This is a genomic window from Cohnella silvisoli (genome assembly GCF_021190915.1).
Classification (GTDB): domain Bacteria; phylum Bacillota; class Bacilli; order Paenibacillales; family Paenibacillaceae; genus Cohnella; species Cohnella silvisoli.
This window is the reverse complement of sequence record NZ_JAIOAP010000017.1, coordinates 57672-173014: the sequence shown is the minus strand read 5'-3', so window position 1 is coordinate 173014 and position 115343 is coordinate 57672. Positions and strand designations below refer to the sequence as shown.

Here is a 115343-nt window from a genome sequence, read left to right as displayed (position 1 = left end):
GGGCGAACCGCAAAATCGCTTCCAACGTCATTGTAATTTCATTTACTTGTTATTCCGTGGAGATGTCCCGGTTTGAGAACAAGATATTCTTCCTGGAGGATTATGAGAGAAATCTGATGGCCAACTGCGTGAAGTACGGCAGAGCCGCCTATCTTCCGCCTTATGACGACCCGGGCAAGCACGATTTGGTGCTGCGGGACGATGCGCCATTCGGCTCCGAACAGATGCTCAAGACCCACTTGGAGCTTATGCTTATAAGCCTTGCAACCCGGCGCAACGAATTGTCGCAGGTTAACCGTCTTTCCTCAACGGCAAAAGAACGCAGCGAGGATGAAATTGTCAGAAGGACGATCAAGTATATGCAGGACCACGTTTACGCCAACTTGACTTTAGACGAAATCAGCAGTCATCTCAATATTAGCCAAACCCACCTTGTGACCTTATTTAAGGAAAAGGTAGGGATGAGCGTCATTCGTTACTATAAAACGTTGAAAATCGAACAAGCGAAAATGATGATCCGCGAGCAAACGCTCAACTTCACCGAAATTTCCGACCTTCTGAGCTATAGCAGCATCCATACGTTCTCAAGGCATTTCAAAAGCGTTATCGATATGACCCCTTCGGAGTATGCCAAATCCGTCCAGGCAAGATTACAGACATAGCCATCGTTTTACAAAGCGCGGTCCACAATTTAATTAAGCTGCCACTGAAGTCATCTGACTTTCGGTGCGGCTTTTTTGCTATTGGACAAAAATGATAAACATTCCGAGATTTCTGTTAAATCAATTGTATTCGCTTCCACTTATGATTAAGTCAGTAAAACCAACCAACTACCTTATGGAAAGGAACATGGACATTGAAAAAAGGGATTAATATATGGTCTTTCGCGCCAGGGAAAACATTGAGCGATTGTTTGAAATTGTCGAAACAAGCCGGCTTTGACGGAATCGAGCTTGAGCTTGCCGAGAACGGACCGTTAAGCCTGGCATCGTTAGATAAGGATATATTGTCCGTTAAACGGGAAGCGGACGATATCGGTATCGAGATCGCCGGGCTCGCTTCCGGGCTTGGATGGACATACGGGCTGACGAACGCGAAAGCGGATATTCGCGGCAAAGCGGAGGACATCGTTAAGAAGCAGCTTGAAACCGCCGAAATCCTAGGCGTTGACGCCGTCTTGGTCGTTCCCGGAGCCGTCGGCGTGGACTTCATCCCCGATGCGGAAGTAACGGACTATGAGGTTGCCTATCATAACGCGCTTGAGTCGCTCGTTAAGCTTTCCGCCTTGGCGGAAGCACACAAGGTCGCAATTGCGGTGGAAAACGTATGGAATAAGTTTCTGTTGTCTCCGCTTGAGATGAAACGGTTTCTGGATGAGGTAGGTTCCGATTATGTTGGCTCCTACCTGGATATTGGCAATACGGTGCTGAACGGCTATCCCGAGCATTGGATCCGTTCTTTGAACCGCAGAATCAAGAAGGTTCACTTCAAGGATTACCGCCGGAATACGGCAGGGCTAACCGGTTTTGTCGACCTGCTGGCAGGCGACGTCGATTACCCCGCTGTCGTGAAAGAGCTCGGTCAAATCGGCTATGCCAATTATTGCATTGCGGAGATGATTCCGCCTTACCGCCATCATCCGGATCAAATCATCTATAATACCTCGAAATCAATGGATATTATTTTAGGCAGGAGTGAAGCAAACGCATGATTAAAATCGGACTGATCGGTACCGGATTTATGGGCGGGATGCACGCCGCTTGTTATGAAGCGCTTCTGGGCAAACATAATTTCCGCGTTACCGCCGTAGCGGACGCCGATATCAATAAAGCAACGGAGCTCGCGAAGAAATTCGGCGCTCAGGCGTACTCTTCCGCGTCAGATCTTATCATGAATGCAGACGTCACGGCAGTCGATATTTGCCTTCCGACGTTCCTGCACAAGGACATTGCCATACAGGCGATGCGCAAGGGCTATGACGTCTTTATCGAAAAACCGGTATGCCTTACCGGGGAAGAAGCGGATGAACTTCTGCAAGTGCAGCAGGAAACTTCGGCGAGGGTGATGGTCGGACATTGCATTCGTTTCTGGCCGGAATATATGGAGCTTAAGCAGATCGCCGATTCGGGGCAATACGGGCGGATCGTGTCCGGCGTATTCAAACGGATCAGCCCGAAGCCGGATTGGGCATGGCAGAGCTGGCTTGACGACCCGCTTAAGAGCGGCACCGCGGCGTTGGATCTTCATATCCACGATGTGGATTTCGTCCGATACCTGCTTGGAACGCCTAAGCAGATTCAGACGGAAACGGTTAAAGGTATCGGAGTAACGCCGCACATTTTTGCTTTGTATACTTACGATGACGCCGTTATCTCGCTCGAAGGCGGATGGGATTATCCTAAGCAATTCCCGTTTGAAATGGCATTCCGGGTTAAGTTCGAGCAGGCGACCGTCGTGTTCAGCTCGGCGTCTTCGCCATCATTCGTGATCTACGAGAACAATCATGAGGTCATCGAAAGAACGTTCGAGGCGGGCGAGGCAGCGGGTGGAGGGAATATCTCCAGCCTAGGCGGATACATCAACGAGTTGGCTTACTTTATTAGCAGCCTAGAGAACGGCACCGAAATCGCTAATTCGAGCTTGACCGACGGCTGCGATTCTTTGCGGCTTACGCTTCGGGAAATTGCTCTGGCATCGAAAGAGTAACGCAGAAATTTGCCTCCAATCCAGCTTATACGGTGGGTTTGGAGGTTTTGTTATTGAATCGGCAAGCTAGGCAAAGCTCCGATAAAAGCTTGCAAAGCACTGCTGACAAAAGAGTCTTTGCGCGTGATGAATTCGGTTTTCATGCGGCTAAACGAATCGGGCATCTCAAATACTCGGAGCGCGCCTTCATCCTTATGTTTGCTTATGATGGATCTTGGCATGAGGGATATACCGAGCCCTGCGGATACGCCTCCAATAATGGCTTCGAGCGTACCGAATTCCATTGTGACCGAACGTTCGCGGGAGCGATTTGCTTCGCTTCAGCGACTCTGCTCATTAAACGATGGGGCCCCGCTTTCGATATGACCGTACTGGCCTCTTATCAAACGATTGCTGGCGGAATCGCGTTGTTTATCTTAAGCGCGTTTACGGAACGTCCTTATTTTACTTTTAATGGCACATCGGTGACGGTATTGCTCTGGCTTGTGATCCTATGCTCGATCGTCCAGTTTTCGATTTGGTTTTACTTGTTAAGCAAAGGGGATCCCGCCAAGACAAGCGCGTTCTTATTCTTAGTTCCCTTGTTCGGCGTGCTCACGAGTTGGCTGCTGCTAGGCGAGAAGGTAGATTGGTACGTCTATGTCGGAGGAGCATTCATATGCGTCGGTATTTTTCTGGTTAATTGGCAGGGGAAAGCCGATTCGAGTTTACGGATTTCAGAACGGCCGCTGTTGGAAGGTTAAACCGACGGGTTTGCATTGATTAATGCCGTTAACAAAAGGCGCAGATTATGACTCGCGAGATTCGCGGGTTTTTCTTTGCCTGCATTTTCTCTCATTAGAAATTAATAATCGTATGCTAGAATCCGATCAGCGTGTATTTGAGTTTATTATGCCTGTCGGGAGCTGGTCTTGCTATGAACGAGAAAAACAACAAGAGGTTATGGATACCGGCCAAAGAGCGTAAATGGGTTTTCCTATTCATTGTCCTGACTGTTGTGTGGGTTCTATATGGATTGTGGGGAATGTATAACGTTGCATGGATAGACCTGCATAGCAGGGACTTTAAAGAATCATTTAAGAACTATGGTTCCATCGCAAGGCTAATATTGTTTGCTGTATTGGCTTATTATGTATTATCGGTAATCGTGCGGAAACGATGGGCGGATCACTGGGTTTCTATAAAGAAGGTCGTCATCGCCTTGTTGAAAATGACCCGTAAACTCCATACGCCGCTTGCTATCGTTGCCATTGGACTAATCGTTTTGCATGCTATTGGAGCGTTTCTTTACGGTTATAAATGGGACTTTACGAACGTAAGCGGAGTATTGGCAGCCATCGTACTTATTGGCGTACCGATAGCAGGTGTGCTTCGTTATCGCAAGCTTGACCGGAAGTGGCATTTGCGTCTCGGATTAGCCTTTGCCATTCTGTTTTTGATTCATGCCTATTTTTAGGGCGAACGAGTATTTAATGCTCATTAAGGGTAATAAAGCCCAAGAACTGGCACGTTTCATTCAGTATGAAAATGGATTTACTTATCACGTTATAGATAAGAAAAATGGAGTACATGAGATCAGGATGATTGAAAATAGCATTAATCAGAATTATTTAGTACACTTTGAAGTAAGGATTTAGAGTAAGGAGTGGGTGCGAAGTGGAAAGAAAATTGTTTACGCCAAGCGAAGCGAATGAACTGTTGCCCCAGTTAAAAGAGGATTTAGCCATACTGCAGACCTTGGTAGGACAGATTGAGAATCAGTATCTTGAGCTGCAGAAAATAAAAACGATGAGCGAGAAATCGTCCGTTCGCTCGGCAAGCGGCGAGGATCCCTTCTTTGAAATTGAGAGCAAGCTTGATTTCATGCAGATCGAAACAGAACTGTTGATTAATAACTTCGAGCGCAGAGGCGTGATGCTGAAGATGATTAATCCAGGGTTAATCGACTTTCCGGCAGTATTAAACGGGGAGGAAATTCTGATCTGCTGGAGAGAAGGGGAAGAGAGCGTTACCCATTATCATGGTTGGGATGACGGATTCGCTGGAAGAAAGGCTCTGCCTGATGCTTGACTCCTAACGCCTTATGGACCATCAGGGCTATAGTGAGCGATATAATTATTGACAAATGCTAAATGCTCGTGCAATAATCGTCCTATTGCTTATGAAACATCAATAATTTATTCGTATAACCTCACGACATTAGGGTGAGGGTTTCTACGGGAAGCCTTAACTTCCATGCTACGAATATAGAATCATTTTTCGATGATTCTATATCCATAGTTAGGAAGTTTTTTTGTTTTGTTTTATCGTTTGCGAGATTTATAGGAGGTCAACTTAGATATGAAATATATTTTATCGGTTTTGCTTGGGGCGATTTGCTACGGCATCTTATCGACAATAGTCGTTACAGCTTATGGAGAAGGTTATCAGTTGGGAGAAGTCGTGGGCAGTCAGCTGTTAACCGGTTTTATTCTAGCTTGGGGGCTGGTCCTGTTTACGAAATGGCGCGAAAGGCGCAAGAAACAATCAGCCTCCGGGGAGCCAACCGTAAGTGCTGCGAAGCTGACTTGGAAACAACGATTTTACCTGATGGCAGCAGGGACGCCAACGGCCATAACCGGGCTTCTCTATTATGAATCCCTGCGTTACATTCCGAATTCATTGGCCATCATTTTACTTTTCCAATTTACATGGATCGGGGTATTGATCCACGCCATAAGTCAACGTAAACGGCCGAACGGCATCATGTTCCTGACGCTGGCTATATTGTTCGGGGGCACTCTGCTTGCAGCCGGAATTGTAGAGCAGGGGCTCTCTAAGTTTAATTGGATCGGGGTAATTTTTGGTCTGCTATCTGCAGTAAGCTATTCCCTGTTTATTCTTTTTAGCGGGAAAGCAGTGCCATCCGTTCACCCGGCATACCGCAGCGGTTGGATGATCACTGGGGGAATGCTTCTTGTATTTATTTTGTTTCCGCCGCATTTTCTAACCAACGGACTGCTATGGGGAGATCTGCTTATGTTCGGATTTCTACTCGGCTTCTTCGGCGCTTTTATTCCTCCCGTTCTATTCGCGGTGGGCGTTCCGCACATCGGGGAAGGAATGACCGGCATTCTTGGCGCTTCGGAGCTGCCCGTTGCGGTGATGCTTTCTTCCCTCGTCCTGCATGAGCACGTCAGTTGGCTGCAATGGGCGGGCGTCGTATTGGTCATACTCGGCGTCGCTTCTCCGGAACTATTTAAGCTGGCGCGGCGGCGGACTTTCCGCGAAGCTTGAGATTAGATTTGAATGATAATCGGAAGAATCATGGGCCGTCTTTTGGTCTGAGCATAGAGATATTTGCCGATCGATTCTTTAATCGTTTGTTTATAGATGTTCCATTGGTTCACGTTCTCTTCCTGCAATTTGTTGATGGCAGTTACCGTTATGCGGTTTACTTCATCCATTAACCCTTCCGATTCGCGAACATATACGAATCCGCGCGATATCGTATCCGGTCCGGATAGAATTTTGCCTTCCGCTCTGCTGAGCGTGATGACAACGATAAGAATGCCGTCTTCGGATAGAAGCCTGCGGTCACGCAACACGACATTGCCAACATCTCCGATACCTAGGCCGTCCACGAGCGTATTTCCCGTCGGAATTTTCCGGGATTGACGTGCTTCCCGGTTTCTGATGTCGACTACATCCCCATTTTTAACGATGAAAATATGATTCCTGTCCACGCCAACGGCTTCCGCTAATAAGCGATGTTGATGAAGCATCCGGAATTCGCCGTGGATAGGTATAAAGTATTTGGGCTTCATTAGCGTAAGCATTAATTTCAGTTCTTCCTGGCTGGCATGCCCGGATACATGCATGCCCGTCACCGTACCGGATCCATAAATGACTTTCGCGCCCATCTCATATAGATTATCTACGATGCGGGCGACATTTCGTTCGTTGCCCGGAATTGGCGTAGCAGCTAAAATAACCGTGTCATCGCGCGAAATTTCTACTTGCCTATGGTTGGAACTCGCCAATCGGGATAAGGCCGCCATCGGCTCGCCTTGACTTCCGGTACATAGAACAACGATCTCATGAGATGGGTATCTGTTCACATCCATAGCTTCGATCAGCATACCTTCGGGGATTCTCAGATAGCCAAGATCCGAGGCAATGGTCACAACATTGACCATACTTCTGCCGAGCAACGCGAGCTTGCGGTTTGTCTTCTGGGCGGCATCGATTACTTGCTGGAGCCGATGGACGTTGGAAGCGAAGGTGGAGACGAATATTTTGTGCGTAGCTTTGGTAAAAGCTTCTTCGATATGCTCGCCTACAAGCCGTTCGGAGGGGGTGAAGCCGGGTCGCTCAGCATTCGTACTCTCGGACATCAGAGCTAAAACGCCATTTTTGCCAAGGTCGGCCATCTTATGTATATCCGGATATTGCTCGTTAACCGGCGTTAGATCGAATTTGAAATCGCCCGTATGTACGACGGTTCCTTCAGGCGTATGAAAGGCAATTCCTAAGCAATCAGGGATGCTGTGATTGGTGTTAAAGAAGGTTAAAGAGATGTTGCCCATCGTCAAATTGGACTCGGAGTTGATTTGATTCAGTTGCGTTTTTCCAAGAAGGCCATGTTCTTTTAATTTGCCTTCGATCAATCCTAGTGTTAATCGTGTCGCGTAAATGGGCATATTCAATTGCTTTAAAATATAAGGGATGCCCCCGATATGGTCTTCGTGTCCATGCGTCACAATCAAGGCTCGGACTTTATCCTGATTATCAAGCAAATAGGTAATATCAGGGATAATGACATCGATACCTAACAGGCTTTCGTCAGGGAATTTGGAGCCGCAATCGATAACGATTATGTCATCCGCATATTGAATAACGTACATATTTTTGCCAATTTCGTTCACGCCGCCAAGAGCGACAATCGATAGCGTGCTTCCATTTACGTTCAAAATCTGAACCCTCCAAATCAATTTAGTAAGAGTAGTATTTCCTTTTTAGTCCTTTTCAGTCCTAATACGGGCTTTCTGGAGAGGTTCAAGTTGTGGTCAACCTGCGTATGCAAAAAACCATTTATGACAAAGCGTCATAAATGGTTTTATCTCTTATTGCGGATTATTAATTATGGCTTGTCCATTCTAACGAATAACACGACGAGCCGTAACATAAGTTCGATCCCAAGCGCTGCCTGCAAACTTGGATATCGTTACGCCGATTCCAACCCGATAGGTGTGTAGAAGTTGTCCGTTACCCATATAAATACTTACGTGGTTAACGACGCCATCCCGGTTTGTATCGGAGAATATCAAATCCCCAGCTCGCAATTGACTTCTCGGTACATAAGTGCCTACTTTGGATTGCGCCCTAGACGTGCGGGGAAGATTGATTCCATACGGTTTATATAGATATTGAGTCAACGATGAACAATCAAAAGCAGTCGTTCTGCCCGTTCTTGCTCCATGCAGATAAGGAACTCCTAGAAACTGCTTTCCTTTTGCAATTATTTTATTCGCTGTCGTTGTTGCTGATGCGGCATGTGCCGAAGGGGCATTCAAAAGCATGCTGCCAGCGGAAAATACCAATGTAAGACTCAAACAAGCAGCGACTAATCTTTTACCGAAACGACTATTAGTAATGAAATTCATAAGTGCCCTCCTAGTAGATCGATAATTTCTTTGGGGGGGTGGTGAATCCCTAAATAACCATAACACAATTAAATAACCCACCATTTTCCTCTAATAAAAATGAACCAGGTGTCCCATGGTCATTCACTCAATTATTAATAAAAGATGAGAAACTCCACAGAATAATGTTATTGACACTACCACATAAGAATGGAAATTAACCGCGTTATCTAGTACACTTTGTGATATAGGCAAGGAGTGGGTGTGTCGTAGCTAATAAAAAGTTTCAGCTCAGGATTAATCCGGAAAAAGGATGTGTGGGTTAAATGGAAGCGACTAAAGAAAACGGTGTTAACTATTATCCTCCGCAGGATGAATATAGGACGTTCGAGGATGACGAGGATTACGCCGTTAAAGGTAGGAATTGGGGGTTGTTCGGCAAAGCTCCCAAGAAGCAATTTTGGCACAAAAATTCGACGACTCAAAGTTTGGTAACGATTAAAGGGTACCAGGAGTACAAAGTATTATGCTTACTTGTCATTGAATTCGAGAACGGAAATTTATCTTGCATCCACCCTTCCTATCTGAAAGAAATGCAGAGCGGCAATTTCGGCAAAGAACTAGTTAGCGAGGAAGTTGAGTTGACAGAAGGAATTAGTTCTCTGAGCACGGAACCGGAAGCGGACATAACCGAGGCACCTCCGGCGCGCAAACAAAAATCGGCCGAAAAACCGGCTCCGAAAAAACAAAAAGAGCAGAAAGAGAAAATCGATCTGCCGGTTGATAAAGTTAAATTCTCGGCAAAAGTAAAGGAGTTTGCGACGAAGCCGAATCCATTCTCGGATAACGACGATGAAGTGCTGCTCTTTGAAGAAGTGGTGATCTTGAACGATCCGCCGCTTGCCATCGGCGATGCTTGGTGCGGTTATAGCAATACGCTTAAGGCACTCGGGCTAGAGCTTGGGAACATGATGGAGTTCGAGGGAAAAATCGTTGATAAGAAATTCAATAAGGAAATCATCTATAAAGTGAACAACCCTTCTAAAATAACAAAGATTTAATCCTTTAAGCTCGGAAAAACAGCCAACGGACTAACCGTCAGCTGTTTTTTTGTCTTTCCGCAAGAAGGCAAGGAATTTAAGATTAGGGTTGACATTGACGGTACGTAAAGGTGTACGATCGATTTGTCAGGAGGAGTTTACATGGAATATACGGTGCAAAAACTAGGGCTCCTGGCGGGCGTCAGCACCCGGACGCTCCGATATTACGATGAAATTGGCATTCTCAAGCCGGCGAGAATCAATTCATCCGGATATCGCATCTACGGGCAGCAAGAGGTTGATCGGTTACAGCAAATCCTTTTTTACCGCGAGCTGGGTGTGAGCTTGGAGGAAATTAAGGAATTGATAACCTCGCCGACCTTTGACGCTGAGCGTGCACTGAGGGAGCATCGCGCGAAGCTTCTCGAGAAACGAGAACAAATGGATTTGCTAATCGCCAATGTCGATCTGACGTTGGCCCAAAGAGAGGGGACTCTAAACATGAGCGACAAACAAAAATTCGAAGGTTTTAAACAGAAATTGATCAACGATAACGAGAAAAAATACGGCGATGAAATTCGAGCCAAATACGGCGCCGAGCAGATTGACAAAGCGAACAATAAAATCAAAGGCATGACCGAGAAGCAGTATGCCGAACTCGAACAATTGGGCGCCGATATTCACGCTGCCTTAGCTGAAGCTTTCGCCACAGGTGACCCGGCAGGAGAGCTCGCCCAGAAGGCCGCGGATCTTCACCGCCAATGGCTATGCTTTTATTGGGACAGCTATACTAAAGAAGCCCATGCCGGCGTTGCCCAGATGTATGTCGACGATGAAAGATTCACCGCTTACTATGATAAGGACCAGACTGGGGTAGCCGCATTTCTCAGAGATGCCGTCTTGATTTATACGGGACGCAGTTAAGCCATATCGTATACGAAGGGGCCGTTCCAATCCGGTGATTGGAACGGCTTCTTCTTTTTGCCTAAAGGAAAACCCGACCCCGACAACGAATATGCTAGGACAGCAAACAGCAGGAAGGAGGCCAACCCTATGTCGTGGTTGAACAAATTTTGGCAAAGCGTGAATTCCAAGCTTTTCTACAAGATGATCATCATCTATTCGCTGCTGACGGTTATTCCGCTGATTCTGATCATCAGTCTGTTTTATTTCCGCACCACGGCCATCGTGGAGGAGAAAATCCGCAGGACCAGCAGCCAGACGCTTGTGGAGACGGCCGATAAAATCGACGGGATTCTGAAGCTGCTCGAGCAGCAAGCATTGACGCTGAGAAATGAATACGCTGTCAATCGGATTTTGAACAACGACTTCAATTCTGCCGCTTACCCTCTCTCGCGCAAGGAGAGAACCCAACTGGAAACGGAGCTTGTGCGGGAACTGCAGGCGGTGCTGCAAAGAAACGACATGATCGATGCGGCATATGTGTTTAATACCGAAGGAGACGTTTACACCGTGCCTAATGCGCTGGAGGTCGAAAGCTACCTTGCGTTGACCTATATCGCGGGCAATGCCGATCTTAACTCGATCGGATGGGGTTTTTTTACCGACAACAAACGAATCACCTCCGCCCTGAAAGTCGTGGACAGCAAGACGGAGCAGGTGATCGGCTATATCGCGATCATGCTGAAGCCCGATAAATTCGTCGAAACATACGCTTCATATAGCGACGGCGATTTCTATGTCAGCAACGCCAACAATCTTGTACTGTCTTCGCACAACCCCAAAGAGATTAAAACTAAACTCAACATGGCCCATGTGGGCGACGATATGGTGGTGAACCGCCGAAGCTCCGATTATTCCGGTTTTACGTATACGAGTTTCCTGTCCAAGAAGGATTTGAACCGGGAGATCGTCGGGTTGGCTTACTATGCGATCGCCATCACGCTTGCTGCCTGGCTTGTCGTATTTCTTCTGACGTTCATTATACTGAAGCACATTACGAAACCGCTTATTAGATTGAGCGGGCTGATGCGCAAGGCGGAAAGGGAAGAGTTTTTTCAAATTACCGGCATTACGACAAGAGATGAAATCGCCCAGCTGTGCCTGAGCTTTAACCGTCTGATGGAGAAAATTAAATATTTGATCCAGCAGGTTTATAAAGTGGAGCTGTTGAAGAAGGAAGCGGATTTAAAAGTGGTGAGAATGCATTTGAATCCGCACTTTCTGTATAATACGTTGGAATCTATCAGCATTATGGCACGGGGAAACGAGGCGTCGGAAATTCCGAAAATGATCGACATGCTGTCGCGCATTTTGCGTTCTTCGATCATGCCTAAAAATGATTACGTTCCGCTCGAGACGGAAATTCAGTTGGCGTCCTCCTATTTGCAGCTGCACAAGTATCGATACAAGGACAAGCTGCAATGGTCGACTGATATCGAAGCGGGACTTGATGCGGTGCTGGTGCCCAAGCTGATCCTCCAGCCGATCGTCGAAAATGCGATCAAGCACGGAATCGATCAATCGGAGCATCCGGGCACAGTCGTCGTCAGAGCTTACGAGCATCAATTCGACCTGGTGCTGGAAGTGGAGGACAACGGTCCGGGCTTTGGTCTTAAGCCGTCCGGCGCTGCTCGGGGATTGGGGACAGGTCTTGAGAACGTCGAGTCGCGGCTCCATCTTCTGTACAGCGCGAAATACGGAATCTCGATCCGGCAGGGCAATCCGCGGGGAACCGTGGTGCAGATTCGCATTCCGATCATGATAAGCGAAAGAGAGGAAGCGCAATGAAAATTATGATCGTGGACGATGAGGCGTTGATCCGTGAGCACTTGGGCGGTCTTGAGGAATGGGCCGGATTGCAGTGTACGATTGTCGGGGAAGCGTCGAACGGCAGGGAGGCGCTCGAATTGATCCCCGTCGCCAAGCCGCAGCTCGTCATCACGGATATCCGAATGCCCATAATGGACGGGATTGAGCTTGCAGAAAACATTCGCCGCTCCTATCCGAATATTCACGTGATGTTCATTTCGGCTTATCACGATTTCGAATATGCCAAGCAGGCGATGAAGCTTGGGGTGTGCGATTTTATTACGAAGCCGATCCAAGTGCCGGAAATGCTCGACTCGGTGGAGTTGCTGCAGCAAGGCGTTCTGCGGATGAACGAGGACGAGCGGGTCGGGCAAGAGAAAATTATTTCCATGCTGCTGTCCGAGGAGAAGGACACTGAAGATCCGAACCTGCAGCTGCAGTCGTATCAGGTTGATCATCTTGGCACTCAGGTGATGCTCGTCGAAATCGACAATGCCGATCTGATGCACCTTTCGGAGAAACCGCTGTCGCTTATCGTGCTCCGGGAAATTCTCGATCATCGGTTGAAGGATCAGCCTTATCAGTATTGGACTTACCTTGACCGGAGCGGCATTTATATCATTTTGTTCGATGCGGAGGACCTCGGACCGGAGCTGGGCACGGAAAGCATCAATATCGCCAAACTTCTGCTGGCATCCATGCATGAGCTGGCAGGGCACAGTCTGTCGATCGGTATCAGCAAGCCGTTGCCATCCATCCTGCAATTGCGCGAAGGGTTTCGGCAAAGCAAGCAGTGTATGGAGTACAGAATGCTGCTAGGCAAAGGCTCGATCATTTCCTATGACGTGCTCGAGAATTTGGAGAAAGGCCGGGTCCACAAAGAAGAGAAAATACTGAACGAGTTGATGATACATGTCAGACGCGGTGACAGCGAGCAAATATCGGCCTGTCTTCGGACGGTTTACCGGGACATGCTCGCAGCGGGATTAAACAAAAACGTCATTCAGCAATACGCCACCGAAATTTTAAGCCGAGCCGACCGAATGAGGGATGAGCTTCATATTCCCGTTCCGGATGAAACAAGGATCGAAACCCAGAGGAAAGTATTCGGTTACAGCATTTTATCGGATTTGCTGCAGTTTCTTTCCCGGTATTTGCAAGATTTGGCCGAGGAGATCGCACGACATGCCAATACGGGAACTCCGTCGATCATCAAACGTGTGAAAGACTTTCTTGACAAGCATTGCACGGAAGACGTCACGCTTGTTTCGTTATCCGGCCATCTCCATATCAACCATTCTTATCTTTCCCGTCTAATCAAGAAAGAGACAGGCGTCAATTTCCGGGATTTGCTTTGCCAATACCGGATCGAGAAAGCGAAGGAAATGATGAAACAGGCCGAAATCAAAACGTTCGAAATCGCCTACGAGGTGGGGTTCAAGGATCCGTCCCATTTCAGCCAGGCGTTCAAACGAACGGTCGGCGTCAGCCCGTCCGAATACCGGGATTCCATCACGCCGTCCTAAAATGGTCAATTAGAACACAGAAATGTAAACTGGCATAATTCCTTTTCTACTACGTCGCCGACTACAATGAATATAGGGCATCGGCGATGCCTGACGGAATATCACATGAGAAGGGGTGTAGACATTGAGAAAAAGACTTGCTGGTTTTGTAAGCGTTTTACTAATGCTGTCTTTGGTGGTCGCTGCTTGTTCCGGGAATGGAAATAAAGGCAACTCCGGAAACGGAGCTTCCACGAATGAAGAAGGAGCCAAGCCCGAGGAGAGTAAAAAACAAGTCACGATCAAGTTCGATCCGCAAGGCCATCTTCCGAAGAAGCCCGACGCAACCGATCCAACGGAAAAGAAAGTGTTGGACGAGCTAAACAAGGAATATATGGAGTTGCACCCGAACGTGAAGATAGAGTTGGTGAAGGTGCCGGCGAACCAGGACCGCAACGCCTGGCTGCAGGCAAGAATGATGGCGGAGGACGCGCCGGACATTTTCTGGGCGAACTTCGAGGACACGTGGAACAATTACAAGAAGGGCTGGTTCCTCCCGGTCGACGAATGGTTGAAGAAAGAAAATCCTTATAACGAGAACAAGGTTTGGGAATCGACGTTCGTGCCCGGCATTCTTGACTCCGTGCGCGCGCCGGACGGCAAGCTGTACGATATTCCGGCCGATGGCGTGGGCGTGGCGATTTTCTACAACAAAAAAATATTCGAGAGTCTGAATCTTCAAACTCCGAAAACATGGAAAGAGTTTATGGACATTTCCGCGAAAATCAAACAATCCGGCGTTACGCCTTTCGCCTTCAACATTGTCAACAAAGGCTGCTGCGACCCGCAATGGTCCGACGCTTTGATTCACAACCAATTCCTGATCGGTAACATCGCCGATCTGGACACGAACAAGAATAACCGCGTGGATCCGCTTGAAATCGCCAAAGCGACGCAAGCGGGGAAGCTTCCGAATACCGAAATCCGCAAACAGGAGTTTACGCTCTTCAAAGAATGGTCCCAATATTGGCCGAAAGGGTTTGCCGGCAAATACGACAAGAATGAAATGTTCGCATCCGGCAAAGCGGCGATGATGTTCGGCGGAAGCTGGACCATCTCCGAGCTGAAAGCGATGAAACTTCCGTTTGATTACGGCTCGTTCAACTTCCCGACGATTACGAAGGAATCGGCTTCGCTGTCGTTGGAAACGGGCGCCAAAATTTACGGACCTTGGGGTCCGGGCCAATGGATTATTCCGGGTTACCTGCAGAAAGAGGATCCGGATAAGGTCGAGGCGGTCATGGATTATCTGATGTTCCTGAGCAAGCCGGCAAACATCTCGGCTCTCGATAAGGAAACCGAGTCCGAGCCGAATATTGACGGCGCCGAAGCGCCGACGGGACACGAGGTGTTCCACGAAGATCTCCCGATCATCGTCATTCAGCATTACAACGCTTACCTGGGCAAAGCGTTCGGCGACAAGTTCGACAGCGCGTTCTCCCTGTACTTGACGGATCAATTAAGTCTGGATGAGTTCCTGAACCAAATCAAACAGTTCTACCAGCAAGGGGCAAAAGAAATCATCGAGCAGCAAGGCGAATAATTTGCCGGTAACAGGGAGAGGGGAATTCCCCTTTCCCTGTTCGCTAAAGGAGGTTACACCATGTCGTATAACAGCGCCGATCTGACCGTCAAGCCGGTACCCGTTCCTGTTAAGGCTCCGCGCGTCAATAGGAAGCACAACAACCTCGTCGCCTATTTGTTTCTGCTGCCGACGGTTGTCATGATTCTCGTATTTAACTATTATCCCGCTCTTTCTGCGTTCGTATATTCGTTTACCAATTGGAATGGATTCACGACGCCTAAATTTATCGAACTGCAAAATTTCGCCGAGATGTTCTCCACAGCCGTATTTTCCCAAGCGTTCTTGAACCTGTTCTGGCTGGCGCTCGTCCGCGTACTTACGGCCATTACCGTTCCGCTTATCGTCGCTTTTCTCATTTACAAGGTCAGAAGTCCCAGGCTGCAAAATATATATCGGTTGTTGTTCGTCTTTCCGCTCGTCATTCCCTTGATGGTCATTCTTCTGTTGTGGCAATTTATATTGAACCCCGACGTCGGTTTGATCAACGCGATATTGTCCGCCATCGGCGTACCCGAGAGCAGCCAGCCGATCTGGCTGGGAAGCCCGGAAACGGCGCTCATCTCGATCATGCTGATCGGGTTTCCATGGGTGGACGGAGTCGCGATGCTGATCTACCTGGCCGGTTTTCAAAATATTCCCCGCTCCATTGTCGAAGCGGCAACGGTTGACGGCGCAGGCGGCTTCCGCAAACTGATTTCGATCGAATTTCCGCTGGTGCTGTCCCAGGTGAAGCTGATTCTGATCCTAACGATCATCGGCACGCTGCAGACGTTCCAAACCCAGCTCGTGCTGACGGGCGGCGGTCCCGGTTATTCAACAACCGTTCCAGGGCTCGTCATGTATCAGGAAGCGATGAGCAACAACCGTTTCGGCTTCGCCTGCGCGATCGGCGTGGTGCTGTTTATGCTGATTTTCGCTTTGACGCTGGTCAACAACAAATACCTCCGTTCTTCCATGGAATACGGCAGTGAATAATACAGAAAGGAGGGAACCGATTTGACGAATTATATCCGGCTTCGTTCCCTATTTACGCACGGCGGCATCCTGTTTATCGGTTTATTGACGATCATACCTTTCTTCATTCTGGTGAATTTGTCGTTCAAAGATTCATCCCAGTTTAACCTGCATCGTTGGGCGATCACGTTTCCGTTTCATTTCGCGAATTATTCGGCTGCGTGGCAGGTTATCCGGTTGTACATCTGGAACAGCTTCGTCGTCAGCGGCGTAACGGTCGTTGCCGTTCTGGCGGTATCGTGCCTGGCGGCGTACCCGATGGCCCGGATGAAGTTTTTCCTGAAGGAGAAAATTTATTATCTCATCATCGCGCTTCTAATGATTCCGTTTACCTTGACGCTCGTTCCTTTATTCAGCCTCATTATCGATCTAAAGTTTCTAGACAGCTGGCTTGGACTATGGGGACCGTACATCGCGGGCGGGCAAGTATTCTGTATTTTCGTCCTGCGTTCCTTCTTCTCCTCTCTGCCGGAAGAGATGTTCGAAGCGGCGAGGGTGGATGGCGCCGATGAGCTCAGAATCCTATTCTCGATCGTGCTTCCGCTGTCGAAAGCGATCATTGCGACGCTTGGCGTGCTTAATGTACTCAATACGTGGAACGATTACATTTGGCCATTGATGGTCATCAGCGACGAGAGCAAAATGCCGCTTACGCTCGGGCTGACGACGTTCCAGCAGATGTTCACCACGAATTGGGGTCCGCTTTTTGCCGGTTATGTCATTGCATCCATTCCGTTGATCGTTCTGTTCATGTTCGCGAGCAAGCAATTCGTGGAAGGTCTGGCTTCCGGTTCGATTAAAATGTAGCGGAAGAAGGGAGTTCAACCATGGAAGGAAACCAGCGATTAAGCCTGCAGCAACTGCAAAAGTGGGAAGCTTTAGGTTATGGGATGTTCATTCATTTCGGAATGAGTACTTTCGACGGAGAAGAGCTGTCCTCGGGGCTTCAACCGTCGACGATGTATGCCCCGGATGAACTCGATGTAGATCAATGGATTCGCGTGGCTAAGGAAGCGGGGATGAAATATGCGGTACTGACAACGAAACACGTGTCCGGACATTGTTTGTGGCCGTCAAAATATACGGATTACCATGTCGGCACAAGCGGTAATCCGACGGATGTCGTGGGTGAATTCGTCAAGGCATGCAAGAAGTATGATATCATGCCAGGGTTGTACTATTGCTCTTATGACAATCACCATTTGTTCGGATCCTTGACTCCTTCTCATACGGATGGAAAGGATGCATATACGACAGAGGAATATCAGCAATTTCAGTCGCAGCAAATCGATGAACTGCTTACCCGGTACGGGCCGATTGGCGAAGTGTGGATCGATATTCCCATGATTTTGCCGCGCGGGTACCGCCATAAGCTTTACGATCGAATTGCGGCTTTGCAGCCGGACGCCATCATTATGATGAATCACGGAATTGGCGACGGCTCCGAATTCAGCGTCATAAGAGCTTGGCCGACGGATATTATGGCCATTGAGAGATTTCTACCGAATAGCCATAACGGTTATGATCCATGGAAGGAAATAGAAGGCAAAAGGTGCTATATGCCAGGGGAAGTTTGCGACCCGATTGGGTGGGAATGGTTTTATGTCGATGGCGATGCGCCAAGAAGCGATGAAGAATTGCTCGGAATGTATTTGGTGGCACGTGCCAGAAAAACTAATCTGCTGCTTGACGTAGGCCCGGATAAGCGGGGGAAAATTCCACAGCATTACGTCGATTCGTTAATGTGTCTGAAAGAGAATATCATCAAGGTGACAGGGCATATATGAATGAATAGGGGTTGTCCCGCAAGGTCTGAGAAGACCGGAGGGGCAACCCCTTCGTATTATCTATCCGGTCAATTATCGCTCGTGCCGTTAGTAGAACATATAACGATATGCGGCAAATGATATCCATAGGAAAGCCATTATCCATACCAAAATAATTAAACTTCCGACAAGCCAATTTTTCGGTTTTCCATTCTTTAATCGGTCTTCGGCTTTTACTATACACTCCTGAATTACTGCTTTAGGCATCATTTTCAATGCTAACGCAACGCCGAGTGGAACTAGTATCACATCATCCAGATATCCTAATAGGGGGATAAAATCTGGAATCAAATCAATTGGGCTGAAGGCATAGGCCACAACACATACGGCAAATACTTTGGCATACCAAGGAGTGCGATTATCCTTATATGCAAAATAAAGGACAAAGACCTTTCTTTTTAGCAGTTTAGCCCATATCCTTATTTTCTCAATCATAAGCACCAGTTCTCCTGTTTTCTATACGGTTACTCTATAATACCATGCTTTACTGCCCGTTTAGCTTAATAGAGAGCCTAGTATAATTCTTTATTATTTCTTACACTCATTTCTTAGAATTTAATGCAGATCTTCCCGAAATGCGCGCCATTCGCCATGTAACGAAGCGCATCGACAGCGTCTTCGAACGGGAAAACGCGGTCGACGACCGGGTGAAGCTCGTTCTGTTCGATAGCGCGGTTCATCGTTTCAAACATTTCGCGGCTGCCTACGTTGATGGCTTGAAGCCGTGCTTTTCTTAGTATGGCGGGAACGATATTGAAACCTTCCACATTGGCGCCCGATAGAATACCGATCATGCTGATGTGCCCGCCTACCCGTAAAGCCGAGATCGACCGGTTAAGCGTTGACGAGCCGCCAAGATCGACGATATGATCGGCTCCGCGGCCATGGGTCCACTCAAGAACGGCCTTGTCCCAATCGGGTATTCGTTTATAATTGACAGTGAAGTCTGCACCTAGAGATGTCGCCCGTGCTAGCTTCTCGTCGCTGCTCGATGTTACGATGACCTTTGCGCCGCGGAGTTTAGCGAATTGAAGTGCGAATAGGGAGACGCCGCCGGTTCCTTGCACGACGACAGTATCGTCGGCTTGGACGTTGCCTTCCTCGACGATTGCGTGCCAAGGGGTCACGCCCGCGCAAGGGAGCGCAGCCGCTTCTTCATCCGTTAGATGCTCGGGAACAAGAACCAAACCTGTCTCGTTCAATACGACATATTCGGCGAGAAGTCCATCTAATGGGTATCCCAACGTGCTCACCCAATTCTCTTTCGTTGGATCGCCGGAGATCCAACTTTGGGTAAAAATACCGCTCACACGATCACCCAACTTGAACTTGGACGCTGCATCCCCTAAAGCAACAATTTCGCCGACTCCATCGGAAACCGGAATGAGCGGCATTTTCAGATTCGGGTCATAGAACCCGTTGATCACGCCCAGATCGCGTGAATTAAGCGAAACCGCCCGCATTTTGATAAGGACTTCGTTATGGCCGGGAACCGGTATCGGACGTTCAGCTGCCGTCACGTGATCAAGTCCGAATCCGCCTTGAATTTCATATGCCTTCATAGTTGATCTCTCCTTCAAATGGGTATAGACATACATTAATATATGAACTAAATTTAAGTAAGTAGGCACTTTTAGGTTCATAGGGAACCAAAAGGTGCGCAAGGAGGACAAGAAATGACAGATCCGATGCAAAAAATACGCCCAGACATCTCGATTCAGGCTTGCGGTTATAGCAGGGTGTTTGAAATTATTTCAAATAAGTGGGCGGGACTCGTTTTCTACGCTTTGGAAGACGGAAGTTTGAGGTACGGGGAAATTAGAAGGCGGATTGAAGGAATTTCGCAGAAAATGCTCACCCAAACGCTTCGACATCTGGAAAGGGACGGATTAGTCAGACGGGAAGTCATCCCATCCATACCGCCGGTCGTCGATTATTGTCTGACACCGCTCGGTGAAACGTTAATTGCACCTATGAGAGAGCTGAAGCAATGGACGATGTCCAATTATTCGCGTGTCGAGCAGGCGAGAGAGGAGTATGATCGGTTAGGGGGGCAGGAGTAAAACCGGAAGAGAAGCCAGTCTCGAATAGTTCGCTCTTGCCGGTGGTCAGTGTGTGAAACGGCGTACGAACTGGTTGATCTGTTCGTTCAATGGTCCGGGGGCTTTCGTGGGAATCCGGTGATCAACATTTTTAATGAAAATCAGCTCACTCTGCGGCAATCGTTGCTGCAACATTTTGGCGTAAGGATGGAAGTGTTTGTCCTTTTCCCCATAAACGAGCAGGACGGGAAGATGGATTTCCCTGAGCTGCGCTGTACAGTTATAATTCAAGCTGTATCGGTAATACTGCTCCGCATTTCTGGCATTTCCTTTTTTCGCATCGTTGAATAACTCAAGGAACAAAGAAATATTTTCAGCTTGTGTCCAGGCATTGGAAAACGCGATCGAGCCGACTGCTCCGATTTTGGAGAAAACAGCGCCCAAAAATATTTTGTTTCTTAGGCGCCATTCGTTCACTTCCGACATTCCACCGATAACGATACCTCCCAATGCCCGATCGGGATGAGTCAAGAGAAACTCAAACACAACCGAACCCCCAGTAGAATATCCGCACAAGAATATTTTTTCGATGCTTAACTGGTCTATCAACCGTTTGATATCCTGAACGATTAAAGGATAAGTAATCGCTTGTTTGGAAGACTGGCTCTTGCCGTGTCCTCTGATATCAAAAGCAATGGTTCGAAAAAGAGACGACAGCCCTTGGATTTGGTATATGAAATTTAAGCTTGTAAGTACCGGAGGATGAATAAAGAGGATGGCGGTTCCTATTCCGTGATCGATATAATGCATCAAGTATCCGTTTATGTTAGAGGTAGTCATTTTATCGTCACACTCCATGTTAAATCATCCATGAGTTGGTTTCTGCACAACTATGATATAGAGTGTCCAGATTGAAAGAAAGTACTCCCTAAAATAAACCGGGAAATTTTGAACCATTTCTTAGTAGAAATCGGCCGCCAACAAATCACACAGCCTCTTCGTAACCGGTTTTTTCGATAAGCGTCCATCTCAAATAATCAAAGAACGGCTCTGTTGCGATATTTGCGACCAGATCCGTTTTTTTGTGCCAGAGAATAGGTTGTGGTTTATATATTGACTCGATATATATTGATTTGATATATTAAAGCCGAAAAACAATAAGGAGGTCACTCATTGAACAGCCAGGACGTTATTCTAGGCATGCTTATGAAGCGTTCGTTGACGGGTTACGAGATCAAACAATTATTGGAGAATTTATTTTCTCATTTCTATAGCTCAAGCTATGGCACGATTTATCCCATGCTGAGCCGGATGGAGAAGGAGAAGCTGATAACGAAGGAAAACATAGTCCAGGAAGGTAAGCCGAATAAAAACGTATATACAATAACGGACATCGGCAAAGGACAGTTTAACAGCTATTTGCAAAGTCCCATGGAATCGGAATCCGTCAAATCGGATTTTCTGATGAGGCTATATTTTGGCCAGTTTGTCGGGTATGGCAAGGTGATCGAATGGTTGCTGGATGCACAACAAGATGCGCAAAAGCAGTTAGATGAGATAAATAAGAAGTATTCTCTCTATAAGGACCAAATGCAACCGACACAGATCATATGCATTCGGATGGGGATAAAAGCTTATAGCTCTAAGCTGGAAGTAATCGAAGAGGGATTGGCAAGCATCAGACAATTAGAACAAGGGGAGAGGAATTAGAATGGCCGGATCAAGTTCGAAAAAAGGTCTTATTATCGTTGCGATGGCACTTGGATTATTGATGTCATCTCTGGATAATACGATCGTCGCTTCATGCATTAACAAATTAAGCGAGGATTTTAACGTTTTTGATAAAGTCAGCTGGGTATTCACGGCCTATATGCTGGCGGCTACAAGTACGATGCTGGTATTCGGGAAAATGTCCGATTTATTCGGAAGGAAGCTGTTTTATATGATCGGAATCGGGATGTTTCTCGTCGGTTCGGCTTTATGCGGGGTTGCCCAGAACGTCGATCAGCTCATTTGGTTTCGTGCAATTCAAGGGATCGGATCCGGTGCCTTGTTTCCGATCAGCTTCACGATCATTTATACGATCTTCAACGATCCGAAGGATGCGGCCAAGATGTCCGGCGTATTCGGAGCGATATTCGGCTTATCATCCGTTGCGGGGCCGCAATTAGGCAGTTTCATTGCTGAACATTTGGGCTGGAGATGGAATTTCTACGTCAATGTGCCGATCGGTTTAGCTTCGATGATCATCTTGATGATCGCTTTGAAGGAAACCCGTTCGGAACGTAAACCGAAAATCGATTATTTGGGTACGATTTTCCTCATCATTACAACCGTTTCTTTAATGCTCGCGCTGGAGTGGGGCGGCAAAGATTACGCTTGGAGCTCATGGCAGGAAATTAGCCTGTTCGCTACAGCTGCCATAGTCGGTACTTTGTTCATCCTAGTCGAACTTCGCGCATCCGAACCGGTTCTTCCGCTTGGCATATTTAAGAATAAGATGGTTTTAGGAACAAGCATTATTTGCTTCTGCCAAGGAGTGCTCATGTTCTCGGCGATTACATACTTGCCTAGCTTTACGGTTGGCGTACTAGGACATTCCAACTCCAATGGAATCTTAACGCCGATGATGGCATCATTAATTGCTGGGGCGATGGCTTTCGGTTTCTTGCAATCTAAATTTGCTTTTCGCACGTTGATGTTGTTTAGTATGCTTATGTCCATTATCGTTGCTTCTTTGCTTTCCATTGTTAGCAGCGACGCTTCAAGCGGGTATATGATCGTACTGATGATATTGCTTGGCTTTGGCGCAGTAGGACCATTGATGAGCGTGGCTCAGAGCTCAATCGCCGCGAACGTCGATCCGAAATATATGGGCGTTAGCTCCTCCATCGTTGGCTTCTGGCGAAGCATAGGCGGCGTAATGGGGGCATCCATTATGGCAACGATCGTCAATAACAACTTGAATACGTTAATATCGGATGGTGCTGCCAAAGTCGGAATTCCTGCGGATAAAATAAACACGTTAGCTAATCCGGAGCTGTTAATGCGAGCGGCGGATAAAATCGATCCCCCTATTCGCCAGTTTCTACAAGAGTCACTGGGAACCGCAATTAATCACGGCTTTATCCTTAGCATTTGCGTCGGCGGTATTGGTTTGATTACGGCGATGTTCGTTGGTGCGGGCAGGCTTGAATCCGCGAAGAAACCTCAATCCAGCGCTGCTCATATGTAGATAATTCTAATTGGAGTGATGGCATTGAAATTGGAACGGCTCATTTCCATTACTTATGCTTTGCTGAACAATGAGGTAATTTCCGCTTCGGATCTTGCTAATAAATATCAGGTTTCCCAGCGAACGATTTATCGGGATATCGAAGCAATAGGCGCTGCCGGTATTCCCGTCGTGTCCTATCAAGGCGTTAACGGCGGGTTCGGTATTATCGAACAATACAAGATGGATAAGAGTTTACTCCGTTCAGAAGATATTCAATCCTTGATCACTCTTCTTCATAGCACGTCAACCGTATTCAAGGACAATCGGGCAGAAGAGACCATCGACAGGCTTCGGACGATTCAACCCGAAGAACGGAATCCCGCGCTAACAATGGATTTCGGAAGCTGGAGAGCTAACAACGATATACTATATACGCTGCGAACGGCGATTAACGATGGCACTGTCGTTCGTATGGAATACATCAATTCTAAAAGCGATAAAATGACTCGAATCGTAGAACCCGTGAGCCTCCATTTCAAGTATTACTCTTGGTATTTGCAAGGTTATTGCAGAGCCCGTGAGGACTATCGAGTATTCAAGCTTTCGAGAATAACCGATTTGGTTACCCTGCGGGAACGATCAACGAGAAGTCATGCTGAGGCCCCGATAAACTTCTGGTCGGATAACAATCAAGAACAAGACATCGAGAGCGCAGTTCTTCATTTCTCGGGAGCTTCATTAGCAAGAGCATTGGATATATTTTACGCGGAAAATAAACATTTTAATGAAGACGGCACTCTTACGATCAAAGCGATGTTTAATCCAACGGATGCCGACTGGTTGTTGGCAACGATCTTAGGTTTTGGCGAAGAAGCGGTCATTCAAGAACCGCTTATGTTAAAGAAGCTGCTTAAAAATAAAATCGAGAAAATGTTAAATAAATACTCGGAAGTATGACAGACAGCTGTCATACTTCTTTTTTTATAATGATTACAGGAACTCAAACAGACGGAGGAGGGATTAGCAACTTATGTTAGAGCACACTTTCTTTCTTGAGGAAAAAGTAAGACAGCATAGGCTGGAAATCGAAAAAGTAGATAGGAACGCATGGAAATGGAAAAAATGTCGTCCGAGAATGCTTAAAGACTTCATTACGCTCAACCCCTTACGGCTTCGTATTAAATGAACATGATGAAGTTCACGTCAATCGTGAGCTTTTTTTTATGCGGCACTGCGTTAGGCGGCATTGTGGAAAAAAGGAAGAAGGTGCTGCTATGTTTAACAATGTCGGCATATCAGGGCTCATTATCATATTTGCCATCGCTTTGATCGTCTTCGGACCGGCCAAGCTGCCCCAGTTAGGCCGAGCTTTCGGCGATACGCTCCGGGAATTCCGCAACTCCACCAAAGGGAACGTGGACGAGGCTCCGGAAGACAAAGTGACGATCGTTGAATGGGATAACTCGAAAAATTAATTAAAGGGAAACAATAATGGAGGGATACCGGATTTTTCCGGTATCCTTTTTTGATTCGAAAGCATTATTGCGATAGAATCGCATAAATCGCGGGTTTTTTATTTATTTTAAGTTCAGATTAATGTTTGTAGAGTTTAATAGGGATAGAAGGTTATGATGTACTTATTAGAAAATGATGAGGATGGGGCGATCGAGTTATGATTATCGGTACTTTAGGCGGGATTATCCTTATTCTAGCGATAGTAAGTTATCGTTATGCTTCGAAAGTGAATAAGGGAAATACGAGCCAACTTAAGAAGGACCAGAAAGCCGCATTAAAAAAGAAAAGCCGGAAAATACGATTGGCCGCGCATTGTATGGTCGTTGTTTCTATTCTGCTCGTATTCATTGCTATATTACCGAGCTTGAGCAACAAGTACGATATGGATACCCTTAATTATAACGTTCCAATTGAAGTAACGACTGACCGCGATTACGGCCAGGGACATTCGGAAATGCCTATTCAATATGAGATGAAGATTCCGACTTCGGGAATGCATAGTCCCCACGATTTGAAATTCGGATTTTACGAAGAAAAGCCGACTAACGAGTTATTGGTCCATAATCTGGAGCATGGGGATATTGTAATTTATTATCGTCCAGATGCAAATGCAACCGTCAAGGATGCCGTAGATTATTTGTCCCATTTCACGAAAGCGGGATCGGGCGTGCTGGCAGTTCCGAGCAACGATATCCCGGAGGGCAAAGAAGTCGTTCTTACCGCATGGACGAAAACAATGGCGTTGACGGTGTACGACGAGAAACAAGCGGGCACTTTTATCTATCAATACATCAATCAAGGACCGGAAAAAATTCCGCCCAACATCCGTCTTGGAGGCGGAACGATGTAGTAATAGCTGCTGCTCCGTTAATTCATAGCCCCTTCGAGTCATGTTCGAATAGCTGATCTCACGATATAGTTAATCTATAGTGAGATTCGGAGGGATGCAGATGAGTAACTCAAGCAGCAAAAAAAGCAATTGGTTGTTCATAGCATGGGCGATTTCAGTGGTTGCAACGGCAGGAAGCTTGTATTTAAGCGAATATTTGCATTTTACACCGTGCAGTTTGTGTTGGTACCAACGTATTTTTATGTATCCAATGACGATTCTGCTGGGGATTGCTTCGGCTCGTAACCAAACTCAAATCGTCCCTTTCGTTATGCCGATGGTTGTCATAGGCGGCGGATTTTCTATTTATCATATTTTCATACAAGAAATGCCTCACAGTGGGTCCGTTGCTTCTTGCGGTCCTGTTTCTTGCATGGAAGATGTATTAAATGCATTTGGTTTTCTTACCGTACCTATGTTGGCATTAACTGCCTTCGTTCTTATATTCATTGCTTTATTGCAAATTAGACGACTGGATAGGATCGACTCCACGAAAGGGCCGCTCCTATGATCCAAACCATTCGGGTTCTTATCGTAGACGATCATAAACATGCTCGCGAGGGTATGGTAACTATACTAAGTCTGGATCCTCATTTCGGGATCGTCGCCGAAGCGCAAAACGGGTTAGAAGCGATAAGATTGACGGCTGAATGGATGCCGGATTTGATTCTCATGGACATTAACATGAAGGAAATGGATGGACTCGAAGCGACCAAACAAATCAAGTCGAGATTCCCCTATGTTAAGATCGTGATGGTTACCGTATCGGATGACATTACGCATTTATTCGAAGCCTTGAAGAAGGGTGCGCACGGCTATCTACTCAAAAATCTAAATCCGAAAGCTTGGCATGAATACTTAAAAGCGATTATTTATGACCAAGCCCCGCTATCAAGAGAGCTCGCGCATCGCATTCTGCTCGAATTTTCTCAGAGGGAAACGCCGAAATCTTCAGATACTCCTCTTACGCCTAGAGAACAAGAAATTTTAAGATGGGTAGCCAAAGGAACATCCAATCGCGACATTTCCGAGAAATTAGACATTTCCGAACATACGGTCAAAAATCATTTGAAAAATATTTTACAAAAGCTGCAAATGGGCAATCGAGTACAACTGACTCGTTATGCGTACGAACAAGGTTATTTTCACCATTAATCGTTACTTTAGGGAACCGAGCCAAGTCGTAAGGGTTAACAACTGATCCTCTGTCAATCGCTCTTTGAATGCAGGCATTCCGCCGCCCCCGTTGGCTATTTGCTTGTATATCTCTTCTTTGGACATTTGAGTCCCGACATGAGTAAGTTCCGGACCCAATTTACCTTGCATTTGATCTCCATGGCAGGAGAGGCAAGAAATCTTATACAGTTGTTCGGAAGCCGAGGCATCGACTGCCCTGTCCGGGACAACGATTTTATTGTCTCTTTCTGCAGATTGTTCCTTTTGGGGAAGACCTGTTAACAACAAAACAGCCCCAACAATGCAAGCCAAACAGACTAATCCCGCCATCAACCACTTTTGCATGTTATAAATCCTCCTGGTCAACAAGCGTTTGGATATCCTTTAGCACTTCATCGACATTCAAGTCTTCACCCATCTCATATACTTTCCGAATTCGTTGATTCGAATCGATTAATTGCAGCGATGTAACCGTATGGACAAATTGGCCCTCACCGGTATTTTGCACCATAATGCCGTATTGAGAAGCTATTTGTTTGGTTGATTCTGCTTGTCCTCGCAGCACATCCCAGCCAGCCATATCCATATTCATGCGTTTCGCATATTCACGGAGCACGGCGGACGTATCATGGGAAGGCATATTTATTACCCCTAATTCCCAATGGTGAACGTCTCCTCTCACTAATAGAATGGAAAGTATCTACATCCCAAAGTATAGATGGAGCAGAGTCAAGATTGGAATAACTCTGAATGGCTATATGGAGTCTCGATTATGTCAAATATTTGACATTTGAATGTCTCATTTTTTTGATCTCAGTAAAGATAGCGGAGATTCCTTCATCGATTTGTTCTTCATTAACTCTTGTTATACTCAGCTTTAGCATAGGCTGCCGCTTCTCGAACGAGGGCAGATAAGAGGGTTCAATTTCTTTCAGAATAATTCGTTTCTTGTTTAATCGCGTTAGCAAGGTAGGGATGTGCAATTGTTCCGGCAGCGCGATATGCGTATGAAGGCCAGAAGGAACCCGGGCGGGGTGGATATCCTCAGTGTCGTTGAAAGCGTCTAAAGCCCGGTTTAACCTAAGCAATCGGCTGTGATAAGAGTCGGTTATCTTCTGTTTGCGTCTTTCGAACATACCGCTTTGAATATATATTTCCAATGCAGCTTGCGACAACATGGAGCTGTCGATATCGGACAACCGCTTATGCTTGCTGAAAGTTTCTAGAAGGGCGGGAGGAAGGACGGAGACGCCTACCCTAAGGCCGGGGAACAATATTTTGGAATAGCTTTTTAGATAAACGACATGAGACGATTCGTAGGCAAATATAGGATCCGATTTCGTGTCGGTTTCCAGATCAGCTAAATAATCGTCTTCCACAACGTATACGTCATAGCGCTTGGCTAATTCGCCGATCGCTTTTTTAGTTTTTTCCGTGTAAGACGTTCCGAGTGGGTTATGAAATCGGGGGATCGTATAGAACATCTTGATATCCCCTGTGCGGAACAACTGTTCCAATTCATTAAGATCTATGCCGCTTTCCGTCCTTGTAATGCCTTGTACTGGAATGCCGTGACAGAGGAGCAGTTGGATCATTAGATGATAGCTCGGCTGTTCCAGCAATACGGTACGCTTTCCATTTGGAAACGGCATCGTGGATAGAATCGCCAATGCCTGCTGTGTACCTGAAGTAATCATGATGTGTTCCGGATGTGTGAAAACCTGATGGCTAGTGAGATGCTTGGTCAGGACGTTTAGCAGCGAGGGAAGGCCTTGCGGCGTTCCGTACGTGAACAAATGGCTTCTGTACATATCGATGGCTTTGTTGAGACAGTGCTGGAAATCCAAATAGGGAAATAGCTCGGGGTCTGGCGCAGCGGATGAAAAATCGATAACGGAGAGTTCGGGATTCGGCTCCGATTGTATTTTCTTCTGTACCGCATAATACCCGCTTTGCGGGATGGAATAGACGAGATGGCGTTTTTCCAGTTCTGAATAGGCGCGGATTACCGTACTTTTGCTGCAAGAATAGCGGTCGGACATTTCTCGAATGGATGGGAGCTTCTGGCCCCCGCGGATTGCACCGTCTTCGATCTGTCGTTCGATATCGTTCATTACCTTAGCGAATTCCCTCATGAGGTTGACTCCTAACGTGAATCTGTACCGGTACAGATTGACTATATTTAGATTGAACGACGGTTTCTAAACCCTTATGCTTGAATTCATCAAGCCGGCCGGCTGTGAGCAGACCTCTTAGAGATAAGAAAGTAGGGAATAGAAGATGCTGGAACAAAGAAAGCTGTATCTGTTGGCTCTATTATACGCGTTCGTCATTGGCTTTTCCTTTTTATTCACGAAATTGGCATTGGATTTCGCGGACCCCATAGACACGCTTGCGTATCGCTTTACTCTCTCGTTCGTGGCGATCGTGATTCCGGTTCTTGCGGGGTGGATCAAGTTGGATTTGAGCTTCCGCAAATGGCTGCGCTTGTTGCCGATCGGTTTGGTATATCCTACTCTGTTTTTTGGATTTCAAGCTTTTGGACTAGCGCATGCGACATCCTCCGTAGGTGGAATATTATCGGCATCTTCGCCGATCTTTACGCTGATCATGGCCTCACTCGTGCTGAAAGAGAGAACGACTTGGATCCAGAAATTGTCCGTGCTGTGCTCTGTCGGCGGGGTGGTTTACATTATCGCGATGGGTGGAGCATCGGCTCAGGGCACGAGCGCTTTAGGAATATTTATGCTGCTGTTGTCAGCACTGTTGATGTCCCTGTACGGCGTACTTGCGCGATACTTGAGGGATGGATATACGGCGATCCAAATGAGCTATGTGATGATGTTGATTGGTTGCGTTAGCTTTAATGCGATGTCAGTTGCCAAGCATACCTTGAATGGGACAATGCCAAGTTTGTTTGAACCCTTAACCCATCCACATTTTATCATCTCAATTGTATATATAGGTCTGATGTCTTCGTTAGTTTCCTCCTTCTTATCGAATTATGTGCTGTCCAAGCTTGAGGCGACCCGTATGAGCGTATTCGTGAATTTGGGCAATTTGATTTCGATAGTGGCAGGGGTTATCTTCTTGAACGAGAAGCTGTCTTATTATCATATCGTAGGTGCCGTGCTGATCATTGGCGGCGTATTAGGGGTTAATTATCGGAAAAGAACAAAAATCAAATACGTAATGGAGGTCAAAACGGGATGAAAATCGTAATCGCAGGTGTAAGACGATAGTTAACGATAAAAAAGTCAACCGTTTAACGGTTTGGCTTTTTTTCTAGTTCTTGCTTTTTTGTAACCTAGATCGTCGACAGGATATTTTTCCGAAATAAAGCCAAAATATAGAAGGAAGTCATATTAATCGGGATGATGATGCCTAATGTTTTTTTATCGCAAGTTTTTTAGAAAAAAAAGGAAGCCTAATACCCGCCAAACCAAACAAGCAAATCCGTCCAGTAAACAGACCGATGGACAAAACCTCAATAGCGATTTAACCTCCAATTTGGAGAAGCTTCAGATGCTGTTTCAGCTTACTCCGGATTTGATTGTACGGCGTTTACGGATCCACGTTACAGGAGTTGAGGCCGCTCTTGTTTATTTGGATGGCATGACGGATAAATCCACCATTAACAATAATATTCTCACCCCGCTCATGAGGGAAGCCCATGCCTCTAACGATAAAGGGGACATTCCGTTCACTAATGTGGGTAACGTCGGCAAGGGTTCTCTTTGGAGCCAGGTGGAAACCGCCATTCTTAAAGGAGATACCGTACTATTCGCGGATGGCCGGCCCGAAGCCTTCCTCTTCGATACTAAAGGATGGCCGCAGAGGACAATCGAGGACCCCCAAATCGAAACTTCTCTGAAGGGGGCTCATCAAGGGTTTCTGGAGACTGGGACGCAAAATATTGCTTTAATCCGCAGATATATTCCAAACCGCGAGCTTAAAATCAAGGAACTTTCCATTGGGAAAAGGGGAGCGACCAAAGTTTGGATCATATATCTTGCCGATGTTGCTCATCCGCAAGTTTTGGCTGAGTTGGAATCGCGCCTGTCATCGATTGATGTCGATTCTATTATCAATACCGGAGAATTGGTCGAATACATCGAAGACAATCCTTATTCGCCTTTCCCTCAGATTATTCTTACCGAACGTCCGGATTCGACCGTATCTCAGATTCTGCAAGGGAGATTCTCCGTAGTTGTAGACGGTTCCCCGAGTGTATTAATTGCTCCGGCTACGTTTATCTCTTTTTTCCAAAGCATAGACGATTACAGCACGCGCTGGCTGATCGCTTCGTTTATCCGCTTGCTTCGTTTTTTGGCTTTTGCCATCGCTTTATTGTTACCCGCGATTTATATCTCTTTTATTTCTTTTAATTACGAAGTGCTCCCAATCCAGCTCTTGTTATCGGTTGCCGAATCAAGGACACTCGTCCCGTTTCCGCCGTTGCTTGAAGCGATGTTGATGGAAATAACGCTAGAAATGATGCGGGAATCCGGGATTCGGCTGCCCGCACCGGTGGGGCAAACAGTCGGAATCGTAGGTGGAATCATTATCGGCCAGACGGCCGTTCAAGCAGGGATCGTCAGTAATATTATGGTCATCGTTGTCGCCTCGACTGCCATCGCTTCTTTTATTATCCCCAACTACGATATGGGGACGGCTCTTCGGCTGCTGCGGTTTCCGATGATGGTCATTGCGTTTATGTTCGGAATTGTAGGGATTGTCATCGGAATGATGATATTGATTGCGCATCTTGTTTGCCTGGAGTCAATGGGGACTCCATACGCAAGTCCGCTTGCTCCCTTCCGTTGGGCCGATATGAAGGATACGTTCGTCCGGTTGCCAATCTGGAAATTGGTGAACCGTCCGAAAAACACGAGAGCCGTCCAATCAAGACGGGCAGGGGATAACCGGAGAAATGGGGATATGCAATGAAAAAGTATGCCCTGAACGAAATTACCTTTATGCAGTTTATCTTTCTTATTCATGGAATTCAAGTCGGAACGGGGATTATGTCTCTTCCGAAAGATTTGGCGGAAAAATCCGGGACGGACGGCTGGATGTCGCTAATTATCGGATGGTTCATCAATATCATCGCCAGCTATGTAATGATTCAAATTTTCAAGCGTTTTCCCAATGATACTTTGTACGACTTGCTTAACCGGCTTTTTGGAAAATGGCTGTCTCTTTTCATTTCAATACCTGTAACGCTGTATTTCATATGTGCTGTCTGGCTCATTCTAATTAGAGCGATGCTATATATCAAAGCTTGGTTTTTACCGCAAACCCCCGATTATATTGTAGTATTCTTGTTTACCATCCCTACTTTTATGCTTGCTCGCAACGGGTTGAGAATTATGGGAAGGTATTGCGAGCTCGTCTTTTACCTAACGGCCTGGATGCCGTTTATTCTCCTGCTGGTTTTGGGCGACAGCCACTGGATTCATTTGTTGCCTTTGTTCAAGGAAGGAATGATGCCGGTTGTTAAAGGTTTAGAATCGACCATATACTCCATCGCGGGTTTAGAAATTACAATGATCGTGTATCCGTTCTTAAAGAACAAACAATCGGCAATGCTCGGTATCGTAATCGCTAATTCAATAACGATATTGGCGTACATTTATGTCACTATTATTTGTTTCGCGTTTTTCAGTCCCGACGAGATCACAGGTTATAATCAACCTCTGCTAAGTCTGCTGAAAGTGATCGAATTCCGCTTTTTGGAACGATTCGATATGATCTTTTTGGCTATCTATTTATTTATCGTTTCAACCTCATGGATTCCATATATGTTCTTTGCCGCGTTCAGCGTAAGTCAACTGATGAGAAAGCAGGATCACACACCCTATGTGGCGGTCCTTCTCGTATTGATTATCGCGATTGTATTTGTTATTCATCCTTCTTGGAATCAAGCGGACATGTGGTCAAAGCGGGTGAGTATTTATAACATTGGCATCACGTTTGTACTTCCCTTGCTGTTGTGGGTATATATCCAGTTTTATGTAAGAGTCCATAAGGGGGAATTACATTGAAACAATGGAAACTGTGCTGTACGATGCTCATTCTAGCAGCATTCCTTACAAATTGCAGCGATCGCTTGAATGTGGAAGATGTCACTTTCTCTTTGCTGATTGGAATCGATTTAGACGAGGAGGATAATCTTCTCTTCTCCATTTCAAGTCCCGTCTTTAGCAAGGAAGCCAAAAAGAAGGAAGAGGATTTAGAAGTCCGTACGAATACGACGCGGAAGTCAAGAGAAGAATTCGATCGCAGTGTGGTTGCCTTGACCATGGGAGGCAAAGTACAAGCGGTTCTGCTCGGTAAACGTCTTCTTCAGCATAAAGGCTGGTTTCAGCTCTTGGATCCTTTATACCGCGACAATAAAAATACGGTCCTTCCCATTGTGGCGCTTGTTAATGGAAAAGTATCCGATATTATCCGATATTCGCCCCAAGATAAACCGCGTCTCCCCATTTATTTGGCGGAACTACTCCGCACGGCTCACATGAGGAATATAACTGTGAATACAACGATCCAGCTATTGCACAGGCAAATGTTCGAGAAGGGAATGACGCCTAGTATTTCGGATTTACGCAAAGACGGCAATTTGAAAGTAATGGGTACGGCACTGCTGAAAGAAGACGGTCGTTACGCGCTCACGCTTGACCCGGTCGAAAACAAGCTTTTCAGCATCTTGAATCCTCGCCGGGGAGGAGAATTTCCGTTTACGGTCACGATTCCTTCCCAATCGGACGAAAGCTTCTTTAAACACGATAAGTTAAGCTTTACCGCAACGGATATTTCAACTAAGACCAAAGTGAATTATGAGCAGAATAATTTCCGCTTCGATATCAATGTGAAGATGAGGATTAACTTGTCAGAGCGGCTATTTGCCTTCAATGTAGAAAAGGAAGCGAAAAAGCTGGAGAAAGAGATAGAGCAACAGCTTGAAGCCCAGTTTGTGCAGTTGATCGATAAAATACAGGCAGCGAAGATCGATCCTGTAGGGTTTGGACTATATGCGCGAGCCAAACAATATCGGCAATGGAAAGGCGTTCAGGACCGATGGGGGGAAGCTTTTTCCAAGGCTGATGTAAACGTAAAAGTGAAGGTTAGAGTTATGTCTATGGGAGCAACCAAATAAAAACTTAGACTACGACTCTAGGTTTCGCCGGATTGCAATTTGGCGGGGTTATGTGGCCGCATTGGGCTAACTTCATTAAGTAGTAACATTCTTCCCGATACATGTGATCCGGAACGAGCGGATTGAGGCGGCTTAGAAGCTCGTCGCTTAATCCCATTTCCTCAATTTCCTTCAGGAATGCCATGAACACAGTCATCTCAATGTTGACGTCCGCATGGAAACGGAAGATCGCCGGATAGTGATTGTTTATCGTCCTCAAGTAACCGGTTAATTCTATGGCCTTTAAGTAACACTCGTTAAAGTGCCGCTCGAAGGCTTTGCTCTTATGAATCAAATGTTTTTCTACCGTATCCAGATTCATCCCGATCGAGGCCGCATGACCGGCAGCATCCGTCAACCATAGTAAGTCATGATGCAGGGAATGATAATGCGGTACAGGCTTTCCTTGCACAAGTTCATCCAGTATTCTCTTGTACTCTTCAAGTTCATCGACCATATGATTGATGAAGGTGGGGGGTAATCCGATCGTTACTTTTCCGAGCAACCGTCTCTCCAATAGATCGAGTTTGAAAGCTCGTAAGCTTAACGTCAATTGCAAAGCCGCAACGTTAAGTTCATTTAATTGAGAGGTGTCGACATTAGCGCGTGCCCAGTCAAGCAATTGGTCGAAATGATGAATGAATGCTTGGGCTGTTTCTATGTCTCTCGTCTCTTTCGGCGATAAGGCATTAAATATAAATCTGGCATGGTCGCCCAGAATTTGCAGCCAAAATTGATGTTCGAATTGCGCTTCTTGGTTCAATCTATCTCAGCTCCTTGGAAATGGTCATTAACTGAATATACGGAGGCGGAATAATGAATATGTCTGGCATTCCAGGGGAGAAGCAATTAAACAAATGACTTGATTCTCTTGTTTCTGGCGATATAGAGAACGATTCCGATCAGACTTAACGCCATCGTTCCTAGCATATGAAGCGTTTTAGGCAGAAAATCGATATCAATCGTTCGTCCTAGCCAATAAAGAAGCATAAAGACCAGAATTAATACCAGAGTTTCCGCTACTATGGCTGAGGATTGAATAATAGAAGGGAACTGCTTCTTTAAGGCAATGAAGTTCCAACACGCTGCCGTAATTTCAAGTACCACGACACCTATGGCAGCTCCGGCATAACCAAAACCGGGAATGGCTGTCAAAAAGAAACCTGCAAACAGGGAAATGATGACACCGAGCAGCAATCCGTTTAGCGGAACGCGTTTTAAATTGACGCACCATAATAAAGTCGTTGTTAGTTCTCGATTCCCGACGAAAAAAGGAATGAGCGCCAGGTAACGGATCCCGCGTGCAGCTCCTGCGTGGTCAAAGAGGATAAGGGATAACGGCTCCGCATAGAAAAACAAGAACATGGCCGTACCTATGCCCCACAGCCATGTCATTTCCATGGCCATTTGGGAACGTTTCACAAAACGCTCCTTGTTCTGATCTTTCCAATCCGCAGCCGCTTTGGTAGATATCGTATAAGATAAAACCGCGGTGAACACAGTCGGCAAATAAACGATCGTTGCCGCCATTCCGGTAATTTCCCCGAATACGGAAACGGCTTCATCATAGGTGAGACCCGAAAACTGCAAGCGAAAGGGAATGATTAACGAATCTAGAAAATCGGAGAGGGGAACAATGATACGTGTAGCGGATATAGCTAGCGCGGTACCGAGAAACAACATAAGATCCTTCCGCGTGATTCGCACCGGGTGATCGTTCGTGGAAACGTTGACTTTTCTTGTAAAGTTAGTAGTGAAATGATTCGAACGGTAAATAAAAACAGCGCACAACAATAATAAAGCACAGCTAGCTCCGCTAAAAGCTCCGAGGACGGCGCCGCCTACCGCAGCAGGCATTCCATATTGACTCCATAAGGCAGTCAGGACGAGAAGAACGGCGATTCTCGCCGCTTGTTCGACCAACTCGGAAGCGGCTATCGATCTGTAATATTCTAAGCCTTGCAAATAACCTCTCATCACAAAAAGCAGAGGGACCACGCAAACAGCCGGTGAAATACAGCGGACAGCGAATACTAGGTCAGGGTTTCCTAAAGCGTTAGCGAGATGCGGAGCGGACAGGAAAATAAAAAAGCCCAAACTTCCTCCTAGAAGAAGGCTGAAGTAGAGCAATACTTTGAACATCCGTCTCCCTAGATCCCGGTTTCTTGACGTGGTTAAAGCCAACGCGGTAGGAAACCCTCCTGTAACAGCGGTAAAGATAAGCCCGTAAAAAGAATAAGCGATTTGATATAAACCGACGCCTTCAGCCCCTAAAATCCGGTATAAAGGAATTCTCCCCAAGAAACCGATCACCTTTACAAGAACGATGGCATTTAGACGAAACGCCATCTGTTTAGCTAGAAGAGAATAACCCATGATTTCACCTCAATACAATGGCAGCCCTTGTCCTCGTATTTTATGAGTCAAGCTGTCCCTGTATGAACAGTTCCATGAATTAATCCCGGATATGAATGAGCAAATAGCGGGTATGTTGGTCCCAACCCAAATCGAAGGGCACCCTGTGACGATCGGCGGTGTGGGAATTCACAAGCGGATAGCCATAATCGTCAAACCCAACTAGTACGCCGAAATGGTCGACGTCATTGCCATGCAGAATATAAGCGATTAAATCGCCGGGCTTTAATTGTCCAATAACACCGTAGGGATGGTCCTTGCTTACTTTGGTAATTTCTTCAAACGTTCCTTTGGCAATGACGCGCACATATCCGGAATTTTGAAGGAATCTGCTGAAACGGTCTGTCTGTACCCATGTATGGCTACCTCCCGAGTTAAACCAATACTGCCAGTTGGCAGTCATTTGCAACCCGCCGCCTTCTTTCGGGTCGCCAATAACCTGTGAGGCGAAATTGGTGCAATCCCCGCCCTTGGAAGTATAATCCACATACTTTTTATTGTAGCGTTTGTCGTTTCCGGCACCCCAGGCTGCGCCTGCGTATTTGTTAGCATAAGCAACCGCTCGGTCCCGACGGTATTTGGATTTTCCCTTGGCGATAGAAGTTGATTTTAAATGTTCATGGATTGAAGGGTTTGGAAAGTTCTCATCCATTTTGGATATTAATTTCGGGTTTTCATTAAGCGGATCGGAATACCATTCCTTCAGGACATGCCATTTTCCGTCTTTTTTGATTAATATCAAGGCATGGCGTGTTCCGACTCCAAAGGATTGGTTAATGGAGATGGGCTCCATATACGTGTAATCCAATTTCTGGGATTGGACGACGGATACTCTGGCTCGATCACCCTCCATGCGAATGCGTGGAATGCGAATATGGCTTTCCGCTCGCACAAATTGTATTTTTCTTTGAGCCGCCCAAGCGTGAATGTATTGTTTTCTCATTTCTTCCTGCCTTAAAGCATGTCTGCTTAATGTTTCCGTCGGGAGGTAGTAAGGATTTAAGATCTCTTTTTCATCTTTGCTAAGCAAATATTGGGAACGGGCATCAAATAATTCTTGAAGAAAATGTACAACCTCAAGTTCCGCTTCCGTATAGGCATTAGATGCACCCGCAAAGCTGTAAGTATTCAATGCAAAACATATCATCGTGATCATTGTAATGAACAGCTTCATCGTAAAGAACAATCCTCCTCCCAAAGGGAAATGATGATGAGTATCTTAACCGCTATTGTGGAAGGATATTCGGGATTACAAACAAGGAGTGAACGAAGATGAAGCGAATCATTAAACCGCTCATTGTTTTGACAGTATTATTTTGTTTTCTTAACGTCACCATTCCAGTATCTGCTCATGGAAATCAGCCTTTCCACTTTGGTTTTAAGAAAAGCAAGGAGGGCAAGCTTCCCTCTATTGCCGAAGAGGGTTTTATGGATACGCTGCAAAAGCACGAAGCCATCTTCTTGGGCAATACGGACAAGAAGGAGCTTTACCTTACGTTCGATAATGGATACGAGAATGGTTACACGGCCCGAATACTTGATGTGTTGAAGGAAAAGAAAGTGCCTGCCGCTTTTTTCGTAACGGGTCATTTCGTGCAAGATCAACCGGAATTGTTAAAAAGGATGGCTGCTGAAAATCATTTAATCGGCAATCATTCATGGAGCCATCCGGATATGACCCAAGTGTCGGCTACGCAAATAAAGGAAGAATTGGATAAAGTAAGTCAGGAAGTGTCCAAGTTAACCGGCCGACAAGGAATGCGGTTCGTCAGACCGCCAAGAGGAATATTCAGCAATCGAATGTTAGATGTTTGCCGTGAGCTTGGCTACACCAATGTATTTTGGTCAATTGCTTATAAGGACTGGGATATCAAACAGCAGAAAGGAGGGAGTTATGCCTACGGGAACGTAATGGGCCAACTCCATCCCGGCGCTGTAATCTTGCTTCATTCCGTATCCAGCGACAACGCAGAGGCTCTGGGAAAGATTATTGATGATGCGAGACAAAAGGGATATGAATTCTATAGCCTAGATACCCTGAATGTGAAAAAATACCGATAACGGCAATGGCTATGAAATTGGAGATGCAGGCATGCCGGTCTTAACTGGCTTGCCTGCAACGATGGAAGAGCGTTCCGCTACCTAAAGGATGGGTCCGCAAGCAATCCGGTTTCCGGAATTGCCGGAAGGGTCTGTAACGTAATCGTCCTCTTTTTCATGAATAACGAGCGCTGTTCCGCCAGGCTTTAGCAAGGAGTTGGGCATCCCTGTCATTAGCGTGACATATCTGCTTTCTAAATCCGCGATTACGGTACCGTCCTGCTTAACTTGAATGTTCGGCAGATCGCCAGCGTGAAAACCCTTCGGATTGTGAAACCCATGTTGTTTTTTATTGGGGTTCAGATGCTCCCCTGCGGATTTAAAGTCGGGGGTATCGCATTTGCCTATTTCATGGAAGTGAATACCGTGTACGCCCGGCGGGAGGTGCTTCGCTTCGATGTGAAGCTGGACAGCGCCCGCTTTTTGGATAAGCAAAGCGGCACCGACTTGTTCGCCCTTGGTGTTAATGATTTTCACCATCTTCTGAGTCTCGCCCGAACTTGCATATGCTGTTGGGGTAACGGGTAAGGTCCCTAAAAGAAGGAAACTGATCACGCTTAAGTAGACAGACACGACGATTGTTTTCATTTTTCCGTCCTCCTGGATGCTGGTTTTTGGTTCCCGCTTTAGCATCGCCTTTTTCCAGAAAAAGAAAACATGGCGTCTCATCTTAATAAATGGGAACCTTTTGTGTTGTCCGTTGTCTAATCTTACGAGGTGAGAATGTTGACGCGCGATTACTTAAAATATGTTTCCGACATTCCAACCGCCACGCTGCAGGAATTGATGGAGGAACACGGTCAAGAGGTATGGAATTACGCTTACTTCTTGACCAAAAACGTAGACATGTCGGATGATATCGCCCAGGATGTGTTTCTGCGAGCATTTTTGCATATTGCTTCTTTCCGCGGACAGTCTACGGTAAGAACATGGCTATTTTCCATTACAAGAAACACGGCTATTAATTACCGGAAAAACGCATTTTTTCGCAAGGTAACGCTCCTTGAATGGATCCATTCCGCTTCAAGCGCTTCATCGGCTGAGGAGCAGTACATGAGCAGGACCTTCACGGATACCATATGGCAACTTGTATTGAAGCTTCCTCCCAAATATCGTGAGGTTTTGGTGTTGGATGCTAAGTACGAGCTACCGCTGTCAGAAATCGCATCACTGCTGCGGGTATCGTCAGGAACCGTGAAATCAAGACTTCATCGCGCCCGAAGCAAGATGAAGGAGTTCATGAAGGAGGTGGAACGGCGTGAAGGATAACAAACCGGAATGGTATGCCCGAATGAAGCGAGGGCCTTTCGAAGTAACGAAATTCGATTCGGAAATGATGCGCAAGGTCGAAGAAAGAGCGCTTATCGACCGAATTAAACCGCGTAAGAAACGTTTCTCTCCTTGGGCAGCAGCAGTCGCGACGGCGATTGTCTTGATTGGAGTTTATTTTCTGGTTCCTAAATCAAGTTTGTCGTATCCGGATACCCAAGAAGTTGGTGCGGGGAAGTCCGAAATGACGGCTGAATATGTAAGGGAGCATTTGAAAATAGGTATGGCGCAGGAAGATGTCAAGAATATTTTCGGCAACGCTGCTGAGGGCCAGTCGGTTAAGCGGGATTTCGCGCAGCCGCATCAGGATGATCCGAATGATATGCGCACGTGGACCGCTGTGGATATATGGAGATATGATTACGGTGTCGGAGAGGGCTATTCGGTTCACTCGGATCTGGAGAAAGACAATGGGTTTGATATGCCAGGCATCGAAAATGGAAACATCGAGTCGCAGCTTGTGATCGTATGGAAGGACAATAAAGTGGAACGGGCTTTCTATAAGTACATGAGCTCTAAAGGTCTTGAATCCACTCAAATCGGCCCCGCCATAGAGGATTTTCCTGACACGGAGCCACCTATATCGGACGAAGCCAAGCATGATTCCGAATATCCAAGTCTAGAGGTCAGAGCCATCGGCGAATCCACGTTAGGCAAGTTTGAACTGCGGCCTCGGAAAGGCAGTGCCGAGAAGATTCAACCGTTAGGCGCTCCGAGTTGTTTGGGACTAGATACCGATCTCACGATCACGGGCGACTATGAGCTTTTCTTTAAAGCAACTGCCGGTGGGGAAAGCCTAATTCAGAACTATGAGGCACTTGAGATCATTCAAAAAGAAAACAAAGCTATAATGATGCAGAAGTTTGATTTCCCGAAAGTTGAGCTTTATTTGTTCATTCCTCGATATACCGATTGCCATGGACTTGAATTTTATGCTTATGGAATAGATAAGAAAACCGGGGAGGCCTCAGCCTTCACGTTCCAAGAAGGGGATAACGCGATTCCTTATTGGACAACTTCGCCAATGGTACTGCCGACGCAATTGGACGACCAGCTTGTCGTGGAAGGCGGAAGGTTTGCCGGAACGGATGGAGCGACCCGTTATCGCTTCCAGCCGGATTTAAACAAGCATCAAATGATGCTGGAGGGCAAGGAACAAATCCCGTAAATCATCATCGACCAAAACAACGACTTTTTGGGATCGTTTACTGATTAGATACATTTAGTGCTCAGTATGAAACATCTCTCTCCTACACTTAATTCATTATCAGATGAATTATGGAATGGAGCTAACTTGATGAATTCCTTCGTTGAAGTAAATGTGCCTAATGTTATCCATAATATACAGAGTGTTCGCAAATTAAGCGGTGATGCATTGTTCATGGCTATCGTTAAATCGAATGCCTATGGCCTGGGCATGGTGGAGCTATCTCTTCAAATCCAGTCTTTCGTTGACCGATTTGGCGTGAACAGCATGGATGAGGCCATTCAACTAATCCATTCTGGAATTACAAAACCGGTACACATCTTGTCTCCGTATTTCGATGATCGAGTCAGAGAAGGCATAATTCCCACAATCGACAATATCGCAGATCTTCATCGTTATGATTCCATATGCGAGAATAAGAGATATGAGGGCCGGTTTCATCTAAAAATAAATACGGGCATGAATCGGTTTGGCCTTGAGATCGAACAACTGGATGATTTTATAGAGGCATTGCAACGATGCGATCACATTACGATGGAAGGCGTTTTTTCACACTTTGGGTCCACATACGGCAATCATAGAAGCTTCACCAAAAAGCAGTGGGATAAGTTCATGTTTTGCAAGAAGAGAATATCAATGATCTATAATCAGCCCATGATCTTTCATATCGCGAATAGCGCCGCATGCATCGATTTTCCGCAATCGCGACTGGATATGGTTCGGATAGGCAATGCCATGTACGGCTTTCTATCTTCCAAGGCGAACATCGGTCTTCTTCCAACCTTTCTCGTTAAGACAAGCGTTATGTCCGTTCGATTCGTTAATAAAGGGGAATACGTTGGTTATGGATGCACGTTCAAAGCTAAACAGAATATGTGGATCGCGGTCATAGCATTCGGCGTATATGACGGATTCGGCTTAACGAGAACACGGAAAAGCTTTCTTCGGGAAATATATTTGCGATTTTTCCCGCGGCCTAAATTGCTTATTCAAAAGCAACACATAAAGACACTTGGGAATCCTAGCATGACTTACATCCTTGCAGATGTGACTAGTATTAACGCAAAACCCGGCGAAGAGGTCATCCTTAAAGTAGATTCCATCCTGTCGCTGAAAGAAACGATCAAACGTAAATACGTGATTCCGACTTAAAGGGAAGTCTCATTTTGATTTCCCCTATTTTTTCTTCCTAAGACCCATCCGCCCATCATCGCAAACCCGGCAATGCTGCCTCCGATATGAGCCCAAATATTAATATTCGGCATCAGAACCGAGTAGATCAAACCGATGATCAAGGTGGTGTAAATCGTTTGGCGCGTTGCTTCATCCAAAGCGAATTTTCGGAAAACGGCCAGAAACAAATAAGCGCCGAATATGCCGTAAATAGCCCCCGAAGCACCAACGGATGCGTATTCGGAGCCTGCATGTACGAATGCCGTTAAGGCGTTGCCGACTATGCCCGCTATTAAGTAAAAGACCAAGTAACGGAAATGCCCCAATAATCTTTCCAGCGGCGGAGCGAACACCAACGTCGAAAAACAATTAAATAATAAATGATCCCAACCGGCATGCAATACGATAGAAGTCACGTACCTCCATGGTTCGTTCATGCCATAAAGGTCAGTTATCGGTTCCTGATAGAACATGCCCCTTATCGTTAACTGCCGGTCGAATATCATCGTATCGGAAATAAACACGATCAAATTGATCGCGAGAATGATCGCCGTAATCGGATACAAGCGGATATAACTTCGGAAACTTTCATTGCGTAAAAATATCACCGTTTTCCCTCCAACTATTGAGTTCATGTCGTTAATTATATCATTAGAATTTAAGCGTAGAGATAGTAAAAAGAGGGTGACCATGATATTTTAAATAAGTACAGTACATCATTCAACATTCGACGGAGGTTAACTATGGGCAGAATAGGGATATTCGGATTCGGACGTATTGGCAGACAATTATTAAGAGTCGCATTGCAGGATCAGCTTTTTGTTCCGGTTTCTATTTCAGATATTAAGGACGAAGCAACGCTCGCCGCTCTGTTCGAGGTAGACACCAACTATAAGCGCTGGCAGGAAGAGGTGTCGGGACGAGAAGGTCTTATCGTAATCGGCGGACGCGAAATTCTGTTTATCAATTCGTCTAAAGAAGTTCCGGATTGGAAAGCCTTGGATGTGGACTTGGTCATCGATTGTACGGGCCGAGCCGTAACTCGCGCCGTTGCTCAAATTCATTTGGATCGCGGAGCGAATAGAGTGCTAGTCAGCGGCCCGAGCAAGAGCCTTGAAGATTGCGACGCTGTATTGCTTAAAGGGATCAATCTAGATAACTTCGATCCGGACAAGCACAAGATTATTAGCATGGCGAGTTGTACGACCAATGCATTGGCTCCAGTCGTCAAGATTGTAAGAGAAAACTTCGGAATTAAGTATGGCCTCTTTTCGACGGTTCATTCCTATACGAACACCCAGTCGCTAACCGATCAGCCTATGAAGGATCGACGGGATTCATGGGCCGCCGCGGAAAACATCATTCCTTCTTCCTCCGGAGCCGCAAGGGCGCTAAAGTTCATCTGGAACGATTTGCAGATTACGGGTAAGGCTTATCGGATTCCCACCCGTACCGGAAGTATTGCCGAATTAAACCTTGTAACGGAAAAGCCGTGTACGGTGCAACAGGTAAACGATATTTTCCGCAGCGCGGCCGCTGAGGGTCAGTTAAAAGGAGTATTGGACGTACTCGAAGGCGAATGGGCTTCATCTCGCATCGTAGGCGATTCACATTCCTCGATCATTGACCTGCCATTAACCCAAATACAAGGTGAGATTCTATCCATTGCAACATGGTACGATAACGAATGGGGTTATGCTTCGCGATTAGCTGAGGTCGCGGCTTATCTAGTCAATAAGTGAGAGGCTATAGTTAAGGAGCCATATGCACAAAAGCCCGCGTTATTCGCGGGCTTTGTTTTCTAGAGGAAAAAAGATGCGCAGATCCCCCCAATGCCCGCAAGAGTGAACAATACTCCGCCAAAACGAGTTGACCAAATGTACAGATCCGAAGGTTCTGTGGCGTCATTTGATTTCCAACTCTCTGTCATAGCCCATACGATATTAGGTCGAAAAAACATAAGCAAACCCGTAATAGTTATTAATATAGCTATAATAATCAATAAAATGTACCTCCTGCTTTTTCATAAATTAAAAATCTAGTAAGAGAGGGCAGATGGCTGATTGAAACCCTTAATAAATTATAAGGTACTCATCACGATGAGTGTTATACTCCTGTTATTATTTATCTCTTATCGTTACATCAAACCTTATTATGAATATTCAATAATGGACAATGAACAAGCGATCAAGGAAGCAATAAGCGAAATGTTAGCCATGTCTGTCCAAGTCAAAAAGGTCGAGGATATAGATAATAAAAAGATTGTGCTGTTTACTACGGGATCGGAAACGGGTGAGTCCGAATTCACCAGAGGTCCTAATCATAAGTTGAAGATTAACTCGGCAGGGCATGGTACAAATTTAGTCAGATATCGGATTATGGAAACTAATCGAGGTCAGTATGTCAGGTTTCTTGGGAAGAACGAAGACGGAGTCTCTACAATAACCGTATTTGTAGAAGAGGAGAAATATCATCTATCCATTCTTCCAGGACAATATTTTATTTCATATGTTCCTTTAGCTAAAACGACTAAAATCAGCTTCCCGTCAGGGTCAGTATGGTATGACAAAGACAATAAAGAAATAGCAAGGATTAACATATCCAAAGATTATATAATGTAATTCGGCATATTGAAATCTAACGTTAAGATAATGGACAGAAGCACGCTTAAATAAGCGTGCTTCTGTGTATTTACAAAATATAGCCGAGAAAGCCCTTGCCTTCAGGCTTGGGATGAATCGGCTTAGGACAAGGGCTGTCTTTAGACAGCTTAATTGTCCTACATCTCGACGATGCGCTACAATATCAAAAATTCAAACTAATCCGTAATTTATCAAGAACAGAACATTTAAATGAGAACATGCGTTTGGTATAATGGATGAAACAAGACGGGGGTGAACATGTGCAAACCGTAACCGTTCAAATTCGTATTTTTCCTAACAATCCAGCCCTTTTGCGTGAACTTGGAAAAGAATATATGGAAACGGTCAATCAATTAACCGAGTATGCAAAGACAATCGGTACATTTCCAAAGCTAACTTCAAAAGATGTAATAGCCAATCTCCCGTCGGCAGTTAGGAATCAAGCGATTAGAGACGCCCGAAGCATACATAACAAAACGATAAAAATCGGGAAACGTCCCGTTCTGGTTCGCAGAGTCTACTACATCAATAACCAGAACTATTCGATTGGCGATAACGCGGTTTCTTTTCCGGTCATGAAGGGTGGGAAAGTACGGCGACTAACGGTAACATCCTGTATAACTGAACGAGAGCAACGCCTTCTTGCAAGCGGAAAATTGGGGTTATTGAAGGTTGTCGAGAAGTCGGGTAAATGGTACGTTCAAATTTCCGTAGAGAAGCAACCCAAACAAGCGCTGGGCCATGCCATGATGGGCATAGATTTAGGGTTGAAAGTACCTGCGGTCGTTGTCACATCAACCGGTAAAACAAAGTTTGTCGGCAACGGCAGACAAAACAAGTACGTCCGCCGCAAGTTCATAGCGCGCCGAAGGAAGCTGGGCAGGCTCAAAAAACTTTCCGCCATCCGTAAACAAGAAAACAAAGAACATCGCTACATGACAGACCAAAACCATAAAATCAGCCGGAAGATCGTGAATATGGCGATTAAGCAGCAAGTATCGGTCATCAAAATCGAGAAGCTGACGAACATTCGCCAGACGACAAGAACAAGTCGTAAAAACGCCAAAAACCTGCACAATTGGTCCTTCTATCAATTGCAGAAGTTTATCGCGTACAAATCCGCATTAGCGGGCATCAAAGTCTTCGAAGTGAATCCTGCCTATACTTCGCAAACTTGTCCTGCATGCGAGAAGCGAAACAAAGCCATTGATCGGACGTACCGTTGTTCTTGCAGGTTTCAAGCGCACCGAGATCGGGTTGGAGCCATCAATATCATGCGCCAACCTGTGACAGATGGTAACAGTCTGTCAGCCTGAGATGCTAAAGCGCACTGTCTTAGGATGGGCTGATGAGACAGCCCTAAACTTGGGGGAACTACGGAAAGCAGAAATGCGTTTTCGACTACCACCCAAGAATCCCACGGCTTTAGCCGTGTGGAGTCTCAATGATATAGGTTATTTCCTATCCATGAAAAGTGTGGTAATATTACTGCGAACGTTTGTTCTGGAATTTCCGAATCGGCTAGCATAAAGGACATGGACGGAAAGTTGGTGCAAAATCTGTGACGGACCGGTATTCAGAAATAGACGAAGTGATCGCTTATATTCATCAGAACATCTATGAGCCGCTGCTGCTTTCCCGATTAGCTGGATATGCAGGTTATAGTCCGTTTCATTTTACACGCATATTTAAGGAGAGAATCGGCGTTACGCCCCTTTATTATGTTTCTTCGCTCCGATTGCAAAGGGCCAAAGAGTTGCTGCTGCAAACGAATATGAATGTTCGAGATATCGGATTGGAGATTGGGCAACAGAGCCTAGGAACCTTCACCACCCGATTCAGCGAGCGGGTAGGCGTGACGCCGTCCGACTTTCGGAACTCGGCGCTGCAGGCGGACAATCATTTCCGTGACTTGCAGAGGCTTACCGACTGGCGTGATTCGCAACATGCTAATAATCATTATGCGAGAATAGAAGGGACCGTTCGAGCGACGATACCTTTCTCTGGCTTCATACTGATCGGCTTGTTTGCCAAACCGATTCCTGAAGGGCTTCCCCTTTACGGAACACTGGTTTCTTCATTGGGGGATTTTAGTTTAACCGGCGTCAAGCCTGGCACCTATTACCTTATGGCTACATCGGTTTCTTGGGGGATGCAGGTTATGGACTTCCTACTTCCGCAGACAACCTTACGCACCCGATCGAAGGAGCCCATCATTGTACGACCCAATTCCTCCGTCCCGCATCAACATGTTATGCTCCATTTACCCCGACTGGACGATCCTCCTATCCTGATTTCCATTCCCTTGCTGATGAATAATTTCCTCAGTCGGGTTATTCAACATAGCAATCGATAAGAAACCGTAACATAGCTTACATGCTAGAATAGGGGGATCCTGATAATTGTTTTATAAGAAAGGAAGTTATAGAGATGAATATTGTGGAGAGTAATACCCAAACTGTGTCTGACAACTCCGAAATAAAGAAATGCGTGCCTTGGATTTATTTCGTCATCTTTTTTGCCGTATTAAACGAATCGGTATTTAACGTATCCATCCCTAGCATTGCCAAGCAGTTCGAACTGGATGCTTCCGGCGTAAGCTGGGTCGTTACGATCTTTTTTATCGTCTTTGGCATGGGAATGGTCATTTTCGGTAAACTTTCCGATATATATAGCATCAAAAAACTGATTACGATCGGAATTATCGTTTACGGCTTGGGTTCTATTCTGGGCTTTGTGATGCAATCTTGGTACCCCGCCGTCATTCTATCCAGGGCTATCCAAGGGGCGGGCGGATCCGCTATCCCGGCATTGATCTTCGTCATGGTAGCCCGATTCTTCACGGTGGAAGAACGGGGGAAAATGTTTGGCATCTTAACCTCGACCGTATCTTTCGCGATTGGAATCGGTCCGGTACTTGGCGGATATATCGCAGGATCGTTCCACTGGTCCTATTTGTTTCTAGTTCCGCTCCCCATTATTGTCGCTATTCCGTTTTTCAAAAGGTTTCTGCCGAATGAACAACGCAGATCGGGAAAATTGGATTATGTTGGCGCGGTGCTGCTTGGCATTGTAGTATCCATGTTGATTTTGTTTACGACAGAGACAAGCTGGACATATTTGTTAGTAGCTTTCGCGGCTCTTATTCTATTTATCGTTCAAATCCGCAGAGCGAAGGAACCTTTTGTCGATCCCTCGCTTTTCAGCAATCCATTATACAGGAGCGCACTCATCATCGGCTTTCTTATATTCGGTACCGTGATCTCCGTGATGTTCGTCATCCCGCTCATGTTAAATAAAATGTATGGTCTGAACACGGAGAATATCGGACTTATTATGTTTCCGGGTGCCATTAGCGCGGTTATATTCGGCAGAGTTGCCGGCAATTTGACGGTGAAACGAGGAAGCCATTACGTCGTTTACCTGGGGCTGGCCTTAATCGCGATTAGTCTTATGCTGCAATCTTCATCCATCGGGCTTTGGGTGTGGTATATCGGCGTTGCTCTAATCATGATGTATATCGGATTTTCATTCGTACAAACTGCATTAACGGAAACCGTAACGCAAATATTGCCTGTTCACCAAATCGGCGTCGGTATGGGTCTGTTTAATATGACTTCGACGATTTCCGGAGCGGTTGTGACGGCTCTAGTCGCCAAAGCGATGGAACAAAAGCTGTTCGCTTTCCAGTTGCATCCTTTCATTTCGGACCCGGATGCATACTTGTACGGCAATCTCATTCTGATATTAAGCTTAGTTGTCGTAGCGAGTGCGCTCTTATATTTCCTATCCTTCGGTAAAAAAGCCCCGCAGCCTGTCAGTGAACCGGCTTAACTAAAATGCAATCGCATAAAAACCATCGCTGCTATCGTGATGGTTTTTTATATCCTCATTTCAACGGCAATTACCTGGCGCGGTTGAACAACCTGCGGAGTAGTCGGAAAACGAAATAAAGGATTACGCCCCAGAAGATCAAACCAATAAACGAGAAACCTCCAGTCCCTCCGAACCCGAAAGGATTTAACAAGCTGCCGAGAAGGGTTCCTGCAAGAAATCCGCCGAAAATACCGCCAAATCGGTTAGTCGGCCCGGGCGCTCGATTGACAGGAGTGTTAGCACCCGGCCTTTGTCCTCTTCCATTGGTAACGCCCCCTCGAGTACCCCCTGTGTAGCCGCTTCTAGGCGATCGAAAGCTCCCTCTGCCAGAACGAAAAGCCTTAGACTGAATATTATTTCCATCTTCTACCGCAGGTGATGCGGTTGCAGTCGAGACGAGTCTCGCCGCAGGAACATCAGGCAAGGCAATTGAAAAAATAAAAAGCCCCAAAATGAATATAATCAATATTCGCATATCTTGTACCTCCAATCCATGCATCGGCAATCAAAGGTATCATTCGCAAATGTAAATCCTTTTATGTTGTTTGAATCGAAATCGTTAAACTAGCGAAACCTACGGATATTGCCACATATAATCCCTTAGTTTAGGAGTGGAGAAATTGTCCAAATTAGATACGTTGATCATTCAACCCAAACAGCCTCAAAGATGCAAAGGTTGTATTTGGGGAAGATGGGATGGACTTAAGCAATTTTGTTCTAAACAGTCTTGCATAAAGATAGATAAAATCTGATCAGTATGACGCGGAACGCTTTATCAAGCGCCATCAAGGATAATATCTACTATATTAACTGCAAAAGACGTTCCGAAATTCGGAACGTCTTTTGCAATAGAAGAACTATACGTATTAGAAACCTTTATATTGAGGTTCTTCGTTTTCTAATTGTTGTACGCGGGTTTCCAATTGCTGCAATATTTGATCGGTTTGGCTGGCCGCATTCGTAAAAAGGGTTTTTGCTTCTTGATTTTGAGTTTCCAAAGCAAATTGCTCAAGACTTGCTTGAGCGCTTTTTAACGAAGCTACACATGTTTTTACTTGCGATGCTACTGTCACGATATCACCTCCTCCAATGATCTTCCTATTTACAACGACGTTATTATCGAACTGGCAACCGTTTATTATGAGCGCACTGAACCCATTCTTTATTCCAAGATTGGATAAATGTTCCTTGCGCTGCGTTTCATAATATTGGCGAATTCGACAAACAATTTATAACGTAACAGCCAAGATGATTAGAGGAGGATCTTGCGTGCCCGAATGGTATGAAATTTCTTATCGAACCTTTATTGCGGTTGGCGCATTATTCATTTTTACGAAGGTTTTAGGGAAAAGACAAGTATCGCAGATGTCTATGTTTGAATACATCACGGGAATTGCGATCGGTAACATTATCGGCTACATTTCTTTGGATACGGACAGGAAATGGTACATCGGTTTGGTTGCCGTATTCGTTTGGGCACTTGTTTCGTTGGGAATGGCATTCATGCAAATAAAAAGTAAAAAAGCAAGGGATTTCATTGACAGCAAAGGAAGAATCTTAATTAAAGACGGGAAAGTTCTGGAAGATAATTTAAAAAAAGAAAGACTCACTTCCGATGAGCTGATGGAGCAATTGAGGAAAAAAAATGCATTTAAATTGGCTGACGTAGAATTTGCGATCATGGAGCCAAGCGGAGACATTAACGTGTTGTTAACTCGGGAAAATCAACCGCTAACCCCTAAACACCTCGGAATCAAAGTCGCACCCGAGCAAGAGCCGCAAATGGTTATCATGGACGGAAAAATTATGGACGAACCGCTCGCCACTATCGGGTTAAGCCGAGAATGGCTGAATACGGAATTAGAAAAATTGGGTGCGGCAATCGAAAATGTCTATCTTGGACAAGTCGATTCGTACGGTCAATTAAGCGTGGATTTATTTGACGACGAAATCAAAGTGCCATTGCCTCAGAAGAAGGCGGCGTTATTCGCGACTTTAAAGCAGTGCGAAGCCGATCTTATGTTGTTCGGGCTAACCACGAAAAATAAAAAAGCAATAGAGATGTACGAACGATGCGCGAATCAAATGAGTGAAATCGTTGCGGATTTGAAACCCGTACTTCATCGATGAAGGAGAGTTCTTGTGGCGAATAACAAGAAAAAGAACTTAACACCCGTTCAACAGGAGTACCAAGAATTCGCTAACAAAAGAGAACCGGCAAGGCCTGTGTTCAAGAATTGCATTCGCGCGTTTATTTCCGGCGGTACGATTTGTCTATTTGGACAAGCGATACAGGAAATGTTTGTACATTGGGGCGGATTTGACGAGAAAAAGGCGGCTAATCCTACGATTGCCGTATTGATTCTGCTCTCCGTCATTTTAACCAGTTTGGGCGTATACGATAAAATCAGTCAATGGGCAGGTGCCGGTTCTGCCGTTCCCGTGACAGGGTTTGCCAATTCAATGGCTTCATCGGCTATCGAACACCGCAGCGAGGGACTTGTTCTGGGCGTTGGCGGGAAAATGTTCGAGATTGCCGGTCCAGTCATTGTTTTCGGAACGGTTGCCGCATTTATTGTCGGCGTTGTTCATCTCCTGTTCAATCCTAATGCAGTAGGAGGGCACTAATCATGCTCATAGGACACCAAAGCTGGAAATTTGAAAATCGTCCGATCATACAAGCTGCCGCTACCGTTGTCGGTCCGTTCGAAGGGCAAGGCCCGCTGGCGAACGATTATGACATTATCCACGGGGATTTAATGTTAGGCCAGGAAAGCTGGGAAAAAGCGGAGAAGGTATTATTGGAGGAAGCCGCTAAGCTTGCTATCGAGAATGCGGGATTGACCAAAGAACAGGTTAATTTCTTTGTTGGCGGTGATCTGATGAATCAAATCATTAGCAGCAGCTTTGCCGCGCGAACATTAGCCATTCCCTATCTCGGAGTGTTCGGGGCCTGCTCTACCTCCATGGAAAGTCTGGCGATCGCGGCAATGATCGTAAATTCCCGTTCCGCCAAGTATGTACTGGCTAGTGCTTGCAGCCATAACGCTTCCGTAGAGAAACAATTCCGATATCCTACGGAATACGGTTCGCAAAAACCGCCTACGGCGCAATTTACGGTAACGGGCGCCGGCGCTTCCGTTATTTCTCATGAAGGCAAAGGATTGGCGGTGACCGCAGCTACGATCGGCAGGGTTGTCGATATGGGACTAACGGATCCGTTTAATATGGGTGCGGCTATGGCCCCTGCTGCCGTCGATACGATCGAAGCTCACTTCCGCGACTTGCATATCGAACCGGATTACTACGACTTGATTGTTACCGGAGATCTATCTAAGGTCGGGTACGAAATTGCCTGCGATCTGTTTGAAAAGCATAAGTTTCCGATCAAGCAAACCGAATATAAAGACTGCGGCATGATGGTTTACGATTATGAAAAACAGACGGTGCAAGCAGGCGCAAGCGGGTGCGGATGCTCCGCCGTCGTTACTTATGGACATCTGTTGAAACGAATGCGCAGAGGGGAATTGAACCGGATTCTTGTCGTGGCGACCGGTGCTTTATTATCGCCCCTTTCCTTCCAGCAAGGCGAAAGCATTCCCTGTATCGCTCATGCCGTATGCATTGAGAGCGGAGGTAAAAGATGATTTTTTTATGGGCTTTTATTATCGGAGGAGCGATTTGCATATTCGGACAAATCTGTTTCGATGTGTTCAAGCTGACTCCGGCTCATACGATGACGCTTCTGGTGGTGTTAGGTGCCCTATTGGACGGTGTCGGCCTTTATGATCCGTTTATCAAATTCGCGGGCGCCGGGGCATCTGTTCCTATTACCAGCTTTGGCAATGCGCTCGTCCATGGAGCCTTAGAAGAATTAAAAAAAGATGGATGGATTGGAGTCATCACGGGGATCTTTAAGGTAACGAGCGCGGGAATTTCAGCCGCGATTATTTTCTCGTTTCTTGCAGCTTTGGTCGTAAAGCCGAAGGGTTAAATCATTCAAAAATCGAGAAACTAATGACAAACCCATTGCGAGGAGTGACAGGAAATTGAAAAAAATAATTATTTTTACGGTAACAACCTTATGTATATTAGTTGCGGGATGTACGAACAATCAAAGTTATCAAGGCAATCAAATGAGGCAACAAACCATCCATAATCCTGGAACTCTAAGTCAACAACAGATTACAAATCCGCGAGAAACCGTTGATCATCGGATTCGGGTGGCCGATAAAGCCGCTGCAAAAATAACGCAGATAAAGGGAGTCCGGCAAGCCAACGTATTGGTGACTAAACGAAATGCATACGTAGCAGCGATGTTAGTAAATAATCAACAACTTTCACATGAAATAGAAAATCGGATTGCACAGCAAGTTAGAGCGGTTGATCCGAATGTCCAGAACGTTTATGTTTCAACAAATCCGGATTTTATCAGTCGCGTCAATGGCTATGTAAATAAAGTTCGGGAAGGAAAACCCGTTTCCGGTTTTTTTGAAGAATTCAGCGAAATGATTCAACGGATATTCCCTACCCCTAAATAGTTTCCTCGGGAACCAATCGCCCTGCATGCTGTCAAATCAGTATGCAGGGCGATTTTTCTTATGCCCGCTGTCCCTGGTACATCGGCTGATTTTGCTGCGCGGAAACCGGCATCTCCGTATACGTTTTTTGGCAAACCATATTAGAAATACGAGGTACGTATACGATATCTCCGGCATTCAATTGATTCGGGTTGGCAATGTGCGGGTTGGCCTCCTCCAGAATGGAGTGAGGGATGTTATACCTGTGGCCTACCGCTGCTAACGTGTCGCCATGTTGAGCTTGGTGCTGCGCGAATAACATGTCATCCGATTTACCGTCTCTGAAGAAGGGAAAGAAGAACGGGGAAAAGAAGAAAAATGGGAACAAAAACCGGTTAGGGAAAAAGGGATGGCGAAACGGACGAAAGAAGGGACGGCCAAACCCTCCACCAAAACCGCCGCCGGGAAAAAATCCACGATCCATAACATAACCTCCGCTTAAAAATAGTCATTTGTCTATACAGAGTATTGTGTTAGGCTCAAATGGTTACAAATCAATTTAAAATGGGCTAAGGAGATCGATGATTTGCATCAACTAGCTAAGGAGCTCAGCTTGTTTAATGAGATTATGGTTTACGATGCTGCCCAGTTATATGGGGAGATGGGGAAATATCGTTGCATGCAGTTTGCAGATGATGCGATACAAGGTGCAATAGACTTGAAGGATCCGAAGCGCATCGTGCTTAAATATCAGAGAGCCATTATACATTTAATGGAGTTCAACGATCCGTCGTTCGATAACGTGTTTGTCATTGGCCACGGGATTGGGACGATCGCCAACCATTACCCGGATAAGCGATTTACAGTAGCGGAAATCGACGAGAGAGTAGTGGAGTTAAGCAAGCGTTTCTTTGGGTACCGCAAGGATAATGTCGTTGTAGGCGATGGGCGCGAGATCCTTAGGAAGGAACAATCTAAAGCATTTCATTATATAATCTTGGATGCTTTCACGAATAGGGGAACTCCGCTTCATTTAACATCACTCGAGTTTTTCGAAATGACTTTGGACAAGCTCGACTCAAGGGGAGCTATAATCATGAATCTAATGGGAAAACCAAAGAATGACAGACTAATCAACGCCATTCATACGACGCTTAGAGAAACGTATGCTTACATAATGGCTTTTTCTTTGCCGGCGACGGATGAGATTGACATCCGGAATATTATTGTGATGGGCAGCAACAAGACGATCGATTTCCAGGCCCGGGATATGGCAGGCTTCTATGAGATTGAACTTGAGCAAGGACATCTCATTATGGACAGCGATCCAAGGACTGAATGAACGTCATATATATTCCCGCATTCCGCTTTTTTTCAGCAGGACAACGATATCTTTCACGTCTTGGGCTCTATCCTTCGAGCAGATTAATAGTGCGTCTTTCGTATCCGCTATGATTAAGCCGTCAATGCCTATCGTGGTAACGAGTCTTTCTTCCCCATATATGATGGAGTTCTTTGTCTGGATACCTACATGCTTCGCTTTAACAATATTGCCGAATTCATCCGGAGGAATGATTGCGCCAAGAGCATCCCAACTTCCGATGTCATTCCATCCGAAATCTCCGGGGATGACGACCACTTCATCACTGCGCTCCAAGATTCCGTAGTCGATAGAAGTACTTTGAAGATTAGGGTAGATTTCACGAATGATATCTTTCTGATGATCACGATCGCTATCATCGACGAGGGGCAGCATCGCTTTATAAAGTCTAGGGAGATAACGTTTGAAATTATCGATAATAACCGATGTTTTCCATATGAAGATTCCGCTGTTCCATAAATAATTTCCCGAAGACAAATATTCTTGCGCAACATTGAAGCTCGGCTTCTCAACGAATTCAACTACTTCATAAACGTTGCAAGGCTTGGTCATATACGTGCCGCCTGAGTGGGAGATGTAGCCATAGCCGGTTGAAGGAAAGGTCGGTTTGATGCCGATCGTTACGATCTTATCCGTTTCTTCAGCGACGGAGCATGCCTCGGTTAACGTCTTCTTATACTTGGTCTCATCCGTAATATGATGGTCGGAAGGAGATACAACCATTAAGGAATCACCGAATTTCTGGTTAATGAATAAGGCCGCGTAGAGGATGCTTGCCGCTGTATTGCGCGCTAGGGGCTCAACCAGAATGTTGCTTGCGGGTACGCTAATGTGCATAATGCTTTCCAACTGTACGGCTTGCGATGAATTGGTTACGACTATCGTATTTTCCAGCGGAATTACACCGTTAAACCTGCCTATTGTGTCATTGAGCATAATATCGTTACCGCTTATGTTTAATAATTGCTTGGGCATTTCTTGCCGGGATAAAGGCCAGAACCTTGTACCGCCGCCACCTGCTAAGATCGTCACGAACTTATGCATGGTGGATCACCGTATGTGCGATGCAATAGGAGATGATGTTCTCCGAGCCTTGATTAAGGTTCAATCCGTCGGCATGTATACCGTCATAGCAACCGCCAGTCTGCGGATCGATCATGGATTGTTTGCTCGAATTGCGGCCATGAAACCAGTCCAAGCAAAGGCTAGCCTTATTAAAGTAGGAGGGACTTCCTAGAATTTCATAAGCTTCATGAAAAGCAAGAAGCATTTCGCAAGCCTCAATCGGCTGTTCGTCATGCAATGCCGCCTCTTCGCCACGGACAAGCCAGCCGTTGCTGCCGATGGGTTTGAAATAACCATCCGATGTGAAGGTTAGCGATGCAAGGAAATCAAGGCTCGACTTGGCCGTATAACGCAAATCCTTTCTGCCGCTTATTCGTGATGCTTTGAACAGAGCCCAAGGCAGCATGGCGTTACCGTAAGTGATGCTGTCCTCAAACCAATGCCAATCCGATCTATCGTAGTGGTCATACTGCAATTGAAGACGATCTGCCATTTCCTCGACTATTTCTCGTATTCGTTTGTGCGGCAGGAACTTGAAAGCTTCTTCGCTTTTTTCTATATAAGGATAAGGAAAGGCATAGGATAGGGAGTCTTTTGTTTCGAGCAAATAACTAAGTCCTATAATTGCATAGGCCATTGCTCTTGGAGAGCGCAACTCAGCGACGCGAGGAAGCGCTTGATTGATCATATACCTGCAGCTATTAAGGAGGTTATCGGGAACGGCAGGCTCCGAAAGCGCGAATCCGAGTGCCCATACGCATCGACCTAAACAATCTTCCGAGCCAATGTTTTCAATGAAATTGCGGTTATAATCCATGAAGTTCCGAAAGCTTCCATCCTCATTCTGGGCATGATGGACAAAGGATAAATAGGTAGTTATTAGATCAATCCAACCCTCATCTTCGCTATTTCCGTGCAGCATGACAGCGGCAATCAATGCCCGTGCATTATCATCGGTCGTGTAGCCTTTGCTGCGATCGGGTATTCCGAATTTGGTATGTTGGAAAATACCGGTGTCGTCGGTTAATCTACGCAGATATTCTGATTGCAATGGCTTTATTTTAAGTTTCTCCATTAAATCACACTCCCCTGAATCTCAAATTGGGATTTGACTGATTCCCTAATGAGCGCGGCATATTGTTTGGCAATTTTGTTCCACATCATCGTGCGTCCGAGATCAAGAGTCTTTTGTTCCATGCGCTTCTTCTTGTCAGGATGATCCATGATGTCCAGAATACTCGTCTCCAAAGACTTCGGATCGCGGAAGTTGGCGAGCAGCCCTCGGCCATCCGCTAACATTTCCGTTGCATAACGATAGGGGGTAGAGATGATAACTCTTCCATAACCTATTCCGTAGGCAAGCGTACCGCTAACCGCTTGTTCCTTGCCAAGATATGGAGTCAAATAGATGTCTGATAGAACGAGAGATTGAACAACTTCTTCTTGCGTTAACAGCTTATCGACAAATACTACGTTATTTTCTAATTCTAGCCGGGAGACTAGATCAACTAACTTCTGACGGTATATTTCACCGATTTCCTGTTTCACCACAGGATGTGTCTTGCCCCAAACGATATACAAAGCGTCGGGATGACTGGCTTTAACTCCACTCATGGCCTCGATGGCATATTCGATACCTTTACCCGGGCTTAAGAAGCCGAATGTGGAAACAATCTGACGATCGGCATACCCATAGCGAGCTTTAAGCCGTTCCCTGGATTCGGTATCGACTCTTGGAACTCCATGATGGATCATGCTGATTTTATTTGTCGCAATTCCATAAATCGTATGAAGATCCGTAACCGTGCTTTGTGCCATGGTAATGGAGCGACAGCTTAATTCGCCAAGACGCGCGACAATCTGAAATTGCTTAGGAGTCGGAGCTGTTAAAACCGTGTGGAAGACGACGATAAAAGGAATGGTCAACCTCTCTGCAAGATCAAGCAGATAATCTCCGCTTTCGCCGCCATATATCCCGAATTCGTGTTGGATGACAAGGAGATCAACATTGGAACGATTTAATTCCAAAGCAATCCTAATGTATTCCCATCTGTGATTCTGATTGAAGTTCATCATCACTTTTTTGCCATAGGCATAAGTTGAATTGTTGTTAACGGCGATGACGCGAGGCGGAGTGAAGTCGCTTATCAGTTCTAGTTCATTAATCAAGTCCTGAGTAAAAGTAGCTAGACCGCATTCCCGGGGGAGAAAGGTTCCCAGAAAGGCCACATTCTTCTTGTTTAATTTTTCAACCATCCAATAACCTCCTAAAATAATAAAAAATTCCATATCAAAACAATAAAAAAAAGAAATAAAGAGTGACTTTATTTCTGGCGTGGAAGCGGATATTCAGCTGATTAGAAAATGGTTGATTTACAAAATGTGATATGATATTATAATTAATTTGGTCGAATGTGATTTCGTCTTTAAACAATAGCATCCGATTCAAAATCTGTCAATTGTGGTGATCGTTGTACATTCATGAATAACAGTGTTAAGCTTATGTGAATTCATGAGGGGGCTAAAGCAATGAGTAATGCAATCCAATTAACGGATCGTTCTAATCTTCCCTCTTCGCACGTGAAACAACTGAGAAAGCAAGGTTTCATTCCTGCCGTCGTATATGGAGTTGGGCTTACAAGTATCCCGGTTGAAGTAAACGGTAAACAACTGTTCGCTGCCCTGAAGAAAAATCCTAAAGCTATCTTACAAGCTACAATCGCGGAGCGTGGTCAACACCCTGTTCTTGTTCAAGCGATTCAGAAGGATATGTTAACTGGAAAATGGACTCACGTTGATTTTCACCAGATCAATATGAACGAAAGCATTGATACGAAAGCGACGATCCATTTTTCCGGAGACCCTATTGGAATCGTAGAAGGGGGTATCCTTCAAATCGAGGTTCACGAAGTGGAAATCCGTTGCATGCCGGATAAGTTGTTTGCGGCATTCGAAGTCGATATTAGCAAGCTCGGTATCGGTGACCAATTGCTAGTTTCCGATCTATCGCTTCATGACGGAGTTGAAATTTTAACGGATGCTTCAATCATGCTAGTTAAAATCCTCAACCCGCAGGCAGCAGAAGTTAAGCCAACGATTTAAATGAAGAATTAGATTTTAGAATGAATACATTAGCCCTCTAGATCATTTTCTGATCTGGAGGGTTTTAATTATACTTACTCCAATAATCCTAATTTTTCATGGAATTTACCATTGCAGACGCCATCGAAATAACCGGCGCTTCTGCTCCCTTATGACCTTTGACTCTGGTTACCTATAGGTTACTTACTTGCTATCTATTCAGTACTTATAAAACTTTATTGCTTTTATTATAATGTCGGTGAGTGGGGTAATTGAATTATGGAGGTGTAAAAGGTGAAAGTACTCATCACAGGCGCTTCTGGAAGCGTTGGTTCGGGATCTGCTGAAAGACTGGCTTCGAAATATGATTTAAGTTTATCCGATGTAGGTGAAATGGACACTTCGGCACCTTACTTTCGGGCGGACATACGTGTAGATGGGGCGTTAGATTTAGCTGCGGCAGGAGCGGACGTGATCGTTCATACCCCGGCTTACCATGGAATCCATATGGGGACATTCTCGGAAAAAGAGTTTTATGATCTGAATGTCACCGGAAAGTTTAACATGTTTCAATCAGCGCTGCGAAACAAGGTTAGGCGTGTCGTCTGGTTGTCGAGCATGTCGGTTTATGGAAACGATTTCTATGCGTACACGAAAAAAATAGGTGAGCAATTATGCCAATATTACCATGATAAACACGGGTTGGAAGTAATCATGCTGCGACCGAGCGATTTTACTCCTTACAAGGATTTCCGGCATTATGGAGAGAGTTGCTGCATGGCGGCGTAGATCGCCGTGATGTCCTTGAAGCTGTTGAGTTGGCCGTAAACTGCAAGCAAACTTTCGGTGCTTATCATATTGTTCGAGAGGATTTATTATCCGACAACGATAGACGCGCTTATCCAGACTCCTCGATAGAAGTTCTGGATAAAGTCTACCCAGGAGCGAAAGAAATCATTGAAAATTATCGTTTATCCCTGCCTGATAAATGGGAAGCGCCAGATTTATCTAAAGAGAAAGCAGAACTCGGATATTATCCCAAATATAATTTTGGTACGTTCATTAAGGAATGCACAAATGAAGGATTGATTCGTGATGCATTATCGTAAACTTAGAATACTAATTTGAATTCAAGGTGAGGGATCTTTCATGAAAGTACTTGTAACCGGCGCTTCCGGGAATGGCGGACAAGCCGTCTCCCGGGCGCTTCTAAATGCAGGGTTTACTGTTCGTATGGCAGACGTGTTTCCTTCTTCAGCGGCAGATTTGAAAGCAGTTGAATTTGTACGTTGCGACACCCGTACTCCTGCAGACGTACGCCGCGCCGTAGATGGAGTTGACGCTGTCATTCACCTTGCCGCTTGGCATTGTGCTCATAATCCTCCAGTCAGTGACGACACGATTTTTGCTGTCAACGTTGACGGTACGTTTCATGTCTTGGAAGCCTGCAGGGAAGAGGGAATCAAATCGATCGTATACGCTTCATCCATGGCTTATGGCTGGGGGTCCGTTTACGGCGTTACGAAAGTTATTGGCGAAGAGCTGTGCCGGGCATATTACGAAATGACAAATGCGTCAATCGCCATGCTTCGCTATCATGAGTTTATTCCGCGGCCATACTTGGAATTTGGCGAACGCTTGCTGCGTAATGGAGTAGACCGGAGGGATATCGCATCTGCAACTGTGGCATCTATAAAAGCGGCATTAGAGCAGCGAATTGGCCTTTTCCGCACGATTATTCATACAAAGCACGGAATGCCTGAAGAGGTGATTCGTGGTTTTCGTAATCTCGGACCGGCTTGGTGCGAAGAACATGTACCCGGATCGCGCAAGCTTCTTGAAAAGTATAATCTATCCCTTCCTGAACAAGTCGAACAGCATGACCTCTCGGAAGCGGCTCTCCTACTTGGCTGGAAACCTGAGGTTGGGTTCCTTGACTTCCTTCGCGACCTAAAGATGCGCGATGAACGTGGAATCGACGTAACCAAGATGTGGGTTCCTTCCGAGTTGCCGTCTGTTGAATAATCGTTAATGTATGGGTACAATCGAGATAAATGGATTGCAATACTAGCGATAAGCCAAAGGAGAAAGCTATGTGCCGAAACATCAAGACACTATTTAACTTTGACCCTCCTGTTACCGATGATGAAATCCAAGCAGCCTCACTGCAATTCGTTAGAAAGCTCTCGGGCTTTAATCAGCCATCGAAGGCGAACGAGGCGGCATTTAATCGTGCCGTCATGGAGGTAGCCGTGGTGGCCCGGAATCTGATGGAATCGCTCGTAACCAATACTGCGCCTCGCAATCGAGAGGTCGAAGTCGAACGTGCTCGCGCAAGATCTGCAAAAAGGTTCGGAAGTCCTGTTAGACGGGACTCATGATCGATGAAATCGGTGACGTTTTTTCTAAACATCCCTTTACAGGAATATTCCTAATGTGGTATATATAAATCATGGGTGCGACAACTAATGAAAGCATCAAACTCAAATCAGAAAGGAGAAAGAGAACACATGAATCAGGAAGTAACCGCATTTATCGAAAACATCAATGTACCTTGGCAGGTCGAGGTTAGCAATCGACTCCGTCAAATGATCCATCAAGCCATACCGGACGTCGAAGAACGTATTCAATACAAAAAGCCGCATTTTCTGAAAAACGGGAAATACGCCGCGGTAATCACGCCTTCAAAGGACGTGATCAACTTTATGATCTTTAACGTTGCCGATCTTGAGTTACCGAAAGGTTTCGAAGGTCCTCCCGAAAGAAAGTGGATCAAAATTCGCGATGGGCAATCGACGGACTACGAAATGTTGGCCAAGCTTCTCATTCAGGCATCCAGTTCACTCTGAACAAACTTCCTGATACATAGGTTTGTCAAATGAGGAGGATACATGATGGTCGATAACTATGCAACCAACAATGAATTGGTAATTACACGGGTGTTCAACGCCCCTCGTGAGCTTGTGTTCAAAGCTTGGACGGAGCCGGAGCGTCTGCAACAGTGGTGGGGACCAAAAGGCTTCACTTTGGAGGTCTACAAATTGGATCTCCGTCCAGGCGGCATCTTCCTTGGCAGTCAGCGTTCCCCTGAGGGACACGTCATGTGGGGCAAGTTTGTTTATAAGGAAATCGTAGCGCCGGAGAAACTCGTATTCATCAATTCATTTTCCGATGAGGAAGGCAACACTATCCGGGCTCCTTTCAGCGCTACTTGGCCTTTGGAGATCATCAATCATTTAACGTTAACAGAGAATGATGGAAAAACTACGCTTACATTTCGAGGCGGACCGATAAACGCAACGGAAGAGGAACTCAAAACCTTCGAAGGAATGCGGCCTATGGTACAGCAAGGATTCGGCGGAACCTTTGATCAACTCGACGAGTTCTTGGCGAAAAGTCAACAATAACAAGGCGTTGCAACTAAAAAAACATCGCGGCCACCGCGATGTTTTTTAGTTTTGGTGACATAACCGGCGGTGGCACGAATCGTATCTTTAATTTCTAAAGGGAGGATTGTTCAATGATTTCGCGAAATAATGAAACAGCCAACATTACGAGTCAGGAGTTTTCTAAGGATGACAAAAAAGATTTTGATCGTTGAAGATGATATTCACATATCCAAAATCATAAAAATGAATCTCAATATCGTGAACTACGCGACAACCGAGGTATACGACGGTTTGGCGGCATTGGAAGCGGTGAAGCGGGAGAAGTTCGATCTCATTTTGCTGGACGTCATGATTCCGCTGCTGGACGGGTTTGCCTTGATGGAGAAAATCCAGCCCTACCGAATTCCGGTCATTTTCTTGACGGCAAAAAACTCGGTTTACGACAAAGTCAACGGACTGAAACTAGGTGCCGACGACTATATGGTCAAGCCCTTCGAAGCGATTGAGTTGCTGGCCCGAATCGAAACCGTATTGCGAAGATATGGCAAAGAAGAGCGCGTGATGGAATTTCACAACATTCAAGTAGACTTGGACAAACGAGAAGCGACCATTCAGGGGAAGCCGGTCGAACTGACGCCGAAGGAATACGATTTGCTTGTCGCGCTGATGAAGAATAAGAACATCGCTCTCTCCAGAGAGCAGTTTATCGATAAAGTATGGGGCGGCGACTATTACGGCGAAACGAGAACGGTCGATATGCATATCAAATCGCTGCGCAAGAAGCTTCAGCTGCAGGACCATATCAAGACCATTTATAAAATCGGTTACCGGTTGGAGGATTGACCGATGAAATTTTGGCAAAAAATTTATTTATTCTCTTTCCTGGTGTTTGTCCTCATCTTTAATGCAGCTTCGATTATGGTCATCGAGCGGAGCCATAACAAAATGCTGGGGCAGGAAATCAACAGCGCGTTAAGCCAGAACATGAGCATTCATTCCAGCGTAGATGCGATTGTTCCGATCCTTCGTATTTATGATTCTATCGATTACGAGAAAACGGTATTAACGAACATCGCCAATGAATTTGTTAATAAGAATGACGACCAGCGTATTTATTTGGAAATCATGAACGAGAAGGACCGGACGATCTTCAGCAATGCCGATTTCAAGCTGCCTGTGCATCGCGAGGAATTGGACAAGCTGTCCGATGACGAAATTCATTATATATTGCGGGATGTCGACCAGCGTACGATACTATTCACTTCGAACATTACGGATATTAATCATAAAAGATACGTGTTCACTTACATGAAAGACGTTACTCCCCTATACCAGGATCGCGTAGATCAGTACCGTTTTTTCGTTAAAGTGGACATTGCTGCCTGTTTCCTCTATATGCTAATCATGTTTTTCGTGAGCAGAGGACTGACGAAGCCGATCGATCGACTCAACCGAACGGCTCAAGTGATTGCCCAGGGCGGATTTTCGGAACGCGTTAGGCTGAAATCTAAAGATGAAATAGGCGTTCTGGCACGCAATTTTAATGATATGGCTTCGGTTGTCGAGGATAAAATCAATGACCTGGAGCGGCATAATCAAGAGAAGCAAAGGTTCATCAATAATTTTACCCATGAATTAAAAACGCCTTTGACGTCGATTATCGGATATGCTAATTTTCTGAGGACGACCAAATACAACGAAGAGTTGTTCTTAGACGGGGTGAATGTCATTTATTCGGAGGGCAAGCGATTGGAGTCGCTCTCGTCGAAGCTAATGGATTTGATTTTGCTTCAAGAGGACCATTTTCAGATGGAGGAGTATGATCTGAGAGCTATCATAGCCGAGATTGAGCCTGCGCTAAAAATGATGACCAAGAAGAAGCAAGTAGCGATTGTCACTGATCTTGAAGAGGGCAGGCTGCAATTGGAAAAGGATTTAATTAAAATTCTGATCTTCAATCTCGTAGACAATGCGCTTAAAGCTTCTGTCGAACAACAAAGCATAACTCTCCGTACCTACTGGCGCGATGGTCGTTACATCCTTGAAGTTATCGACCAAGGAATCGGCATTGCCGAAGAGCATCGGGACAAAATTTTTGAACCGTTCTACATGGCGGACAAAGCTAGAACGAGAAACAGCAATGGAGCGGGTTTAGGCCTCTCGATATGTCAAAGCGTGGCGAGCATGCACCAGGCCGTCATCGAAGTATCGAGCAAAGAAGATCAGGGTACGACGTTTAGAGTAATTTTCGCTCAGGTCATTCCGAAAGGCGGGATGAATCAATGAACAGACTGATTGCGATTATCGTATGCGCGGCATTCATGATCCTGACGACGGGGTGCGGGGCATTGTTCAACGCCATCGAAAAAGACACCGTCATGGTAAAAAAAATAACCAAAGAGCACGAAAGCAATGAAGTGAAATACGAAGGCGTACTATCTCAGGATACCGTGAAAACGCTCAGCCTGAATGCGGTCAACAAGTATTACGACGAGAAGCTGACTATGGACGAAGTCCAATTCGAGTTGATGGCGGTTGATCAGAAGAAACTTAAAGATCTGCTGGTCAAGGTGGAATACGGCATTAATTCGCGACAGAAGCAGAATCTGGGGTTCAAGGTGGATTCTCAGACAGAACCGAATAAAATCCCTAGCGGTCTATTCTATATGACCTTGACCCAATCGGCCGATCCCAATGAAGTCTATGATATCGTCTTGAATGCCAGAGATGGCGATGTGCTGAAAATTTCCAAAGTAATTCTGAAGAATGGCAGCCTTGGTAAGGAACCGAAGGTGGTTATGGATGACATAATCGGGATTGCCAATCGGTTTATTCAGGAAAAGGGAAGTTATGCTTTGTCCGATCTGGTTCTAAACGAGAAAGCCATCCGTTGGGGCATTTTTACGGAAATGTACTATATGAGCAAGGATAACCAATCGTTAAACTATAGTGTTTTGGTTGATCTGAGAACGAAGCAAGTCGTTGGATTCAACAAAGACGTGATGGCCATGCTCAATTATATAGGGGCGTAAGCCGACCGACGGAAACCAATGCCAGCTGCCGCCGCAGCTGGTATTTTTGTGCCGTTCTGCGTGTTGAATTCGACAATTTACAACTTCAATACAAGTCTATCTCACTTATCATATATTCTCGTATTACAATGGTAGAATACCGCCGCAAGAAATCCGAGAGATAAGGAAGCGAGACAGCATGAAGAGGATAAGCAGAAAACAGCCTCAAAGCAGGCAAGCGACATTCATGATCATTGTCATTGTTTTGATGGGATTGGTCTGGTCGATATACGAGCTTTCGTCATCACAGATTTCGGCGAATCGAATCAAGCCTTCGGAGGATCCGACAGTTTCGCAGAACAAGAATACGGCAACGCCGCAAGAAGGATTACAACGCTACAAAATCGTGATCGATGCGGGGCATGGAGGCAAGGATCCCGGAGCGGAAGGTGCCAGCGGTAATCGTGAACAAGTATACACGCTCTCGCTGTCTGAGAAGGTTTACGATTTGCTCCAGCAGGATCCAATGTTCGAGGCGCACATGACACGTACGGATAACGCCTTTGTCGAGCTGGAGGATCGTGCCCAAATCGCCAACGATCTCAATGCGGACGCGTTTGTGTCCATTCATGGGAACACATACAAGGATCCCGAAGTATCGGGAACCGAAACGTATTATTATGCCGACGCAAGTTTTGAGTTCGCACGCAAGGTGCACGAGCAACTGGCGGAAGCTACCGGATTCAAGGACCGCGGCGTGAAGAAGGAAGGTTGGAAAGTATTAACGAGCAGCAATAATCTCGCAATATTGCTAGAGGTAGGGTTCCTCACGAACCTTAACGACGAAACGAATATGCTCAGCGATACGCACCAGAATCGAACGGCCGAAGCTATTGTGAACGGGATCAGAAAGTATTTCACGGATAGAGATGGTCGCTAAATAAATCATCGCCCTGCAAGTTGCCGATTTGGCAGCCTGCAGGGCGATTTTTCGGTAGTACGGCTTAATTTTCTTCTTCTAGATTCATGATATTCTCAAATTTCTTGGAAAGTAGAGAAGAAGACTCTAATCCAAGCCAAAACAAATGCATTTCAGACATGAATTCCTCAATCATCGTTTCGGTAAAAAGCTCATGTAAAAAGTAGTTGTTATCGAGAAGATTCCTTTCAATATTAAGACTATGCAGCTTTTTGTTGTCGCTGACGGCAGTATTTACACCTTCAAATACGGAAAGAAAAGGTTTATTTATACAAAAATCTTTCTGTACGTCAGGATCAAGCGCGGTTTGCACGAAAGCAAGAGCGAGATCCGCATGAATGCTGCTGGATGGAATCATCAGAGCATTCGCTTGAAGCAACGTGGCTTGATGATCCCCGAACGGAAGAGATGCAAACCGCGGTTCGAACGGAATATCTTCCTCCTTCCAAGATGCCATCTCGAACGTGGTTGTTAGAGTCATCGCAGACATTTCCCTAATAAACGGATTTCCTTTTCTGGATAAGTCAAGGTAAGTGGTCGCCACTCGTTGACGAAAGAGTAGCTTCTGGAGCATAGACAGCGATTGGTGAACGATTTCGCTCGTATTGCGTTTCGTCTTCGGGGTAAGCCCATTTTGCAGCAAAAATACAGGCCAGCGATAGATGGTCGGATGCATGGAAAAACCGAATTGTTCAATCACATCATCCGATTCAATGGTCAGTTTGCCTGCTGCATGAACAAAATCCTCATAGTTCCAGTCCGGGCTTGGTTCGCTAATATTCGCCTTCTCGAACAGTTTGGCATTATAGGCAAGGAACACGGGCGTAAAAGTAATGGGTACCGCAATAATTTCATGATCTAACAGAAAGGGGTGAATAAGCTTTGGATAAATGCCTTGCAGTTCCTCGGACAGCTCCGCTTTTAGATTTTGAAACGCCGCCGCGTTTTTCATCTCGCTATAATGCACATCCGAAATGAGCACAAGATCCGGATTGATCCCCATTTCGCCGCTCAAACGCAAAGACTCCGCATACCGATCGGAAGGCAGGTGCAGGAGTCTTACCTCTACATCAGGATAACGTTGCTGAAAAGCTTTTAAGATAATAGGCAAACCTTCATCGGCAAAGGTAGCCGGCGATGGCGCCAATATATGCAGAACCTTCTGGTCAGGCTCGGGTATTTCCAATTCCAGAGATACCATTGTACCGAGTCCGACGCGTTTCACGACGAAACCGTCTTTTTGAAGCTCTTCCAATGCTTTGCGGACGGAATTGCGGCTGAGTTTATAATGCTTGCATAATTCATGTTCCGGCAATAGGAAATGACCGGGTTTCAATGCGCCGGTGAGAATTTGTTCTTTTAACGTATTGTATAGCTTCATGTATAAAAATTCGTTTTCGCGCTGCATAAATTTCCCTTCTAGCGTGAATATGGTAGTTACGCTGACATGATTTTAAAGATAAAGATTGACAAGATCGGAGAGATCATTTTATTATCACGGTATAGGTACGGTACAGGTACTGATTTGTACTCCCATTATACACCATTTTATCATTCTCGAAAAGTGGGCTTGTCATGATTTAGGAGGGAAGCATTTGAGAAGCGAACAAACACGCGCTTGGACGAAAAGAATGGAACAATACATTCCATGGGGCTCGAGCACATGTTCAAAAGCGCCTGTCTTTGCACCCGAAGAGCCGGGTGTCATCGTTAAAGGGAAGGGCTGCAGGGTATGGGATGCCGATGGCAACGAGTATATCGATTATCGTAACGGTTTAGGTCCTATTACATTAGGCTATCAATTTCCGCAAGTGGACGAAGCGATTCGCGAACAACTTCTTCAAGGGATTGTATTCGGACATCCTCATCCGCTCGAAGGCGAAGTCGCGGAAATGCTGTGTCAACTCATCCCGTGCGCGGATCAAGCACGATTTTTGAAAACCGGCGGGGAAGCGCTTGCAGCAACGATTCGATTAGCGCGCGCCTACACGAAACGGGAGCACGTCATACAAATTGGTTACAACGGATGGTTGAACAGCTTGTCCGTTGAGGGTCATTCTCTTCCAGGCCAATCGCAAGCTTCGCTGCAAGGCGTTCCGGCCGCGATCAGCGCTCTGCACCATGCGGTGAAATGGAACGATCTGGAGAGTGTCGAGTCGTTATTCAAACGATTCCCGGATCAAATTGCAGCCATCGTCGTAGCAGCCGACTACGCCGACATGTCCGCCGGCAAACACTTTTATCCTCAATTGCGTTCGATCGCAACCCGAAACGGCAGCGTGTTGATTTTTGATGAAATCGTAACGGGCTTTCGCATAGCAATCGGCGGTATTCAGCAATATTTCGATGTTAAGCCCGATTTGGCCGTATTTGGTAAAGGGATTGCGAACGGAATGCCGCTTTCGGCTTATGTAGGCAAAAAGGAAATCATGGCGATTGGCGATAAAGGCGGCGGCGCGATTATTTCCTCCACTTTTGGCGGTGAAACGCTCTCGCTGGCGGCAGCCAAGGCCTGCATACAAACGTATGTGCAGCAAAACGTTGTCGATCATTTATGGTCAGGCGGCGCAAATCTATGGGGACGGATCAATCATTTGTTTAAGCTATACGACATCGATATAAGGGTTGAGGGTTTTGCGCCATGTCCCGCATTTGTCGTTTTGCCCGGAGCGGAGCCGCGATTGAAAGAGCTTATATTCAGGTCGGCATTTCGACACGGAGTTTCCTTATACAACACCTCTTATATCAACTTCAGCCATCAGGAGACGGATCTCGATGAAACGGTCGAACGGCTGGAAAAGGCTTGTCAATGGGTTAAAAGAGAGAGGAATTTGAGATGATAGACGCACACATTCACTTATACGGTTCCGACCTTCATCCGGAGACTTTGTCGGAAGGCAGCAGATTGGGCATTACTTTGTTCGTGGGAAGCTCCTTGCTGAATTATACGCCGCAACCTACTTACGAGGAAACGATTCAAGCCAACGATGACATGGCGAAAGCGATTCGTAACCATCCCGGACAAGTGGAAGGTTATTGTTACGTAAATCCAAGGCACGGTCACAAATCTTTAATGGACTTTCGGAGGAGAGTGGAGGAGCAAGGCTTCATCGGGCTGAAACTCTGGATTGCTACGTTATGCAACGATCCGTTGGTTTTTCCTTATGTGGAGCAAGCGATCCAATATAAAGCTCCGATTCTCGTTCATGCTTGGAAAAAGACGATCAGCCAGTTCCCCTATGAGTCTACCGCGCACCATGTTGCGGACTTGGCAGCCAGGTATCCGGAAGCGAGAATCATCATGGCCCATCTGGGCGGACAGATGGAATCCGCTATTAACATCATCGAGCCTTACGAAAATGTGTACGCAGACACTTCGGGCACACCGATCGGAGGTTCCGAAGTGGGTTATGCGGTAAAACGCCTGGGAGCAAAGAGGATTATTTTCGGTTCGGATTTGCCTTTTGCCTGTATGGCGAGCAATTTGGGAAAAATTGTAGGCGCAAATTTGTCAGAAACCGATTTCAGGCTTGTCACATATGAGAACATGAAATTTCTGATCGATGAGGTGAAACAAAATCGTGGACTTGTTAAAACCGTTTATTGATGAACATGCCATTGATGTAACCGCGTTCATCGGGAGTTGGCCGAATCGTCTGCAAGCCAGCGCCGAGCAAAAGGATTTGTCTCGAATGGCCGACAGGTATCAACTTAAGGGGGTATGTATTAGTCACATTGCATCGGTGTTTGGATATGATACCCGTTCAGGCAATGAAGCCTTATTCAAGGCTTGTTCTCAAGATAATCGATTGTGGCCATTTGCGATTATTAATCCGACTGATGAAGGGTGGCTGCAGGAATTACAATGGGCGATTGATTCGGGAGTTAGGGGAATTCGACTCATTCCTGGCTATCATCAATACAAATTGGATCATCCTGCGGTTAACCGATTGATCGAAATCATCGAACCGTATCGTCTGCCGCTGCATGTCTGTGCCAGATTGCAGGACGAGCGTCTTCAACACCATCGGTTTTATACGGAAGCTGTTCCTGTACATTCGCTGGCCTCTATGATTTCAGCGGCAGGGGACAACCCCTTGATCATCAGTGGAGTCAATAGCAACGAAAAGGATGAAATTTCACGTTACTTGCATGCCGACCAAAGTATCGACCATGTATTATACGATCTCTGGCATGTAAACGGTCCGTTGGCGGTTATTTCTCAACTTTGCCAGAAAGGACAGGCTTCGCAATATGCCTTCGGTTCATGCACTCCGATTCAAACGGCAGAAGCAACGATATTGCAACTATCCGCGGCAAACATCAGCGAGTCAGATCGACGATTGTTATGCTGCGGCAATGCAGAACGATTGCTCTCCATGGTAAGGATGTCCGGATAAGACAAAGATCGGGTTTACATTTTACTATACTAAGGAGGTGAGAAGAGTACAGCAAGGGTTGTTTGGAATCATTTCGATAACTATGCGAAAGGGGTAAACAAGCATGCGTAAATTGGGAATGTTCATGTTAGCTCTAGTAATTGGCAGTGTCGTAATCATGGCAGGATGCTCGAAAAAGGAAAACGTACAGGAAAGCTCCCCTGCCTCCACGGCAACTGGCACAACGGCTCCATCTGCATCCGCTTCCGACAAGGAAATACCGATTAAATTGTGGATTTATCCGATGATCATGGGGAAAAATGGCGAGGGAACCGGTAATCCCGACGATTTTGCCAAGGAGTACGCGCGGCAATTTAAAGAACAACATCCGAATGCCAATGTTTCAGTTGAAATATTGGATTGGGCAGGGGGAACGGAGAAGTTGGATGTGGCAGTCGCTGCCGGTTCTCCGCCAGATCTGGTGTATACGATCAATAATTTCGGAGCGGTCACGAAATACGGTAAGATGGGCGCGCTGGAACCGATTGACGATTATTTGAAACCCGAGGATTGGGATGATTACTCCGATTCCGTTAAAGGCGCAATGAAATATGGAGACAAAAATTATTTGTGGCCTTGGTTAAAGCTTGTATCCGGAGTCGCCATCAATTTGGACCTTTTCAAGGAAAAGAACGCCGTGGACTTGCTGCCTCTGAATCGTCCTCTGCGTGACTGGACTTATGATGAGTATTTGAAAGCAGCGCAAGCGACCACCTTCAGCAGGAGCGGCGGCTCCAAGCCGGACGTATTCGGCACCTCGATTTGGGGGAAAGACGGACCTTTCTTTATGTACCTGTATGGCGTAGGCAATGGCGGCAACCTTGTCAATGATTCTTTTGACAAATCGACGATCACGGATCCCAAATTCAAAGAAGGGATTCAATTCATGGCCGACCTAGCCATTAAGTACAAAGTGGCTTCTCCTGGATCCGCAGGACTCAGCGTTACGAATGCCAGCGAAATGTTCTTGAATCAGCAGGTTGCTATGTATCCTGGCGGTACTGATATTTTGGATTCCGTCGCTAAGTCGCCAAAACCGTTCGAAGTTGCCTTCGTAGCCCCTCCGCACGGCAAGGATCAACCGACGGCGGCATGGAACAACGTAGGCGGGTTTATCGTATTCAAACAAAAAGACGAGGAAAAGAAAAAAATGGTTATGGAATTTGCTCGCTTCATTACGGATACCGAGCACTCCAAAATCGTGAAAGCAACCGGTTCTTTCCCGGCTAGAAACTCTAGCGGCAATCTTTACGGGGACGATGCCAACATGGCTTATTTCAACGAACTATCCAAATACGGCAATTCCCAATTTTCACGTGCTTTCGGTCTCGTGGCCGTTTCCGATTGGGAGAAACAGCTTCAAGCGATCTTGACGGGTATAAGTACGGTAGATGACAGCTTAAACCGTTTGGATAAATTACTAACCGACAAGCTGAAGTAACCGGCAGGCGACAATCAGGCAGTTGACGGATATTGCACAGTCAACTGCCTGAATGGTTACCGTTGCACTCAGGAGGTGTTACGATGAAGAGCTTTCGAATATATCTTCCCGCGTATTTGTTTTTGTTGCCTGCTTTATCGCTGTTTATTCTCTTTATGTTCGTGCCGATTCTAAGCGGATTGAAGTTAAGCTTCCAGAGATGGAGTTTTGACGGCGCTAAATGGGTTGGTTTCAGCAATTATGCGAAGATTTTCCATGATTCCGTGTTCTGGGATAGCCTTCGGACGACCGTAGTTTATACCGTATTTACCGTGTTCTTCGGCATCGTAATTTCATTGATCATCGCTTTTCTCATGGATCCGATCGCCGGTAAGCTGCAATCGTTCTTTAAAGCGGCCTACTACTTGCCGAGCGTTGCTCCAATCGTCATCATATCCGTCCTATGGGGCTGGCTGTACAATCCGTCCTTTGGTTTGCTTAATTACTTGCTCGAGCAGATAGGACTAGAGCCTGTACTGTGGTTAGGTGACCCCAATATCGCGCTTTATTCGATTATTATGATGACGCTGGCCGTGTCGCAAGGGCCGTCAATCCTCATATTGGTCGCAGCGTTAGGCGGAATACCCAAGGATTATCAGGAAGCCGCAACAATCGATGGGGCGAACGGGCTGCAGGAAACATTTCACATCAAGCTGCCCTTATTAAAACCCGCTTTATTATATTTGGCGATCGTAAATACGGTAGGCTCCTTTCAAGTATTTGCTCCGATCTATATGATGACGGGCGGCGGTCCGAACGGCTCAACCACGACGATCGGCTTTCTGATTTACGAGAACGGATTCAAAAAATTCGATTTCGGCGTGGCCTCCGCACAGGCAGTCATTCTGCTGATCCTGGTTATGATTATCGCCGTAATTCAATTCAAATATTTGTCCAATGATGTTGAGTATTAGGAGGTGTTCTCAATACGTATCGCCAAAATTTATGCCTTTACCAGCACAGCGTTATTAACGATCATTGGCTGCTGCATGCTGCTCCCTTTTTATTGGATGGTTATCAATTCGTTAAAGCCTGCCACTTCGGTCATCCGGATGCCTCCCGATTTATCGTTCTATCATCTTACATGGGAAAATTACGAGAAGCTGTTCGCGGACAGCATCGTCTCGCTGTGGACGTTTAACAGCTTTCTTATCGCGATCTGCGGAATGTTCGGCAACGTGATCATTTGCTCGATGGCTGGATATGCCTTTGCCAAAAAGAACTTTCCAGGTAAGCGAATGCTGTTCTGGTTCGTCATGAGCATCATGATGACGTCCACGCAGGTCATTATGATCCCCTTATTTATGTTGATACGGGATATGGGCTTGTTGAATAGCTACTGGGGACTTATTTTGCCGGTACTGGTGTCGCCGTTCGCGGTGTTTATGACGAAACAATTTATGCAATCGATACCGAACGAACTCATTGCCGCCGCCCAAATAGACGGGTCTTCCGAATGGTTCATTTACTGGAAAATCATCCTGCCGCTCAGCAAGCCTGTGCTGGCCATCGTGGCCATATTCAGCTTCATTACGCAGTGGAACGATTTTCTATGGCCATTGTTGGCAACCGAATCCCGCGAGATGCGCACGCTGCAGGTTGGCGTTTCTTCCATGCAGCTTCAGAACGTAAATTACGGACTTGTGTTGGCAGGTTCGGTCTGGACGATGATACCGGTTGTTCTTTTGTTCGTCAGTTTTCAGCGTTTCTTTGTGCGGGGCATTACGATCGGTGCCGTTAAAGGTTAGTCAGTCGGGATATCGTCACGTTCGGTATTCATGAGGAGGTTCAGCGTGAATCGAAAAAAAAGAGTGGCCGTCATTATTACGGAATATTGGGACATTTCGCACGCGGATGTTTTTATTAGCAAAATGATGCGGGGGTTTTCCATTAACGGAGTCCCTTATCAATCGACGCTGGAGATTGCGGCCATGTATGTGGATCAGTTCCCTGACAACGACATGAGCCGAGATATGGCGAAGCAATACGGCGTTCCGATGTATGACACGATTGAAGAAACGCTGAAATGCGGTGGCAACACTTTTGATTTGGACGGAATTATCATCATCGGAGAGCTTGGGGATTATCCGAACAATGAATTCGGGCAAACCATGTATCCGAGACGAGAGTTTTTCGAGATTTGTCTAAATGTGATGCTGGAAGCTGGGAAAATCGTTCCCATCTTTACCGACAAGGGGTTTGCCATCGTACGCGAAGATATCGAATGGGTTTACGAGAAAGTGAAAACGCATCGCATTCCCTTTATGTCCAGCTCCTCGATTCCTTTCTGCTATCAGGTTCCGGCTCAATTGCCGATCCCTTCGGGAGCGCCAATGAAACGGATGTTCGGATTCATTTTCTCGGCCGTGGAGAGATATGTCTATCATACGATGGAAATGATGCAATCCATTGCGGAAAAGCGGGCATACGGCGAAAGCGGCGTAAAATCCGTAATGGCCTATGAAGGAGAAGATGCCGTTCGGCGCTTGCTTCAACCGGAATGGGAGTCCATCTACCGGGCTGCGGGAGGGTTTATCAACTTAACCGACCTGGACCGTTTTCCCTACACTCTTGAGCGACCAGTATTTATCGAAGTGAATTATGCCGACGGGTTGCAGGCGGGCATGTTATACGCGGACAAAGAAGTTAATAAATTCGTGTCGGCATATCAGATTTATGAATCCGAGAAGCCGCTTTGCGCGGAGTTTTATTGCCAATGGCAAAAGCCTCATGTCCATAGCGCAATCTTCGTACTCGAACTGGAAAGGTTCATCCATACGGGAAGAGCTCTTTATCCGCTCGAACGGTCCTTGATTACGACGGGCACAACGGATGCGGTTATGAAATCGCTTTATTATAAAAAAGAAATCGAGACCCCATACTTGATGGTCAACTACTAGAGGAAATCAGGTGATCGATAGATGAGACTGCAAGAGCAATCATGGGTCGATATAGGTGGAATGGACAAGACTGGAATCGTTATCGTGGTGCCGTTGGGAGCTTTGGAACAGCATGGCCATCATCTGCCGCTTGGAGTCGACAGCTATCTGATTCAAGCGCTTGCCGAATTGGTAGAGAAGTCGTTACCGGATCAAGTGATGCTGCTGCCGACGGTTTGGGTGGGGCATTCGCCTCACCATATGAAATTTCCGGGGACCGTTTCCGTTTCGCAAAACGTATATGCAGACTTATTGGAACAAATCGTTTCTTCGTTAGTGACGGCGGGATATACGAAGTTTCTATTTCTCAATGGACACGGGGGGAATGCCTTGCCGGTTCAAATGGCTTTGCAGGCGCTGAAAAATCGATTCCGCGATCACCGTTCGCTCTTGATTTGCGGGCTGTCTTATTGGAACTTGGCCCGGAAGGAAATGCAGGAAATAAGAGATTCCGCGCTTGGGGGAATGGGCCATGCTTGCGAGATGGAAACCTCGATGATGATGCATCTGTACCCGGATTACGTGGATGAGACGAACAGGAAGAAGGATGGCCGTCAGCCCCCAATCGAAAGCTTGGCGATCGACATGCTGCACAGTTCTCCCGTATCCGTCGTCTATGATTTTGATGAATTAACGGAAACGGGAACATTTGGAGATCCAACGTTGGCCACCAAAGAAAAGGGAAAACAATTTATGGAAGCCATCGTACGGAATTTGAACGGATTTATAAGCGATATTGCAGTCAAGTAAGGTGAAAGGCTCTTTATTTCGAAAGGAGGCCCGTATGGATCCGTTATTACGCAAGGTGCTATTGATCACGGGAGCATTAGGGCAGCTGGGTCAAGCCGCAACGAAGATGTTTTTGGAGAAGGGCGCCGTTGTTGTGGCCAACGATATCGGCGATGTTGACCAATCGCGCGAGATGAAGCTTTTATTGCAGGAATACGGAGAAAACCGGCTTATCTTTGTCCGGTCCGATGTGACCCGGGAAGCCGATTCGGCGTTGCTGGCGAAAGAAATTGAAAGTAAGTTCGGGAGGCTGGATGGGTATTTCCATAACGTTTGTACGGCGATTCATAAGCCGGTATTGGAGCAAACGCTTGCGGAATGGGAGCTCGTCATTACAGGTACGCTCACTAGCGCTTTCATCGTTTGCAAATCGATGCTGCCGCTCTTGATACGTTCAGGAGGCGGATCAATCGTGAATACCTCTTCAATCATCAGTCAAATACCTGCGGCTTATAATGCGGCTTACGGTGCAGCCAAAGCAGGCGTTAATCAGTTCACCAAGATCGTTGCCCATGATTATGCGACATCGAAAATAAGAGCGAATGCCATCTTGCCCGGTATTTTTTTTGCCCAAAATAAAATTTCTGAATTATCAAACGATACGTTGCAATTAATTCATGACAATAGCTTGCTGGAACGATGCGGAACCGCAGAGGAAATAGCGGAGATGGCTGCCTTTCTGTTATCCGACGCAGCTTCTTATATAACCGGCGCGCTTATCCCTGTCGATGGCGGCTATCATATGAAAAATTGAGAGGTGAAGATCATTGAATCGGGCAGTTACATCCCCCAGAGTGCATGAACCTTTCGGTCGCTATTCCATCGCTGTCGAAAGCAACGGCATGCTTTTTATGTCCGGCCAAGGGCCTTTTGACAAAGATAAGCGGCTCGTCGGCGATACGATCGATAGCCAAGCAAAGCAAACGCTTGATAATGTGAAGTTTATTTTGGAAGATAACGGATATTCCTTAGCGGACGTCGTCAAAGTGACCGTCTATTTGGAGGATATCGGATTATGGGCAGCATTCAACGAGGTATACGCCTCTTATTTTACTACTGAACCATTGCCTGCTCGTACCGTCGTTGGCTGCTCGTTGAATGGGATGCTGGTGGAGCTTGATTGTATCGTCGTAAAGAGCACCGGGATGTGACAAGCTCCAAGTCTAATTCGACTAGGAAGGGGGGGATTAACGGATTTAACGGTACCGCGCGCATACGCATCACGATTCCTATTTTCATTCCATATCTTGAGAGGAGAAATGTATTCAATGAAAAGAGTGAATAGAAAGATAAGTTGTATGTTAATGGTAGCCGTTATGTTATTGGGTTCATATACACCCGTACTCGCATCTTCCAATATCATGAACGGCGTAGCGACTTGGCGGTACCAAACGGGCGTCGCTGCGGGAACAGCTTCGGTCAACAACGCCAAGATTAAAGCGGATTATGACGCAAACGGCATATTAAACGGTCTTTATCTGGATCCGAATGGGACGGGCAACTTTTCCGCCGGAAAGATGATTAATGATTTCAACATGCAGATCGTTGAAGGCGGCAACACGTACGATTCGGATAATGTATCCGTTATTTCAGAGAACGGTACCGCTTTAAATGGTTACGATCAATCCTATGATTTCTTTAAACGCAGAATGAGCGAGTTTTATTTTAATGGCATTAACAATAATCGTTATATATCCACCATGTATACAGAGTTTTTACAAAACAGCGATATCCTGTATATGTACCCTCGATTGCACGTGAAAGAAAACGCCTCTCCGAGCAATATTAAGTATAACTTCAAATTTCCAAGCACGAAATTCGATAAAATCTATTATGATGTGCAGCCGCAGCAAATATTGCAGGACGATTCCTATGTCAATCAGGGCGGCAATATTTCGTTTAAAGGGGATAACCTGCTGAATGCCAGCGGGAGCTTCGAGAAAGTCGGAGGCTGGAACATTCGTTATACCGCTATCAATTCCGATAAAGTTTCGGATCCCCGGTACGAGCTGACCGGCAGCATTCCCGGATGGACGCTAAATGGCTCGTCAAGCGCCATGCAGCAGGTCGCGGGAGGGCATGACGGTAACTATTCGTTAAAATTGACGAACAATCAAACGGACTATAGCGGCAATGTCTCGGCCAAGTTCGATGTACAGAAGGGAGATACGTATACCGTTTCCGCGTGGGTCAAGGCATCCGGAGCCAATACTTCCGCCAAGCTGTGGGTCAACGGCTATGGAACCGAAGTGCTTCAGGCTGTAACTACCGGAGCTTGGACAAGACTTTCCATGACATTTTCCGCTCCGATAGATCCGAATGAGCCGGTTAGCATCTCCACGCTGCACCCATCCCTGTATCTGAGCGCTTCGCCGGGAAGCAGCATTTTGGTCGATGGCGTCAAGGTTGAATTAGGCAGTTCGCCGACGGCGTACGGCAACAATATGGCAGGGTTGTCCACATCAACTGTGCTTTATAATACAACGACGCAGGAAGGCCTTGTCATCTACACGCCGCTAAACTACCCCGAACTGAGGAAATGGTATTCGGATGATTATGTTCGGAAATCGTTTATGGATTACAGCATCACCAGACAGACCGTGGGCAGCGAGCTTGTTCTTACTTATGATGTGACGGGACAGGCGATGTCGGCGAACAACACGGAAGATTTTTATTTTTACGTCCGGCCATTTAAAGGCAGCGTAATCGATAACGGAATTTCGGCATTTACGAACAATTTAAATACGATGGGGCCGTTTCAAGAGAGTTTCGCAAATGTAACGACGTTAAACAAACAAATTGCGTACTACCCGATCGAAGGCTATGCCGACCAATTTTATAGCATAGGTTTTACCACCCTGCACAAAGGCAAAGCGGTTAAAAATGCGCCTTGGAACGATGCGACCTCCAGTCAGGATTGGGGAATTAACGGGGAAAGAGGTTTTAACTGGGGCTTCAACAGCCATAACATGGCCGTAATCGGAAATTCGATCAACAACTATTATAGAAGAACCATAAACCCGACGCAGGCGATGGTAGATGAAAGGATTCGGTTTGTCGTCAATTATATCGATAAAACGAACGATACCAAATACAATGGCGTCTATACGACGGGGGGGATGCCAAACTATAAATTGCTAATCGATTTGCTTAAGCAATCGTTAACCGAAAATGGCCAACTCGCGGAAGGATATAACAACTTTTATTTCGCGCAGGTTGCTATGCCGATGGTTGAATTGACCAATCAAATTTACTCCGGTTTATCCGCCGGCGATAAAGCTGCGATATTGAGTAAACTAGGTAATTTGAAAAAAATATACGACAAGACGGGCATCTTCACTTGGAATCATGATGTGAACGCGCTGACTAACGGGGATTTCGAACAAAGCGCCGCCGTGACATCCGGCAGTTGGACTACGGTTGGCAACGTATCGGTGACGTCTTCGCCCTATACGGTTACAAACACCGGTACAAATGTAGAATCGAACTACGTGAAGAGCTCGTTTACGCCTACGATCGGATCGGACTACTCCAGTCAGGTAAGCGTAAAATCAAATCTGGCAGGCGGAGCGAAAGTATGGCTTACATCCGCGGATAATCCTGTTCTGATCGATAGTACGCCGCTAAATAACGCGATCAATGGGAATGTCGAGGCGGGCACGCTGAGCAATTGGACGGTTTCGAATCAGGGTACCGGCGACACGATCGCCCTGGAATCGACGGAAAAGCACGGGGGAAGTTATTCGGTCAAATATACCCATCTTTCAACGAACGGCACGGCCGCGCTTCGAAACGGCAACACGCCCGCCAGCAGCATAGGAAAGAAATATAAGGCCACAGCTTGGGTGAAATCGGCCGATAATAATCCGGTAAACGTAACTATCGATATTGCGGGAGGAAAGAAAAAAACATATACCGCAGGCAATACATGGACGCAGATTTCCACGGTCGTGTATGCCTCCACGGCGTTCTTTACGAATGTCGGACTTACGATACCGCAAAATAAAGCGATCTATGTCGACGATGTGGTTTACACTGAAACGGCGGAAGATTTTATTCTGAACGACGATGACAGCAACGGAGACGCGGAAGCGGGTAGTGCCGCGGGATGGGATATTTATGGGTCCGGAGCAGGCGATACGTTAACCATTGTGAGCGATGTCAAGTTTGCGGGGAATTACGCAATGAAATATACGCACGGCTCGGCCAATGTCGCTTTTGCCAGAAATATCGCTAATGTCGCGAGCACGAACGGGAAGAAATATAAGGGTTCGGCGTGGGTAAGGTCGGCCGATGCCAATCCGGTCGACGTAACGATCCATATTTCCGGAGTCGGTTCCAAAACCTTCACCGTGGGCAGTGCATGGACACCGCTATCCACGATCGTGGATGTCACGAATGAGTACTATAATACGTTGGCTATATCCATACCATCCGGAAAATCGGTTTACATCGACAATGCCGTCATCGGGGAGACCTCGGAAAGCGTTCCTATCAATGAAGGTAATAATGGAGGAGCGGAAAGCGGAAACCTGACGAACTGGTCCATCACGAATCCGGGCACAGGGGATGTATCTTCCGTTATTTCGACGGACAAGCATGCAGGCAACTATGCCGTGCAATATACGCGTGCGTCAAGCGGGACGACGACGTATATCAGCAATGTGTCGTCTTTATCCAGTGTACCGGGCAAGCGATATAAAGCTACGGCATGGGTGAAGTCGCCGATTACAAATCCTCTTTCCGCAACGATCGACGTTTCGGGAGCTGGTCCAAGAGCTTACACAGTCGGGAGCGAATGGACGCAGATCAGTACGATGGTCAATGCGTCTAACGGGTATTTTAATACCGTAGCGATTACGATACCTGCCGGAAGATCCATCTTGATTGACGATGTGGTCCTGATGGAAGTTTCGGATCAAGTACCGGTCTATTCTGTTGATATTAATCAAGCCTCTTTCACAACGGTGAAATCTCTTTCCAATGCCGCTTTTGCCAACGATACGACGAATGACCTGAAACTATTTATGAGGCCCGGCGATCAGGTTATCGTCAATACCCCATCGGTGCAACAAATAAGCGGTTGGACGGCAAACGGAAGAGGGTATACCGAAATATCGAACGATTATGCAAGCGGCGCCCACTCGTTGACATACCGTAATGATGGGGCGAACAGCAAAGACAATTTCCTAAGCGCTCCTTTCACGGCAGGTACAGGCTTTGAAGGCGCCGGCACGAAATACGTGGCTTCCGCCAAAGTAAAAGCGAAGGCAGGAACGACGGCCAAAGTGTGGCTGGATAGTTCCGGTCGCGATGCCGGCAAAACTCTATTGAATGACGGTTGGAATGGCGACCTCGAATACGGAAATACCGCCAATTGGGAAATCACGAACAAGACCGTTAACGATACTATGCAAGTGTCTACGACCCATAAAACGGGCGGATCATACGGATTGCAATATACGAGCGGTTCCGCAAACGCGGCGCTCCGGTATTCGTTTCCAACGTCCGGTACGTCAGGGAAAAGCTACAAGGTCAGCATGCAGGTCAAATCCGGCAGCGGCACGGCAAATGTAACCTTGAGTTTAGGCGGCAAGCAGACGTTAACTTACAACATAGGCACCGGTTGGCGCGAAATTTATACGATCGTTGAAAACGCGGATCCAAACATCAACCGTGCGGATATCAAAATACCATCCGGGCAATCCGTTTATATCGACGACCTTAAAATCGAGGAGACGACAGATAAGTTGCCGCTGAATGCCTCGAATAATGAAGGTGTGGAAGAGAATTCCGCCAACAACTGGGCGTTTGATTTTCAAGGTGCCGGAGATACGATGACCCCAAGTGCGAGCGAATCCCACAGCGGAATCTACGCCATGTCCTATACGCATGGGTCCGCCAATCAGACAACGATCAGGAATACGTCGACGAAACCAAGCATAACAGGGAGAAAATATAAAGCGACCGCATGGGTGAAATCGGCGAGCTCAACCCCGATTCAAATTCAAATTCATATTAGCGGCGCCGGTCTAAGGAGCTTCATGGTAGGCAATGGATGGACTCCTATCTATACGTATGCAACGGCGACAAATCCTTATTATAACTCCGTTGGAGTCATTATTCCGCAAGGCAATACCGTTTACATTGACGATATGGGGCTGGTCGAAACGGACGAGACCGATCCGCTTACTGACGGAAGCAACAGCGGGGGCGAAGCCGGATTGAACGGCAATTGGGGTGTCGTTAATGCGGGGAGCGGGGACAGCATACAAGCGGTAACCGGAAATGCCCATATGGGCGCGTATTCGCTGAAATATACGTATAGTTCGGGGAATGCGGCCTATGCGATCAACCAAAGCAATTCCGCCAGCGTTGTCGGCAAAAAATACCGAGGTTCCATATGGGCCAAGAATGCCAATCCGGGTAATACTCTGGTAACCGTCAGCGTCGGCGGTGTAGGGCCGAAAACCTACTCGGTCGGAGCCGATTGGGTACGGTTGGACACGTATGTTACGGTAACCAACACGAGTTATAATAGTATTCTGGTTACTATTCCGCAGGGCAGCAGCGTTTATCTCGATGATAGCGAAATCGTGGAAACGACCGATTCTGTACCCTTGAATTTCTGGAACAATGGAGATTTGGAGACGGGTACTGTTAAAGATTTTACAATGCAACAAGTTCCCGGAGACAGCGCCATCATAGAATCGGCTGAGAAGCACTCAGGCAATTATTCGATTAAGTTTACGGTCGGGAACGCGAGTCCGAGCAATCGAAGCGTGTATTTGATGCATCTGGTGTCCAACAACAGCGTACCTGGGAAAAGGTACAAAGTGACGGCATGGGTCAAATCGGCAACGGGAAGCAACGTTTATGTCAATATGAGTCTATCCGGGTATGGGCAGGTTCAATCGCTAGTTGGGAATACATGGACTAAGCTGGAAACGACGGTCAATGCGGAAAACCCTAATTTTAACCAGGTAAACTTCATATTAGGAAATAACACTAGCATCTATGTAGATGATGTCTCGGTAACTGAGGTTGACGCAACGGAGCCGATTCAGTATTACAATATTACGGACAGTTCTTGGACATCGATTGTTCAAAAGCTGCCGATTCACGCAAGCCCAGCACAAGCATTAAGATTATTCTCTCGCCCGGGTGATGAAATTCTGATCGATACCGCACAGGTTGAACCGGGGGAAGAAGCTTCCTCAAGCTTCGAGGCAACCTCTTCCTTCTATGATTATTCTCCCTTGTATTTTTCTAAGAGCATCACCGTTATTAATTCGCACATTGAGGCTACCATTATTGCCGCGTTTATGAAAAAAATAGCGGATGCAGCGGGTAATAGTACGGAATCCGCATATTGGAATACGATGACCAACAACGGCGTGGACGGCATTCTGTGGTTTATGAAGAAAAATAGCGCTTTTAGCCTTAATGATCTGATCTACAGGATGGGCACGGGACCGAATGGAGAGTACGGGAAATATGTTCTGATGAGACTTGCCCAATTATTTAACGAAGTCAGTTACAAGAAATCTGAATTACAGCCTTATGTATGGCATATGGTCAACAATTATATCGAAGATGATAAGGATGACCATTACGCTCCGACGGCTACCCGCTTCTCGTACGAAATCGCCCAGATTTTATACGGTATCGTATGGAACGATGCAACAGGGCTGCGGACGATCGAGTCCAATTGGCCTACTTATTATCCAGCGGGCTCTATGTATGATTTAAGAGCGTTCAGATTGAATTTCAGCAGAGATTTAACGCCGATATTGGATGATAAGTGGTATTACGGTTTTACGGTCAACCAAACCGAGAATGACTCTTTCGGCGGCTTCCAGCTCAGTAATTCCTCGTATTATCTTGAGAATTCGACGGATACGTCCAAGACGGTGACGATCGCATTCGTCGACAGAGATACGACGGATAGTTATGGGCTTTCCAGGATTGCACAGGCTCTGGAGCTTATAACTAACACCCCCTTAACGATCAGCGGCAACACGGTCACATTCACGATACCTGCCAGAACGTTTCGTATAGTACAGCTTGCCATTTCGTAAGAGTAGGAGAGGAAAGGGTGATCCACCTGCGATTCCCTTTCCTCCAACTCATACCCGTACCTCATAACTCGGAATGAAAGAGGTGGGATTCACATGACCTATTTACTATCAGACGAAATACAACGTCTTCTTCCAGAAGCGGAAGCAACGGACGACCGCCGAAAGAAATGGGAGACAAAGAGGAACGAAATTGAACAGCGTGTACGAGCCTTAATCGGGACAATTCCTGATCCGCACCTTGTTCAATTCAACGTAATCTCGGAGAGACAGCTATCTGATCGTGTTATCCTGCAAAATATATGTTATTCCACTTACGATGACGATCTCGTTTCCGCATACTTGCTCATTCCGACGGGTTTTTCTCAGAAACGGTTCCCCGCCGTGTTGGCTTTGCATCAAACGGCCGCCTGCGGTAAGGACGAGGTCGTCGGAATGAAGGGCGATCACGAATTGGCTTATGGTCTGGAATTGGCGGAAAGAGGGTTTGTCGTTCTTGCCCCGGACATTCTCACCGCAGGAGATCGAATATTTCCGGGATATGAGGCATTTCAAACCTCGCCGTTCGAAGAGAAATATCCGGATTGGTCGATGATCGGCAAAATGCTTTGCGATCATCGACATGGGGTTCAATTGTTGTCGGGCTTGGAATATGTAGATGCCGAACGCATCGGCGCAATCGGGCATTCACTGGGCGGATACAATGCCTTTTTTCTATCCGCATTCGAGCCGCGAATTCGAGCAACGGTCAGCAGCTGCGGCTTTAGTTCCTTTGCCGGAGATCCGACACCGCAGCGTTGGGGGTTAAGAAAGGAATGGTTCACCCATTTCCCTGCGCTTAGCCCATGGTTGGCTCGCGGCGAAATCCCTTTTGAATTCAACGAGGTCGTTGCCTTGACGTTTCCACGAGCTTATTTTAACTGGTCTACGCAAAATGACGCTATTTTTCCCCATTGGCAATATGCGGGGAAAGCCATGATGACGGTTCAAGAACTCTATGAATCTCTGGAGCAACCGAACAAATTCGTTTCATTAATCGGATCAGGCAAACACGAATTTCCCCAGGAGATAAGAATTATGGCTTATGAATGGTTAAAAAATCAATTAGTATAAAGGAGCTGCTTATGATATTCGATTGCCATACGCACGTATTCGGAGAAGGAATGTTCGGCGGAGCCACGTTGGCCGCTGCCAAACGGGCCTGGGGAGACTCGACGGAGATGATCGCCACGCCCGAACAAAATCGGGAAAACGTAAAGGACGTTGACGGTGCGATCGTCCTTGCATTCGATGCCCCTGCCACCGGTATAAATGTGCCGAACGAGTATGTGGCTGAGTATGTGTCCAAACACCGTGGACGACTGTACGGTTTCGCCAGCGTCGATCCTAATAAAGCGAACGCGGTAAGCATTTTCGAGAAAGCAGTCAAGGATTTAAGCTTGTCCGGGCTGAAGCTCGGCCCGATTTACCAGAACTTCTACCCTGACAGCAAAGAGCATTTTTCGTTGTACGCGAAGGCTGATGAATTGCAGGTTCCGATTTTGTGGCATCAGGGAACATCTTTCGTGCCAGAGGGATTCTTGGACGCTTCGCGGCCGGAGATGCTTGATCCGATCGCACGCGCGTTTCCCGATCTGAAAATGATTATTGCGCATATGGGTCATCCTTGGATCGGCGAATGCATCTCCGTTGTAAGGAAAAATGCCAATATGTACATGGACCTGTCCGCTCTGGGAAGCCGTCCGTGGCAATTTTACAACGCGATGGTGCTAGCAATGGAGTATGGCGTTACGCATAAAATATTGCTAGGCTCGGATTTCCCGTTCTTTACGTTACAGCAGACCATCGATGCGCTCCGTAATATAAACGCGGTAGCAGAGGGCACGAACATGCCTCGGATTCCAGATAAAATCATCGAAGACATCATTCATCGCAATACGCCTGAATTGTTAGGGCTTCGATGAGTATCTTAGCTGCTTTTGTGGAAGGATATTCGAATCATGAATCCATAGTTCATGCTTAATACTGCAACAGGAAGTGTTCTTTTTGACAGAAAAATTGAGGTTGTTCCTATTCGCTGCCTTATTTTTTGCAGCCGTTTGTGCTTCTGCTTCGTGCGGTTATATCGACTCCGAACATAGTGCCAACCCGGAAACCTCATTTCCGCAGCAGCATCAATTAAATAATAAAGATTCCCGCCATAATGCAATCCGCTTTTCAACTACACCTGTATATTATCACGATAAAGTGATCGTATTGATGTATCATAATGTGGAAGTTCGATCAAATCACGAACGAATCCTAACGGTAAAATTGCTCGATGAACATTTATCTTTTATGAAAAAAAACGGATTTCGAATCATTTCAATTGACCAATATATGGACTTTTTACTGTATGAAAAACCGGTGCCCGATAACGCGGTTTTACTTACATTTGATGACGGTTATGAAACATTTTACACGAACGTATACCCATTGCTTAGAAAACATGGCGTTACTGCAACGGATTTTATTGTCGTTTCATCAATTGACGATCCGAATTACTTTGGTCGCGCCAAATTATCGTGGAATCAGATGAGGGAAATGAAAAAGGCAGGCATGAGCTTCTATAATCACAGTTATGCTTCACATGCATATGCATCTGTGGATCGTGAAGGAAAGCGAAGACAGAGGCCCTTATTGTCGCATCGAATTTTCCTTAAACAGCTTAACCGAATGGAAACAAAGCTTGAGTACGAAAAGCGTATTTATAACGACTTATCGAAAGCGGAAATACGACTCAAGGAAGAGCTAGGAAATTCACGAAGCGCACTTGCTTTCCCCTATGGCGCTTACAGCCCAACAACCCTTAAGATTGCCCGCAAGGCAGGAATCCAAGTTACATTTACCGTTCATCAAGGTATCAATACTCGATTCATGCGCAATGGTTTTCGCATTAATGCGGGAAATAGAAATCAAAAAACAGAGGATTTAATTCAAATGTTAAAAAATGAAGGGAAACGGATTCGGCGGTAAATTGAACCGGATGTCCGTCTAACGGTACCATCTGCTTGTGAATGCTTTGAATACGAGTATGATGCTTTTTATCAGCCGTCACATGTATTTTGTATGCAGGTTCGGAATGTTTGACCGCTTGCCTCACTTTTTGTTTACCGATGCCTTTAACACTCGAAACGGTTTTAGAAATTTTTTCTGAAACGGACTTGTTTGTAGAAGGATGCGCTTTGTTCTTAATAATGGGACGTTCAGCGATTTGTTTTCACCTCCTCTTAAATAGAATGCTCAAGCATTTTTAAAACCATGCAGTACATTCGATGTCTGTGAGAAATCCTCATGCCAAATGCGGTTATCTTTCTGTATGGGTACATTGGGATAATCTTTCACTCATTATTAAAAAAGCAAAAGGACAACATGAGTAGGGGGAAATCCCGCACAAAAAATTGAGGAGGCAACACAATGAAGAAAGTGGCAGTCGCAATCGTTTCCGCTTGTTTGTTGTTTTCCGCAAGTTCTGCAGCTTTTGCAGCCCCGGTAGCGGAGAAAAAACACGAACAAAAAATGCACATGAAAAAAGTGCATGAGAAAAAGCTGCACATGAAAAAAGCGCATGAGAAAAAGTTGCATAAAAAGGTGCACATGAAATCATCGAAGGGCCATAAACTTCATGCGAAAAGCCTTCATGCAAAAAGCTTGAAAGCAAAAGCAACTAAATTGCCTAAAACAGGCTTCGGCGGCGCAAGCGAACAAACGGAATAAGGAGCGTAAGAGGGGATCAATCAGCCCCTCTTTTCTTATCGTTATGAAAAAATGGGTATTGTATATTTTGCTGGTTGTCCTATTGGTCATATGTACCAATTGTTCCCAGTCAAACAAGAGCAGGAACGATCGCGGGTCTGAATATAAGAAGTCGGAATCAAATCTGACTTATCCAAAGAAGGCCACAACGAAGACGATAGAGCCCAGATCGACTAAGAAAATACAATTAACCGATGGGATCGTCCCCGCGCGACTTTACATTCCATTGATCGATCTCCATGCGACTGTGGAGCCCGTAGGCGTGGCGAACAATGGTCAGATGGGCATCCCTCGAAGCACGGAAAGAGTGGGGTACCTCTCCAATGGAGTGTTGCCAGGATCGGTAGGAAATGCGGTAATGGACGGACATGTAGATAATTATAAAGGTCCTGCGGTTTTCTTCCGATTGAGAAAACTGGGGAAAGGCGACAAAGTAATCGTTAAAAATGAAAAAGGATATGCGATTACATTCATCGTCGATTCGATCGGGGTTTATAAAACATCCGAGGCTCCAATCGATAAAATATTCGGACCAGCAAATGAACCCCGGTTAAACTTAATTACATGTACGGGTAAATATAGCAGGAAGAAACGCGAGCATGAGGCAAGACTTGTTATCTTTACTAAACGCTTGATGGACGATAGAACTGCATTTGAGCATGGCCTGCAAGCAGTTCCTTAATCTGCTTTGCAGGCTTTTTTACGGTTAATAATGAACATAAAATTATTTTTGGAGGAAATAAAATTTACTTAGAACTCGACTATTGCAAAAGGAGGCGGTAATTAGTATCATTTACTTACCGACCGTTAAGTAAATATTATTAGGGAGATGTTTGGAGAAATGAATACGACTTCGACGTATACTGTTATTTTGGAGACGGGGTACCGCTTATTTGCTGAACACGGTTTTGAAAAAACGAGTATGGCTATGATCGCCAAAGAGGTGGGGATATCCAAGCCTGCTTTGTATTATCATTTTTTGTCAAAAGAAGCGATTATCGATGTGCTTTTTGAAGAGATATGCAAAGATATTGGATTTGCAAGTTTTTTCAATGTCCAAGACTATTCGAAGGATAATTTTGAAGAGAAACTTATTTTTGATGGACTTAGCATAATTAGCAAGCAGAAAGAAGACGACAATTATTCACGTATCATGAATCAGTACCAAGCACTTGGCTACCGGAACCCAAAGTATTCACGGAAATTGCTTGATAGCTTGGACGGTTTTACAGTTGGTTTTGTCGAGTTGTTGCGTCACGGAGCTTCGATTGGGGCTATGGCTGACAAAGATACGCTTATCAAAGCGCAAATGCTGACCATGATTATTGACAGCATGGATAATTTCATGAGCTATGGGTTTGAGTATGGTTATGAAGACATTTGGACTAAAGCGGTTAAAGCCATTGTATTGGAGGATGCCGTGAAATGAGTTATTCGACTCAACGTATAACTGCCCTGGATTATGCGAGAGCTTGGGCGATCTTCGGAATGATTATCGTTAACTATAAGCTTGCGATGCAAGCAGAAAACGACGGAGCGACATGGTTAAGAACGATAGCGGGTTTGTTTGAGGGGAGAGCTTCCGCATTGTTTGTCATTCTGGCAGGCATCGGAGTGTCATTAATGACCGCGAAAGCAAGGAATTCGAAAAACAAGGACCTCATTCGTCAAAGTCGGAACAGCTTATACAGGAGATCTGCTTTCCTGTTCATATCCGGGATATTATTGCTTCTAGCGGGCTGGAGTGCCGATATTTTGCATTATTACGCGGTGTTTATGCTTGCAGCCTCTGTTTTGATCACAGTATCCGACAAGATGATACTTGGTCTGTTCGCGGCAATTTTGTTAGTTTCGCAAATGTTTTTGGTCGTGTTTGATTATAGCGAAGGTTGGGACCCGGGTTTTCATGAATATACGGGCTTTTGGACGCTAGCAGGGTTTTGCCGAAATCTGATATTTAACGGATTCCATCCCATCTTTCCTTGGGTATGCTTTTTCCTAATCGGCATGTGGATCGGCAGAAAACAATGGCTGGACCGGGGAAAACGAAAGAAGGTGCTGCTCTGTTCGTTGTTAGGGACCATCGTTTTCGAGTCGTTTTCCTATTTCCTGATCAAATGGACCTCTCCTGTACTGGACAATGAAGCCGCCAATTATTTGTTTACGACGAAACCGATGCCACCCACAATGATTTATGTTCTCTCCGGAACATGCCTAGCAGTGGCCATTTTAGCGATCAGTTTTTATGTGGTGGATTATTTTGGGAATTCCCTCCTGACGCGGGCGGTGATTAATACCGGACAATTATCGTTATCCCATTATATCGGGCACGTAATCATCGGATTGGGTTTTCTTGAGATAGCAGGTTATTTGGAAAATGGAAGCCTTTCTTTCGCGATCTCGTATGGATGCGGTTATTTCATTATCGCCATTATCTTTTCTTATGTGTGGATAAAGTGGATGGAAAGAGGTCCGGTCGAGCTGATCATGAGAAAATTTTGCTGAGTCGTTTATGATTCAGACACTTGTAAACGCTGAGTAACTCCGATATAATCCAATAGTGAAAGGTGGTTCATTTATGGTTCAGGTTTTAAAAGAAGAATTGCGACACGCGATTCTTCGAGCCGCACAGGATGAATTTATGCAGTACGGGTATGTTTCAGCTTCAGTCAAGCGGATTGCGGAAAAAGTAGGAGTATCCGTTGGCAATCTGTATCGGTATTACGCGGGGAAGGAAGCATTATTCGACTCGGTTGTGAATCCGGTATTCGATGAGTTGGAGAGCGTGATCAAAAACCACGTTAAGCAGCCGCTGGGCAATGGGGAGGGGCACATTTTCGAACTTGTCATTCATGCACTGACGGATATTATCGGGAAAATTCGCATTCCTCTCTTAATTCTAATCGACAGCAGTAAAGGCACAAGGCATGAAGACACCGTTCTGAAGCTGCATAGGATGATGGCAGACAATGTCGCTAACCATCTGCAGGCGTACAACGCCAAACAGGGACGCGAAGTGTTCGCCGAGCGGACGGCATGGCCGGTTTCCGTTGCTTTTATGCAAGGATACTTCGAGATTATCAGGCATCATCCGGATAAAGAGGATTGCAGCAATATGGTTCGCCAGTACGTCTCATTTTGGTATCAAGGCCTGCAAGCATTTTTTTGACCACGGGGATGCAGGCTTTTTTTTAACATTAATAATGAATAATAATTCACTTTTATGGAGGGGATAAAATGAAAGAAATAAATCGCCACTACAAGACCAAAGACGGATTTAACGTGGAGTATTCCATAATCGGACAGGGAGAACCGATCTTGCTCATGCATGGCGGACATTCAAATTGCAATGAGGAGCTTGGTTACAGCGAACTTACGGAACGCGGATATTGTGTCATCACCCCGTCTAGGCCAGGTTATGGCAATACGTCCAAAGAGTTAGGGGAAAACGTAATCACCGCGTGCGAAGCGTACTTAGAACTGCTGGATAATTTGCGCATCCCCCAGGTTCATATCATCGCAATTTCTGCCGGCGGTCCTAGCGGCATCTATTTCGCATCGCGGTATCCGCAGCGAGTCAGAAGCCTTACTCTGCAATCGGCCGTGGCCGATAAATGGTTGACTCCCGACGATAAGTTATACAAATCCGCGCAGCTCATGTTCCGCCCTTCTAACGAAAAATATCTCTGGGCCATGATGCGACTCATGAACAAGCTTTTTCCGAACTTTCTTTTCAAGAGCATGATTCCTTCTTTCAGTAAATTGCAAAGTGAACAGGTATTGTTGCAAATTAGCGACGATGATCGAAGGCAGTTCAAGAAAATGTTGAATCGTCAGCGATCCGGGTATGGTTTTCTTATCGATTTAGCACAGACGGGGGAAGATCTAAATTCCGTTATGTCCACCATTCAATGCCCCACACTGATTATGCATAGCATTAATGATGCGACCGTACCCGTAGAGCATGCCCGCATTGCTCATCGGCATATTCCAAACGCTCAGCTATGCGAGCTTGATTTATGGGGTCATTTAATTTGGCTCGGAAAAGGCGCTCCCGAAATGTATCATAAACTGTTTGCATTTCTGGACTCCAAAAAACCTGTAATGTGATAAGTTATCTCGAAAATCTACAGTAATGGTTAACAAAGCTGCCACGGGCTGACATAAGACCATTATCGAAAAGCTTGAGAAATCAGGCTTTTTATTTTGTGCCATGTTATTATAAAGATATTTATAGCGAACTCAAGGACGGTTAAGGATGAATATGTTTTTAAGTCGGCGTGTCAGGTTCACATTGGTGCTTGCCATTCTACTTGCACTAATCGCGGCATTGGTTCTGTCATTCGTCGAATTAACTCCCGGGAAAACTGTGCCTCGGGCAAAGGACGGCACGCTGGATTTGCGAGATTGGAGCTTGGACAAAGACGGGCCCGTTCGGCTTAACGGCAGCTGGTCCTTCTACTGGAGGCAATTGTTGACGGATAAGGAGTTGCATAATGCGAACGCGGCGCAACCAGACATGTTCGCGAAAGTACCTGGCGTATGGACGCGCTACGGTTTGCCGGGACGCGGTTATGCAACCTATCGTCTGACAGTGTTGACGCAGGGATCAACCGGTAAACTGGCGTTGCACATTCCCGCGATTGCACCGGCGTATAACATTATCGTCGACGGAAAAGTCATCGCGAAGACGGGGCGCGTCGGAACGGGGCGTTCAACGACTCAGGAGGCGTATTTGCCGCAAACCGTTATTTTCGAACCGCCGGGCCAACGATTCGATCTCTACCTGCAAATAGCCAACGAGCTGTATCCGAAAGGAGGCTTCTGGTTTAGTCTGACGTTTGGCACGGAACGGAGCATGCTGAAGATAAAAGAGCGCAATACCCTCGTCGACATGACGGTATTCGGCGGATGCGCGCTGCTCGGCTTGTATCAAATCGCGGTCTACCTTTTGCGAAGGGCTGAACGCTCGACGCTGTATTTCGGCATATGCTGCTTATTGGGGGGAATCCGGATATGGGTCGTAGGCGGGATCTATCTTGCCGATCTATTTCCTCAGACGGACATTAGGCTCATTATCCTGCTCGAATATCTGACTTATTACGGCGGAGTTACGTTGGCTGCGCCGTTCGTGCGGGAATTGTTTCCGAAGGAATTTAACGGCAAGATCGTCAAGACGCTCGTAGGGATCGGGCTCGGTTTCATTGCATCGGTCCTCGTGCTCCCAACCGAAACGTACACAATCTATATCAATTATTTCCAGTGGGTATCGCTATTAATTTTTGCCTATTTTATTTACGGATTTTCATTGGCATTGTTGCGCGGACGAAGCGGAGCGCTGCTTCAGCTGTCCGGGTGGCTCGTATTCGTAGCCGCTGCCTTCCACGATATTTTGTATAACGAAGGCCGGATCATCTGGATCGACATGCAGCTCGCCCCCTATGGGTTCATTTGGCTTGTATTCATTGAAGCGTTGGAGCTCGCCAGACGGTTCACCAATGCCTATCGCATCATCGGTACGATGTCCGAGGAACTGATCGCCCAGAACCGAATGAAGGACGAATTTCTTGCCAACACCTCGCATGAACTGAAGACGCCGCTGCACGGAATCATGAATCTCTCCCAAGCGCTGAGCGAGGGTAAGTCGGGTTCGTTGAATGAAAGCCAACGGGAGCAGTTGGACGTCGTCGTCTCGGTAGCCCGCCGAATGTCCAACCTCATTAACGATATTCTCGATTTGTCCCGTTTGAAGAACAGCGGTATCCAATTGCAATTGAAGCCTGTCGATGTCCGAGCGGCCGTGTCGGCGCAGCAGGAAGTATTCCGTTATTACATCGGGGAGAAGCCGGTAACGCTTCGGCTAGAATGGCCCGATTCACTTCCATACGCGTTAGCCGACGAAAGCCGGCTGCTTCAGATAGCGTATAATCTCATAGGGAATGCCATTAAATTTACGCCGGAAGGCGAGGTCACCGTAACGGCATGGGCTGAGGGAAGCATGCTGCATATTGCCGTCGCGGATACCGGAATCGGCATCCCGAAAGATAAGCTCGACGTCATCTTCCAATCGTTCGAGCAAGTGGGGACGTCCGTTGCCAGGGAATATGGCGGCGCTGGGCTTGGACTCGGTATCGTACGTCGGTTGGTTGAGCTGCATGGGGGCCGGATCGCAGTAGCTTCGGAAGTTGGCAAGGGCTCCGTTTTCTCCTTCACGATTCCCGTAAGCGACGGAACCAGAAAGGAAGCCGAAGATGTTAAGCCGATAGCTGAAGGTTTCGTGGCGGACCGTCTTCCTGCGGGATGGCTTGAGATTGCGGCTTCCATAGCACCTGATCGAGGCGGCGGTAAGCGAGAACAAGCGATTCTGATCGTTGATGACGATACGGTGAATCTGCGGGTGCTTATGGCCGTATTGGCGGACGAGCCTTATGAGGTTCTTACAGCGACAAGCGGCAAGGAAGCACTGGATTTGTTGGATAGCGGCGGAAGCAAGATTAGGCTAGTCATTCTGGACGTCATGATGCCTGGAATGTCCGGTTATGAGACTTGCCGAGAGATTCGTCGGAAATATGCGCTGTCCGAACTTCCCGTGTTGTTGACAACGGTGAAAAACGAGCCGGACGATCTGATCTACGGTTTCCAGGTCGGAGCTAACGATTACCTGACCAAGCCGTTTCAGCCTTACGAGTTGCGGGCGCGGGCGCATACTTTGCTGGAAATGAAGCGATCTGTAGAGGAAGCGGTTCGATCCGAACTGGCATTCCTTCAGGCACAGATTAAGCCTCATTTTCTCTACAACGCGCTCAATACGATCATCTCTCTGTCGCTGGAGGAACCGCAAACCGCACATGATTTACTATTGTATCTGAGTCGTTATTTGCGGGGCAGCTTCGATTTTAAGAACAAAGAGAAACTGGTTCCCTTGAGGAAAGAGTTAGATCTGGTCGAGGCTTATGTTCAGATTGAGCGAGCAAGATTCGGAAATCGGCTTCGTATCCGTTATGAAGTTGATGAAGCCGCGGAATGCCTAATCCCGCCGCTGACGCTGCAGCCATTGGTGGAAAATGCCGTGAGGCATGGCGTTACGAAAACAGAAGATGGCGGGACTGTGACGGTATCGGTTCGTGTCGACATAGAGAACATCGTGATTTCCGTCGAAGACGATGGAGCGGGAATGCCCGTAACGGCTCAAGCAATCCTCTCGACGGAACGCGAGGGGGAAGGCGGGGTCGGGTTAAGAAACATTCATCAACGAATGCTTCAATTGTACGGTCAGGGAGTCGAGATCGAAAGTGGTCTCGGAATTGGAACGAAAGTTATTTTACGTATTCCGCTTGCCGTCAGTGCTGATGAGGAGAGACGAGTATGATCCATGTAATCGCGGTAGACGATGAGCTCCCAGCGCTTAATAGAGTAGGAAAGATGTTGGAAACGCTCGATGGTATACACGTGAGCGGGTTGTTCGAAAAAGCGAAAACTTTTCTGGAGCACGTATTAACGACGCCAGAGCAGATCGATCTGGTGCTGCTGGATATGGAAATGCCAGGTTTTCACGGGTTGGAATTAGCGAGACGTCTGCGCGCATTCCGGCCGGAAATCCATTTCGCTTTCCTGACGGCCCATGAGGAATATGCTCGGGATGCCTTTGACGTAGAGGCGCTTGACTATTTGCTCAAGCCGATCATGAAGGAAGATTTGGAAAGAATGATCAGTCGATTCATGAAGCGGAGCAACCGCCTGAATGTTGACGTTGCAATTCCCGAACGGGGTGTAGCCGTTCGCAGCTTCGGACCTTTCGCCGTAACGACGGATAAGGGTGAACAAATCCGCTTCCGCAATTCGAAAGGAAGGGAACTGTTGGCCTACCTACACCACCATAGAGGGAAATCTGTCGGCAAGGCGCAAATTCTCGATGACATCTGGTATGGTCGCGATGTGGAGCGGACGCAGGTCACTCTGCATTCGACAGTGTATCAGCTGCGCAAAGATCTTGAAGTTTTTGGTCTTCAAGAAATCGTAGAGCTGTCGAAGACGGCGGGCGGCAGTTATCGTGTGCACTGGTCTGCTGCATTCGACGATGTAGCCGAGTACGAACGGGAATATGAACTCTATAAACGTACTTCATCCCTGATGCATGTGTTGCGAGCCGTTCAATTATACGGAGACGGATATTTGGCCGGCAGCGGGTACGGATGGGCTGCGCCGCGCCAAACCGAGCTTGAGTTCAGTTATGCGGAGCTTCTGGAGGCTATGGTAGATGCCTATGCGAGGCAGCAACGCTATGAAATCGCCCTAGGTCCGATGCAGAAATGGGCGCAGCTGCTGCCGCTTGACCTAAGGCTTCACTCCAAGATGATCGCACTGCTGCTGCTCATGAACAGAGAAGCGGATGCGGGGGAATATCATGAGCTCGCGATCGAACTGCTCGATCATGCCGACCGATCCAAGTTGGATTTTTCGCTCCTTTCGGCGAATCCAACTTCCTTATTCTGAACTTTAGATCATATTGTGCAAGATGTAAGGCTTTTCCGGTTCAGGAGAAGCCTTTTTGCGCGTTTTCTGTCTATTAAATTGATCATTTTATACAATACCTTACAGGAAGCGCTTTCTTTTCAGTCTAGAGACATATCGGGTAGGTACAATAGGGACAGAGTAAAATTTAATCTGTTTAATTATGAATAGGGAGCGGTGGAATATGGTTCGTAAACAGTGGAATCGATTAGGAGTTTGTTTTTTATCATTGGCCATATTGCTAGGATCCATCATCGTGCTGCCTCAGGCACAAGCCGAAGCCAGCACGAATACGGTTAAAGCGCAAGTATTGAATACTTATTTATTCACGAGTAACGCAACTTACAACGGCAATGTAGCAAAATATGTGTACAGCGACGGAACGACCGTAAAAGAAAGCGATACGGTGCCCACTTCTGCCAAGTGGGTGACGGCTAGCTCGATCTACGACGGAGGGTGGGGGCGGTACAGCAGAGAAGCTTTCTACCGGTATAGCGACGGGACGACCATAAGCGAGGTGGCGAACCCGCTTGATATTCCGGTGAATGCGAAATGGGCTACGATTTACAAATATAAGGTCATCGGGGTTCCTGATGATCCTTTTATCGGAGGCCAAGTCTATCTTTACAGCTTGGACGGTGAGCATGTATTGAGCGGATCCAGCATTCCGGCGTACGCCATATGGGGAACGTTGGCAGGCTCTACCGACGGCTTCAGTTTTCATAGTCATAGCGAGACTTTCAAATCCTACGATACAGGGATTGTCGTGCCATCCGTGACCGGATCAACGATCAAGTCGAATGATACGTTGTCGGTGAGTATCGCGAAGCCATCCGATACGATCACCGTGGATCTCGCGATAGACGGGCCGGTCGACCGCGTCGTCGCGACGATCGCGGGCAGAATCGGAACCGTGGAGAAGCTTGACAATACGCATAGGAAAGCGACGCTTCTCCTGGACGGTACGGAAGCCGAAGGGGATATTCCGCTATTGGTAGAGATCTATACGATCGATGGATTCCGGCTGACGGCGACTGCGACGACGGACGGCTCGAAGGTGCTATACGACAAAACGGGGCCTTCGATCGAGACATCCTATGATCCCGATTGGATGACGAATCAGGATGTGACGATTACCGTGGATGTGACGGACCCGGGCAGCGGGTGAGTGGACGGCGGCTACTTTTCCTGCAGAGGGCCAAGATTTAATCGATAACAGCTTTACCGTCAGCGAAAATGGAATTTATACGATCTTTGCGCGAGATAAGCTAGGCAACGAGACCGTAAATCAGGTTGAAGTCTACCAGATCGATAAGGAAAAACCGACGATCCAAGTGGAACTCTCTCCGTCCGGTCCGACGAACGACGAGGTTACGGTAATCGTAACTACCGACGACACGGGCAGCGACATCGCTGAGGCGAAATGGGCGAGCGGCGAACAAAACGAGGCCTATTTCGCGGATGAAGGCGAGGAGTTGGAGTTAGAAGAAGTGTGGGACGGATGCGACGAGTGGGATGATTGCGAGTGGGGGGGTTACAAGGCAAGCTTCACCGCAACCACGAACGGAACTTACACCGTATACGTTATGGATGAGGCGGGCAATGAGAAGATTGAAACGATCGACGTGGCCAATATCATTACGGATCAGCCTGCTATAACGTTAAGCGCCGCGCCGGTAACGACAACCGATGGAACCGTGACAATAACGGCGGCTGTCGCCGCTCACGGCGTCGATATCGGCAACGGAGTCGCCCTGGTCAAATGGGACAAAGGTACTCGCGATGCCAATTATTTTACTGCCAGCGGAACGGACATAACGACCGGGAAGCAATTCACGGTCACGGAGAATGGCGATTACACTGTATATGCGAAAGATATCGCGGGTAACTCCACTACGAAACTAATTCATATCGCTAACATTACTCCTAAAGCTTCCGTAAATTTTAACAGCAACGGGGGATCGACAGTCAATGCCCAGACGGTGATTATTAATGGTCACGCAACTGAGCCGACTGCCCCTGCGAGGGCGGGTTACACATTCGGAGGCTGGTATTCCGACAGCAGCTTGACGAACGTGTTCAATTTTGCGGGAACCGCCATTATCTACGATACTACGCTTTATGCGAAATGGACGGCTATCAGCACCTCCCAACCAGAGACGGGCAGTGGCAATGTCAGTACCGGTGATATAAAGGTGACGGCAACGAATGGTCAATTAACGTTACCAATAGGTAAATCTGGCGAGGTTAGTTTAGGAACTGCGGTCACGGTCTCGATTCCGGCAGATGCCTCAGGCAAGGAATTGAAACTGACGATAGAAAAAGTGTTGGACGCTCAGAAACTTCTAACGGAGAAAGACGTTCTAGCCAGTCCAATCTATGAGATTTTGAAAAATTTCTCGGAGAACTTCAGCAAACCGGTCACATTAACTTTATCATTCGATCCTGCAAGCTTGAAGAACAATCAAAGAGCATCCGTGTACTATTTGACGAAGTGAAGAAGAAATGGGAGGAAGTCGGAGGTCAGATAAACGGCAATCGCATCACGGTAGAGGTCAATCACTTTACGAAGTTCGCCGTATTTGCGGCAGATAAAGTGTCGGAAGTGCCGGATACGGATACAAAACCGAATATAAACTTCAGTGACATCGCGGGACACTGGGCTGAGGCCAACATCAAGCAAGCGGTAAATGCCGGAATCGTCACCGGGTATGCGGATGGAACGTTTAAGCCCGGGAAAACGGTGACGCGCGCGGAATTTGCGGTCATGCTGGTGAATGCGCTCAAGCCGAAGGAAGAGGGAGCGGATCTGGCGTTCGCAGATGCAGCTAAAATCGCAAGCTGGGCACAGCGTGCGGTGAAACAAGCGATACAAGCAGGTATTATTAAAGGCTATAAGGATGGGTCTTTCCGTCCGGATGCCCAAATTACACGCGCCGAGATGGCAGCGATGATTGCGAATGCGCTTGATCTAACGATACAATCCAATACCGAAACGGGCTTTGCGGATGACAAGGACATTCCCGTTTGGGCGAAAGGTGCAGTGGCTGCCGTGAAGGAATTGGGCCTTGTACAAGGCAAAGGCGCCGGTAAATTCGCTCCCAATGGCGTAACAACCAGGGCTGAGGCTGTCACGGTAATACTGAAAATGCTTACGAAAAAAAGCAAGTAAAGCAAAACAGAGAGTAACGATGAGCTAACAACCGAAGCCGCAACACATTCGGTTGTTGGCTTTTGGTGCGTTTTGGGGTACATCGACTGAACATCCTGCACAAATTTTCGTTCCTGTTTTCGACAATACTTGACATGAAGCGCTTTCTTTTCAGTTTATAAGTATATCGTCCATGTAAAATAGTGCATAGCAAGTAAGTACGAAGGAGATGGGCAGAATGTTGTTCAAAACAATTAGCACTTATATTCGATCGTCTCCCCTCTTATTTGCGATGATCTCACTCGGGGCTTTGTTCGAGCTCTTGTTCCATTATCTATCCGCGCTGAGCTTCAAATATTTGATCGATAAAGCCTTGATTCCCAAAGATGCAACGGTCTTGGCGATCATTGTGGGTTCGCTTATCATGATAGGGCTGCTGAACGTGATTACGGGCATTATGGGCGATTACGCCAAAGCAAAGCTTGGCAGCCAACTGCTATTCGATTACCGCATGAAGCTGTTTAGGCATATGCAAATGCAGTCTCATCGTTTCTATGAACGATTTCGTATTGGAGATATTCTCGCCCGGTTTACCGATGACATTCCCAATATTCAAGCGTCTTCGTTACAGATGCTATCGGGGGGTCTCATTTCGGTTCTGAGCGTCATGGTCGGCCTTGCAATTTTGTTCTCGATGGAGTGGAAGCTTACTTTGCTTGCCATCGGAGGCTCAGTTTTGCTCTTCCTGCCATACCGCATGCTTAAAACCCGATCTCTGATGCTAAATGAGGCATATTACGCGCAGTTGGGGAATTTTACTGGAGCGATCGACGAGAACATCAAAGCATACAAGGTGATCAGGGGATTCGATCTGCGTAAAACGATGCTGACGCGCATCGAGGGTAATCTTAGTGCCATGCTGTCGATCGGCGTCAAACGAAGCTTCGTGAATGCCAACTTGAATCGTTTGCCGATGCTTGCCATTTCAGTATTAACGGCAATCATTCTCGGATACGGGAGCTACCTCACTTTTAATGGACGACTCTCGATCGGAAGCTTTATTGCATACAATTCTATATTTATCACAGTTGGCCAATCGATGTTTGGCGTATCCGCTTTACTGCCATATATCTTGTCTGCAAGAACAAGTTTTCTTCGTCTGCAGAAGGTACTTGATTGGCAGCCCGAGGTTGCCGAGCGCGGCAGCCGGGTGCTTGCGCCGGTAAAACGCGAGATTGCGCTGCGCGACGTTTCTTTTGCTTACGTCCCAGGGGAGCCGGTGTTGCGCGATCTCGATCTCTCCATTTCCGCAACCGGCTATACGTCTATTGTCGGCGCCAGCGGATCGGGCAAGAGTACAGTGCTCCAGTTGTTGCTCAGGTTCGAAGATCCGAGCGTAGGCGAGGTTTTATACGACGATGAGGATATCCGGGAAACCGATTACGCTTCGCTGCTTCGGCAGGTAGGCATCGTTTTCCAGGATTCGATTTTATTCAACGCATCAATCCGGGACAACATCCGCATCGGTAGACCGGAAGCAGAGGAGCGGGATATCGAGGAGGCTGCCCGCGCTGCGGGAATACATGACACAATCCTTGGCTTCACTGACGGATACGAAACGCAGATTCACAATCACGGGGATAATCTGTCAGGCGGACAGAAGCAGCGGATCGCTCTGGCCCGGGCGCTTATTCGCATGCCGAGAATACTGTTTCTGGACGAAGCGACATCTGCCCTCGATCCCGACACGGAGCGCTCGGTTAACGAGACGATATTGTCGTTGTCACGCACCCGGGCGATCGTATCGGTAACGCATCGTTTGGCTTACGCAGCTATGTCCGAGCGCATTATCGTTCTCGAACAGGGCAGGGTGGCAGAAACTGGCTCTCACGAAGAGTTGATGGGATGCAATGGCCCGTACCGTCGCATGTGGGACAAGCAGCAGGGCTTTTCACTGTCAAAGGGCGGAGGCAGCGTTCAAGTGGATTCGAACCGGCTGGAACAATTTACTTTCTTTCGGGGGTTCGAGCCAGCTGCACTGCAGGAGATCTCCCGGCTATTCGTCACGGAAAAATTCGAAGCAGGCGTTCATGTGGTGGAGCAGGGGGATGAGGGAGACAAGTTTTACATTATTGTGCGGGGCAAAGTAGAGGTCGTTCGGATTTTGGATACAGGGGAATGCAAGAAACTGGCAGTATTGGAAGACGGAGATCATTTTGGAGAGATTGCGCTGATGCATGACGTTCCGCGTACGGCAAGCATCGTTACTCAATTGCCATGTCTCTGCTTGTCGTTGTCCCGCGATAACTTCAATCCCCTGATGACCCAATACCCATCCATCCGCGAAGCGCTCGAAACATCGCTTCAGACGCGAAAACAAAGGAGCAATGCCCAATGAACCAATGGTTAACGGCAGATAGTGAAGCCGCCAAGGAAAGCGCGGTGATATTGTTGAGCAGAAACGGCGAACATCTCGGAGTTCCATATCAATGGAGTACGGTACTGTCCTCGCTCCTATGCTCCATGTACGATAATGGGCTTATGATTGGTCTGGACAGCAGCGGCGAAATCGCGGGGGTACTTGCGTATACCTCTGGAACAGGAGAGGACAAATATCAGGACCGGACGAAAATCGAGGTTCATCTCCTGTTTATCGAGAAGCGGATGCGCAGCGGAAGGATGCTGACGGAGGCGATGCGTACGCTTGCCGGGATGATACTTGATTCGCCGAGCGAAATCAGGGAGATTGCCTTCTATGCTAATCCTTCCGCTATCAACAGGCGGTTGTTCGGCAAATTCGCAGAGCTGATTCACACATCTGAACATCCCTGCGGAATGTTGGATTACTATCGGGTCATCCCGGAAAGATTGCTTGTTTACGCCTCCCGCCACAGCGCGTGAAAGGCGGACGCTATTCCACGCAAATGGCCGGCATCGCTGCCGGCCACCTGAATGGAGGAAGATTAATTTTTTGCTAAAGCTTCTTTTGTAACTTGATCTCTTGCTTCTTGCGCAGTTATTGCCATTGGTGGATTGCATGCCGGAGCGCCCATGTTTGTTCACCTCCTTATATTATCTTAATTAGAAATATAATCTATATATTTAAAAACTACAAGGTATTATCTATAAAATTTGTTAGTTTAATAGTTAATTCCAATAAGGAGTGCAACTGGGATGGTTCGATTCGAGATTTGCCGCAACACCGGTCATTGGAGCGCGTTTACGGAATTTTACGTTGAACATCGTCATCGCATTATTCCGGATTATAAGATCAGCCATGCACTCGTAGACGTCAAAAATGTTATGAAACATGGAAGAGGCGCCATTCTGAGAGACCGAACGAATCATATCGTAGGTATCGGCAGCTTCGTTCTTGGAATGGAAGAACATGGTTTCGAGTACAAGCATATCGCAGTTCTGGGCAATTGCTATTTTACGGACGATTATCGGAATAACCGAACCTTCATAAGGGGCTTACAGGTGTTGGCGGAACAAATTGGGAATGCCGCGAGCGATGTGACGGAAGTGAGGATCCCTACGGCGGCCGACAATTCCTATACGAACCGTATCTATCAGAAAATCGCTAATAAGTTTCATACGTTCGAATCGGGCCACGGCTACGGACTCTTCCATGTATATTCTACGTCATACGACCGATTCGTTGAATTCTGCAATCGGTTTCGTTGAGGGAACTCGCAAAAATTCGGATAGCCTAATTCTGTATTCTGACCACTCTTTCTAGGAATCGTCAGCTAGTTTTGCGAAATCAACGCAACTATACTGAAGTCAAACGCCTTATGAGAAGGTAGAACACTTGCAAACGACAGCTCCATTCGAAATCCAATGAACAGTTGCTTCTCTGGTAAATTATCATCTTACGCCATATTATGGCTATGACAATTGCGGATAGCCGACCAGGTCGACGAAGCCGTGACCTTTCACCGGATAATAGTTGCCGTTTGAGGATCGCGCTTTACCGGTTACGATGCATACGCCTTCCCAGATCGCCTGAAGGGGTCCTATAATCGGTATCTCTTGTTCTTTCAAGAGAGGGGTTACTTGCAGTTCCATAGAGAAGTCGGGAAGGGAGATTTGCCATTCCACAGGGTAATGGGCCGATGTTAAGCTACTGTCCCAATGCTTCGTTGGCTGGAGTTTGACCCATTCAGACGTGGTCACCGAGCCATCCTTCCGGATTAGCTTCGCGACCGAGTAGGGCGCATCCGACGCATCCGCTTGGCGCAAACGGTTGATCAACAAATCATTGCCGTCAATCAGCTGAATCCCAAACCAATCCCAGCCTTCGCCTTGGAGCAAACCGTAATTTCGTCCCCACTGATGGTCGAACCAGCCTTCGCCCCACAGCATTTCCGCGCGTCCGTCCGCATACAGCTCTCCGAACACTCGGTTTCGGGTCACGGAATAATAACGGAGCCCGTTCACTTTTCCTTTTTCGTCGATGAGAGAAATGGGCTTAAAAGGGACGTAATTTAAGCGAATGCGAGCGGTCTTGGACGTCAGCTGCAGCTGGAAGTCGGACCGGAGATCGTCCTTGAACGTCATCCGGTTGCTCCCGTAGGTTAATCGGGTAGGGCGAGTTTGAACGGTAGCAGCTGTCTTCATGAAACGATGGGGCGAGGGCAGGGAGCCCTTCAGCAAATGCTTATATTGATTCCACGTATGTCTATCTCTTGGATTCTTAATCAGATAGGCCGGGAGGTATACGCCAGCCATCTGATAAGAGAGCATCCGATCCAGCTCGGAATGGCTCTCGATATGGTTTGTATTCAATCTGATCAAGGAGTGAATCATGTAATGGCCTTTGGGTACGGCAAGTTCCCCGACACGGAAAAACGAAGCCATCACAGTGTAGCGGTTGCCGTGACTCCCCAATAGCAGCGCGTAACAGTACCACCACTCTACGTTTGAGATCGGATGGCTTGCCGCGTCTTGAGGAAAGGTGATGATGCTTGGCTGGCGATTCAACAGTGTACACCTGCTTTTTTCTACCAACATATGTGGGCGCGGGAGAAGGGGTGAAAAACCAGAAGGAATGAGTACAAGCTCTAACGGGGAGGGGACCGCAACAGCCCCCGGTTTTATATTATTTTTGAAGCTCTGTTATTATCCTGAAGGTTACTCCGAATTTATCCGTTACCGTACCGAGTCTATGATAGATTCAAATAGACAAAGAACCTAATATAAATCCACTAAAGCCGCACAATTGCGGCTTTTTTTGTACGATCAGGAAGTTTATAGACATCTATTTATTTGGGAAATACAGGAATAAATCGGCACTTAATTTCCGTGCTATTCGGAGAAAAGGTACCATTATCCCCTTTCATCAGAAGTAAGTTGCTAATAAGCGGATATTCGAATGTCACGACTTGAGTGGGGAATTGCAATCAGCGGATATTTGAATGTCACGACTTGAGTGGGCAGTTGCAATCAGCGGATATTCGAATGTCATAACTTAAGCGGAGAATTGCAAATGGTGCCGGCGATGACAGACGTCTGATGACGACAGGAGCAGCATTCGTAGAGAGACAGTCTGCGCGTAAGAATGAGATAAAAGTGAGGATGACGACAAGTCGGGCAACGGAAGCCGTCCGTCCATCTGGCTTCGAACAGCGCCTTGGGGCAAGCCTGCTCGGAGTTGAACTGCTGGCAAAATGCCTTGGAGGTCAGATGATCCAGAAACATAGGCGGCCTCCCTTTTTAAAAAATAGAACATTTGCTCTTATCCTCTCACACTTAACATACGTTCTATTTTCAAGAGGTGTCGGGTAAATTTACAACGTACCGGGTTTGTTTTCAAAAACATGAACAAGGGTTTTCCCCCTGATGCGCAGGGATAATGGGACGTTTTTGCTGAAAGGAGGTAGGGGGGCTGCGGTGGACAAATGGGAGTTTCCTATCAAGATCAAATCTATAAAGTTATTCTCCTGATCCCGAAACCCGTTGCACACACCACTCGAATTAGAAACATATCCGGTACTGGAAAAACGATAACTCAAGCGGTAGATAACATCAGCGTAGATATGGAAAGCAGTGTCGACTTGCTTCATTTGAAAGTCATTATTTTTGATAAAAAATATGCGCAACATGGAGTAACCGACAGCATCACCGGTTTCATGAGAGCTCGGGATATTTCTCCTAAAGCAATAGTCGTCATATGCGACGAAGACCTCGATCTTTTTTTCCCTAAAGTTCAAAAAACAATGGAACCCAAAGGGACTCCCCTTTACGACAGTTTTGAGAAAAATGCGGGATGGAATCCGCAAGTCGCGTTGACGCGGGTTTGGCAGGTTTATCGCAGCATCCATTCCTTCACGCATGACGTTGCTATACCCATTGTAAAATCGGGGAAGAGCACGGTCATCGAACATATCGGTTCCGCGATGATCAAAAACGGGAAAATGGTGGACAGGATCAGTTCTGATGAGACTCTTCTATTTAATGCATTCAACGGGGAAAGCGCTCAGGGGAAAATTGAAGTTTTGGATCACGCGAGCGTGCTGATCGTTAATAATACAATTAAAAACAGAAGTAAGTTAACGAATAATAGGCCTTACCTGAAAAGCAAGATCAAATTGAAAGTCTCCCTTCTGGAAACAAGGGGAAACCCATCAAACCAAGTCATTAAAGATGAATTGGTTAAGCTTCTTACTAAACGGTTTAACCGCATGTTAACTAAAGTCCAGACAAGAGAAGCGGATATTTTAGGACTGGGACAGTTTTTCCGGAACAAAATACGAAGAGATCAGTTGCAACATTGGAGGACCGATTACCTCCCTTATTTAAAAATGGATTTTCAAATGGATATCGTCATTCAAAATGAAGGAAATTTGAAGATGACCAAAGATTAAATTTATTTTTATTTAAGTATTTACTTGATAAAGGAATTGGTTTATTATAAAGCCACGGAACAAAGCGGAAGGGAGGAAAATAAATAGTTGTATGCCTAATGATATATTTTCCGCACTCGCTGATCCAACACGACGCAATATTCTGGAAATGCTTGCTGGCAATGACGAGTTTCCCGCATCCGAGATCTACGATAAATTCCAAGTCAGTCCACAAGCTATCTCCCAACATTTGAAGATTCTTCGAGAAGCGAATTTGGTGCATGTGGAAAAGAGGGCGCAGCAACGCATCTATCGAATTAACACCGATGCAATGGTTGAACTGGAACAATGGTCCAAGAGTATGAGACATCGATGGACTAGACGGTTGGATGCAATGGAAGCAGTCTTAAAAGCAGAAATGAAAAAAAACTTAAAAAACCAAAACGAAGAGGAGCAATCCAATTGAATCAAAGCACGAATAAACAAGACCTCGTCATTACCCGTATATTCGATATCCCCGTCGAACTTGTATGGAAGGCCTGGACGGATCCCAAGCTCGTTATGCTGTGGTGGGGGCCAGCGGACTATATCTCGCCACAATGCGAAATAGACTTTCGTGAAGGTGGAAAATATCTTTTCTGCATGCGTGCACCGAAAGAACAAGGGGGTCTAGATTACTACTCCACAGGCGTCTACGAGAAGATCGTCCCCTTGGAGCGTCTTGAATTTACGCAGAGCTTGGCCGACAAAGACGGCAACGTGGTGAATCCCATAGAGGTGGGCATGCCCCCGGATTTCCCGAAAGAAATCAAATTCGTAATCGAATTCAAAGCCCAAGGCGACAACACGGAACTCATTATCACAGAACACGACTGGACGTTGGGTCAAATGTCCAAATACGCCGTCATCGGCATGAACCAGTCGCTCGATAAGCTTGCGGCAAGTATTGGCTCTTTATAAAAAATCGATAACTAAGGAGATGTTCATCTATGCTAAAGATCACCCCGTTCTTGTGGTTCAATAATAATGCTGAAGAAGCCATCGATTTTTACAGCTCTATCTTTAAAAATTCATTAACGGTGAGCGTTACCCGTTATGGAGAAGGAGCGCCTGCACCGAAAGGGACTCTAATGTCCGCCACATTTGAGCTTGAGGGACAAAAATTCATGGCCTTAAACGGCGGTCCGCATTTCAAGTTCAACGAAGCCATCTCGCTTTTCGTGAACTGCGAGACGCAAGAAGAAGTAGACGAACTGTGGGAGAAACTGTCCGAAGGCGGAGAAAAATCAAGATGCGGCTGGCTCAAGGACAAATTCGGTCTGTCGTGGCAGGTCATTCCTACCATTTTAGGCGAGTTGTTGCAAGATAAGGATGCCAGAAAAGCGCAAAACGTTATGGAAGCCATGATGCAAATGGATAAAATCGATATAAAAGCTTTGAAGCAAGCCTATGAGAAATAATATGACGAATAAATCGGAAACAATCGGCAATCAACAAGTAGTTGATTATATGAATAATCTTGAACATCCCTTTAAGAAGGAAATAGAGGAAGTTCGAAAAATTATTCTAGGTACGGATAATCAACTTACGGAACACATAAAGTGGAATGCGCCGAGTTACTGCTATAACAATGAAGACCGAGTGACTTTTAATTTGCACGGCAAAGGATATTTTCGGCTTATCTTTCATTGCGGAGCCAAGGCTAGAGATACCATAGCGAAGGAACCTTTATTTGATGACATCACAGGTCTGCTAGAGTGGGCTACCGGCGACAGAGCTATATTAAAATTTACAGATATGAATGATGTGAACGCCAAGAAAGAAAAGCTAGAAATATTGATATCTAAGTGGATAGAAGCGACGGGATGACAGGTAACAGACAGGCTTCAATAACCAATAATTGTCCACCTTTCTAATCATAATTACCTTCATAAAAGTAGATAACCTATTTATAATAAAAGTATTGCAGGCAGCTTTTTTATACTGGCCTGCAAGACGAGCAATCAAAGCGCCTATCCAAAAGAAGGTGCTTTTTTTCTATTAATCGCATTGGGGTCGAGTTATTTCCCAATAATGGAGAGGAATGATAGGGATGAAGATCTTGATCGTGGACGATGAGCCGAGACACCGCAGAGGGATGGCGAATATGATTCATACGCTGCGGCCCGAAGATCAAGTTCTTATCGCGAATGACGGGGCAAGCGCGTTGGAGTCCGTCAGATCTAACGAGCCCGATGTCGTGTTAACCGATATCCGGATGCCCAATATGGATGGTCTTGCGTTTCTGAAGCAGCTTGAAGACGAGAACCTTCAGCCCAAGGTCGTGATGGTTTCCGCTTATAATCTCTTTGAATACGCCCAGAAGGCCATCCGGCACGGGGCTTACGACTATCTGTTGAAGCCGGTGGAAGCGGAGAAGGTAGAAGACGTCTTGCGGCGTATCGAGGAACTACTCGCAGATGAATCCCGGCAGTATTCGGAATCGGAGGAGCTAAAGCATCGGCTTAGCCTCACTTCTTCTGCCTATCGAAACCGCCTTATTCTGTCCTGGTTAAACGGAAGCTTGTCGGCTGCGGAGCGTCAAGAGCTCGAGAAGCTGGACTGGATACAAGGAAACGGGATCGTTATTTTCTCGGAATTCCGCGTCGAACTTGGGAACAAAGCCGAACTTGACCCCATTGGCTTGATGCAACGCTTGGAGCAAACATGGGCGGAATGGGGCGAAGCCCATACTTTTCCCTTGAACGCTTTGGAGGAAGATATTTTTCAAGCGGTTACGATCCTTCGAACGTCTCTGCATACCCTCGATCGAATGCCGGATATTCGCTTAAGGGTGACCTCTTTAGGTACAGAATGGGCAAAGGCCGGACAGCTTTCACATGGGATCGGACCGGAATGCCGGTCGTTATGGTTGGAAGCTCCTCAAGCATACCGAGCAGCCCAATCCGCGAATAGATATAACTTCCATGAATGCTGGAACGGCATTCTATTCCATGAAGAAATCTTACCCTCCCGCAATCCCATCATTCTTGACGGAGAGAAGCTGTTCGAAGCACTGCAAGGAAGGGATGCCAATGCTGCTATAGACATATGCCAGACTGCATTCAATCAACTTGCAGCTAACGGCCATGCGAATCCAACCCTGATCAAAGAATCCGCCGCTCTTATTATCATGAAGATTAAAAGCAGAATTCGCGATTTCGTCGACCGACAGGTAGGGAGCGCGCTCACGAATTCGGTCGTTATGGCTATTCCGGCTTGCCAAACCTATACAGAGCTAATGGCTCTTCTGGAGGGAAGGCTGCGGGATGTGCACGATGCGTTACAGCAAGCGCAATTGGACAGAAGCGAGATTATCGTTGCCGAATGTTTGAGATGGATTCATGAGCACGCCAAGGAAGATTTGACGCTGGAACGGGCTGCCGAGCATTTTTTCTTCAATCCTTCTTATTTCAGCACATGGATCAAAAGCCGTACGGGGACGACGTTTTCCGATCATGTCATGGAGGCCAGAATGCAGAGGGCTAAGCAATTGCTTGCGGCAAACAGGCTGAAAATATATGAAATCGCCGCAGAGTGCGGCTATCAGGATACGAAGTATTTCTGCAGGGTATTCAAGAAACAGAACGGCATGTCACCGGAAGCTTATAAACACACATCCTTCCCGCAAAGGAGAGGCGAGGGATGAAGATGACATTCCGCTCTCGATTGTTAGCCAGTTATATATTCCTTATTGCAGTCCCGCTTATCGTGCTTGGGACCCTTTTCTATCGTACAAGCTTGCAGGTCGTGACGGATCAAGCGCAGAAGAACGTGTACGAAATCGTCAAGAAAAACAACGAGATAATGGACACCAAGCTGCGGATCGTAGACCAGAACAGCCTAGCCTTGTTCGTGGACAAGGATTTATTTCAAGTATTCAATAGCTTGAATCCGAACAACGAGGCGAATTTACTCGCCGCCGATCGTCTAGTATCCGATGCTTTAAGAAAATATTTCTCGCAAATCGACGACGTGTACGCTTACCAGTTATGGACGTCTTACTTTACGTTCGGCCAGACGTTGCCCCAAGGCGATCCGAACAAGTCGGATATTTACCGCGCGGCGCAACAGGCAGGAGGCAAGATGGTGTGGTATCCCACCTATGATTTCGTGGAAATGTTCGATCAACCGTATTTAGCGAAAGGATCGATCGATTTCCGTCATTTATTTTCCGCGACTCGACTCCTTAATTTTTCTTATTTGAACAATACAACCTTGGAGAAGCTGGATGCGGGCATTGAACGGCCTGTTCTAACGATCAGCTTCAAATCCGACGCGCTGAAATCCCTGTACGAGAAAAGCATTCCCGACGGTTCTCGCTATTTGGTTCTAGATCCGGACAATCGCGTCGTTGCCAGCGATGAATCCGGTAAAATAACGAAAATATATAAGGATGATTGGGTAGAACAGCTTCAACAGGTTGGCAGCGGTACGCGGAGAATGAAGCTTGACGGCGAGGAAATGATCGTCTGCTTCGATCGCTCGCAAGTCACCGGATGGATGTCCATTGTCATGACGCCCGAATCCGCGCTCGTCGGTAGTCTCGTTCCCATCATCCGTACCTCATCCACCCTGCTGGCCTTCATTATGGGAATCGCCGCGCTTATTTTCGCTTATTTTATTTCAGGCAAAATTACGAATCCGATCAAGAAGCTGCTCGGCGCGATGAAGTCCGTGGGCGAAGGGGATTTCCAAACAAAGGTCGTCGTCGGCACCAATGATGAATTCGGGATTTTGCTCCAGCGGTTTAATCGGATGAACGATCGGATTCGGTTATTGGTTTCGGAAAATTACGAGATCAAACTAAAGGAGCAGGAAGCGGAGATCCACGCGCTGAACATGCAAATGAATCCGCATTTTCTGTACAATACGTTAAACGTGATGAACTGGACGGCCATCGAGAACGATCAGAAGGAACTAAGCAAAATGCTAGTGTGCTTATCCAACATGCTGCACTATACTTCGCGGAAGGAATGGGGAGCCGTACATCTATCCGAGGAAATCGAGTGGATGAAAAACTACTTCTATATCATGTCTGTCCGATTCGAAGATAAATTCACGGTCAGCTACGAGATTGATCCGATGCTTTACGATTACAAGATGCCAAGGCTGCTCTTTCAGCCGTTCGTCGAAAATGCCATTTTGCATGGTTTCGATCAAACCGAATCGGGAGGACTCATCCGCATACGTGGCTGGATCGATGGAGGAACCCGGCATTATGAAGTCGCGGATAACGGACGGGGAATGAGCAGCGACACGGTTAATGCTATTTTATATCGGGAATCGTCTTCAATAGGCATTAAGAACACGATAGCCCGTATCCAGATGACTTACGGTGAAGAATATGGAGTCGTTATCTCCTCTATACCGGGTTCCGGAACGAAAGTGATCATCACGCTTCCGCTGAATACCCAATAATAATCCACCATTCCAATCAGGTTCGGGTTTTGTAAGCGCTATACCTGGTTCTATAATGAGAACATCATAGACTGCAGCTATGAACCAATAGGGTTTGAAATCGAAAGGGGTTCAGTATATGTCACGACAATGGAAATCCATAACCGTTCTGATGGCTTTAGTCTTGATGTTGGTCGCGATTGTTTCCGCTTGCGCGAAGTCCAACTCGGGCTCTGGAAACAGCAATTCCAATTCCCCCGCCAATACGGCGAGTTCAGAATCACCTAGCAAAGAAGGGGCGAATGAGCCCATTACGCTTCGCATGACAGTATGGGGAGCACCGGAGGAAGTAGCTGCCTACAAGGTGGCCATCGCAAAATTCGAGGCAAAATACTCGAACATCACCGTGAAACTTCAGCATATTGCCGCAGACTATGATACGAAACTCACGACAATGGTTGCAGGCAATGACGTACCGGATATCGCGATGATGGAGTCCGGCAGCATTGCTTTCCCTTTGGCGGAGCAAGGCAAGTTCTACAATCTTCAGGAATTTCTCCAGTCCGATCCGGAAATCAATGCGGACAGCCTAGTCCCGAATATCTCGTATTCACTTGAACCGGGGAATGTAATCGGCTTAGCTCCGGGTCCGGAGTCATTTGGTTTGTTCTACAACGAAGATATTTTTAACGATGCGGGCTTGACGCCTCCGCCTTCTAAAGCATCGGAAGCGTGGACATGGGATGAGTTCGTAGAAGTCGCCAAGAAACTGACGGTCGACACGAAGGGCAGGAATGCAGCAGATGCCGACTTTGATCCTAAAAACATTAAACAATACGGAGTTAACGTTCCGACGTGGTGGGGGAGCTACAGCAACTTTATTTACTCCAACGGAGGGGACTTCGTCTCCGAGGATGGGAAAAGCTTCGCGCTCAACCAACCGGCAGCAGTGGAAGCTCTTCAGAAGGTAGCGGATTTGATCAATGTCCATCATGTCGCACCGTCTCCAGTTCAAGCCAAGAACATTCCGGCTACGAACGTTGCGCTTCAGACGAAAAAAGTGGCAATGGCCATCGATGGGCAATGGGCAAGCACGGGATTGGCCCAATCGAAATTCCACTTCAACGTCGGCGTATTACCGACCATGAAAGCTCCCATGACAACAGTCGTTTGCGGAATGTTCTCCATGTTCAAGTCAACCCAACATCCTAAAGAAGCTTGGGAATTGATGAAAGCGCTGCTAGACCCGGAAGCCTCGATTGACATGATTACGGCGGGTACATGGATGCCTTCTTATAAAGACTGGTATACGGACCCGGCTATGCTTGCTAAATGGACGGAAAACCTGGATTCACGGCCATCGGGATATAAAGATGCTATCATAGATGTCCTACTGAATAATAGCCACCAGACACCGACGGGTTACGTGAAAAACTTCAATAAGATTATGGATATCGTTAATCCCGCTTTGGATAAAGTATGGCTCGGCCAACAAACGGCTCAAGAGGCTATGGATTCAATCGCGGATAAAGCGCAGAAACAGGTTCAGGGCCGCCGCGACGTGAAGGGATAAGGACTCAACGATTCTATCATGCGGGAAACGGCGTTCTTGCTCAAGATCGCCGTTTCCTTAAATAGGAGAGCTTCGAGAACGGAGGTACGCATGAGAAAAGGACTATTCTACGGGTTGTTGTTCACGTCGCCCGCCATACTCGGTTTTATCATCTTCACATTGGGTCCCATGATTGCCAGTTTGGTGCTTAGCTTGACGGATTATAACGTGTTTAAGGATCAAACCGCTTTCGTCGGAATCGATAATTATTCCAAGCTTTTCTCGGGTGAAGACGAACTATTCTATCAATCTCTAGGCATTACTTTTTACTTTGTACTATTGCGTGTACCCGCCGTTATTATTATCTCTTTCGTAATCGCCTTGCTTCTTAACCTGAACGTGAGAGGAAGAGCCATATTCCGTACGATCATCTACTTGCCCAGCATCGTCCCTGCGGTCGCATCGGCCATGATCTGGATGTGGCTGCTTAATCCCGATCTGGGCCTTGCCAATTCCGTGCTCGGATGGTTACATCTGCCGACAAGCAATTGGTTATATTCGGAAGGCAGCGTTATTCCGTCCGTCGTGCTCACAACGTTGTGGGGTATCGGCGGTACTGTTATTATTTTCCTTGCGGGGCTGTCGGGTATTCCGAAGCAGTATTACGAGTCGATCGACGTGGATGGGGGCGGGTGGTACAGCAAACTGCGCCACATTACGATTCCGATGGTCACGCCGACGATTTTCTTCAATACCATTATGACGATCATCGGTTCCTTCCAGGTGTTTAACGAAGCTTATATCTTGACGCAGGGCGGACCGAATAACCGCAGCTTGTTCTACGTGTTCTATCTCTGGCGCACGGGTTTCCGGGATACCGAGATGGGGTATGCATCAGCGTTAGCATGGGTACTGTTCCTCATTATTATGTTTTTCACCTTCTTGGTGTTCAGAACCTCGAAGTCATGGGTGCATTACGAAGGAGGGGAGCGTCCGTGAGGCAATCGAAGCTTTCGTTAACTGCAGGTTATTCGGCCCTTTTATTGATCTCGGTCCTGTTTATCATTCCATTCGTATGGTTGATGCGGAGCTCGCTCATGGATTTGTCGCAAATATTCACCATGCCGCCGGAGTGGATTCCGACGCCATTCCATTGGGATAATTTCCATCGAGCGCTCACGATTTTGCCGTTCGATACTTTCTTCACCAATACGCTTATTATAGTTGTCGGCGTTATTGTCGGCACTGTCGTTACCAGCAGTATCGCGGCGTTCGGGTTCTCGCGGATACAGTGGAAAGGCCGGGATATGCTATTCGGCATTCTGATGTCCAGCATGATGCTGCCCGTGGCCGTTACCCTTATTCCCAGCTTTCTCGGATGGCAGATGCTCGGCTTCTACGATACGTATTACCCGTTGATCGTGCCTGCTTATTTCGGCGGGGGAATCTTCAATATTTTCCTGCTTCGTCAATTCTATTTAACGATTCCGCGAGATTTCGATGAGGCGGCATTCGTGGACGGTGCAACCTATTTCCAAATCTATAGGAGTATTATTTTACCGTTGAGCCGTTCGGCTATTATTGTGGTCGCGTTGTTCAGCTTCCTGGGAACCTGGAACGATTTTATGGGACCGCTCATTTACTTGAAAAGCGACAGCCTCTTTACTCTTGCGCTCGGGCTGCAAATGTTTCAAGGTTCCTATACCGCGCAGTGGGATTTGCTGATGGCGGCTTCGGCAGCCGTCGTGCTGCCCTGCGTCATCGTGTTTCTGATCGGACAGCGGTACTTCCTTGAAGGGATTACTTTGACCGGCCTGAAAGGATAAGTTAACTAAAGAGAGGAAAATCCTGAATGACACAAATAGAAACCGGATTGAAGAGATGGCAGAGCGTTCCCTTTACAAAGGTTGAAATTGACGACGAATTCTGGCGTCCGCGCCTGGAAGTGCTGAAGAACGTCACGATGAAAGCCTGCTTAGCCCAAT

The 115343-nt window shown here is 46.5% G+C and carries 115 protein-coding genes, 1 pseudogene and 1 riboswitch (2 of these 117 cut by a window edge); of the genes and pseudogenes, 92 read left to right on the top strand and 24 right to left on the bottom strand.

The features are described from left to right. From K7P76_RS26680 to K7P76_RS26670, 3 genes are all read left to right on the top strand, one after another. A protein-coding gene (locus K7P76_RS26680; protein ID WP_232189120.1) for an AraC family transcriptional regulator crosses the window boundary here: on the top strand, window positions 1-662 show its 3' portion. Its footprint begins 253 nt before the window's first position; the window shows 662 of its 915 coding nt (coding positions 254-915); its start codon lies off the left edge, out of view; its stop codon occupies window positions 660-662. A 194-nt stretch (window positions 663-856) separates the two neighbouring features. Further along, window positions 857-1711, top strand: a complete 855-nt coding sequence (locus K7P76_RS26675; RefSeq protein ID WP_232189119.1) for a sugar phosphate isomerase/epimerase family protein — start codon at window positions 857-859, stop codon at window positions 1709-1711. Then, window positions 1708-2706, top strand: coding sequence for a Gfo/Idh/MocA family protein (locus K7P76_RS26670; RefSeq protein WP_232189118.1), 999 nt, complete (start codon window positions 1708-1710; stop codon window positions 2704-2706). Before K7P76_RS26675 ends, K7P76_RS26670 begins: the two co-directional genes overlap by 4 nt. Before the next feature lie 50 nt (window positions 2707-2756). Here K7P76_RS26670 and K7P76_RS26665 read toward each other — a convergent pair. After that, window positions 2757-2996, bottom strand: a pseudogene (locus tag K7P76_RS26665) (LysR substrate-binding domain-containing protein); the annotation flags it as partial. On the opposite strand from K7P76_RS26665, the gene K7P76_RS26660 reads away from it, so the two are divergent. From K7P76_RS26660 to K7P76_RS26645, 4 genes are all read left to right on the top strand, one after another. Next, window positions 2901-3449: a DMT family transporter gene (locus K7P76_RS26660; protein WP_232189117.1), complete on the top strand. Its 549-nt coding sequence runs from the start codon at window positions 2901-2903 to the stop codon at window positions 3447-3449. The pseudogene K7P76_RS26665 and the gene K7P76_RS26660 overlap by 96 nt on opposite strands. 173 nt (window positions 3450-3622) lie before the next feature. Beyond that, window positions 3623-4162, top strand: a complete 540-nt coding sequence (locus K7P76_RS26655; RefSeq protein ID WP_232189116.1) for a hypothetical protein — start codon at window positions 3623-3625, stop codon at window positions 4160-4162. 200 nt (window positions 4163-4362) lie between these two features. Beyond that, on the top strand, window positions 4363-4776 hold the full coding sequence (locus K7P76_RS26650) for a DUF2203 domain-containing protein (RefSeq protein ID WP_232189115.1): 414 nt from the start codon (window positions 4363-4365) through the stop codon (window positions 4774-4776). A 91-nt stretch (window positions 4777-4867) separates the two neighbouring features. After that, window positions 4868-4967: riboswitch (purine riboswitch) on the top strand. A 79-nt stretch (window positions 4968-5046) separates the two neighbouring features. Then, complete coding sequence (locus K7P76_RS26645; RefSeq protein WP_232189114.1) at window positions 5047-5982, top strand: EamA family transporter; 936 nt, start codon at window positions 5047-5049, stop codon at window positions 5980-5982. A gap of 2 nt (window positions 5983-5984) precedes the next feature. On the opposite strand, the gene K7P76_RS26640 is transcribed toward K7P76_RS26645, so the two are convergent. Next, entirely contained in the window at window positions 5985-7658 is a 1674-nt protein-coding gene (locus K7P76_RS26640; protein ID WP_232189113.1) for a ribonuclease J, read from the bottom strand. 186 nt (window positions 7659-7844) lie between these two features. Further along, entirely contained in the window at window positions 7845-8351 is a 507-nt protein-coding gene (locus tag K7P76_RS26635) for a C40 family peptidase (RefSeq protein WP_232189112.1), read from the bottom strand. A 305-nt stretch (window positions 8352-8656) separates the two neighbouring features. On the opposite strand from K7P76_RS26635, the gene K7P76_RS26630 reads away from it, so the two are divergent. From K7P76_RS26630 to K7P76_RS26595, 8 genes are all read left to right on the top strand, one after another. Continuing rightward, a complete protein-coding gene (locus K7P76_RS26630; RefSeq protein WP_232189111.1) occupies window positions 8657-9391 on the top strand; it encodes a hypothetical protein in 735 nt (244 codons plus the stop codon). 141 nt (window positions 9392-9532) lie between these two features. Further along, window positions 9533-10294, top strand: coding sequence for a MerR family transcriptional regulator (locus tag K7P76_RS26625; protein ID WP_232189110.1), 762 nt, complete (start codon window positions 9533-9535; stop codon window positions 10292-10294). A gap of 129 nt (window positions 10295-10423) precedes the next feature. Beyond that, on the top strand, window positions 10424-12121 hold the full coding sequence (locus K7P76_RS26620; protein WP_232189109.1) for a sensor histidine kinase: 1698 nt from the start codon (window positions 10424-10426) through the stop codon (window positions 12119-12121). After that, complete coding sequence (locus K7P76_RS26615) at window positions 12118-13668, top strand: response regulator transcription factor (protein WP_232189108.1); 1551 nt, start codon at window positions 12118-12120, stop codon at window positions 13666-13668. The genes K7P76_RS26620 and K7P76_RS26615 overlap by 4 nt, the downstream gene beginning before the upstream one ends. A 124-nt stretch (window positions 13669-13792) precedes the next feature. Beyond that, window positions 13793-15250, top strand: a complete 1458-nt coding sequence (locus K7P76_RS26610) for an ABC transporter substrate-binding protein (protein ID WP_232189107.1) — start codon at window positions 13793-13795, stop codon at window positions 15248-15250. A 60-nt stretch (window positions 15251-15310) separates the two neighbouring features. Beyond that, the gene (locus K7P76_RS26605) at window positions 15311-16267 is read left to right on the top strand and encodes a carbohydrate ABC transporter permease (protein ID WP_232189106.1); all 957 of its coding nucleotides are present in this window, start codon (window positions 15311-15313) and stop codon (window positions 16265-16267) included. Window positions 16268-16288: 21 nt separating this feature from the next. Further along, window positions 16289-17113 carry a carbohydrate ABC transporter permease gene (locus K7P76_RS26600; RefSeq protein ID WP_232189105.1) on the top strand — a complete coding sequence of 275 codons (825 nt, stop codon included), beginning with the start codon at window positions 16289-16291 and terminating at the stop codon, window positions 17111-17113. A 20-nt stretch (window positions 17114-17133) separates the two neighbouring features. Continuing rightward, complete coding sequence (locus K7P76_RS26595; protein WP_232189104.1) at window positions 17134-18093, top strand: alpha-L-fucosidase; 960 nt, start codon at window positions 17134-17136, stop codon at window positions 18091-18093. 87 nt (window positions 18094-18180) lie between these two features. Here the strand turns inward: K7P76_RS26595 and K7P76_RS26590 are convergent, their stop codons facing one another. Together K7P76_RS26590 and K7P76_RS26585 are read right to left on the bottom strand one after the other, a co-directional pair. Further along, window positions 18181-18567, bottom strand: a complete 387-nt coding sequence (locus K7P76_RS26590) for a YkvA family protein (protein ID WP_232189103.1) — start codon at window positions 18565-18567, stop codon at window positions 18181-18183. A gap of 113 nt (window positions 18568-18680) precedes the next feature. Next, window positions 18681-19694, bottom strand: a complete 1014-nt coding sequence (locus K7P76_RS26585) for a zinc-dependent alcohol dehydrogenase family protein (RefSeq protein ID WP_232189102.1) — start codon at window positions 19692-19694, stop codon at window positions 18681-18683. A 114-nt stretch (window positions 19695-19808) separates the two neighbouring features. Here K7P76_RS26585 and K7P76_RS26580 point away from each other — a divergent pair, with 114 nt between their 5' ends. After that, entirely contained in the window at window positions 19809-20195 is a 387-nt protein-coding gene (locus K7P76_RS26580) for a winged helix-turn-helix transcriptional regulator (RefSeq protein WP_232189101.1), read from the top strand. Window positions 20196-20240: 45 nt separating this feature from the next. Here the strand turns inward: K7P76_RS26580 and K7P76_RS26575 are convergent, their stop codons facing one another. After that, window positions 20241-21014, bottom strand: coding sequence for an alpha/beta fold hydrolase (locus K7P76_RS26575; RefSeq protein WP_232189100.1), 774 nt, complete (start codon window positions 21012-21014; stop codon window positions 20241-20243). A gap of 333 nt (window positions 21015-21347) precedes the next feature. Between K7P76_RS26575 and K7P76_RS26570 the strand changes: the two genes are divergently transcribed. The 7 genes from K7P76_RS26570 to K7P76_RS26540 all read left to right on the top strand — a co-directional run bounded on the left by K7P76_RS26570 (window position 21348) and on the right by K7P76_RS26540 (window position 26950). Then, a complete protein-coding gene (locus tag K7P76_RS26570; RefSeq protein WP_232189099.1) occupies window positions 21348-21884 on the top strand; it encodes a PadR family transcriptional regulator in 537 nt (178 codons plus the stop codon). Window position 21885: 1 nt separating this feature from the next. Then, window positions 21886-23409 (top strand): DHA2 family efflux MFS transporter permease subunit, encoded by a 1524-nt coding sequence (locus tag K7P76_RS26565; RefSeq protein ID WP_232189098.1) that lies wholly within the window; start codon window positions 21886-21888, stop codon window positions 23407-23409. A gap of 24 nt (window positions 23410-23433) precedes the next feature. Beyond that, window positions 23434-24348 carry a helix-turn-helix transcriptional regulator gene (locus K7P76_RS26560; RefSeq protein ID WP_232189097.1) on the top strand — a complete coding sequence of 305 codons (915 nt, stop codon included), beginning with the start codon at window positions 23434-23436 and terminating at the stop codon, window positions 24346-24348. A 317-nt stretch (window positions 24349-24665) separates the two neighbouring features. After that, on the top strand, window positions 24666-24866 hold the full coding sequence (tatA, locus tag K7P76_RS26555; RefSeq protein WP_232189096.1) for a twin-arginine translocase TatA/TatE family subunit: 201 nt from the start codon (window positions 24666-24668) through the stop codon (window positions 24864-24866). Window positions 24867-25063: 197 nt separating this feature from the next. Next, complete coding sequence (locus K7P76_RS26550; protein WP_232189095.1) at window positions 25064-25756, top strand: DUF3105 domain-containing protein; 693 nt, start codon at window positions 25064-25066, stop codon at window positions 25754-25756. 100 nt (window positions 25757-25856) lie between these two features. Beyond that, window positions 25857-26306, top strand: a complete 450-nt coding sequence (locus K7P76_RS26545; protein ID WP_232189094.1) for a disulfide oxidoreductase — start codon at window positions 25857-25859, stop codon at window positions 26304-26306. Beyond that, complete coding sequence (locus K7P76_RS26540; protein WP_232189093.1) at window positions 26303-26950, top strand: response regulator; 648 nt, start codon at window positions 26303-26305, stop codon at window positions 26948-26950. Before K7P76_RS26545 ends, K7P76_RS26540 begins: the two co-directional genes overlap by 4 nt. Before the next feature lie 3 nt (window positions 26951-26953). Here K7P76_RS26540 and K7P76_RS26535 read toward each other — a convergent pair whose 3' ends face one another. The 3 genes from K7P76_RS26535 to K7P76_RS26525 form a co-directional block, all read right to left on the bottom strand. Beyond that, complete coding sequence (locus K7P76_RS26535; protein ID WP_232189092.1) at window positions 26954-27316, bottom strand: c-type cytochrome; 363 nt, start codon at window positions 27314-27316, stop codon at window positions 26954-26956. 1 nt (window position 27317) lies between these two features. Then, window positions 27318-27611, bottom strand: coding sequence for an SCO family protein (locus tag K7P76_RS26530; protein WP_232189091.1), 294 nt, complete (start codon window positions 27609-27611; stop codon window positions 27318-27320). Between the two features lie 130 nt (window positions 27612-27741). Further along, window positions 27742-29106: an aminotransferase-like domain-containing protein gene (locus K7P76_RS26525; RefSeq protein ID WP_232189090.1), complete on the bottom strand. Its 1365-nt coding sequence runs from the start codon at window positions 29104-29106 to the stop codon at window positions 27742-27744. A gap of 145 nt (window positions 29107-29251) precedes the next feature. Between K7P76_RS26525 and K7P76_RS26520 the strand changes: the two genes are divergently transcribed. From K7P76_RS26520 to K7P76_RS26505, 4 genes are all read left to right on the top strand, one after another. Beyond that, window positions 29252-30184, top strand: a complete 933-nt coding sequence (locus K7P76_RS26520; protein ID WP_232189089.1) for a DMT family transporter — start codon at window positions 29252-29254, stop codon at window positions 30182-30184. Window positions 30185-30358: 174 nt separating this feature from the next. Continuing rightward, window positions 30359-31921: a spore germination protein gene (locus tag K7P76_RS26515; protein ID WP_232189088.1), complete on the top strand. Its 1563-nt coding sequence runs from the start codon at window positions 30359-30361 to the stop codon at window positions 31919-31921. Then, window positions 31918-33018: a GerAB/ArcD/ProY family transporter gene (locus K7P76_RS26510; RefSeq protein ID WP_232189087.1), complete on the top strand. Its 1101-nt coding sequence runs from the start codon at window positions 31918-31920 to the stop codon at window positions 33016-33018. Before K7P76_RS26515 ends, K7P76_RS26510 begins: the two co-directional genes overlap by 4 nt. Further along, window positions 33015-34130 (top strand): Ger(x)C family spore germination protein, encoded by a 1116-nt coding sequence (locus K7P76_RS26505; RefSeq protein ID WP_232189086.1) that lies wholly within the window; start codon window positions 33015-33017, stop codon window positions 34128-34130. Before K7P76_RS26510 ends, K7P76_RS26505 begins: the two co-directional genes overlap by 4 nt. 4 nt (window positions 34131-34134) lie before the next feature. Here K7P76_RS26505 and K7P76_RS26500 read toward each other — a convergent pair whose 3' ends face one another. The 3 genes from K7P76_RS26500 to K7P76_RS26490 all read right to left on the bottom strand — a co-directional run bounded on the left by K7P76_RS26500 (window position 34135) and on the right by K7P76_RS26490 (window position 37758). After that, on the bottom strand, window positions 34135-34932 hold the full coding sequence (locus tag K7P76_RS26500; protein ID WP_232189085.1) for a DUF2935 domain-containing protein: 798 nt from the start codon (window positions 34930-34932) through the stop codon (window positions 34135-34137). Between the two features lie 86 nt (window positions 34933-35018). After that, a complete protein-coding gene (locus K7P76_RS26495; protein ID WP_232189084.1) occupies window positions 35019-36545 on the bottom strand; it encodes an oligosaccharide flippase family protein in 1527 nt (508 codons plus the stop codon). 79 nt (window positions 36546-36624) lie between these two features. After that, the gene (locus K7P76_RS26490; protein ID WP_232189083.1) at window positions 36625-37758 is read right to left on the bottom strand and encodes an amidase domain-containing protein; all 1134 of its coding nucleotides are present in this window, start codon (window positions 37756-37758) and stop codon (window positions 36625-36627) included. A gap of 98 nt (window positions 37759-37856) precedes the next feature. Between K7P76_RS26490 and pdaA the strand changes: the two genes are divergently transcribed. Beyond that, window positions 37857-38645: a delta-lactam-biosynthetic de-N-acetylase gene (pdaA, locus tag K7P76_RS26485; protein WP_232189082.1), complete on the top strand. Its 789-nt coding sequence runs from the start codon at window positions 37857-37859 to the stop codon at window positions 38643-38645. An 81-nt stretch (window positions 38646-38726) separates the two neighbouring features. Here pdaA and K7P76_RS26480 read toward each other — a convergent pair whose 3' ends face one another. Continuing rightward, complete coding sequence (locus K7P76_RS26480; protein ID WP_232189081.1) at window positions 38727-39272, bottom strand: superoxide dismutase family protein; 546 nt, start codon at window positions 39270-39272, stop codon at window positions 38727-38729. Between the two features lie 135 nt (window positions 39273-39407). On the opposite strand from K7P76_RS26480, the gene K7P76_RS26475 reads away from it, so the two are divergent. From K7P76_RS26475 to alr, 3 genes are all read left to right on the top strand, one after another. Further along, window positions 39408-39953, top strand: a complete 546-nt coding sequence (locus K7P76_RS26475) for an RNA polymerase sigma factor (protein ID WP_232189080.1) — start codon at window positions 39408-39410, stop codon at window positions 39951-39953. After that, window positions 39943-41181: a hypothetical protein gene (locus K7P76_RS26470; RefSeq protein ID WP_232189079.1), complete on the top strand. Its 1239-nt coding sequence runs from the start codon at window positions 39943-39945 to the stop codon at window positions 41179-41181. Before K7P76_RS26475 ends, K7P76_RS26470 begins: the two co-directional genes overlap by 11 nt. A 129-nt stretch (window positions 41182-41310) precedes the next feature. After that, the gene (alr, locus tag K7P76_RS26465; protein ID WP_232189078.1) at window positions 41311-42372 is read left to right on the top strand and encodes an alanine racemase; all 1062 of its coding nucleotides are present in this window, start codon (window positions 41311-41313) and stop codon (window positions 42370-42372) included. On the opposite strand, the gene K7P76_RS26460 is transcribed toward alr, so the two are convergent. Beyond that, entirely contained in the window at window positions 42369-43001 is a 633-nt protein-coding gene (locus tag K7P76_RS26460; RefSeq protein ID WP_232189077.1) for a rhomboid family intramembrane serine protease, read from the bottom strand. The genes alr and K7P76_RS26460 overlap by 4 nt on opposite strands. Before the next feature lie 135 nt (window positions 43002-43136). Here K7P76_RS26460 and K7P76_RS26455 point away from each other — a divergent pair, with 135 nt between their 5' ends. After that, window positions 43137-44135 carry a type I glyceraldehyde-3-phosphate dehydrogenase gene (locus tag K7P76_RS26455; protein WP_232189076.1) on the top strand — a complete coding sequence of 333 codons (999 nt, stop codon included), beginning with the start codon at window positions 43137-43139 and terminating at the stop codon, window positions 44133-44135. Between the two features lie 59 nt (window positions 44136-44194). Here K7P76_RS26455 and K7P76_RS33785 read toward each other — a convergent pair whose 3' ends face one another. Beyond that, a complete protein-coding gene (locus K7P76_RS33785; RefSeq protein ID WP_349403269.1) occupies window positions 44195-44395 on the bottom strand; it encodes a DUF6199 family natural product biosynthesis protein in 201 nt (66 codons plus the stop codon). A gap of 166 nt (window positions 44396-44561) precedes the next feature. Here K7P76_RS33785 and K7P76_RS26450 point away from each other — a divergent pair, with 166 nt between their 5' ends. The 4 genes from K7P76_RS26450 to K7P76_RS26435 all read left to right on the top strand — a co-directional run bounded on the left by K7P76_RS26450 (window position 44562) and on the right by K7P76_RS26435 (window position 48869). Then, window positions 44562-45014 (top strand): hypothetical protein, encoded by a 453-nt coding sequence (locus K7P76_RS26450; protein WP_232189075.1) that lies wholly within the window; start codon window positions 44562-44564, stop codon window positions 45012-45014. A gap of 257 nt (window positions 45015-45271) precedes the next feature. After that, complete coding sequence (locus K7P76_RS26445; protein WP_373692510.1) at window positions 45272-46351, top strand: RNA-guided endonuclease InsQ/TnpB family protein; 1080 nt, start codon at window positions 45272-45274, stop codon at window positions 46349-46351. A gap of 245 nt (window positions 46352-46596) precedes the next feature. Then, the gene (locus K7P76_RS26440; protein ID WP_232189073.1) at window positions 46597-47391 is read left to right on the top strand and encodes a helix-turn-helix domain-containing protein; all 795 of its coding nucleotides are present in this window, start codon (window positions 46597-46599) and stop codon (window positions 47389-47391) included. A 74-nt stretch (window positions 47392-47465) separates the two neighbouring features. Continuing rightward, entirely contained in the window at window positions 47466-48869 is a 1404-nt protein-coding gene (locus K7P76_RS26435; RefSeq protein WP_232189072.1) for an MFS transporter, read from the top strand. Window positions 48870-48939: 70 nt separating this feature from the next. Here K7P76_RS26435 and K7P76_RS26430 read toward each other — a convergent pair whose 3' ends face one another. After that, window positions 48940-49386 (bottom strand): hypothetical protein, encoded by a 447-nt coding sequence (locus K7P76_RS26430; RefSeq protein WP_232189071.1) that lies wholly within the window; start codon window positions 49384-49386, stop codon window positions 48940-48942. Window positions 49387-49777: 391 nt separating this feature from the next. Beyond that, on the bottom strand, window positions 49778-49984 hold the full coding sequence (locus K7P76_RS26425) for a DUF1657 domain-containing protein (RefSeq protein WP_232189070.1): 207 nt from the start codon (window positions 49982-49984) through the stop codon (window positions 49778-49780). A gap of 196 nt (window positions 49985-50180) precedes the next feature. Here K7P76_RS26425 and K7P76_RS26420 point away from each other — a divergent pair, with 196 nt between their 5' ends. From K7P76_RS26420 to K7P76_RS26400, 5 genes are read left to right on the top strand one after another with little or no spacing between them, the layout of a single operon-like run. Next, window positions 50181-51041, top strand: coding sequence for a DUF421 domain-containing protein (locus K7P76_RS26420; RefSeq protein WP_232189069.1), 861 nt, complete (start codon window positions 50181-50183; stop codon window positions 51039-51041). 12 nt (window positions 51042-51053) lie between these two features. Then, complete coding sequence (spoVAC, locus tag K7P76_RS26415; protein WP_232189068.1) at window positions 51054-51539, top strand: stage V sporulation protein AC; 486 nt, start codon at window positions 51054-51056, stop codon at window positions 51537-51539. Between the two features lie 2 nt (window positions 51540-51541). Then, window positions 51542-52558: a stage V sporulation protein AD gene (gene spoVAD, locus K7P76_RS26410; RefSeq protein WP_232189067.1), complete on the top strand. Its 1017-nt coding sequence runs from the start codon at window positions 51542-51544 to the stop codon at window positions 52556-52558. Next, window positions 52555-52905 carry a stage V sporulation protein AE gene (gene spoVAE / locus K7P76_RS26405; RefSeq protein ID WP_232189066.1) on the top strand — a complete coding sequence of 117 codons (351 nt, stop codon included), beginning with the start codon at window positions 52555-52557 and terminating at the stop codon, window positions 52903-52905. The genes spoVAD and spoVAE overlap by 4 nt, the downstream gene beginning before the upstream one ends. 55 nt (window positions 52906-52960) lie before the next feature. Continuing rightward, a complete protein-coding gene (locus K7P76_RS26400; RefSeq protein WP_232189065.1) occupies window positions 52961-53452 on the top strand; it encodes a YhcN/YlaJ family sporulation lipoprotein in 492 nt (163 codons plus the stop codon). 58 nt (window positions 53453-53510) lie between these two features. Here the strand turns inward: K7P76_RS26400 and K7P76_RS26395 are convergent, their stop codons facing one another. Then, window positions 53511-53915, bottom strand: coding sequence for a LysM peptidoglycan-binding domain-containing protein (locus K7P76_RS26395; RefSeq protein ID WP_232189064.1), 405 nt, complete (start codon window positions 53913-53915; stop codon window positions 53511-53513). A 144-nt stretch (window positions 53916-54059) separates the two neighbouring features. On the opposite strand from K7P76_RS26395, the gene K7P76_RS26390 reads away from it, so the two are divergent. Continuing rightward, window positions 54060-54773, top strand: coding sequence for a spermidine synthase (locus K7P76_RS26390; protein ID WP_232189133.1), 714 nt, complete (start codon window positions 54060-54062; stop codon window positions 54771-54773). Between the two features lie 3 nt (window positions 54774-54776). Here K7P76_RS26390 and K7P76_RS26385 read toward each other — a convergent pair whose 3' ends face one another. Genes K7P76_RS26385 through K7P76_RS26375 form a run of 3 tightly spaced genes read right to left on the bottom strand, consistent with a single transcriptional unit; the run spans window position 54777 to window position 58133 of the window. After that, a complete protein-coding gene (locus K7P76_RS26385) occupies window positions 54777-55856 on the bottom strand; it encodes a mannose-1-phosphate guanylyltransferase (protein WP_232189063.1) in 1080 nt (359 codons plus the stop codon). Then, on the bottom strand, window positions 55849-56952 hold the full coding sequence (locus tag K7P76_RS26380; RefSeq protein ID WP_232189062.1) for an AGE family epimerase/isomerase: 1104 nt from the start codon (window positions 56950-56952) through the stop codon (window positions 55849-55851). The genes K7P76_RS26385 and K7P76_RS26380 overlap by 8 nt, the downstream gene beginning before the upstream one ends. Continuing rightward, window positions 56952-58133 carry a glycosyltransferase family 4 protein gene (locus tag K7P76_RS26375; protein WP_232189061.1) on the bottom strand — a complete coding sequence of 394 codons (1182 nt, stop codon included), beginning with the start codon at window positions 58131-58133 and terminating at the stop codon, window positions 56952-56954. The genes K7P76_RS26380 and K7P76_RS26375 overlap by 1 nt, the downstream gene beginning before the upstream one ends. A 273-nt stretch (window positions 58134-58406) precedes the next feature. Here K7P76_RS26375 and K7P76_RS26370 point away from each other — a divergent pair, with 273 nt between their 5' ends. From K7P76_RS26370 to K7P76_RS26320, 11 genes are all read left to right on the top strand, one after another. After that, window positions 58407-58979, top strand: a complete 573-nt coding sequence (locus K7P76_RS26370) for a 50S ribosomal protein L25 (protein ID WP_232189060.1) — start codon at window positions 58407-58409, stop codon at window positions 58977-58979. A 273-nt stretch (window positions 58980-59252) separates the two neighbouring features. Further along, complete coding sequence (locus K7P76_RS26365) at window positions 59253-59747, top strand: NAD-dependent epimerase/dehydratase family protein (RefSeq protein ID WP_232189059.1); 495 nt, start codon at window positions 59253-59255, stop codon at window positions 59745-59747. Further along, complete coding sequence (locus tag K7P76_RS26360) at window positions 59729-60067, top strand: NAD-dependent epimerase/dehydratase family protein (protein WP_232189058.1); 339 nt, start codon at window positions 59729-59731, stop codon at window positions 60065-60067. Before K7P76_RS26365 ends, K7P76_RS26360 begins: the two co-directional genes overlap by 19 nt. A 40-nt stretch (window positions 60068-60107) precedes the next feature. Then, window positions 60108-60983: an NAD-dependent epimerase/dehydratase family protein gene (locus K7P76_RS26355; RefSeq protein ID WP_232189057.1), complete on the top strand. Its 876-nt coding sequence runs from the start codon at window positions 60108-60110 to the stop codon at window positions 60981-60983. 68 nt (window positions 60984-61051) lie between these two features. Further along, on the top strand, window positions 61052-61339 hold the full coding sequence (locus tag K7P76_RS26350) for a DUF2277 domain-containing protein (protein ID WP_232189056.1): 288 nt from the start codon (window positions 61052-61054) through the stop codon (window positions 61337-61339). Window positions 61340-61468: 129 nt separating this feature from the next. Beyond that, window positions 61469-61807 carry a DUF1801 domain-containing protein gene (locus K7P76_RS26345; protein WP_232189055.1) on the top strand — a complete coding sequence of 113 codons (339 nt, stop codon included), beginning with the start codon at window positions 61469-61471 and terminating at the stop codon, window positions 61805-61807. A 45-nt stretch (window positions 61808-61852) separates the two neighbouring features. Further along, window positions 61853-62365, top strand: a complete 513-nt coding sequence (locus K7P76_RS26340; RefSeq protein WP_232189132.1) for an SRPBCC family protein — start codon at window positions 61853-61855, stop codon at window positions 62363-62365. Window positions 62366-62533: 168 nt separating this feature from the next. Continuing rightward, window positions 62534-63190: a response regulator transcription factor gene (locus tag K7P76_RS26335; protein WP_232189054.1), complete on the top strand. Its 657-nt coding sequence runs from the start codon at window positions 62534-62536 to the stop codon at window positions 63188-63190. A gap of 3 nt (window positions 63191-63193) precedes the next feature. Continuing rightward, complete coding sequence (locus K7P76_RS26330; RefSeq protein ID WP_232189053.1) at window positions 63194-64633, top strand: sensor histidine kinase; 1440 nt, start codon at window positions 63194-63196, stop codon at window positions 64631-64633. Continuing rightward, window positions 64630-65379, top strand: a complete 750-nt coding sequence (locus K7P76_RS26325; RefSeq protein ID WP_232189052.1) for a hypothetical protein — start codon at window positions 64630-64632, stop codon at window positions 65377-65379. Before K7P76_RS26330 ends, K7P76_RS26325 begins: the two co-directional genes overlap by 4 nt. A gap of 178 nt (window positions 65380-65557) precedes the next feature. After that, complete coding sequence (locus K7P76_RS26320) at window positions 65558-66298, top strand: N-acetylmuramoyl-L-alanine amidase family protein (RefSeq protein WP_232189051.1); 741 nt, start codon at window positions 65558-65560, stop codon at window positions 66296-66298. A 64-nt stretch (window positions 66299-66362) separates the two neighbouring features. Here K7P76_RS26320 and K7P76_RS26315 read toward each other — a convergent pair whose 3' ends face one another. Continuing rightward, the gene (locus tag K7P76_RS26315) at window positions 66363-67745 is read right to left on the bottom strand and encodes an extracellular solute-binding protein (protein ID WP_232189050.1); all 1383 of its coding nucleotides are present in this window, start codon (window positions 67743-67745) and stop codon (window positions 66363-66365) included. A 187-nt stretch (window positions 67746-67932) separates the two neighbouring features. On the opposite strand from K7P76_RS26315, the gene K7P76_RS26310 reads away from it, so the two are divergent. The 28 genes from K7P76_RS26310 (at window position 67933) to K7P76_RS26175 (ending at window position 103206) form a co-directional block, all read left to right on the top strand. Beyond that, a complete protein-coding gene (locus tag K7P76_RS26310; RefSeq protein WP_232189049.1) occupies window positions 67933-69177 on the top strand; it encodes an aspartate aminotransferase family protein in 1245 nt (414 codons plus the stop codon). Then, complete coding sequence (locus tag K7P76_RS26305; RefSeq protein WP_232189048.1) at window positions 69174-69944, top strand: amidohydrolase family protein; 771 nt, start codon at window positions 69174-69176, stop codon at window positions 69942-69944. Before K7P76_RS26310 ends, K7P76_RS26305 begins: the two co-directional genes overlap by 4 nt. Beyond that, window positions 69919-70737, top strand: a complete 819-nt coding sequence (locus K7P76_RS26300; protein ID WP_232189047.1) for an amidohydrolase family protein — start codon at window positions 69919-69921, stop codon at window positions 70735-70737. The genes K7P76_RS26305 and K7P76_RS26300 overlap by 26 nt, the downstream gene beginning before the upstream one ends. Before the next feature lie 103 nt (window positions 70738-70840). Continuing rightward, window positions 70841-72217, top strand: a complete 1377-nt coding sequence (locus K7P76_RS26295) for an ABC transporter substrate-binding protein (RefSeq protein WP_232189046.1) — start codon at window positions 70841-70843, stop codon at window positions 72215-72217. 83 nt (window positions 72218-72300) lie between these two features. Next, entirely contained in the window at window positions 72301-73170 is an 870-nt protein-coding gene (locus tag K7P76_RS26290) for a carbohydrate ABC transporter permease (protein WP_232189045.1), read from the top strand. Between the two features lie 3 nt (window positions 73171-73173). Beyond that, entirely contained in the window at window positions 73174-74004 is an 831-nt protein-coding gene (locus K7P76_RS26285; protein WP_232189044.1) for a carbohydrate ABC transporter permease, read from the top strand. 45 nt (window positions 74005-74049) lie between these two features. Continuing rightward, entirely contained in the window at window positions 74050-75156 is a 1107-nt protein-coding gene (locus K7P76_RS26280; RefSeq protein WP_232189043.1) for a hypothetical protein, read from the top strand. Window positions 75157-75177: 21 nt separating this feature from the next. Next, window positions 75178-75945, top strand: coding sequence for a creatininase family protein (locus K7P76_RS26275; protein WP_232189042.1), 768 nt, complete (start codon window positions 75178-75180; stop codon window positions 75943-75945). A 34-nt stretch (window positions 75946-75979) separates the two neighbouring features. Beyond that, window positions 75980-76738 carry an SDR family NAD(P)-dependent oxidoreductase gene (locus tag K7P76_RS26270; protein WP_232189041.1) on the top strand — a complete coding sequence of 253 codons (759 nt, stop codon included), beginning with the start codon at window positions 75980-75982 and terminating at the stop codon, window positions 76736-76738. A 13-nt stretch (window positions 76739-76751) separates the two neighbouring features. After that, window positions 76752-77135: a RidA family protein gene (locus K7P76_RS26265; protein WP_232189040.1), complete on the top strand. Its 384-nt coding sequence runs from the start codon at window positions 76752-76754 to the stop codon at window positions 77133-77135. Between the two features lie 117 nt (window positions 77136-77252). Continuing rightward, window positions 77253-84065 carry a carbohydrate binding domain-containing protein gene (locus K7P76_RS26260; RefSeq protein WP_232189039.1) on the top strand — a complete coding sequence of 2271 codons (6813 nt, stop codon included), beginning with the start codon at window positions 77253-77255 and terminating at the stop codon, window positions 84063-84065. Between the two features lie 93 nt (window positions 84066-84158). After that, complete coding sequence (locus tag K7P76_RS26255; RefSeq protein ID WP_232189038.1) at window positions 84159-85175, top strand: dienelactone hydrolase family protein; 1017 nt, start codon at window positions 84159-84161, stop codon at window positions 85173-85175. A gap of 11 nt (window positions 85176-85186) precedes the next feature. Further along, the gene (locus K7P76_RS26250) at window positions 85187-86026 is read left to right on the top strand and encodes an amidohydrolase family protein (protein WP_232189037.1); all 840 of its coding nucleotides are present in this window, start codon (window positions 85187-85189) and stop codon (window positions 86024-86026) included. 82 nt (window positions 86027-86108) lie between these two features. Next, window positions 86109-87077, top strand: a complete 969-nt coding sequence (locus K7P76_RS26245; RefSeq protein ID WP_232189036.1) for a polysaccharide deacetylase family protein — start codon at window positions 86109-86111, stop codon at window positions 87075-87077. Between the two features lie 441 nt (window positions 87078-87518). Then, entirely contained in the window at window positions 87519-87818 is a 300-nt protein-coding gene (locus K7P76_RS26240; protein ID WP_232189035.1) for a hypothetical protein, read from the top strand. A 43-nt stretch (window positions 87819-87861) separates the two neighbouring features. Continuing rightward, entirely contained in the window at window positions 87862-88539 is a 678-nt protein-coding gene (locus K7P76_RS33285) for a class F sortase (protein WP_255678800.1), read from the top strand. 159 nt (window positions 88540-88698) lie between these two features. After that, window positions 88699-89286 (top strand): TetR/AcrR family transcriptional regulator, encoded by a 588-nt coding sequence (locus K7P76_RS26230; RefSeq protein ID WP_232189033.1) that lies wholly within the window; start codon window positions 88699-88701, stop codon window positions 89284-89286. Beyond that, window positions 89283-90362 carry a DUF418 domain-containing protein gene (locus K7P76_RS26225; RefSeq protein ID WP_232189032.1) on the top strand — a complete coding sequence of 360 codons (1080 nt, stop codon included), beginning with the start codon at window positions 89283-89285 and terminating at the stop codon, window positions 90360-90362. Before K7P76_RS26230 ends, K7P76_RS26225 begins: the two co-directional genes overlap by 4 nt. 73 nt (window positions 90363-90435) lie before the next feature. Then, window positions 90436-91026, top strand: coding sequence for a TetR/AcrR family transcriptional regulator (locus K7P76_RS26220; RefSeq protein WP_232189031.1), 591 nt, complete (start codon window positions 90436-90438; stop codon window positions 91024-91026). Window positions 91027-91094: 68 nt separating this feature from the next. Then, window positions 91095-91967 (top strand): alpha/beta fold hydrolase, encoded by an 873-nt coding sequence (locus K7P76_RS26215; protein WP_232189030.1) that lies wholly within the window; start codon window positions 91095-91097, stop codon window positions 91965-91967. Between the two features lie 148 nt (window positions 91968-92115). Next, window positions 92116-95226 carry a hybrid sensor histidine kinase/response regulator gene (locus K7P76_RS26210; protein ID WP_232189029.1) on the top strand — a complete coding sequence of 1037 codons (3111 nt, stop codon included), beginning with the start codon at window positions 92116-92118 and terminating at the stop codon, window positions 95224-95226. After that, window positions 95223-96350 carry a response regulator gene (locus K7P76_RS26205; RefSeq protein WP_232189028.1) on the top strand — a complete coding sequence of 376 codons (1128 nt, stop codon included), beginning with the start codon at window positions 95223-95225 and terminating at the stop codon, window positions 96348-96350. The genes K7P76_RS26210 and K7P76_RS26205 overlap by 4 nt, the downstream gene beginning before the upstream one ends. A gap of 202 nt (window positions 96351-96552) precedes the next feature. After that, a complete protein-coding gene (locus tag K7P76_RS26200; RefSeq protein ID WP_232189027.1) occupies window positions 96553-97536 on the top strand; it encodes a hypothetical protein in 984 nt (327 codons plus the stop codon). A gap of 166 nt (window positions 97537-97702) precedes the next feature. Then, entirely contained in the window at window positions 97703-98866 is a 1164-nt protein-coding gene (locus K7P76_RS26195; RefSeq protein WP_232189026.1) for an InlB B-repeat-containing protein, read from the top strand. Further along, window positions 98863-99540 carry an S-layer homology domain-containing protein gene (locus K7P76_RS33535; protein WP_232189025.1) on the top strand — a complete coding sequence of 226 codons (678 nt, stop codon included), beginning with the start codon at window positions 98863-98865 and terminating at the stop codon, window positions 99538-99540. The genes K7P76_RS26195 and K7P76_RS33535 overlap by 4 nt, the downstream gene beginning before the upstream one ends. 217 nt (window positions 99541-99757) lie before the next feature. Continuing rightward, a complete protein-coding gene (locus tag K7P76_RS26185; protein ID WP_232189024.1) occupies window positions 99758-101917 on the top strand; it encodes an ABC transporter transmembrane domain-containing protein in 2160 nt (719 codons plus the stop codon). Continuing rightward, complete coding sequence (locus K7P76_RS26180) at window positions 101914-102420, top strand: hypothetical protein (protein ID WP_232189023.1); 507 nt, start codon at window positions 101914-101916, stop codon at window positions 102418-102420. The genes K7P76_RS26185 and K7P76_RS26180 overlap by 4 nt, the downstream gene beginning before the upstream one ends. A gap of 273 nt (window positions 102421-102693) precedes the next feature. Beyond that, a complete protein-coding gene (locus K7P76_RS26175; RefSeq protein WP_232189022.1) occupies window positions 102694-103206 on the top strand; it encodes a hypothetical protein in 513 nt (170 codons plus the stop codon). 204 nt (window positions 103207-103410) lie between these two features. Here K7P76_RS26175 and K7P76_RS26170 read toward each other — a convergent pair whose 3' ends face one another. Beyond that, window positions 103411-104505 (bottom strand): lipocalin-like domain-containing protein, encoded by a 1095-nt coding sequence (locus K7P76_RS26170; RefSeq protein ID WP_232189021.1) that lies wholly within the window; start codon window positions 104503-104505, stop codon window positions 103411-103413. Between the two features lie 480 nt (window positions 104506-104985). After that, complete coding sequence (locus tag K7P76_RS26165; protein ID WP_232189020.1) at window positions 104986-105222, bottom strand: transposase; 237 nt, start codon at window positions 105220-105222, stop codon at window positions 104986-104988. Between the two features lie 200 nt (window positions 105223-105422). Between K7P76_RS26165 and K7P76_RS26160 the strand changes: the two genes are divergently transcribed. The 11 genes from K7P76_RS26160 to K7P76_RS26110 all read left to right on the top strand — a co-directional run. Continuing rightward, window positions 105423-106388, top strand: coding sequence for a Ger(x)C family spore germination protein (locus K7P76_RS26160; RefSeq protein WP_232189019.1), 966 nt, complete (start codon window positions 105423-105425; stop codon window positions 106386-106388). Window positions 106389-106479: 91 nt separating this feature from the next. Further along, window positions 106480-106833 carry an ArsR/SmtB family transcription factor gene (locus K7P76_RS26155; protein ID WP_232189018.1) on the top strand — a complete coding sequence of 118 codons (354 nt, stop codon included), beginning with the start codon at window positions 106480-106482 and terminating at the stop codon, window positions 106831-106833. After that, a complete protein-coding gene (locus K7P76_RS26150; RefSeq protein WP_232189017.1) occupies window positions 106830-107327 on the top strand; it encodes an SRPBCC family protein in 498 nt (165 codons plus the stop codon). The genes K7P76_RS26155 and K7P76_RS26150 overlap by 4 nt, the downstream gene beginning before the upstream one ends. A gap of 29 nt (window positions 107328-107356) precedes the next feature. Then, window positions 107357-107827 (top strand): VOC family protein, encoded by a 471-nt coding sequence (locus tag K7P76_RS26145; protein WP_232189016.1) that lies wholly within the window; start codon window positions 107357-107359, stop codon window positions 107825-107827. A 1-nt stretch (window position 107828) separates the two neighbouring features. Next, window positions 107829-108236: a DUF1801 domain-containing protein gene (locus K7P76_RS26140; RefSeq protein WP_232189015.1), complete on the top strand. Its 408-nt coding sequence runs from the start codon at window positions 107829-107831 to the stop codon at window positions 108234-108236. Window positions 108237-108459: 223 nt separating this feature from the next. After that, a complete protein-coding gene (locus tag K7P76_RS26135) occupies window positions 108460-110055 on the top strand; it encodes a response regulator transcription factor (RefSeq protein ID WP_232189014.1) in 1596 nt (531 codons plus the stop codon). Then, on the top strand, window positions 110052-111827 hold the full coding sequence (locus K7P76_RS26130; RefSeq protein WP_232189013.1) for a cache domain-containing sensor histidine kinase: 1776 nt from the start codon (window positions 110052-110054) through the stop codon (window positions 111825-111827). The genes K7P76_RS26135 and K7P76_RS26130 overlap by 4 nt, the downstream gene beginning before the upstream one ends. A 118-nt stretch (window positions 111828-111945) precedes the next feature. Next, a complete protein-coding gene (locus tag K7P76_RS26125; RefSeq protein WP_232189012.1) occupies window positions 111946-113379 on the top strand; it encodes an ABC transporter substrate-binding protein in 1434 nt (477 codons plus the stop codon). A 90-nt stretch (window positions 113380-113469) separates the two neighbouring features. Then, window positions 113470-114357 (top strand): carbohydrate ABC transporter permease, encoded by an 888-nt coding sequence (locus K7P76_RS26120; RefSeq protein WP_232189011.1) that lies wholly within the window; start codon window positions 113470-113472, stop codon window positions 114355-114357. After that, on the top strand, window positions 114354-115184 hold the full coding sequence (locus K7P76_RS26115; protein ID WP_232189010.1) for a carbohydrate ABC transporter permease: 831 nt from the start codon (window positions 114354-114356) through the stop codon (window positions 115182-115184). Before K7P76_RS26120 ends, K7P76_RS26115 begins: the two co-directional genes overlap by 4 nt. Window positions 115185-115210: 26 nt before the next feature. Beyond that, window positions 115211-115343 carry the 5' end (the start) of a glycoside hydrolase family 127 protein gene (locus tag K7P76_RS26110; RefSeq protein WP_232189009.1) on the top strand. The gene runs 1721 nt beyond the window's last position, so the window shows 133 of its 1854 coding nt (coding positions 1-133); it begins with the start codon at window positions 115211-115213; its stop codon lies beyond the right edge, outside the window.

Coding starts and splice junctions, on each gene's coding strand:
- K7P76_RS26175 (WP_232189022.1), top strand. CDS start 102,694: ATGGTTCGATTCGAGATTTGCCGCAACACCGGTCATTGGAGCGCGTTT.
- K7P76_RS26340 (WP_232189132.1), top strand. CDS start 61,853: ATGGTCGATAACTATGCAACCAACAATGAATTGGTAATTACACGGGTG.
- K7P76_RS26620 (WP_232189109.1), top strand. CDS start 10,424: ATGTCGTGGTTGAACAAATTTTGGCAAAGCGTGAATTCCAAGCTTTTC.
- K7P76_RS26435 (WP_232189072.1), top strand. CDS start 47,466: ATGAATATTGTGGAGAGTAATACCCAAACTGTGTCTGACAACTCCGAA.
- K7P76_RS26215 (WP_232189030.1), top strand. CDS start 91,095: ATGAAAGAAATAAATCGCCACTACAAGACCAAAGACGGATTTAACGTG.
- K7P76_RS26130 (WP_232189013.1), top strand. CDS start 110,052: ATGAAGATGACATTCCGCTCTCGATTGTTAGCCAGTTATATATTCCTT.
- K7P76_RS26535 (WP_232189092.1), bottom strand. CDS start 27,316: ATGCAAAAGTGGTTGATGGCGGGATTAGTCTGTTTGGCTTGCATTGTT.
- K7P76_RS26540 (WP_232189093.1), top strand. CDS start 26,303: ATGATCCAAACCATTCGGGTTCTTATCGTAGACGATCATAAACATGCT.
- K7P76_RS26260 (WP_232189039.1), top strand. CDS start 77,253: ATGAAAAGAGTGAATAGAAAGATAAGTTGTATGTTAATGGTAGCCGTT.
- K7P76_RS26225 (WP_232189032.1), top strand. CDS start 89,283: ATGAGTTATTCGACTCAACGTATAACTGCCCTGGATTATGCGAGAGCT.
- K7P76_RS26515 (WP_232189088.1), top strand. CDS start 30,359: ATGTTTTTTTATCGCAAGTTTTTTAGAAAAAAAAGGAAGCCTAATACC.
- K7P76_RS26455 (WP_232189076.1), top strand. CDS start 43,137: ATGGGCAGAATAGGGATATTCGGATTCGGACGTATTGGCAGACAATTA.
- K7P76_RS26445 (WP_373692510.1), top strand. CDS start 45,272: ATGAAACAAGACGGGGGTGAACATGTGCAAACCGTAACCGTTCAAATT.
- K7P76_RS26615 (WP_232189108.1), top strand. CDS start 12,118: ATGAAAATTATGATCGTGGACGATGAGGCGTTGATCCGTGAGCACTTG.
- K7P76_RS26490 (WP_232189083.1), bottom strand. CDS start 37,758: ATGAAGCTGTTCATTACAATGATCACGATGATATGTTTTGCATTGAAT.
- K7P76_RS26565 (WP_232189098.1), top strand. CDS start 21,886: ATGGCCGGATCAAGTTCGAAAAAAGGTCTTATTATCGTTGCGATGGCA.
- K7P76_RS26575 (WP_232189100.1), bottom strand. CDS start 21,014: ATGACTACCTCTAACATAAACGGATACTTGATGCATTATATCGATCAC.
- K7P76_RS26550 (WP_232189095.1), top strand. CDS start 25,064: ATGATTATCGGTACTTTAGGCGGGATTATCCTTATTCTAGCGATAGTA.
- K7P76_RS26125 (WP_232189012.1), top strand. CDS start 111,946: ATGTCACGACAATGGAAATCCATAACCGTTCTGATGGCTTTAGTCTTG.
- K7P76_RS26520 (WP_232189089.1), top strand. CDS start 29,252: ATGCTGGAACAAAGAAAGCTGTATCTGTTGGCTCTATTATACGCGTTC.
- K7P76_RS26210 (WP_232189029.1), top strand. CDS start 92,116: ATGAATATGTTTTTAAGTCGGCGTGTCAGGTTCACATTGGTGCTTGCC.
- K7P76_RS26370 (WP_232189060.1), top strand. CDS start 58,407: ATGAGTAATGCAATCCAATTAACGGATCGTTCTAATCTTCCCTCTTCG.
- K7P76_RS26545 (WP_232189094.1), top strand. CDS start 25,857: ATGAGTAACTCAAGCAGCAAAAAAAGCAATTGGTTGTTCATAGCATGG.
- K7P76_RS26355 (WP_232189057.1), top strand. CDS start 60,108: ATGAAAGTACTTGTAACCGGCGCTTCCGGGAATGGCGGACAAGCCGTC.
- K7P76_RS26120 (WP_232189011.1), top strand. CDS start 113,470: ATGAGAAAAGGACTATTCTACGGGTTGTTGTTCACGTCGCCCGCCATA.
- K7P76_RS26580 (WP_232189101.1), top strand. CDS start 19,809: ATGACAGATCCGATGCAAAAAATACGCCCAGACATCTCGATTCAGGCT.
- K7P76_RS26250 (WP_232189037.1), top strand. CDS start 85,187: ATGATATTCGATTGCCATACGCACGTATTCGGAGAAGGAATGTTCGGC.
- K7P76_RS26350 (WP_232189056.1), top strand. CDS start 61,052: ATGTGCCGAAACATCAAGACACTATTTAACTTTGACCCTCCTGTTACC.
- pdaA (WP_232189082.1), top strand. CDS start 37,857: ATGAAGCGAATCATTAAACCGCTCATTGTTTTGACAGTATTATTTTGT.
- K7P76_RS26200 (WP_232189027.1), top strand. CDS start 96,553: ATGGTTCGTAAACAGTGGAATCGATTAGGAGTTTGTTTTTTATCATTG.
- K7P76_RS26255 (WP_232189038.1), top strand. CDS start 84,159: ATGACCTATTTACTATCAGACGAAATACAACGTCTTCTTCCAGAAGCG.
- K7P76_RS26645 (WP_232189114.1), top strand. CDS start 5,047: ATGAAATATATTTTATCGGTTTTGCTTGGGGCGATTTGCTACGGCATC.
- K7P76_RS26605 (WP_232189106.1), top strand. CDS start 15,311: ATGTCGTATAACAGCGCCGATCTGACCGTCAAGCCGGTACCCGTTCCT.
- K7P76_RS26135 (WP_232189014.1), top strand. CDS start 108,460: ATGAAGATCTTGATCGTGGACGATGAGCCGAGACACCGCAGAGGGATG.
- K7P76_RS26345 (WP_232189055.1), top strand. CDS start 61,469: ATGAATCAGGAAGTAACCGCATTTATCGAAAACATCAATGTACCTTGG.
- K7P76_RS26305 (WP_232189048.1), top strand. CDS start 69,174: ATGATAGACGCACACATTCACTTATACGGTTCCGACCTTCATCCGGAG.
- K7P76_RS26160 (WP_232189019.1), top strand. CDS start 105,423: ATGGGAGTTTCCTATCAAGATCAAATCTATAAAGTTATTCTCCTGATC.
- K7P76_RS26290 (WP_232189045.1), top strand. CDS start 72,301: ATGAAGAGCTTTCGAATATATCTTCCCGCGTATTTGTTTTTGTTGCCT.
- K7P76_RS26635 (WP_232189112.1), bottom strand. CDS start 8,351: ATGAATTTCATTACTAATAGTCGTTTCGGTAAAAGATTAGTCGCTGCT.
- K7P76_RS26595 (WP_232189104.1), top strand. CDS start 17,134: ATGGAAGGAAACCAGCGATTAAGCCTGCAGCAACTGCAAAAGTGGGAA.
- K7P76_RS26240 (WP_232189035.1), top strand. CDS start 87,519: ATGAAGAAAGTGGCAGTCGCAATCGTTTCCGCTTGTTTGTTGTTTTCC.
- K7P76_RS26295 (WP_232189046.1), top strand. CDS start 70,841: ATGCGTAAATTGGGAATGTTCATGTTAGCTCTAGTAATTGGCAGTGTC.
- K7P76_RS26660 (WP_232189117.1), top strand. CDS start 2,901: ATGTTTGCTTATGATGGATCTTGGCATGAGGGATATACCGAGCCCTGC.
- K7P76_RS26270 (WP_232189041.1), top strand. CDS start 75,980: ATGGATCCGTTATTACGCAAGGTGCTATTGATCACGGGAGCATTAGGG.
- tatA (WP_232189096.1), top strand. CDS start 24,666: ATGTTTAACAATGTCGGCATATCAGGGCTCATTATCATATTTGCCATC.
- K7P76_RS26630 (WP_232189111.1), top strand. CDS start 8,657: ATGGAAGCGACTAAAGAAAACGGTGTTAACTATTATCCTCCGCAGGAT.
- K7P76_RS26380 (WP_232189062.1), bottom strand. CDS start 56,952: ATGGAGAAACTTAAAATAAAGCCATTGCAATCAGAATATCTGCGTAGA.
- K7P76_RS26475 (WP_232189080.1), top strand. CDS start 39,408: ATGTTGACGCGCGATTACTTAAAATATGTTTCCGACATTCCAACCGCC.
- K7P76_RS26590 (WP_232189103.1), bottom strand. CDS start 18,567: ATGATTGAGAAAATAAGGATATGGGCTAAACTGCTAAAAAGAAAGGTC.
- K7P76_RS26375 (WP_232189061.1), bottom strand. CDS start 58,133: ATGGTTGAAAAATTAAACAAGAAGAATGTGGCCTTTCTGGGAACCTTT.
- K7P76_RS26390 (WP_232189133.1), top strand. CDS start 54,060: ATGGTTTACGATGCTGCCCAGTTATATGGGGAGATGGGGAAATATCGT.
- K7P76_RS26220 (WP_232189031.1), top strand. CDS start 90,436: ATGGTTCAGGTTTTAAAAGAAGAATTGCGACACGCGATTCTTCGAGCC.
- K7P76_RS26320 (WP_232189051.1), top strand. CDS start 65,558: ATGAAGAGGATAAGCAGAAAACAGCCTCAAAGCAGGCAAGCGACATTC.
- K7P76_RS26185 (WP_232189024.1), top strand. CDS start 99,758: ATGTTGTTCAAAACAATTAGCACTTATATTCGATCGTCTCCCCTCTTA.
- K7P76_RS26275 (WP_232189042.1), top strand. CDS start 75,178: ATGAGACTGCAAGAGCAATCATGGGTCGATATAGGTGGAATGGACAAG.
- K7P76_RS26165 (WP_232189020.1), bottom strand. CDS start 105,222: ATGTTTCTGGATCATCTGACCTCCAAGGCATTTTGCCAGCAGTTCAAC.
- K7P76_RS26140 (WP_232189015.1), top strand. CDS start 107,829: ATGACGAATAAATCGGAAACAATCGGCAATCAACAAGTAGTTGATTAT.
- K7P76_RS26525 (WP_232189090.1), bottom strand. CDS start 29,106: ATGAGGGAATTCGCTAAGGTAATGAACGATATCGAACGACAGATCGAA.
- K7P76_RS26655 (WP_232189116.1), top strand. CDS start 3,623: ATGAACGAGAAAAACAACAAGAGGTTATGGATACCGGCCAAAGAGCGT.
- K7P76_RS26205 (WP_232189028.1), top strand. CDS start 95,223: ATGATCCATGTAATCGCGGTAGACGATGAGCTCCCAGCGCTTAATAGA.
- spoVAE (WP_232189066.1), top strand. CDS start 52,555: ATGATTTTTTTATGGGCTTTTATTATCGGAGGAGCGATTTGCATATTC.
- K7P76_RS26230 (WP_232189033.1), top strand. CDS start 88,699: ATGAATACGACTTCGACGTATACTGTTATTTTGGAGACGGGGTACCGC.
- K7P76_RS26155 (WP_232189018.1), top strand. CDS start 106,480: ATGCCTAATGATATATTTTCCGCACTCGCTGATCCAACACGACGCAAT.
- K7P76_RS26315 (WP_232189050.1), bottom strand. CDS start 67,745: ATGCAGCGCGAAAACGAATTTTTATACATGAAGCTATACAATACGTTA.
- K7P76_RS26395 (WP_232189064.1), bottom strand. CDS start 53,915: ATGGATCGTGGATTTTTTCCCGGCGGCGGTTTTGGTGGAGGGTTTGGC.
- spoVAD (WP_232189067.1), top strand. CDS start 51,542: ATGCTCATAGGACACCAAAGCTGGAAATTTGAAAATCGTCCGATCATA.
- K7P76_RS33285 (WP_255678800.1), top strand. CDS start 87,862: ATGAAAAAATGGGTATTGTATATTTTGCTGGTTGTCCTATTGGTCATA.
- K7P76_RS26480 (WP_232189081.1), bottom strand. CDS start 39,272: ATGAAAACAATCGTCGTGTCTGTCTACTTAAGCGTGATCAGTTTCCTT.
- K7P76_RS26450 (WP_232189075.1), top strand. CDS start 44,562: ATGGACAATGAACAAGCGATCAAGGAAGCAATAAGCGAAATGTTAGCC.
- K7P76_RS26625 (WP_232189110.1), top strand. CDS start 9,533: ATGGAATATACGGTGCAAAAACTAGGGCTCCTGGCGGGCGTCAGCACC.
- K7P76_RS26510 (WP_232189087.1), top strand. CDS start 31,918: ATGAAAAAGTATGCCCTGAACGAAATTACCTTTATGCAGTTTATCTTT.
- K7P76_RS26585 (WP_232189102.1), bottom strand. CDS start 19,694: ATGAAGGCATATGAAATTCAAGGCGGATTCGGACTTGATCACGTGACG.
- K7P76_RS26385 (WP_232189063.1), bottom strand. CDS start 55,856: ATGCATAAGTTCGTGACGATCTTAGCAGGTGGCGGCGGTACAAGGTTC.
- K7P76_RS26145 (WP_232189016.1), top strand. CDS start 107,357: ATGCTAAAGATCACCCCGTTCTTGTGGTTCAATAATAATGCTGAAGAA.
- K7P76_RS26495 (WP_232189084.1), bottom strand. CDS start 36,545: ATGGGTTATTCTCTTCTAGCTAAACAGATGGCGTTTCGTCTAAATGCC.
- K7P76_RS26530 (WP_232189091.1), bottom strand. CDS start 27,611: ATGCCTTCCCATGATACGTCCGCCGTGCTCCGTGAATATGCGAAACGC.
- K7P76_RS26330 (WP_232189053.1), top strand. CDS start 63,194: ATGAAATTTTGGCAAAAAATTTATTTATTCTCTTTCCTGGTGTTTGTC.
- K7P76_RS26670 (WP_232189118.1), top strand. CDS start 1,708: ATGATTAAAATCGGACTGATCGGTACCGGATTTATGGGCGGGATGCAC.
- K7P76_RS26430 (WP_232189071.1), bottom strand. CDS start 49,386: ATGCGAATATTGATTATATTCATTTTGGGGCTTTTTATTTTTTCAATT.
- alr (WP_232189078.1), top strand. CDS start 41,311: ATGAATTCCTTCGTTGAAGTAAATGTGCCTAATGTTATCCATAATATA.
- K7P76_RS26335 (WP_232189054.1), top strand. CDS start 62,534: ATGACAAAAAAGATTTTGATCGTTGAAGATGATATTCACATATCCAAA.
- K7P76_RS26180 (WP_232189023.1), top strand. CDS start 101,914: ATGAACCAATGGTTAACGGCAGATAGTGAAGCCGCCAAGGAAAGCGCG.
- K7P76_RS26325 (WP_232189052.1), top strand. CDS start 64,630: ATGAACAGACTGATTGCGATTATCGTATGCGCGGCATTCATGATCCTG.